This window comes from Bradyrhizobium sp. CCBAU 45384 (genome assembly GCF_028128665.1).
GTDB lineage: Bacteria > Pseudomonadota > Alphaproteobacteria > Rhizobiales > Xanthobacteraceae > Bradyrhizobium > Bradyrhizobium manausense.
The window spans coordinates 168242-279961 of record NZ_LBIZ01000111.1 but is presented as its reverse complement, the minus strand read 5'-3'; the positions used below and the strand labels follow the sequence as shown (position 1 = coordinate 279961).

Annotated in this window: 102 protein-coding genes and 3 tRNA genes (1 of these 105 running past the window's edge); 25 read left to right on the top strand and 80 right to left on the bottom strand. The window is 63.5% G+C overall.

Annotated elements, in window-relative coordinates; translation table 11 throughout:
- The 5 genes from XH80_RS23390 to XH80_RS23370 all read right to left on the bottom strand — a co-directional run.
- On the bottom strand, positions 1-2350 hold a 2350-nt coding region (locus XH80_RS23390), incomplete at its 3' end, for a caspase family protein (RefSeq protein WP_271600579.1).
- Between the two features lie 153 nt (positions 2351-2503).
- A complete protein-coding gene (locus tag XH80_RS23385; RefSeq protein WP_271600578.1) occupies positions 2504-3244 on the bottom strand; it encodes a carbonic anhydrase in 741 nt (246 codons plus the stop codon).
- 129 nt (positions 3245-3373) lie between these two features.
- A complete protein-coding gene (dnaE, locus tag XH80_RS23380; protein ID WP_271600577.1) occupies positions 3374-6877 on the bottom strand; it encodes a DNA polymerase III subunit alpha in 3504 nt (1167 codons plus the stop codon).
- 464 nt (positions 6878-7341) lie between these two features.
- Positions 7342-8061 (bottom strand): outer membrane protein, encoded by a 720-nt coding sequence (locus XH80_RS23375; protein ID WP_271600576.1) that lies wholly within the window; start codon positions 8059-8061, stop codon positions 7342-7344.
- A 352-nt stretch (positions 8062-8413) separates the two neighbouring features.
- On the bottom strand, positions 8414-9232 hold the full coding sequence (locus tag XH80_RS23370; protein ID WP_271600575.1) for a transglutaminase domain-containing protein: 819 nt from the start codon (positions 9230-9232) through the stop codon (positions 8414-8416).
- 284 nt (positions 9233-9516) lie between these two features.
- Between XH80_RS23370 and XH80_RS23365 the strand changes: the two genes are divergently transcribed.
- Positions 9517-10779: a hypothetical protein gene (locus XH80_RS23365; protein WP_271600574.1), complete on the top strand. Its 1263-nt coding sequence runs from the start codon at positions 9517-9519 to the stop codon at positions 10777-10779.
- 14 nt (positions 10780-10793) lie between these two features.
- On the opposite strand, the gene XH80_RS23360 is transcribed toward XH80_RS23365, so the two are convergent.
- From XH80_RS23360 to XH80_RS23335, 6 genes are all read right to left on the bottom strand, one after another.
- Complete coding sequence (locus XH80_RS23360) at positions 10794-11726, bottom strand: dihydrodipicolinate synthase family protein (RefSeq protein ID WP_271600573.1); 933 nt, start codon at positions 11724-11726, stop codon at positions 10794-10796.
- A gap of 99 nt (positions 11727-11825) precedes the next feature.
- The gene (locus tag XH80_RS23355; RefSeq protein ID WP_271600572.1) at positions 11826-12683 is read right to left on the bottom strand and encodes a DMT family transporter; all 858 of its coding nucleotides are present in this window, start codon (positions 12681-12683) and stop codon (positions 11826-11828) included.
- Positions 12684-12753: 70 nt separating this feature from the next.
- Positions 12754-13314, bottom strand: a complete 561-nt coding sequence (locus XH80_RS23350) for a TetR/AcrR family transcriptional regulator (RefSeq protein WP_271600571.1) — start codon at positions 13312-13314, stop codon at positions 12754-12756.
- A gap of 149 nt (positions 13315-13463) precedes the next feature.
- Positions 13464-14630: a serine hydrolase domain-containing protein gene (locus tag XH80_RS23345; RefSeq protein ID WP_271600570.1), complete on the bottom strand. Its 1167-nt coding sequence runs from the start codon at positions 14628-14630 to the stop codon at positions 13464-13466.
- 171 nt (positions 14631-14801) lie between these two features.
- On the bottom strand, positions 14802-15575 hold the full coding sequence (locus XH80_RS23340; protein ID WP_271600569.1) for a helix-turn-helix transcriptional regulator: 774 nt from the start codon (positions 15573-15575) through the stop codon (positions 14802-14804).
- Between the two features lie 210 nt (positions 15576-15785).
- Complete coding sequence (locus XH80_RS23335; protein ID WP_271600568.1) at positions 15786-16157, bottom strand: hypothetical protein; 372 nt, start codon at positions 16155-16157, stop codon at positions 15786-15788.
- A gap of 561 nt (positions 16158-16718) precedes the next feature.
- Between XH80_RS23335 and XH80_RS23330 the strand changes: the two genes are divergently transcribed.
- Entirely contained in the window at positions 16719-17798 is a 1080-nt protein-coding gene (locus XH80_RS23330; protein ID WP_271600567.1) for a quinone oxidoreductase family protein, read from the top strand.
- 130 nt (positions 17799-17928) lie between these two features.
- On the opposite strand, the gene XH80_RS23325 is transcribed toward XH80_RS23330, so the two are convergent.
- The 10 genes from XH80_RS23325 to XH80_RS23280 form a co-directional block, all read right to left on the bottom strand.
- Positions 17929-18633, bottom strand: coding sequence for an ABC transporter ATP-binding protein (locus XH80_RS23325; RefSeq protein ID WP_271600566.1), 705 nt, complete (start codon positions 18631-18633; stop codon positions 17929-17931).
- A 7-nt stretch (positions 18634-18640) separates the two neighbouring features.
- The gene (locus tag XH80_RS23320; RefSeq protein ID WP_057756098.1) at positions 18641-19921 is read right to left on the bottom strand and encodes a lipoprotein-releasing ABC transporter permease subunit; all 1281 of its coding nucleotides are present in this window, start codon (positions 19919-19921) and stop codon (positions 18641-18643) included.
- A 73-nt stretch (positions 19922-19994) separates the two neighbouring features.
- Positions 19995-21314 carry a proline--tRNA ligase gene (proS, locus tag XH80_RS23315; protein WP_057756103.1) on the bottom strand — a complete coding sequence of 440 codons (1320 nt, stop codon included), beginning with the start codon at positions 21312-21314 and terminating at the stop codon, positions 19995-19997.
- A 147-nt stretch (positions 21315-21461) separates the two neighbouring features.
- Positions 21462-23024: a copper resistance CopC/CopD family protein gene (locus XH80_RS23310; protein ID WP_271600565.1), complete on the bottom strand. Its 1563-nt coding sequence runs from the start codon at positions 23022-23024 to the stop codon at positions 21462-21464.
- Complete coding sequence (locus XH80_RS23305) at positions 23024-23542, bottom strand: YcnI family copper-binding membrane protein (RefSeq protein WP_271600564.1); 519 nt, start codon at positions 23540-23542, stop codon at positions 23024-23026. The genes XH80_RS23310 and XH80_RS23305 overlap by 1 nt, the downstream gene beginning before the upstream one ends.
- Before the next feature lie 31 nt (positions 23543-23573).
- Positions 23574-24092: a copper chaperone PCu(A)C gene (locus XH80_RS23300; RefSeq protein WP_442869168.1), complete on the bottom strand. Its 519-nt coding sequence runs from the start codon at positions 24090-24092 to the stop codon at positions 23574-23576.
- Positions 24093-24119: 27 nt separating this feature from the next.
- The gene (gene copD / locus XH80_RS23295; protein ID WP_271600563.1) at positions 24120-25070 is read right to left on the bottom strand and encodes a copper homeostasis membrane protein CopD; all 951 of its coding nucleotides are present in this window, start codon (positions 25068-25070) and stop codon (positions 24120-24122) included.
- Positions 25067-25387 carry a copper resistance CopC family protein gene (locus XH80_RS23290; protein WP_271600562.1) on the bottom strand — a complete coding sequence of 107 codons (321 nt, stop codon included), beginning with the start codon at positions 25385-25387 and terminating at the stop codon, positions 25067-25069. Before XH80_RS23290 ends, copD begins: the two co-directional genes overlap by 4 nt.
- A gap of 39 nt (positions 25388-25426) precedes the next feature.
- Positions 25427-26221, bottom strand: coding sequence for a hypothetical protein (locus XH80_RS23285; protein WP_271600561.1), 795 nt, complete (start codon positions 26219-26221; stop codon positions 25427-25429).
- 294 nt (positions 26222-26515) lie between these two features.
- Entirely contained in the window at positions 26516-26899 is a 384-nt protein-coding gene (locus XH80_RS23280; RefSeq protein ID WP_271600560.1) for a DUF2946 domain-containing protein, read from the bottom strand.
- A 769-nt stretch (positions 26900-27668) separates the two neighbouring features.
- On the opposite strand from XH80_RS23280, the gene XH80_RS23270 reads away from it, so the two are divergent.
- The 4 genes from XH80_RS23270 (at position 27669) to XH80_RS23255 (ending at position 32504) form a co-directional block, all read left to right on the top strand.
- Positions 27669-28691 (top strand): sugar ABC transporter substrate-binding protein, encoded by a 1023-nt coding sequence (locus tag XH80_RS23270; protein ID WP_271600559.1) that lies wholly within the window; start codon positions 27669-27671, stop codon positions 28689-28691.
- A 7-nt stretch (positions 28692-28698) separates the two neighbouring features.
- Entirely contained in the window at positions 28699-30201 is a 1503-nt protein-coding gene (locus tag XH80_RS23265; protein WP_271600558.1) for a sugar ABC transporter ATP-binding protein, read from the top strand.
- A 12-nt stretch (positions 30202-30213) separates the two neighbouring features.
- On the top strand, positions 30214-31242 hold the full coding sequence (locus tag XH80_RS23260) for an ABC transporter permease (protein ID WP_220005612.1): 1029 nt from the start codon (positions 30214-30216) through the stop codon (positions 31240-31242).
- A 275-nt stretch (positions 31243-31517) separates the two neighbouring features.
- A complete protein-coding gene (locus tag XH80_RS23255) occupies positions 31518-32504 on the top strand; it encodes a serine hydrolase domain-containing protein (RefSeq protein ID WP_271600557.1) in 987 nt (328 codons plus the stop codon).
- Between the two features lie 502 nt (positions 32505-33006).
- Here XH80_RS23255 and XH80_RS23250 read toward each other — a convergent pair.
- From XH80_RS23250 to XH80_RS23220, 7 genes are all read right to left on the bottom strand, one after another.
- The gene (locus XH80_RS23250; RefSeq protein WP_271600556.1) at positions 33007-33345 is read right to left on the bottom strand and encodes a hypothetical protein; all 339 of its coding nucleotides are present in this window, start codon (positions 33343-33345) and stop codon (positions 33007-33009) included.
- Positions 33346-34867: 1522 nt separating this feature from the next.
- The gene (locus tag XH80_RS23245) at positions 34868-35200 is read right to left on the bottom strand and encodes an MmcQ/YjbR family DNA-binding protein (RefSeq protein WP_271600555.1); all 333 of its coding nucleotides are present in this window, start codon (positions 35198-35200) and stop codon (positions 34868-34870) included.
- 224 nt (positions 35201-35424) lie between these two features.
- Complete coding sequence (locus XH80_RS23240; RefSeq protein WP_271600554.1) at positions 35425-35925, bottom strand: GlcG/HbpS family heme-binding protein; 501 nt, start codon at positions 35923-35925, stop codon at positions 35425-35427.
- A 28-nt stretch (positions 35926-35953) separates the two neighbouring features.
- Positions 35954-36547 (bottom strand): hypothetical protein, encoded by a 594-nt coding sequence (locus tag XH80_RS23235; protein WP_271600553.1) that lies wholly within the window; start codon positions 36545-36547, stop codon positions 35954-35956.
- Between the two features lie 152 nt (positions 36548-36699).
- Complete coding sequence (locus XH80_RS23230; protein WP_271600552.1) at positions 36700-37443, bottom strand: sulfite exporter TauE/SafE family protein; 744 nt, start codon at positions 37441-37443, stop codon at positions 36700-36702.
- 298 nt (positions 37444-37741) lie between these two features.
- The gene (locus XH80_RS23225) at positions 37742-38164 is read right to left on the bottom strand and encodes a hypothetical protein (RefSeq protein WP_271600551.1); all 423 of its coding nucleotides are present in this window, start codon (positions 38162-38164) and stop codon (positions 37742-37744) included.
- Positions 38165-38443: 279 nt separating this feature from the next.
- Complete coding sequence (locus XH80_RS23220) at positions 38444-41656, bottom strand: adenylate/guanylate cyclase domain-containing protein (RefSeq protein WP_271600550.1); 3213 nt, start codon at positions 41654-41656, stop codon at positions 38444-38446.
- 112 nt (positions 41657-41768) lie between these two features.
- Here XH80_RS23220 and XH80_RS23215 point away from each other — a divergent pair, with 112 nt between their 5' ends.
- The gene (locus tag XH80_RS23215) at positions 41769-42080 is read left to right on the top strand and encodes a hypothetical protein (RefSeq protein WP_271600549.1); all 312 of its coding nucleotides are present in this window, start codon (positions 41769-41771) and stop codon (positions 42078-42080) included.
- A 231-nt stretch (positions 42081-42311) separates the two neighbouring features.
- Here XH80_RS23215 and XH80_RS23210 read toward each other — a convergent pair whose 3' ends face one another.
- Genes XH80_RS23210 through XH80_RS23190 form a run of 5 tightly spaced genes read right to left on the bottom strand, consistent with a single transcriptional unit; the run spans position 42312 to position 47695 of the window.
- Complete coding sequence (locus XH80_RS23210; protein ID WP_271600548.1) at positions 42312-43334, bottom strand: ABC transporter ATP-binding protein; 1023 nt, start codon at positions 43332-43334, stop codon at positions 42312-42314.
- A complete protein-coding gene (locus XH80_RS23205) occupies positions 43327-44307 on the bottom strand; it encodes an ABC transporter ATP-binding protein (RefSeq protein WP_271600547.1) in 981 nt (326 codons plus the stop codon). The genes XH80_RS23210 and XH80_RS23205 overlap by 8 nt, the downstream gene beginning before the upstream one ends.
- On the bottom strand, positions 44304-45125 hold the full coding sequence (locus XH80_RS23200; protein WP_271600546.1) for an ABC transporter permease: 822 nt from the start codon (positions 45123-45125) through the stop codon (positions 44304-44306). The genes XH80_RS23205 and XH80_RS23200 overlap by 4 nt, the downstream gene beginning before the upstream one ends.
- Complete coding sequence (locus XH80_RS23195) at positions 45122-46045, bottom strand: ABC transporter permease (protein WP_271600586.1); 924 nt, start codon at positions 46043-46045, stop codon at positions 45122-45124. The genes XH80_RS23200 and XH80_RS23195 overlap by 4 nt, the downstream gene beginning before the upstream one ends.
- A gap of 60 nt (positions 46046-46105) precedes the next feature.
- The gene (locus tag XH80_RS23190) at positions 46106-47695 is read right to left on the bottom strand and encodes an ABC transporter substrate-binding protein (RefSeq protein WP_271600545.1); all 1590 of its coding nucleotides are present in this window, start codon (positions 47693-47695) and stop codon (positions 46106-46108) included.
- Between the two features lie 215 nt (positions 47696-47910).
- On the opposite strand from XH80_RS23190, the gene XH80_RS23185 reads away from it, so the two are divergent.
- Positions 47911-48795, top strand: coding sequence for a hypothetical protein (locus XH80_RS23185; protein ID WP_271600544.1), 885 nt, complete (start codon positions 47911-47913; stop codon positions 48793-48795).
- Between the two features lie 117 nt (positions 48796-48912).
- Here the strand turns inward: XH80_RS23185 and mtnK are convergent, their stop codons facing one another.
- The 25 genes from mtnK to XH80_RS23060 form a co-directional block, all read right to left on the bottom strand.
- A complete protein-coding gene (mtnK, locus tag XH80_RS23180) occupies positions 48913-50199 on the bottom strand; it encodes an S-methyl-5-thioribose kinase (protein ID WP_271600543.1) in 1287 nt (428 codons plus the stop codon).
- 83 nt (positions 50200-50282) lie between these two features.
- Complete coding sequence (locus XH80_RS23175) at positions 50283-50630, bottom strand: hypothetical protein (RefSeq protein WP_271600542.1); 348 nt, start codon at positions 50628-50630, stop codon at positions 50283-50285.
- Between the two features lie 235 nt (positions 50631-50865).
- Entirely contained in the window at positions 50866-51141 is a 276-nt protein-coding gene (locus tag XH80_RS23170) for a DUF1467 family protein (protein ID WP_271600541.1), read from the bottom strand.
- A gap of 9 nt (positions 51142-51150) precedes the next feature.
- The gene (gene mce, locus XH80_RS23165) at positions 51151-51555 is read right to left on the bottom strand and encodes a methylmalonyl-CoA epimerase (RefSeq protein WP_271600540.1); all 405 of its coding nucleotides are present in this window, start codon (positions 51553-51555) and stop codon (positions 51151-51153) included.
- A gap of 42 nt (positions 51556-51597) precedes the next feature.
- Positions 51598-53268, bottom strand: coding sequence for a ribonuclease J (locus tag XH80_RS23160; protein WP_271600539.1), 1671 nt, complete (start codon positions 53266-53268; stop codon positions 51598-51600).
- Positions 53268-54074 carry a biotin--[acetyl-CoA-carboxylase] ligase gene (locus XH80_RS23155; RefSeq protein ID WP_271600538.1) on the bottom strand — a complete coding sequence of 269 codons (807 nt, stop codon included), beginning with the start codon at positions 54072-54074 and terminating at the stop codon, positions 53268-53270. The genes XH80_RS23160 and XH80_RS23155 overlap by 1 nt, the downstream gene beginning before the upstream one ends.
- A 1-nt stretch (position 54075) precedes the next feature.
- Positions 54076-55512, bottom strand: coding sequence for an NADH-quinone oxidoreductase subunit NuoN (gene nuoN, locus XH80_RS23150; RefSeq protein ID WP_271600537.1), 1437 nt, complete (start codon positions 55510-55512; stop codon positions 54076-54078).
- 22 nt (positions 55513-55534) lie between these two features.
- The gene (locus XH80_RS23145) at positions 55535-57043 is read right to left on the bottom strand and encodes an NADH-quinone oxidoreductase subunit M (RefSeq protein WP_271600536.1); all 1509 of its coding nucleotides are present in this window, start codon (positions 57041-57043) and stop codon (positions 55535-55537) included.
- Entirely contained in the window at positions 57044-59152 is a 2109-nt protein-coding gene (gene nuoL / locus XH80_RS23140) for an NADH-quinone oxidoreductase subunit L (protein ID WP_271600535.1), read from the bottom strand. It lies immediately after the preceding gene.
- A gap of 8 nt (positions 59153-59160) precedes the next feature.
- Positions 59161-59469 carry an NADH-quinone oxidoreductase subunit NuoK gene (gene nuoK, locus XH80_RS23135; RefSeq protein ID WP_008547737.1) on the bottom strand — a complete coding sequence of 103 codons (309 nt, stop codon included), beginning with the start codon at positions 59467-59469 and terminating at the stop codon, positions 59161-59163.
- Positions 59466-60104, bottom strand: a complete 639-nt coding sequence (locus XH80_RS23130) for an NADH-quinone oxidoreductase subunit J (protein WP_271600534.1) — start codon at positions 60102-60104, stop codon at positions 59466-59468. The genes nuoK and XH80_RS23130 overlap by 4 nt, the downstream gene beginning before the upstream one ends.
- Positions 60105-60238: 134 nt before the next feature.
- Positions 60239-60727 carry an NADH-quinone oxidoreductase subunit NuoI gene (nuoI, locus tag XH80_RS23125; protein WP_026232873.1) on the bottom strand — a complete coding sequence of 163 codons (489 nt, stop codon included), beginning with the start codon at positions 60725-60727 and terminating at the stop codon, positions 60239-60241.
- A 14-nt stretch (positions 60728-60741) separates the two neighbouring features.
- Complete coding sequence (nuoH, locus tag XH80_RS23120) at positions 60742-61809, bottom strand: NADH-quinone oxidoreductase subunit NuoH (RefSeq protein WP_271600533.1); 1068 nt, start codon at positions 61807-61809, stop codon at positions 60742-60744.
- Positions 61810-61813: 4 nt separating this feature from the next.
- A complete protein-coding gene (nuoG, locus tag XH80_RS23115; RefSeq protein ID WP_271600532.1) occupies positions 61814-63889 on the bottom strand; it encodes an NADH-quinone oxidoreductase subunit NuoG in 2076 nt (691 codons plus the stop codon).
- Positions 63890-63894: 5 nt separating this feature from the next.
- Positions 63895-65220, bottom strand: a complete 1326-nt coding sequence (nuoF, locus tag XH80_RS23110; RefSeq protein WP_271600531.1) for an NADH-quinone oxidoreductase subunit NuoF — start codon at positions 65218-65220, stop codon at positions 63895-63897.
- 15 nt (positions 65221-65235) lie between these two features.
- On the bottom strand, positions 65236-65439 hold the full coding sequence (locus tag XH80_RS23105; protein ID WP_271600530.1) for a hypothetical protein: 204 nt from the start codon (positions 65437-65439) through the stop codon (positions 65236-65238).
- Positions 65439-66050, bottom strand: a complete 612-nt coding sequence (gene nuoE, locus XH80_RS23100; RefSeq protein WP_212232502.1) for an NADH-quinone oxidoreductase subunit NuoE — start codon at positions 66048-66050, stop codon at positions 65439-65441. The genes XH80_RS23105 and nuoE overlap by 1 nt, the downstream gene beginning before the upstream one ends.
- A gap of 11 nt (positions 66051-66061) precedes the next feature.
- Positions 66062-67024, bottom strand: a complete 963-nt coding sequence (locus tag XH80_RS23095) for an FkbM family methyltransferase (RefSeq protein WP_271600529.1) — start codon at positions 67022-67024, stop codon at positions 66062-66064.
- Positions 67024-68220, bottom strand: coding sequence for an NADH-quinone oxidoreductase subunit D (locus XH80_RS23090; protein ID WP_271600528.1), 1197 nt, complete (start codon positions 68218-68220; stop codon positions 67024-67026). The genes XH80_RS23095 and XH80_RS23090 overlap by 1 nt, the downstream gene beginning before the upstream one ends.
- 2 nt (positions 68221-68222) lie before the next feature.
- A complete protein-coding gene (locus tag XH80_RS23085; RefSeq protein ID WP_271600527.1) occupies positions 68223-68834 on the bottom strand; it encodes an NADH-quinone oxidoreductase subunit C in 612 nt (203 codons plus the stop codon).
- A gap of 11 nt (positions 68835-68845) precedes the next feature.
- Positions 68846-69433 (bottom strand): NuoB/complex I 20 kDa subunit family protein, encoded by a 588-nt coding sequence (locus XH80_RS23080; protein ID WP_220005645.1) that lies wholly within the window; start codon positions 69431-69433, stop codon positions 68846-68848.
- On the bottom strand, positions 69424-69789 hold the full coding sequence (locus XH80_RS23075) for an NADH-quinone oxidoreductase subunit A (RefSeq protein ID WP_092290902.1): 366 nt from the start codon (positions 69787-69789) through the stop codon (positions 69424-69426). Before XH80_RS23075 ends, XH80_RS23080 begins: the two co-directional genes overlap by 10 nt.
- 478 nt (positions 69790-70267) lie before the next feature.
- On the bottom strand, positions 70268-71404 hold the full coding sequence (locus XH80_RS23070) for a PepSY-associated TM helix domain-containing protein (RefSeq protein ID WP_271600526.1): 1137 nt from the start codon (positions 71402-71404) through the stop codon (positions 70268-70270).
- Between the two features lie 22 nt (positions 71405-71426).
- Entirely contained in the window at positions 71427-73676 is a 2250-nt protein-coding gene (locus XH80_RS23065; protein ID WP_271600525.1) for a TonB-dependent siderophore receptor, read from the bottom strand.
- A 183-nt stretch (positions 73677-73859) separates the two neighbouring features.
- Positions 73860-74375 (bottom strand): MarR family winged helix-turn-helix transcriptional regulator, encoded by a 516-nt coding sequence (locus XH80_RS23060; protein ID WP_271600524.1) that lies wholly within the window; start codon positions 74373-74375, stop codon positions 73860-73862.
- Between the two features lie 195 nt (positions 74376-74570).
- On the opposite strand from XH80_RS23060, the gene XH80_RS23055 reads away from it, so the two are divergent.
- Positions 74571-75761: an aromatic ring-hydroxylating dioxygenase subunit alpha gene (locus tag XH80_RS23055; protein WP_271600523.1), complete on the top strand. Its 1191-nt coding sequence runs from the start codon at positions 74571-74573 to the stop codon at positions 75759-75761.
- A 130-nt stretch (positions 75762-75891) separates the two neighbouring features.
- Here the strand turns inward: XH80_RS23055 and XH80_RS23050 are convergent, their stop codons facing one another.
- A complete protein-coding gene (locus tag XH80_RS23050) occupies positions 75892-76755 on the bottom strand; it encodes an alpha/beta fold hydrolase (RefSeq protein ID WP_271600522.1) in 864 nt (287 codons plus the stop codon).
- A gap of 214 nt (positions 76756-76969) precedes the next feature.
- Between XH80_RS23050 and XH80_RS23045 the strand changes: the two genes are divergently transcribed.
- The 4 genes from XH80_RS23045 (at position 76970) to pepT (ending at position 79270) form a co-directional block, all read left to right on the top strand.
- Positions 76970-77173, top strand: coding sequence for a hypothetical protein (locus tag XH80_RS23045; RefSeq protein WP_057756230.1), 204 nt, complete (start codon positions 76970-76972; stop codon positions 77171-77173).
- A gap of 155 nt (positions 77174-77328) precedes the next feature.
- Positions 77329-77405: transfer RNA gene (locus XH80_RS23040), tRNA-Asp, on the top strand.
- 200 nt (positions 77406-77605) lie between these two features.
- Positions 77606-77905, top strand: a complete 300-nt coding sequence (locus XH80_RS23035; RefSeq protein WP_057756233.1) for an HU family DNA-binding protein — start codon at positions 77606-77608, stop codon at positions 77903-77905.
- A gap of 117 nt (positions 77906-78022) precedes the next feature.
- Positions 78023-79270, top strand: coding sequence for a peptidase T (pepT, locus tag XH80_RS23030; protein WP_057756237.1), 1248 nt, complete (start codon positions 78023-78025; stop codon positions 79268-79270).
- Between the two features lie 9 nt (positions 79271-79279).
- Here pepT and XH80_RS23025 read toward each other — a convergent pair whose 3' ends face one another.
- Complete coding sequence (locus tag XH80_RS23025) at positions 79280-80173, bottom strand: hypothetical protein (protein ID WP_271600521.1); 894 nt, start codon at positions 80171-80173, stop codon at positions 79280-79282.
- Positions 80174-80587: 414 nt separating this feature from the next.
- On the opposite strand from XH80_RS23025, the gene XH80_RS23020 reads away from it, so the two are divergent.
- Positions 80588-81565: a cation diffusion facilitator family transporter gene (locus tag XH80_RS23020; protein ID WP_271600520.1), complete on the top strand. Its 978-nt coding sequence runs from the start codon at positions 80588-80590 to the stop codon at positions 81563-81565.
- Between the two features lie 215 nt (positions 81566-81780).
- Here the strand turns inward: XH80_RS23020 and XH80_RS23015 are convergent, their stop codons facing one another.
- Complete coding sequence (locus XH80_RS23015) at positions 81781-82641, bottom strand: class I SAM-dependent methyltransferase (RefSeq protein WP_271600519.1); 861 nt, start codon at positions 82639-82641, stop codon at positions 81781-81783.
- 127 nt (positions 82642-82768) lie between these two features.
- On the opposite strand from XH80_RS23015, the gene XH80_RS23010 reads away from it, so the two are divergent.
- Positions 82769-82845: transfer RNA gene (locus XH80_RS23010), tRNA-Val, on the top strand.
- 146 nt (positions 82846-82991) lie between these two features.
- Here XH80_RS23010 and XH80_RS23005 read toward each other — a convergent pair.
- From XH80_RS23005 to XH80_RS22980, 6 genes are all read right to left on the bottom strand, one after another.
- Positions 82992-83396 carry a GFA family protein gene (locus tag XH80_RS23005; RefSeq protein ID WP_271600585.1) on the bottom strand — a complete coding sequence of 135 codons (405 nt, stop codon included), beginning with the start codon at positions 83394-83396 and terminating at the stop codon, positions 82992-82994.
- A 72-nt stretch (positions 83397-83468) separates the two neighbouring features.
- Positions 83469-85892, bottom strand: coding sequence for an endopeptidase La (gene lon, locus XH80_RS23000; RefSeq protein ID WP_271600518.1), 2424 nt, complete (start codon positions 85890-85892; stop codon positions 83469-83471).
- Positions 85893-86215: 323 nt separating this feature from the next.
- On the bottom strand, positions 86216-87487 hold the full coding sequence (clpX, locus tag XH80_RS22995) for an ATP-dependent Clp protease ATP-binding subunit ClpX (RefSeq protein ID WP_018642420.1): 1272 nt from the start codon (positions 87485-87487) through the stop codon (positions 86216-86218).
- Positions 87488-87935: 448 nt separating this feature from the next.
- Positions 87936-88571: an ATP-dependent Clp protease proteolytic subunit gene (locus XH80_RS22990; protein WP_271600517.1), complete on the bottom strand. Its 636-nt coding sequence runs from the start codon at positions 88569-88571 to the stop codon at positions 87936-87938.
- 304 nt (positions 88572-88875) lie between these two features.
- Complete coding sequence (gene tig, locus XH80_RS22985; protein WP_271600516.1) at positions 88876-90234, bottom strand: trigger factor; 1359 nt, start codon at positions 90232-90234, stop codon at positions 88876-88878.
- 182 nt (positions 90235-90416) lie between these two features.
- A tRNA-Leu gene (locus tag XH80_RS22980) sits at positions 90417-90501 on the bottom strand.
- Positions 90502-90655: 154 nt separating this feature from the next.
- Between XH80_RS22980 and XH80_RS22975 the strand changes: the two genes are divergently transcribed.
- Positions 90656-91972 (top strand): multicopper oxidase family protein, encoded by a 1317-nt coding sequence (locus tag XH80_RS22975; RefSeq protein WP_271600515.1) that lies wholly within the window; start codon positions 90656-90658, stop codon positions 91970-91972.
- A gap of 1 nt (position 91973) precedes the next feature.
- On the opposite strand, the gene XH80_RS22970 is transcribed toward XH80_RS22975, so the two are convergent.
- Positions 91974-92417: a GNAT family N-acetyltransferase gene (locus XH80_RS22970; RefSeq protein WP_271600514.1), complete on the bottom strand. Its 444-nt coding sequence runs from the start codon at positions 92415-92417 to the stop codon at positions 91974-91976.
- Positions 92417-93916 carry an NAD(P)H-hydrate dehydratase gene (locus XH80_RS22965; protein ID WP_271600513.1) on the bottom strand — a complete coding sequence of 500 codons (1500 nt, stop codon included), beginning with the start codon at positions 93914-93916 and terminating at the stop codon, positions 92417-92419. Before XH80_RS22965 ends, XH80_RS22970 begins: the two co-directional genes overlap by 1 nt.
- A gap of 377 nt (positions 93917-94293) precedes the next feature.
- Here XH80_RS22965 and XH80_RS22960 point away from each other — a divergent pair, with 377 nt between their 5' ends.
- Both XH80_RS22960 and glnA read left to right on the top strand, forming a co-directional pair.
- Entirely contained in the window at positions 94294-94632 is a 339-nt protein-coding gene (locus XH80_RS22960) for a P-II family nitrogen regulator (RefSeq protein WP_007603495.1), read from the top strand.
- A 153-nt stretch (positions 94633-94785) separates the two neighbouring features.
- Positions 94786-96195: a type I glutamate--ammonia ligase gene (glnA, locus tag XH80_RS22955; RefSeq protein WP_057756260.1), complete on the top strand. Its 1410-nt coding sequence runs from the start codon at positions 94786-94788 to the stop codon at positions 96193-96195.
- A gap of 198 nt (positions 96196-96393) precedes the next feature.
- Here glnA and XH80_RS22950 read toward each other — a convergent pair whose 3' ends face one another.
- The 3 genes from XH80_RS22950 to XH80_RS22940 all read right to left on the bottom strand — a co-directional run bounded on the left by XH80_RS22950 (position 96394) and on the right by XH80_RS22940 (position 99705).
- Complete coding sequence (locus XH80_RS22950; RefSeq protein ID WP_442868663.1) at positions 96394-97152, bottom strand: slipin family protein; 759 nt, start codon at positions 97150-97152, stop codon at positions 96394-96396.
- On the bottom strand, positions 97152-98525 hold the full coding sequence (locus tag XH80_RS22945) for an NfeD family protein (protein WP_271600512.1): 1374 nt from the start codon (positions 98523-98525) through the stop codon (positions 97152-97154). The genes XH80_RS22950 and XH80_RS22945 overlap by 1 nt, the downstream gene beginning before the upstream one ends.
- A 406-nt stretch (positions 98526-98931) precedes the next feature.
- The gene (locus XH80_RS22940) at positions 98932-99705 is read right to left on the bottom strand and encodes a gamma-glutamyl-gamma-aminobutyrate hydrolase family protein (protein WP_057756266.1); all 774 of its coding nucleotides are present in this window, start codon (positions 99703-99705) and stop codon (positions 98932-98934) included.
- 252 nt (positions 99706-99957) lie between these two features.
- Between XH80_RS22940 and XH80_RS22935 the strand changes: the two genes are divergently transcribed.
- On the top strand, positions 99958-101091 hold the full coding sequence (locus tag XH80_RS22935; protein ID WP_271600511.1) for an AI-2E family transporter: 1134 nt from the start codon (positions 99958-99960) through the stop codon (positions 101089-101091).
- Positions 101092-101107: 16 nt separating this feature from the next.
- Here the strand turns inward: XH80_RS22935 and XH80_RS22930 are convergent, their stop codons facing one another.
- The 6 genes from XH80_RS22930 to XH80_RS22905 all read right to left on the bottom strand — a co-directional run bounded on the left by XH80_RS22930 (position 101108) and on the right by XH80_RS22905 (position 104784).
- Positions 101108-101404, bottom strand: coding sequence for an antibiotic biosynthesis monooxygenase family protein (locus tag XH80_RS22930; RefSeq protein WP_057756272.1), 297 nt, complete (start codon positions 101402-101404; stop codon positions 101108-101110).
- A 99-nt stretch (positions 101405-101503) separates the two neighbouring features.
- Positions 101504-101740 carry a hypothetical protein gene (locus tag XH80_RS22925; RefSeq protein ID WP_057756275.1) on the bottom strand — a complete coding sequence of 79 codons (237 nt, stop codon included), beginning with the start codon at positions 101738-101740 and terminating at the stop codon, positions 101504-101506.
- Between the two features lie 57 nt (positions 101741-101797).
- Positions 101798-103018 carry a GGDEF domain-containing protein gene (locus XH80_RS22920; protein ID WP_271600510.1) on the bottom strand — a complete coding sequence of 407 codons (1221 nt, stop codon included), beginning with the start codon at positions 103016-103018 and terminating at the stop codon, positions 101798-101800.
- Positions 103019-103247: 229 nt separating this feature from the next.
- Entirely contained in the window at positions 103248-103730 is a 483-nt protein-coding gene (gene rpsI, locus XH80_RS22915) for a 30S ribosomal protein S9 (RefSeq protein ID WP_271600509.1), read from the bottom strand.
- A 2-nt stretch (positions 103731-103732) separates the two neighbouring features.
- On the bottom strand, positions 103733-104197 hold the full coding sequence (rplM, locus tag XH80_RS22910) for a 50S ribosomal protein L13 (RefSeq protein WP_057756282.1): 465 nt from the start codon (positions 104195-104197) through the stop codon (positions 103733-103735).
- A 158-nt stretch (positions 104198-104355) separates the two neighbouring features.
- Positions 104356-104784 carry a PaaI family thioesterase gene (locus XH80_RS22905; RefSeq protein ID WP_057756285.1) on the bottom strand — a complete coding sequence of 143 codons (429 nt, stop codon included), beginning with the start codon at positions 104782-104784 and terminating at the stop codon, positions 104356-104358.
- 86 nt (positions 104785-104870) lie between these two features.
- Here XH80_RS22905 and XH80_RS22900 point away from each other — a divergent pair, with 86 nt between their 5' ends.
- The 4 genes from XH80_RS22900 to XH80_RS22885 all read left to right on the top strand — a co-directional run bounded on the left by XH80_RS22900 (position 104871) and on the right by XH80_RS22885 (position 108371).
- Positions 104871-105695 carry an enoyl-CoA hydratase gene (locus tag XH80_RS22900; protein WP_271600508.1) on the top strand — a complete coding sequence of 275 codons (825 nt, stop codon included), beginning with the start codon at positions 104871-104873 and terminating at the stop codon, positions 105693-105695.
- A gap of 123 nt (positions 105696-105818) precedes the next feature.
- A complete protein-coding gene (locus XH80_RS22895; RefSeq protein ID WP_271600507.1) occupies positions 105819-106403 on the top strand; it encodes a CoA-binding protein in 585 nt (194 codons plus the stop codon).
- 137 nt (positions 106404-106540) lie between these two features.
- On the top strand, positions 106541-107818 hold the full coding sequence (locus XH80_RS22890; protein WP_271600506.1) for an O-acetylhomoserine aminocarboxypropyltransferase: 1278 nt from the start codon (positions 106541-106543) through the stop codon (positions 107816-107818).
- Between the two features lie 217 nt (positions 107819-108035).
- Positions 108036-108371 (top strand): hypothetical protein, encoded by a 336-nt coding sequence (locus XH80_RS22885; RefSeq protein WP_271600505.1) that lies wholly within the window; start codon positions 108036-108038, stop codon positions 108369-108371.
- Here XH80_RS22885 and XH80_RS22880 read toward each other — a convergent pair whose 3' ends face one another.
- Positions 108372-109454, bottom strand: a complete 1083-nt coding sequence (locus XH80_RS22880) for a COX15/CtaA family protein (RefSeq protein WP_271600504.1) — start codon at positions 109452-109454, stop codon at positions 108372-108374. It abuts the gene before it with no gap.
- 109 nt (positions 109455-109563) lie between these two features.
- Here XH80_RS22880 and XH80_RS22875 point away from each other — a divergent pair, with 109 nt between their 5' ends.
- The gene (locus tag XH80_RS22875; RefSeq protein ID WP_057756297.1) at positions 109564-109773 is read left to right on the top strand and encodes a DUF2842 domain-containing protein; all 210 of its coding nucleotides are present in this window, start codon (positions 109564-109566) and stop codon (positions 109771-109773) included.
- Positions 109774-109828: 55 nt separating this feature from the next.
- Here XH80_RS22875 and XH80_RS22870 read toward each other — a convergent pair whose 3' ends face one another.
- Positions 109829-110872, bottom strand: a complete 1044-nt coding sequence (locus XH80_RS22870; protein WP_271600503.1) for a polysaccharide deacetylase family protein — start codon at positions 110870-110872, stop codon at positions 109829-109831.
- A 128-nt stretch (positions 110873-111000) separates the two neighbouring features.
- Between XH80_RS22870 and XH80_RS22865 the strand changes: the two genes are divergently transcribed.
- Positions 111001-111720 carry the 5' portion of a GNAT family N-acetyltransferase gene (locus XH80_RS22865; RefSeq protein WP_271600502.1) on the top strand. 462 nt of this gene lie beyond the right edge of the window, so only the first 720 of its 1182 coding nucleotides appear in the window; its start codon is at positions 111001-111003; the stop codon falls past the right edge of the window.

The window sequence follows — 111720 nt, the reverse complement described above, 5'->3', positions numbered from 1 at the left end:
CCTGCGGGTGCGGCGCTTGCGGCGGCGGCGTCCGCGTGACCTGCGCGGGCGACGGCGTTGCAGGCCGCAGCCCCTGCGGCTTGATCGGCTCCCGCGCCGCGACTGGCGGCGAAGTCGGCGACGCCGGGGACGTCGGTTTCCCGTTGGTCACGGTGGTCGTGGTCACGGCCGGGTTCGTCGCGGTCGCCGCCGGCTTGCCTGGCGGGGTCGTGGTCGGCGGCGTCACCGCCGGCTCATGCGCCAGTGATTTGGCATGCGGGTCCGGCGCGCCCGTCGGCGGTGTTTGTGCCACGGGCGGCTTGGAGGCCGGCGTGGTTGCGGCGTTGGCCGGGGCGGTCGTGGTGGCAGGCGCGGTTGCCGTATTGGGATGGCCCTGCTGCTGGCCATTGGCGGGTGCATTTGCCGTGGGCGCCAGCTTGCCGTTGGGGGCCTGGGTTGCGCCGGCAGGTGCGGCCGGCGTGGTTGCGGCGCCGGCCGGGGCGGTCGTGGTCGCCGTATTGGGATGGCCCTGAGGCTGACCGCTGGCGGGCGCTGCGGCCGTCGGCGCCAGTTTGCCGTTGGGGACCTGTGCCGCACCGGCCGGCGCAGCCGGCGTGTTCTGCGTCCCCGGAACAGGAAGCGCATGACCGGCCGGCGGAGATGCCGGCGGCGCCGCTCCGGTCGGCGTCCCGGTCCCTGATGGCGTCGCGTGCACCTGCATCACCTTCATCGCCGCCGGCTTTGCCGTGGGGTTGCTGACCAGCGCCTGCTGGCTCGGCGTGAGTCGCTGGGTCGGATTGGCCTGGATCTGTTGCGCCTGCTGCTGCACGACCTTCGGCACCTGCGTCATCCCGCTCGGGCGCCCTGGGCCATTGGCGGCAACAGCTGCGGCTGCAGCGGCATTGCCGGCCGGCGGCGGCGCCGGCGGCTGGTTGATCACGGTGTTGATGACCGTGGTGTTATGGATGTTGTTGACGATGATGTTGTTCGGCGGCGGCGCGACATAGGCCGGCGGATTGTAGAACGCCGGGATCGGCACGAAGACCGGCTGCGGCAGCACGAACAGGCCGACCACCGGCAGCGGCGGCGGCAGCACCACGAAATCAGGCGGCGGCGGCGGGCAGAAATAGACCGGCGGCGGCGGCGGCGGCACGAAGTCGAACACGGGATCGCTGAAATACAGCACCGGACGATCGACATAGACGACCTCCTCCGGCGGCGGCGGCGGCACGTCGTAATCCATCATCGCGAAAGTCGGCGGCGGCTCGATCGGCGCGGTCAGGATCGCAAGCCTGCGCCGTGCATCGCCCGCATGCGGCCCGCGCGGATAGCGGCGCAGATACGACCAATAGGCGTCCGGCGTGTCGGCGCGGTAGGTCCGCCGCCAGGTGATCGCCTCACGGCGCGCCGCGACGATCGCCATCACGCGCTTGGCCAGGGGATCGCCGGGATAGGCGGCGAGAAAATCCTCATAGGCCGGCAGCGTGTCGCGCTCGAGCGCGGCGGCATAGGCGTCCTGCACGCCGAGTTCGCGGATCGGCTTGTTGCGGACCGCGGCGACCTGGTCGGGCGCGGCCGCCGGCGGCGCATCGGGCGCGCGCTCGAAGAAGGTGAATTGTGCGGAGATCTTGTGGTCGTCCCACGGCACCTGCGCGCCTTTCGAGGCCTCGTTGACGCGCAGGCGGACGCGGTCGAATACCTCGGGCAACGACAGGCCGCCGGTCCGGATCATCTCGGCGAGCGACTGCGCATAGATGCCGTAGGGTCCCGGCTCCTCGGGGGCCACCGTGCCTGGCGCCGCATTGAAGGCGATCAGCATGTTCGGATCCGGCTCGACCAGCGCAAGGCCGCTCGCGATCGGCTGCTGGCCCCCCTCGACGAAGGGCTGGGCGCGCGCGGCATCGAGCACGATGATGTTGGCCTTGAGCGGGACGGCGGCGAGCTGGCGGGCATAGTCGCTGATGCGCAGCGCCTCGGTCGGAATGTCGGTGTCCCGCGTGATGTTGGAATCAACAGGGATGAAATAGTTCTCGCCGGCCAGCTGCACCCCATAGCCGGACAGATAGATCATCGCGACGGTGCCGGGTCCGGAGGCCTGCGCCTTCTGGATGAAATCGCGCAGGCTCTTGCGCAGCGTGTCGCCGTCGAGATCGCGCGCGCCGACCACGTCGAAGCCCGCGGCCTGCAGCGTTTGCGCGATCAGGCCGCCGTCATTGGCGGCGGTTGCCAGCGGCGACTTGGAATAAGCGCCGTTGCCGACCACGAGCGCGATGCGCTTTTCCTGCTGCTGGGCGCACGCCGGAGCAATCACGCCTGCAACGAAGAGGATTGGTAGAAGGAAGCAAAGGAAGGCCTTGTGTGTCCCGCGCATGGCTTGCTCGCCCGTTATTGTTGTTGAGTGTCCACCACGCATGAGACGCGCGGCCGGCTGAACGGCAGTTGAACGAAAGGCTCGGATTGAGGCGGCGGCATGGCATCGGCCAGTCGCGTCAGCTCCGCGTAAGCTTCCGCCTTTGCGTCTGCCCTAGCCTTGCGCGATCAGATCCACTGTTCCCGTCGAGAGCCGGTAGATGCCCCCGGCGATCTTCAGCTTGCCCTGCTCCACGGCCCCGTTGAGAATCGGCGCCGCAGTCTTCAGCTTCGCGACATTGTCGATCACGTTCTGGCGGATCGCCTTGTCGAGCGCGTCCCCGCCCTGTTGCATCGCGCTCTTCGCAGCCGGCGCAATTGCATCGACCAGAGAGGGGATATGTCCCGGCGGCGGCTTGTCGTCCTTGAGCGCCTTCAGCGTTGCATCGACCGCACCGCAGGCGTCATGGCCGAGCACGAGGATCAGCGGGGCGTTGAGCACCGCGACCGCGTATTCCATGCTGGCAACGGTCTCGGTGCCGGCAAAATTGCCGGCGACGCGGCAGACGAAGAGATCGCCGCGTCCGGTGTCGAAGGCGTATTCCGGCGCGATGCGCGAGTCCGCGCAGCTCAGCACCGCCGCGAACGGATTCTGCCCGCCCGCCAGCGCCTCGCGCTCGTGCTTGAAATCATGGCGCCGCGTCACGCCGTCGACGTAGCGCGCATTGCCGTCCATCAGCCGCTTCAGCGCCGCGTCCGGCGACAGCACGTTCTGCGGCTTGGGCGGCGCCTTGGTCTCCTTGGCGAAGGCGCGGCCACTGAAGGCGGTGCCAAGCGCGGCAGCCGCCAGCAGCATCGCCGATCGCCGCGACGGCGCGAATTTGTCCCGCATGGCTCCAGAGCATTGGTCGCACATGTCCCGCTCCTCCCGGCGCAACGGACGTGCCCTTATAAATGAGCACCATCGCAATCATGATAGCGCAGATTGAACAACGAAACTACCGCATCCACGGCGTTGCACGCCGCGGACATATCGCGACCGGAGCTAGATCTGCTGCACGTCCACCACGCCGGCGACGGCCTTGATGGCGCCGGCGATCTGCGGCGAGACCTTGAAGCGGCCGGGCAGCTTCATCTCGACCTCGGTCTCGAGGTCGAGCATCATCACCAGCGAGACCTCGCCGTCGCCATTTCCGCGCGGCGCGATGCCGGGGCTGCCGATTTTCGGCGCGGCGCCGTTTGCGCCAGCCGCCTCGGGGCCGGCCAGGCGCTTGGCGATCGAGTCGAGCGGCTTGGTGTCACGCACGAAGATGCGCAGGCCCTTCTGCGTCTTGGCGGCGGCGTCATCGAGCGGTTCGGCATGCAGCACGCGGGCGCGGACGTCCTCGCCCTGGAGTTCGGCGCCGAGTTGGAGCAGCACGGCGGCGCCCGGCTCCAGCATGTCGCGATATTGCGCGAGGCCCTCGGAGAACAGCACCGCCTCGAAATGACCGGTGGGATCGGACAACCCCATGATGCCCATCTTGTTGCCGGTCTTGGTGCGCCGCTCCATGCGCGACACCACTGTCGCCGCGACCTTGCCGGCGGTGGCGCCGGTCTTCACCGCGCGGGAGAACTCGGCCCACGACTGCACCCGCAGCCGCTTCAGCACGGTGGCGTAATCGTCGAGCGGATGGCCCGACAGGAAGAAGCCGACGGCATCGTATTCGCGGCGGAGTTTTTCGGCCGGCAGCCACGGCTCGATCTGCGGCAGCATGATGGTCGGCGCGTCCGCCGCCATGCCGAACATGTCGTTCTGGCCGCTGGTCTCGGCCTGATGCGCGCGCTGGCAGGCGGCCAGGATCGAATCCGCGCCGGCGAACACGCGGGCGCGGTTGGGTTCCAGCGTGTCGAACGCGCCGGCGGCGGCGAGGCTCTCGATGATGCGCTTGTTGATCGCACGCGGATTGACGCGCGCGGCGAAGTCGGCGAGCGAGGTGAACAGCCCGCGCTTGGTGCGCTCCTCGATGATCTGCTCGATCGCCTGGATGCCGACGCCCTTCAGCGCTGCAAGCGCGTAGTAGATCGTCTTCTCGCCGACCTCGAAGGTCGCACCCGAGCGGTTGATGTTCGGCGGCTCGACCTTGATGCCGAGGCGCTGCGCCTCGGAGCGGAATTCGGAGAGCTTGTCGGTGTTGTTGAGATCGAGCGTCATCGACGCTGCGATGAACTCGACCGGATAATGCGCCTTCATATAGGCGGTGTGGTAGGACACCAGCGCGTAGGCCGCCGCGTGGCTCTTGTTGAAGCCGTAATCGGCGAACTTGGCGAGCAGCTCGAAGATGGTCTCGGCCTGTCCCTTCGGCACGCCGTTCTTCACCGCGCCCGCGACGAAGATGTCGCGCTGCTTGTCCATCTCGGCGCGGATCTTCTTGCCCATGGCGCGGCGGAGCAGATCGGCGTCGCCGAGCGAATAGCCCGACATCACCTGCGCGATCTGCATCACCTGTTCCTGGTAGATGATGACGCCGAACGTCTCCTTCAGGATCGGCTCGAGCACGGGATGCAGATATTCCGGTTCTTCGTCGCCGTGCTTGCGCGCGCAATAGGTCGGGATGTTCGCCATCGGGCCCGGTCGATACAGCGCGACCAGCGCGATGATGTCCTCGAAACGGTCGGGCCGCATGTCGACCAGCGCGCGCCGCATGCCCTGGCTTTCAACCTGGAACACGCCGACCACCTCGCCGCGCGCCAGCATCTGATAGCTCTCGGCATCGTCGATCGGTAGCGTGGCAAGATCGACATGGATGCCGCGCGGCTTGAGCAGCTTGCAGGCGACGTCGAGCACGGTCAGCGTCTTCAGACCGAGGAAGTCGAACTTCACGAGGCCCGCCGGCTCGACCCATTTCATGTTGAACTGGGTCACCGGCATGTCGGATTTGGGATCGCGGTAGAGCGGCACCAGCTCGCTCAACGGGCGATCGCCGATCACGATGCCGGCCGCGTGGGTCGAGGCGTGCCGCGTCAGGCCTTCGAGGCGCTGGGCAATATCGAAGGCACGCGCCACGATCGGATCTTCATCGCGGAAGGCCTGCAGCTTCGGCTCGCTCTCGATCGCGGCCGCCAGGGTCACCGGCGCCGCCGGATTCTGCGGCACCAGCTTGGTCAGCTTGTCGACCTGGCCATAGGGCATCTGCAGCACGCGGCCGACGTCGCGCAGCACGCCGCGCGCCTGCAGCGTACCGAAGGTGATAATCTGCGCGACCTGGTCGCGGCCGTAGCGTTCCTGGACGTACTTGATCACCTCGCCGCGGCGATCCTGGCAAAAGTCGATGTCGAAGTCCGGCATCGAGACGCGCTCGGGATTGAGGAAGCGCTCGAACAGCAGCCCGAACTTGATCGGATCGAGGTCGGTGATGGTCAGCGCCCAGGCGACCAGCGAGCCGGCGCCGGAGCCACGGCCCGGCCCGACCGGAATGCCCTGGCTCTTCGCCCATTTGATGAAGTCCGACACGATCAGGAAGTAGCCCGCGTATTTCATGCGCATGATGACGTCGAGCTCGAACGCCAGTCGCTTGTTGTAGTCTTCCTGCGTGGTCCCCTGCGACAGGCCGTGCACGCGTAGGCGATTGGCAAGCCCCTCCTCCGCCTGCCGTTTCAATTCGGCCGCCTCGACCGCGGCCGCATCGGTGCTGCCGGCGGCGCCAACGGTGAAGAACGGCAGGATCGGCTTGCGCGTCAGGGGGCGGAACGAGCAGCGCTCGGCGATCTCGACGGTGGATGCCAGCGCTTCCGGAATGTCGGCGAACAGGACCGCCATCTCGGCGCGGGTCTTGAAGCGATGGTCTGGCGTGAGCTGCTCGCGCTCGGTCTCGGCGATCAGCCGGCCGCCGGCGATGCAGAGCAGTGCGTCATGCGCCTCGTAATCGTCGGTCGAGGCGAAATACGGCTCGTTGGTCGCGACCAGCGGCAGGCCCTTGCCATAGGCGAGGTCGATCAGGGCGCTCTCGATCCGCCGCTCCTTGTCGATGTTGTGACGCTGCAATTCGACATAGAGGCGATCGCCGAACAGGCCGGCGAGACGCTCGCAGCGCGCGGCCGCAACCTCGGCCTGGCCGCTCGCGAGCGCCAGCGAGATCGGTCCGTCAGGGCCGCCGGTTAGCGCGATCAGGCCTTCGGTCTCGCCGTCGAACCAGTCGAACTTGATGAACGGCGCGTGGCTGTCGGGCGATTCGAGGAAGGCGCGCGAGTTCAGCCGCATCAGGCTGCGATAACCGCGCTCTTGGGCGGCCAGCAGCACCACGCGCGAGGGCGGCAGCGCGTTGCGCGCGTTGGGATCCTGGTCGCCGAAATCGATTGCGAGTTCCAGGCCAACAATCGGCTGGATGCCGTAACCGGCCATCTTGTCGGAGAATTCGAGCGCACCGAACAGATTGTCGGTGTCGGTCAGCGCCAGCGCCGGCTGGTGGTCCTTCTTGGCGAGCTCGCCGAGCTTGGCGATCTTGATCGAGCCCTTGAGCAGCGAATAGGCCGAGTGAACGTGAAGGTGGACAAATCCGGCGCTCGGCATGGTCGGGTAACGGCCTCTTGCAGATGGGATGGAGCGGTCGCCGGCATCGGGATCATCATCCACTCGCCATTGGAGTACCCTTGCCGACTCGCCTCACAATGGTGGGGGCTCGCCGCGCCAGAGTCCACGCTGTAGCTGCCGCTTCGCCGCCTCATCCCGCTTTTCCCCAAGGGGGTCAGCCAGAGGACCCGCCGGCTAAAGCTGCGGAATGACCTGGGCCCAGATCGCGATCATCCCGACGAACAGCGCGATCGACGTCAGTGCAGCGGCTTCTTCCACGAAAATCCTGAACATGGCTTGCTCCATCACCAGAACGTATGAGGAACATTGTTCTCATTTCGTTCTCGGGAGTCAAGCCAACTCAGCCCCCTCGCAGCGAAATGGTTAACTCGCTGAATTCGCGCAATAAAAAGCCCCGGCGCAAGGCCGGGGCTTTCGACGTCATCTTTCCAGAGCGACTATTCTCAGTACCTGCCGATAACAGGGCCGCCGAACTTGTAGTTCAGGCGGACGAGGCCCATGTCGACGTCCTGCTTGATGCTGTCGGTCTTCAGGCCGGCGAAAGTGACGTCCTTGTCCGCCAGGAAGATGTGGTTGTACTCCACACCCACCGACCAGTTCGGCGCAAAGCCGAACTCGAGACCGGCGCCGACCGTGCCGCCCCAGCGGGTGTCGCTGTTCGAGGCGAGCAGACCACCGGTCGCGGTGCTGAACACTTCGTTCTTGACGCCGACGACGGCCGCGCCGCCCTTGGCGTAGACGAGCACGTTGTTCCAGGCGTAACCGACCTGACCGGTGATCAGACCGAACGAGTCGATCTTGGTGCGGTTGCGCTGAGCGAGCAGCGCGCTGGTGTTGTCGCCGGTGAAGTCAGCCCAGTTGCCCTGGCCTTCGAGGCCGAACACCCACTGGCCGGACTGCACGCGATAGCCGACCTGGCCACCGACCGTACCGCCGGTCGCATCGTGCGAGCCTTCGCGACCGACGCCGGTCAGATCCCAGGTCGAATGACCCGAAGCGCCACCGCCGTTGATGCCGATATAGAAGCCGCTCCAGTCATAGACCGTGGCGATCATCGCCGGCGCCTTGGTGTAAGGACGCGCAGCGAGGTCAGCAGCCAGCGCCGGCGCGGCCGCGGTGATCGCGACAAGGCTCACAGCAGCGAGCAACAAATTCTTGTTCATTTGAATCCCGTTCCAGTTTCGTCGTTAGGCCCCCCGGCCTTGGCGTCCTCATAACAATGATCGACGAAATTGCTGTAACCTCGACGCAACAGTTCGCGCCAAAGGGCCCGGCTTCATTAACGAGTGTTTAGCAGCGCGTGCGCGGAAACCCTTTGAAACAAGAGTATTCAGCGATTCCAACGTCGACACCCGCCTTGCATCGGAATCCCGCGTAACGAGGTCGCACGCACGATTCCGTGAATTGGAAAAGCGACGAGCATTTTCTCTCCGCATTGCCGCCACATTCTCGCGCGCGTTCGCCACATTTGCATTCGCCGCGCGCGTGCAGGCGCGGTCTCGGGATGCGCTGCTCTTATTGCCAAGGTGGAATACTCAAGGACGGCGCGATCTCGACCGCCCTCTCCTCGCCTCGCTGCGCCAGATCATCACAGCGCAACAAAGCGGCTTCATCCAACCAAAGATGCGGATCGCGCGCCGTGCGCCAGGTGTCCCATTGCGAGGTCTCACGCTTGGCGAGCGCGAGCAGATCACGCGCAAGGTTCACCTGAGCAAAGAACAGACCGGTCGTCGTCCCGTGCCCCAGATGCTCGGGATTCATCGCGCCGGATCGGCATCGTTTCCAAGCCTCGATGCCGGTGATGAACGCCGTGCGCGGCACGTCGGTTGGCTCGAAATCGATTTCGAGACCTTTGCGATGCGCCTCGTCGATCTCGGCATCGACCAGAACCCACCGTTGCTGGTCCCGCGCCCGATATTCGCACACCCAGTGATCGTGATAGGGGTGCCCGGCAAAGTACGTTGCGAAACCGCAGCGGACGCGGGCGGGCACGCTATGCTGACGCAGAATCGCGCACAGCATCAGCGCGAAGTCCCGGCACGTCGCCAAGGCGCGGCACTCTCCTTGTCTTTCATACGTCAGCGGGCGCGGATCGATGGCCAAAAGCTGATCCAGACGTTCGGACACCGGCAACGTAGCACGGCTCTGGCCGGCAAACGCGGCAGTGTCAAAACCCTGTCTCTCGATCCAGGCCTCGTGGATCAGCAGCCCCTGCAAGATGCGGCACCACGCCGGAACATCTGGCGGCAAGCTACTGATCAACCCGCCATGAGCACGGGGGTCGCTGAGCGCACTGTGGTGGGCGTAATAGTTGAAAGGGGCAGGTTCACGCATCAAGCACCTACTTGAAGAGAGCAGCTCGGTCCGAGACGGCCGGAGCGGCCGCGAGCGCGACCAGCACCCAGCCAAGCCGCTCGAACCAGACATTGCTCACTGGTCGGATTCCGCCCTCTAAATTCTCCAAACTCTCGATTGCCATGAATGCACTTTCGATCGCCAATTTCGGCCTCTGGCAGAATAGGCTCACAGCGCTCCTTCACGCTACTAAAAGTTGTGATTGCGCTGGTCACCGTATAACATCACACTTGTAACCTACCCTTGCATGGTCCCCGCATTTCATGCTTGCCCGCATTCTGCTTCTCGCCGCCTTGCTGACCTTCCCCGGCGCATTGCACGCAGAGCAGACGGCAACCGAGAAAGCCGGGTTTGCCCCCAGTTTGACGATCTATCTTGCCAAGGGGCCACCCGGCGCGTGCGGGCCGGGCTGCGATCGCTGGATCGCCATCGAGGGCGAGATCGATGCAAATGCGGCCTCGCGCGTTCGCCGCTTCCTCGCCGCCGTCAAGGACACGCAGCGCCCGATCTACCTGCATTCGCCCGGCGGCAATGTGGAGCAGTCCTATGTCATCGGACGGCTGCTGCGCAGCCGCAAGGCGGTCGCTCGCGTGGGCCAGACGATCGCATCGGCATGTGCCGCAGGCACGCAGGTTGACGCCGCCTGCCTGAAGGCGAAGAACGCAGGCGACGAGATCGAGGCCGATCTCACCACCTATCGTGCGATGTGCAACTCGGCCTGTGCTTACGTGTTTCTCGGCGCGACATCGCGCGAAGTGGCGCCCGACGCTGCGCTGGCGGTGCATAATTCCAGGCTCGTCTTCGCGATTCACGGCCATCCGCCAGAGGCGCTGGTCGCTGAATTCAGGCGGCGTCAGACCGCAAGCGCCGACCACCAGCGCGCGGCCTATATCGCGGCGATGGGCATCAGCCGCGAGCTTGACGATTTAATTCGCACCGTGAAGTTCGAAAACCTGCACGTGCTGACCCGCGCCGAGCTCGACAGGTTCGGCGTCGATACGCGTCCCGTTGCCGAGACGATGTGGCGGCTGGTGAAGGGAGGGCGGCCCTATATCAGCAAGTTCGCGACGCTCAGAGGCGATAACGGTCCGTCGTTCCGAACCATGGAATGGCGCCTGTACTGCGACAGCAAAAATCGCGTGCCGCTGATGTTCGCGGCCGAGATCGACGAGGCGGCGAGCGGCCAGCACATCGTCATGATGACGGCGGACGCAGCGCCCACCGAGGAAGCCGGAGGACGTCCGGTGCGGTCAGGCAAATACGAAATGTGGAGCGGCTCGCTCGATTTCGGCACGTTCAGGGCGATCATGGCGTCCCGCTCCCTGCATGTCCGGGAGACCACGCAGAAGCCGGACCAAACGGCAGACACGACCAAGTTCGACATCGACGCCACGGGCCTGCCTTCGGCCTGGACGCAACTTTCGGAATCCTGCCCGCCGCCGGCGACGTCCGCCCCGAGAGGCCCGTGGCCGGCAATCCCCCAACCGAAGGTCGATGCGACGCCTTCCGCGGCGCCGTCGCCGTAAGCTCGAGGTCTTGCTCAGCCTGCCGCCGCGATCCTCGCGCGGAACGCCTGCTGTCCCTCGACGATCTTGTCGATCAGCGCATCCAGCGCCCAGAACCGCTCGCGGATATCGAAATCCACCGCCCTGCTCTCGATGCAGGAAAAGGTGCCGAGCCGCTGGTGATAGAGCTTTGCCAGTTTGGGATAGCCCATCGGCTCCGCCATCGCGGCGAGCGCCAGATACACCGAAAGCTCGTTCGCCAGCTGAGGATGCTTCTGGTGCTGCGTCAGCAGCCATTTGTAGAGATCGGGATGGAAGTTCGTGAACACGCCGGTGAAGCCGGGAGCGCCTGACTTCATCGCGTCGAAGGCGATCGCCGCATTGGCGTTGACGATGGTCAGTGGCGAGCCGCTGACCAGCCTGACGCGGCGCTGCACGGTCGGCAGGTCACAGGAGACGTCCTTGAGGACGGCAAAGCGGCCGCTGTCCGCACAAAAGGCCAGCTCGTCGTCGGAGAGCAGCCGGCGGAATGGCGCCGGGCATTCATAGAGGCCAAGCGTCATCTCCTTGGGCAGCCGTTCGAGCAGCCAGGTCAGATTGTCGGTGAAATCAGTCCCGGCCTGATCGCGCGAGGCAAGACGGTTCGTCACCAGCACCAAGCCGTCGACACCGGTCTTCGCGATCGACGTTAGCTCCGTAAGCTGGTCCTCCCTGGAGGCGCTGATATGGCCGGAGGCGATGACCGGAAGCCGGCCGGCCGCGGTCTTGGCGACGAACCGCGCCAGCGCGATGCGCTCGTCCAGCGTCAGGAACTGCATCTCGCTCGACTGCGCGACCGCGAACAGCGCATCGGCACCGCCTGCGATATACCATTCGATCAGCCGTTCGAGGCCGGAAAAATCGATCGTGTTCGCTTCGGTGAACGGCGTCAGCATCACGGGAATGATGCCCTTGAGGGCGATGGTCACGGGCGGGCTCCAAACAGCATCCGACGATGCCGACGAGCCTACCCCGAAACTTCGTCGTTTCGCAAAGTGGTTCGGTGCATGGCTGCGCCCTGTCCACGCTCACGAACGAGCCGCCGCTCGCAGCTGCGTCATGGCAACACCTGATATCGCGAGCAGCCCGCCGACGACAAGCTTTGGCGTCAATTGCTCGCCGAGGAACACCACACTCGATATCAACGCGAACACCGGCAGCAGCAGGCCAAACGGCGCGACGCGGCCCATGGAGCACCGGGCGATCAGCCAGAACCAGAGGCCGAACCCGACAATCCCTCCGATGAAGATCGTGTAGGCCAACGCCAGCCAACCACGTTCATCCGCGACGACAAGGCTTGCGAGCTGTCCATGCTCAAGCAGCAAGGACATCACCAGAACCTGCGGCACCGTGAGCAGCGACGACCATCCCATCAGCATCAGGGGATCGAAGGGGCCATAGCGCTTGGTCAGGACGTTGGACACCGCGAACGCGAATGCGGCTCCGACCACGAGCAGCAGCGGAAGCGCGTTGGCCGACGGGCCGGGCCCCACAGCCAGCACGGCCACACCGGCAAACGCGATCACGACGCCGCCAGAGGTGGTGAGTGACGGCTTCTCCGCCAGCAGCGGCCAGGCCAACAGGACGGTGAACGGCGGGGCAAGCTGGTATGCGACGGCCGACAGGCTTCCCGAGCCGAGCCCAAGACCGACATAGAAGAGCCCGAAATTCAGCCCGCCGAGGAAAAGCGAAATCGCTGCAACAGGACCGAATTGTTGCCGCGTCGGCCGCCTGACGAAAGGAACGAGCAGCAGCGCGATGGCCAGGAAGCGCAGCGCCAGAAAGAAGAGCGGCGGAAACTCCGTCACGCCGACCTTGATGACCACGAACTGATAACCCCAGAGCAAGGGGACGGCCACAGCACAGACGACCTGGATGGCGGACATGGCGTCGTTACTTTCAAGACCATTCGGTCCAGATATAGGCCTGCGAGCAGCGGAAACGTCCATGGCATGTTTACCTGATGAAGCGGTCGAGCAAAGCGTCGACGGTGGCTTGCGAGATGACTCGCGTGGGTGCCGTTTTCCCGATCACCCGCATGCCCTCGACGAAACAGACGATAATTCGGGCGGCACTCGAAGGCTCGACGCCATCGGCGAGCTTGCCCGCGGCCTTCGCACGAGACAGTATATCAGCCACCCTCGCCTCCATCGCTTTGAAGAAGTTCGCGATGCGACGGTCAACCTCGGTGTCACGGCCAGCCAGTTCCATGGCTGTGGCGACCAGCAGGCATCCGCGCCGACCATTGGCGCCGCTGTTGCGCTCAACATAGCCGGCAAAGTAGGCCCGCAAGCCATCGACCGGCTCTCTATCGGGAGCAAACTCGACATCCATGCGAGCGAGGGCATCGGCAATGTAGCGATCAAGTGCACGCAGGAAGAGCGAGTGCTTGTCGCCAAAGGCGGCATAAAGGCTGCCGCGCGACAGCCTGGTCGCGCGAAGAAGATCAGGCAGCGCCGTGGCGTGGTAGCCGCGCGTCCAGAACACATTCATCGCGCGTTCGACGGCAGCTTCCATGTCGAACGTTCGGGGACGGCCACGGGGCGATGGCTCGGGGGTTTGGCGGCGCATGGCAGTATATATAGACCGAATGGTCTTAAAATGGAAGAACCACTTTTCCCGGGCAGACTTTGCTCCATGGTCAAACGCTGACGCGAGTTCCGCATTCAGACCGGAGGCGAGATCGCCTGCAAGACGTCCCTGAACACATCGTACTGCAGCTTGAAGGCTTCCGGGCTGTAATCCTGATAATATCCCGCGGTCACCGCGACGACGAGATCGAGCTCCGGGACGATGCGGATCGACTGGCCGCCTCGGCCGAGTGCGCCCATCCACGGGACCATCCGTCCATTGAGGCGAGAGCGTCCCAACCACCACAAGTATCCGTAGGATTGATAGTCATTCGCCTTGAGCTTCGTTGCCGTCGATGCCTCGATCCATGCCTTGGACACGATTTGCCGATCGTTCCAGCGGCCGCCCGCGAGGACGAGTTGGCCAATCTTCGCCATGTCGCGCGGACGCAGGCGCAATCCCCCACCGGCGTCGCTGTCGCCCTTGAACCTGCGCCACTCGAATTCAGTGATGCCCAAGGGATCGAACAGCACGCTACGCGCGAATTCATCGAGCGGACGGCCGGCGGCCTTGCGGATGATCGCCGAGAGCACCGCAAGCGCGCCGGTGTTGTAGAAGAACTCCTGCCCGGCCGGTGCGGTCACGGGAAGGCCGAGGACGTAGCGACAGGCATCCTGCGCCAGATGCATGCGCACCTCGTCGTTGTCGTCGCCCGTCGCTGGCGTCGCCTCCACCCACTTCAGGCCCAGCGACATGGTGAGCAGATGTGAGAGCAGGATGCGATCCTTGTCCGGGGACCGCAGGTCGGACAATTCGGGGAAGAAGTTGAACACCGGTTCGTCGATGCTTCGAATGAGGCCCTGGTCGATCGCGATCCCGATGACCAGCGACGCGACGCTCTTCGAGCACGATTTCAGATTATGCAGCGTATCGGCGTCGAAGCTGATGTCCTTGACGCGGACGCCGAAGAAGCGACTGGGGACCTCATCAGATCCGTTGAAGTATCGCTCGAACGCCAGCCTGCCGTGACGTGCGACCAGCACGGCATGAATGTTGGCGCCCGAGCTTTCGAGCCGATCGGCCATCCCGCACAAGGCGGCCAGGTTGATGTCGTTATCTGCGCTGGCAGACGGAACGGACCAGCCGTCCTCACGCCTCGCCGGGCCAGCACAATTGGCATGAGCGGCAGCAAACACAGGCGTCGCGCCGACCGGCGTCAGGGCTGCCCCACCAAGCAGCGACATGAATTGCCGACGTTGCATCCGGCTCTCTCTCCTGACCCATTTTTTCGATCGCCGTGCCGTCGCGCCACAGCCTGACAGCGCACGATGTATGCTACGGATTGTAACATTAATCTGCCTCAACCGCAACGATGGGTTGAGGCACCAGCGAGCGCGACCTCATGCCCGCCCCGGCGGGCCCGCCATCGAGCCTCACACCGGCGTGTAGATCACGAGCTTCAATGCCGGATCGTCGTTGGCCTGAAAACTGGTGTGCTCGAAATGCAGCACGCCCTTGGTCGGATGGGTCATGGTCTTGCGGCCCGACAAGGTGCCGTGCACCTCGTGCGCGCCCCACCATTTGACGAATTCGGGGCTGCCTTCGCGCAGGCGGGTCAGCAATTCGGCAAAGGCGGGATCGCCGGCCCAGACGTCGTGGGTGGCGCGAAACATCGCGACCATGCGCTTGGCGACGTCAGCCCAGCCTGCGCCGTAGGATTTCCGCGTCTTCTTGTTGGTCATCATCAACAGCAGCGTGTTGCGATCCTCCTCCGGCAGCCGCCCGAACGCGAAGACCTCCTCGGCGGCCTCGTTCCAGGCCAGCACGTCCCATCGCCTGCCGGTGATGTAGGCCGGATGCGGCAGGCTTTCGACCAGGCGCCGAATGGCCGGCGGCACCACCTCGCGGGTGAAGGGGCCCCTCGCACCATCGCGCGCGAGATCCCTAAGATGCGCATGCTCGGTCTTGCTCAGCCGCAACGCCCGCGCCAGCGCATCGACCGTCGTCACCGACGGGCTGACGGTGCGGCCCTGCTCGAGGCGGATGTACCAATCGACGCCGATGCCGGCGAGCTGCGCCACCTCCTCGCGCCGCAGCCCCGCCGTGCGCCGCCGCTGCCCCGCAGGAAGGCCGACGCTCTTCGGCGACAGCTTTTCGCGGCGGGAGCGGAGGAAATCGCCGAATTCGATGCGGCGGGGGTCAGCCATGGTGTGGTCCGTGATGGAGGGCTCGTGGAATACTAGGATAATACCAGGGCCCTTCGTCTCCCGCAAACTGAGCGCAGCAAAGCTGTTGGTGTTCCGCTTACTGCCGATCGCTTTACGAACTTGTCGCCCGGCGATCAGATCTACATGAAAGCCGACATACCGATCATCAATGGCATCACCGTCAACGCCGCGACATCGGGACAAAGGAAGTTATTCGAACGGAAAGAAGCGCGGCATCTCGGCTGTCGCGATGGTCGCGCCATCCTTCGCCTTGACGATGGCCTGATAGGTATAGAAACCCTGGTTGCACGGCGCGAACGTGCGGATCGATCCCGCCGGAACGATCCCGTTGGCGGGGAGCTCGGTTTCCTGACCGCCGAGTTCTCGGTTTTTCGGTCCGATCAGACGAAGCAGGACCTTCCGAGTTCCAGGAGGCGCATGCGTAATTCGGATCTCGGGATTTGGGTATAGGCTGACGCAGCCCTTCGTCCCATTGAAGGAGAAGTCTATCGTCATCCGATCTTCGGCAGAGGCGCTGGTAACACAGAAAAAAATGCTGGCCGCGCAGGCGAAAAACCTCATTGTCGACTTCCAGTTAAAGACGTGACGATAGATGGTTCCAGTCGCGACAGCAATCTATCAGTGCTGTTCCACCCCCGTCTGGCCGCTGCCTCGCTTCCTGCGTTCAGGACGAAAAAAAGCCCGCAATGATGTGCGGGCTGCGTCGCAGGAATGAGGATAGCGTCAGCTTTCGTCGTTCTGCCAGAAGGTCAGCGACGGCCTGGCGATGAAGACCAAGCCCGCGAGAGCAACGGCGGCGACAGCCACGAACGTGATTGCAGTCTCTTCCATGAATTCTCCTGCAAGGCCAGCCCTCCTGGGCAGGGATGCCGGTGCGCTGCGGCGATATCGTGGCTGCGACGTGGACTTAACGTGCCGTTTGGCTAACCGTTCCGTGACTAAGGCATGATCCGGAAAAGTCCGAAGCGGTTTCCGCCTCAGGGCCAGCGAACCACGCTCGTTTCAGAGATATCGCATGGCCGCATCGCATGCAGGGCCTCTCCAATACTAGGATAATACCAGGCCTTCATGTCCCTTCGAGGGCGCCTTAGATGGGTATCACCCATCCCTGAGGTGAACATCATGAAAGCTGCCGTATTGAAATCCCTGGGGTCGCCGCTGGTGGTCGAGACTGCTCCGGACCCGGTGCTCGGCACCGGCGAGGTCATCGTCGACGTCGTCGCCACGCGCGTCCTGTCCTACATGAACGAGGTCTTCAGCGGGGAGCGCAATTATGCGCTCGAGCTGCCGATCATTCCGGGCCCCGGCGCCGTCGGCCGGGTGCGCACGATCGGCCCCGATGCGACCAAGCTCGGCGTCGGCGACTGGGTGTTCTGCGATCCGACGGTGCGGTCGCGCGACGATGTCGTGGCGCCCGATATCGCCCTGCAGGGGCTCACGGCGCCCGGCCCCGGCGCCATGAAGCTGCAACGGCATTTTCGCCACGGCTCGTTCGCCGAGCAGATGCGGGTGCCGACCGAGAATGTAAGGAAGCTCGGCCAGATCACGCCGGAGGAAGCCTCGCAATGGTGCGCGCTGGGGAACGCGCTGGTGCCCTATGGCGGCTTTCTCGCCGCAAAGCTTCAGCCGGGCGAGACCGTGCTGGTGAGCGGGGCCACCGGCAATTTCGGCAGCGCCGCGGTCTCGGTCGCGCTCGCGATGGGCGCGGCCTGTGTGGTGACGCCCGGCCGCAACGAGGCTGTTCTCGCCGACCTCGTCCGCCGCTTCGGCGCGCGGGTGAAGCCGGTGAGGCTGTCCGGCAACGAGGACGATGATCGCGAGGCCATGAAGCGCGCGGCGGGCGGCCCGATCGACTGCGTGCTCGACATCATGCCGCCGTCGGTCGCAACCAGCGTGGTGCGCGCGGCTGTTATGACGGTGCGCGCTTACGGCCGCGTCGCCCTGATGGGCGGCGTCGGCATGGCGGGCGGTGCGGGACTGGAGCTGCCCTACCCCTGGCTGATGCGCAACTGCATCTCCATCCATGGCGTCTGGATGTATCCGCCGGATGCGGCGGGCCGTCTGATCGCGATGGTGCGCGCGGGCCTGTTGCGGCTCGACGAATACCGGACGACGAACTTCGACCTCGACCATGTCAACGAGGCCATCGTGCATGCCGCCGCCAATGGCGGGCCGTTCAAGATGACGGTGATCCGGCCGTAAATGCCCTGCCCGCTGCCGCGATGCGCCGCCGCGGCGGATAGGCCTGACCGATCAGATAGCTGGAAGCGATCACCCCTGATGTAGCCGGCCGCGTCCGTCTACTGTGCATGGGGTTGTTTTCGCGTTTTGCCTATTCGAGCTCGATGACCTGGCCGTTCGAGAGCGACACGCGCCGGTCCATGCGGCCGGCGAGCTCCATGTTGTGGGTCGCGATCAGCATCGAGACCTTGGTCGCCTTGACCAGCTGCATCAGGGCCTGGAACACGTGATCGGCCGTGTGCGGATCGAGATTGCCGGTCGGCTCGTCCGCCAGCAGCACGCGCGGCGCATTGGCGACCGCACGCGCGATGGCGACGCGCTGCTGCTCGCCGCCCGACAGCTCGGCGGGCCGATGGGTGATGCGATCGCCGAGGCCGAGATAGCCAAGGATCTCCTTGGCGCGCTTGACGCTCTCGGACTTCTTCAGGCCGCGGATCATCTGCGGCAGCATCACATTCTCCAGCGCCGAGAATTCCGGCAGCAGCCGGTGCGACTGGTAGACGAAGCCGATATCGCTGCGGCGCAGCTGGGTGCGCTCGATGTCGGGCAGCTGCGAGGTCGGCGCGCCGTTGACATAGACCTCGCCGGAATCGGGCGCCTCGAGCAGGCCTGCAATGTGCAGCAGCGTCGACTTTCCCGACCCCGACGGCGCGACCAGCGCCACGGACTGTCCCGCCCACAGCGCCAGCTTGGCGTTGTCGAGGATCGTCAGCGCCGCTTCGCCCTGGAGGTACTGACGCCTTATCTCGTGGAGATAAATGACCGGTACATCCTCAGCCCCATGCTGCTGCTCCATCAGCCCCTCACTCGTAGCGCAGCGCTTCGACCGGATCGAGGCGCGCGGCGCGCCACGACGGGTAGAGCGTCGCCAGGAACGACAGCGTCAGCGCCATGATGACGACGGCCGTGGTCTCGCCGACGTCGATCTCGGCGGGCAGCTTCGACAGGAAGTAGAGCTCCGGCGAAAACAATTCAGTCGAGGTCAGCCAGGACAGGAATTGCCTGATCGATTCGATGTTGAGGCAGATCACGAGCCCGACGAAGAAGCCGACCAGCGTGCCGACCACGCCGATGGAGGCACCCGTGATCAGGAAGATCCGCATGACCGAGCCCTGCGAGGCGCCCATCGTCCTCAGGATCGCGATGTCGCTGCCCTTGTCCTTCACCAGCATGATCAGGCCGGAGACGATGTTGAGCGCTGCGACCAGCACGATCATGGTCAGGATCAGGAACATCACGTTGCGCTCGACCTGGAGCGCGTTGAAGAAGGTCGAGTTGCGCTGGCGCCAATCGACCAGGAACACCGGCCGGCCCGCGGCTTCCGTCACCGCTTTGCGGAAGGCGTCGATCCTGTCGGGGTTGGTGGTGAACACCTCGATCGAGGTGACGTCGCTGCTGCGGTTGAAATAGGCCTGCGCTTCGGCGAGCGGCATAAAGACGAAGCCGAGGTCGTATTCGGACATGCCGATCTCGAACACGGCGACGATCTTGTACGGCTTGATCCGCGGCGTCGTGCCCATCGGCGTCACCGCGCCTTTCGGCGCAACCAGGGTCACGCTGTCGCCGGCATGCAGCGACAGCTGGTCGGCAAGCCGCCGGCCGATCGCGACGCCCTGCCCGTCGTCAAAGCCCTCGAGCGAACCCTGCTTGATGTTCTTGGCGATGGAGGTGAGGTTGTTGAGGTCGTCGGAGCGGATGCCGCGCACCAGGACGCCCGAGGCGTTCCAGGGCGAGGAGGCCAGCGCCTGGCCGTCAACCACGGGAGCCGCGAGCCGGATGCCCTGGACCTGGCTGATGCGCTCGGCAACGTCCTTCCAGTCGGTCAGCGGCGATTCCAGCGGCTGCACCAGGATGTGGCCGTTCAGGCCGAGGATCTTGTCGAGCAGCTCTTTGCGGAAGCCGTTCATCACCGCCATCACGATGATCAGCGTGGCGACGCCCAGCATGATGCCGAGGAAGGAGAACCCGGCGATGACCGAGATGAATCCCTCCTTGCGCCGCGCCCGCAAATAGCGGGCCGAGAGCATCCACTCGAAGGGCGCGAACGGCGCAGTTTGGACGGTTTCGGTCATGGTTTCATCCATCGCTCGATAATCCCATGATTCGGGGTCAATTGTGGCCGGATTGGCGGCCGCGATATCGGGCGATGAACAATATTCAGCCGACCAGGCGCGCAACCGCGTCCGCAGGCGACATGGTCTCGCGGGCGCCGTCACTGCGCTTCTTGATCTCGACCTTGCCGTCGGCCAGCCCCTTGGGCCCGATCATGATCTGCCACGGGATTCCGATCAGGTCGGCGGCGGCGAATTTGGCGCCGGCGCGCTGGTCGGTGTCGTCGTAGAGCACGTCGACACCCTTGGCGGTCAGTTCGGCATAGAGCTTCTCGCAGGCGCCATCGACGGCCGCATCGCCTTGCTTCAGATTGAGGATCGCGACGCGGAACGGCGCCACCGCCTCCGGCCATTTGATGCCGGCATCGTCATGGCAAGCCTCGATGATCGCGCCCAGCAGGCGCGAGACGCCAACGCCGTAGGAGCCGCCATGGATCGGCACGTCGACGCCGTCGGGGCCCGCCACCATCGCCTTCATCGGCTCGGAATACTTGGTGCCGAAATAGAAGATCTGACCGACCTCGATGCCGCGGGTGTTGACGCGCTTCTCGGCCGGCACCTCCTGCTCGAAGCGGGCGGGATCATGGACGTCCTCCGTCGCGGCGTAGACCGAGGTCCATTGCTTGATGATCGGCGTCAGATCGCTGTCATAGTCGACATTCTCATCCGGCACCGGCAGGTCCAGCACGTCACGATTGATGAACACGCCGGATTCGCCGGTCTCGGCGAGCACGATGAACTCGTGACTGAGATCGCCACCGATCGGGCCGGTCTCCGCGCGCATCGGGATCGCCTTCAGCCCCATCCGCGCAAAGGTGCGCAGATAGGCGACGAACATCTTGTTGTAGGCGACGCGCGCGGCGGCCTCGTTGAGGTCGAAGGAATAGGCGTCCTTCATCAGGAATTCGCGGCCGCGCATCACGCCGAAGCGCGGACGCTGCTCGTCGCGGAATTTCCATTGAATATGATAGAGATTCAGCGGCAGGTTCTTGTAGGACTTCACGTACGCGCGGAAGATCTCCGTGATCATTTCCTCGTTGGTCGGCCCGTACAAAAGCTCGCGCTTGTGGCGGTCGGCGATGCGCAGCATCTCCGGACCGTAAGCATCGTAGCGTCCGCTCTCACGCCAGAGGTCGGCGAGCTGGAGCGTGGGCATCAACAGTTCCAGCGCGCCGGAGCGGTCCTGCTCCTCGCGCACGATCTGCTCGATCTTCTTCAGCACCCGGAAGCCAAGCGGCAGCCACGCATAGATGCCGGCGGCCTCCTGCCGGATCATGCCAGCGCGCAGCATCAGCCGATGCGAGACGATCTCCGCCTCTTTCGGATTTTCCTTCAGGATGGGCAGAAAGAACCGCGACAACCGCATGGCAATACTCTGGGAATCAGTGAGGGGTTGCAGTGAAACCGGATTGGGAGCGAAAACACAAGACCGGGAATGAGGAAAAGCCGCTAACGCGGCGGAATTCCTGTCATTTTTCCGTTGACTTCAGGTTCGACTTGAACCGCGTCGGCCTCAAGGCGGCGCGACCTCGAGGTCGTCCTCGAGCGTGACCTTCTCGAAATCGGTCACCAGCGCGTCGATCCGCACATGCCAGCGGCCGGCGAAGGGCAGCTCGACCTTGCCCACATGCCAGTAACCGTCGGGCCCGAGCTCGGCGTCGCGTTCCATCGGCTCGATGCCGCGCTCCGGCAGGCTCAGCGTCAGCGTCGCCTCCTTGGCCTTCAGCGGCGTCGCCTCGCCGGTCATGAGCTGGAGCACGAAATCGTCCATGCCGGCCTTCCCCGGGGACACCAGCACCTGAAACATCGCCTTATCGCTGTGGATGTGGATCGCCAGCGGCGTCTCCGGCACCATGGTCCGCGGCGGCGGCGTGAAGCGCCAGCCAGCGACGACGGCAAAGATGCCGAGCGCGGCCCCGCACTCCAGCAGGATGGAAGATTTGAGCGCGGACGCAGCCCTGCGATCTTTCGCCAGCGCCGGCGTCCATCGGAAGCGATTGAGCGCAGCCAGTACCAACAAAGACAGAATCAGCGCCAGTTTGACCGACAGAATGAGGCCGTAGGTGGTGTCTATCAAAGCCGACGGCTTTTCGAGTTGAATGATCGCAAGGGTAAGCCCAGTCAGCGCCAGCGCCGCGACCACGGGCATGGCGATGCGCGAGAAGCGGTTCAGGAGCGGCAGCAGGGCCGGCGTCGGCTTCGAGACCAGCGTTGCCAGCGGCGCCAACGCGCCGATCCAGAAGGCGACTGCGAGGCCATGGACGAAGATCGCCGGCCGCGTCAGCCACTCTGGCGATGCTGTCGCGGCGTGTCCGGTTATTGCGAGCGACAGGCCGACGCCGGCAAACGCGATCGCGGCAAACACGCGCGCGTACCAAGCCCGGTTCAGCGCCATCAGCGCCAGCAGCATCGCCGCGATGGCGAGAAGCAAGGCGGGGCCGGCACTGGTCGCGAATGCGATGGTCCAAGGCGCCGTCGTCAGACCCGCTGGCAACGGCAGACCAAGAAGATCCAGGCCCAGCGCGCCAAGAGATACGATCGCGCTCGGGATGCCGATGAAAAGCGCCGCGCGCGGCATGCCCATGCCCGTCATCGACCGCGCAATCCAGCGGCCAAAGAACACGCCGCCGACGCCGACGAACAGCCCGAGATAGACACCGATCCGCGATATCAAGATCAGCGCCTTCAACAGGCCGTCGGCATTGGCCGTAGGCTGCGTGGCCGTCGGCGCACCGACGGAAAAGATCACCGACCCCGCCACAGGATGGCCGTCCTGCGAGATGACACGATAGCTCACGACCGCCGTGCCCTGCGGCAGGTCCGGCGGCATCGCAACCGAAATGCCCTCGCCCGATGCCGTGACGCGCGCATCGTCGCGCGCCCTGCCCGCGCCGTCGATCAACTGGATCGCGCCCGGGGTCACCCCCTCATTGAAGCGAAATTCCACCGCCTTCGGCGCGGTCGCCAGGATGCTGCCGCTCGGCGGCTCAACCGAAATCAACGCCGCATGCGCCGTCGCGTCGGTCACAGTGCCGACAAGCAAGAGCAGCGTGACGAGCGCGGCGACGAGACGCATTACGGCTTGGGCAGCAGTTTCACGCCAGGCGCCGGCGACTTGTCTTCACGCGAATGCGCGGAACCCTCGGCCGGGATTTCAATCCAACGGCTGACACCCTTCTCGCATTCCTGCACGACAGGGAAATACAGCGTGGTGTTCGGCTTCAGGCTGTCGGTGAGGAAACTGCTGACGATGAACTCGTCGTAATTGTGATCCGGCAGCTTGCCGCCGGACCAGACAATTTCCTTCACGCCCGAGGTCAGCCTGTTGCCGTGATAGTCGTAGGCGCTGGCATACTGGCCCTCGACGATATCGACATTCCAGCCGGCCTTCGGCATCGGCTTCACGGCGATCACGCCCTCCGGAATTTGCACGCGGATCTTGACGGTCGGCGAGCCGGAACAGCCATGCGGCACGGCGAAGACGGCCTTGTAGGACGCGCCGACCGTGGCCTGCTTGCCTTCCAGATATACGTGGGCTGCCGCCGGCGATGCGACGAGCGCAGCCATCAGGATCAGCCAGGGTGCCTTCGACATGCTCTATCTCCCGGACATTGGATCGCGTCTGTCACATCTTCATTCCCGAATGGTCGGGCATCTTCTTCATCATCATGCCTCCGCCACCGGGCGCGCCGACGCCCTGGACGTCAAGCGACACGGAGACCTTGCCGGCCTTCTCGAACTCGAGCGTCACCGGCACCTTCTGGCCCTCCTTGAACGGGCCCTTCAGGTCCTGGAGCATCAGATGGCTGCCGCCGGGCGCTAGCTTCACGGTCTTGCCGGGCTCGATGACGAGGCCATTGTCCAGCGGGCGCATCTTCATCACGCCATTGTCCATCGCCATCTCGTGGACCTCAGCCTTGCCGGCGATCTCGGCCGACACGGCGATCAGCTTGTCGGGCGCCGTCCCCTTGTTCTCGATGGTCAGGAAGCCTCCCGCGACCTTGGCGCCTCCGGGTGTTGCACGACTCCACGCCTGCGAAATGACGAGGTCACCGGCCTTCACATCGTCGGCGCTGGCGGGAGCACGCAGGGCGAGAGTGAGCAGGACGGCGCCCGCGATTGATCCGAACGAAGCTCTATTGATGTACACTTTGTGCTCCTCTTGTTGATTTCAGTTCGCGAGGTGGATGGCGGGATGCAGCGTGCCGAGCAGCCCGACTATAGCGAAAACGACAAGGCCGAGAACGAGCTCGATGGTGCTGTTGCGCACGAGAGAGGCGCGCGCAGCATCCCCGTACTTGCCCAGCCGCGGGGTCAGTGACAGCCGGTTGACCGCAGCGAATGTCAGCATGAAGGCGAACACGGCGAGCTTGACCAACAACAATTGGCCGTACTCCGTGGCGATCAGCCCACGCACAGAGCCGACCAGGACCACGGTGTTGGCCACGCCCGTCAGTATGAGAGTTGCCACGCTGATGATGCCCATCGTCGAAAATCGCCCAACAGCGTCGCGGGCGAGCAACGGCGAGCTACTATGGCGGGTGGCGCCGAGGAAGAGAATCAGCGGCACCAGGCCACCGATCCAGGCGGCAGCGGCCAGAATATGGAGCGCGTCCGCAGCAAGATGCAGGTAGCCGACGATACCAGAGGTCGCGCCGGCATGTCCGGTCCAGGCCAGCAGTGCAGCAAATGCGAACGACGCCGCAAGTCCAAGCCATCGCGCGATCGCCGCACGATTGCAGATGAGGCAGATCGCCAAACAAACCGCAGTGCAGGCCCGTAGGGCTGCCACTTGGCCGAACTGCGTTTCGTTGACGACGGTAGACAGCACGTCAGGGCTCAGCGCTTCGTCGAGCGGCATGCCACTCATCGACACCGCCTGAAGCGTCAGCCAAATCCCGCCCGAGATCACGGCGATGGCAAGGGTCCCCCACGAGATCCGCAAGGCACGGATCCGCGCGCGCTCCGCCACGCCTGCCACCTCACGCGAAGCGGGCTCGGCGATGGAAACCTGAAACAGGATATTTCCCGCCAGCATCGCCGTCGTCGCGAAATGGACAGCACGGATCGCGACCAGGGGCGCATCGGACGTTGACCAATCCATCGGCAGTTGGACCTTCAAGGGCCGACCTGGAAGGTGAAGCTGCCGTCGGTCGTATGCGTATCCACCGACAGCACGTGCCAGTTCACGTGGTAGGTGCCGGCGCCGCCCGGCTTCAATGGAACAGATATTTGGTTGTCCTTGACGCTCGCCTTCCCGGCGTCGACGCGTTGCCCATTCGGCCCCGTGACAGTGATCGAGCTGAATGCAGCCTCGAGCTTCTGCGTGAAGGTCAGCGTCACCGCGCGCGGCAGGTTCGCGACCTTGTTGCCGACCCGCGGCTCGGCATAATCAAGCGTCGCGTGAGCCGCGGCTTCACCGGAGGCGAGCAGCAGCAACAACGGAATCATCGAGGAAAGTAAAGACGCTCGCATAGCTCAATTCCTCATAAATGGGCTGGCAGGTTGGACAGGTCCACCGAAGATCGGCTTGCCGATGCCGCGCGGATCAACGTCGTCCAGGTACAAATGTAATTGAGCGATGAAGCCAACATTGGTTCCGCTTTGCCTGTTGATCGGGATCAGCGCCTCCGCGGCAATCTGGAACTTGTTGCCGACCCAGATGACTCCCGGATTGATCGTGCCCGTCGTCATCGTGCCCGAGGTAAGCGTGTTCGCCACCGGGGTCTGCAGGGTGGCTTCGACGAGCGGGACCAGGTGATTGATGAAATCCGGCAGGCCGAGATCCACGACCGCTGATTTCAAATAGGGCATGCTGTACTGGATGGTGCCGCCCCAGTTCAGCACCCGTGGATGGAATTCAGTGTCGGCAGTGCTTAATCCCGAGTCCGGATCGATCCCGAAGGTGGTGGTGAAGCTCCGGCCCGGAATGGCGTAGCCGACCTGCCCGGTGATCGCGCCCGGCCGAAGCCAGGAGAGCGTGTCAGGAAGATCGCCAAAGCCTTTGCCGAAATAGATCGTGGGCGTGTAGGTGTTGAACGGATCCGCCCCGACGCTTTGTGCGCCGGTGCCGCCCCATTCCACGCTCAGGCCCGCCGACATCACGAATTCATGCGCGGGGTCCTTGAACACGCGGTACTTGAACGTGGTCTCCAGATTCTGGAACCCGTTGGCCCCGGGAACCGTCGCATCGATCGGACCGAGGAAGGTGTAGGTCGTGCCAAACGAGATGGCGAAATCGTCGGTGATGCGCTTGGAGAACTCGCCGGACACGTCGCGCTGCCGAACGGGCGGAACGTCGCCGGTCTTGAAACTGTCGAAGGTGGGAAGCGAGAGCTCGTCGTTGACGCCGGGATCGTCGATGCCAAGCGTTGCCGGAAAGAAGCGGTTGCCGACGATCTCGTGGGCAAAGCTTCTGGAGATAAGGCTTCTGGAAACAAGGCTCGGGGAAAGAGAGCAAAGCGCAATAGCGAGGCCCCACAGGCCCGCGCGCGTGCGACTGATAGACATGAGATGTCTCCGCAAGAAAGACGTACAGGGTTCAAGCGGCCGATCCGGCCGCTACGCTTACGTCAAATGCGGAGGCGCACGCGCCTGGGCGCTGGACCTGCCATGTGCAGTGACTGCGCTCGCATCCGCCTCGCGCCACACCACGCGCTCAGGGTGGCGTAAGGGAATGAGGAGTGTCGCCGGCGGCGGCGAATCGAAGGACGCATTGGCCTGCGCCAAGCAACACAGGGCACACGTGCCGGCATGCGCCGTGGGCGCGCCCTGGTCATTCGGGGCGCCCTGCTCACTGACGCTATGGCAGACGATGCCGGTACCAAGCGGGTCGACAACGGCTTGGCCGGCCGCCCAGCAGGCGGCAATTGGAGCCAGCACCTGCATCACGAGCGCGAGCAGGACAACCGGTAGGAATTTTTGCAGCCGTGCGCGCATCCGCCGAACCATTCGTTCCCTGCTAACTAAACACCACGCTTGGCCCGAGTCGAGATCACATCCCCTGCGCTGGGGCGACGCATATTTCTCGAAAATGTTTTCGGGGGGCGTCCGTCCGGGGGCAGTGTCCGGCATTTGAGGCAGCGGCACCGCCCGGCGATTTCCACAGAATTCTTATATTTGTCATATACTTACGACCCATAACAGCCCGATCGTTTCGTCAGCTGCTCGAATTTTGAACAATCGTTGCCGAAAATGATGACAAGTGAGAAAAGTTGATCTAGCATCCCTCTTGCTCAGGCTGGCCGTGAGGTCGAAGTCTGGTGGTCCAAGTCTCGGGAGGAGCCCCTGGCGCGCAAAACGCAGCGTCGCCCCGTCAATCAAGATCAAATCTTAGAATCGGGGATAATAGGGTCGACACAATTTTTGAGCGGGGCCAGGGCCCCGCTCTTTTTTTATCTGCCTCTCCCAATCTGATCGAACAGCTTTAGGCTCGCAGCCTCGCGTTACGCCGATCTGCCGCCCCTCGTCTACCAACAGCCGTTCGACGAGCATCCTGAGACGCGGAGCGGGCCCGTGATGGGATCGATGCTTGCGTTGACCATCAAGCCGATTCTCGACTTCGCAGGCGAGCGCAGTGGACTTGCAGCGTAGCGCGCTTTGCGCTGCACCAACTCTCGCGTTGCAGATTGGGTGGCGTGAACTCGTCGATTGTGAGACACTTTCCAGATCGGTAGCGCAACCAATGACGCGCCGACGACAAGATATATGGGAGCGAGCGATGTCCGAGACGAAAGATTTCTCGACGACGAGGCGCGATCTTCTTCAGGCGGCTGCGACCGCCGGCGCCGCGACTGCCATCCTCGGCAGCATGGGCATAAACCCAGCATTGGCAGCCGAGATGGGACGAAGTGAGAAACCGCTGAAGGCGGCGTTCTCCAACGCAGGCCTTCAGGCCACCTGGTGCGCGCAGGGCAAGCAGGCCGCGGAATTCTGGGGCAAGCTGTTCAATGTCGAAGTCACCTGGTTCGATGGCCAGCTCGATGCGGTGAAGCAGCGCGCGGCGATCGACAACATGGCCTCGCAGAAATGGGATTTCGTCGCCATCCAGGCGTTCGGCATCGGCACCCTCACCCAGCCGGTGCAGAAGATGATCGACGCCGGCACGCCCGTCATCGACATGGACACGCTGATTGCGCCGCTCGACCAGATCAACGTCCATTCCTTCCTCGCCCCCGACAACGAGTTCATGGGCGCCTCGGTGACGCAGGCGCTCTGCAACGCGATGGGTGGCAAGGGCAAGATCATCATGACGCAAGGAGCCCTCGGCCACACCGGCGCGCAGGGCCGCGCCAAAGGCTTCAACTCGGTGGTGAAGCAATTCCCCGCCATCGAGGTGCTCGACACCCAGCCGGCCGATTGGGACGTCTCCAAGACCGCGCGGCTCTGGGAGACCTATCTGACCAGGTACCCGCAGATCGACGCGGCGTTCTTCCACAATGACGACATGGCGCTGGCCGCTGCCAACATCATGAAGGCCCACAACCGCACCAACATCCTGATCGGTGGTGTGGACGCGATGCCGCCGGCGATCCAGGCGGTGAGCGAGGGCCGGATGTACGCGACCGTGCGCAATCCGTCGTGCCGCATCCACGGCGGCGCGATCATTGCGGGCGTTGCGGCCGTCGTTGGCGGCGAGAAGAGCGGCCAGGGCATTCCCAAGAACGTCGTCACCGACGGCCCTGTCGTGACCAAGGCCAATGCCGCGGGCATGCAGTGGATGCAGGATCACTTCCTGATCTGAAATCTCCATGCCTGAGGGTCGACGGCCCATCCTGGAACTGCAGGGCATCACGAAGAGCTTCGGCGGCGTCGAAGCGCTTCGTGGTGTCGACTTCGCGCTTCTCCCCGGCGAGATCCACGGCCTCGTCGGCGAGAATGGCGCGGGAAAAAGCACGCTGATGAAGATCATCGCCGGCGTGCACACCGAATTTACCGGCCGCTTCCTGATCGACGGCCATGAGACCCATTTCCGCTCGGCGCGCGATGCGCATGCCGCGGGTATCGCCATGGTGCATCAGGAGCTCTCGGTCGCGCCTGATCTCACGGTCGCCGAGAACGTCTTCCTCGGCAACCAGCCGACCAACGCGCTTGGCCTCGTGCAATGGCGACGCATGGCGCACGAGGCCGGCGAGCAGCTCGCCCGCTTCGGCATCGACGTCGATCCGATGTCGAGGCTCGGCGACTTGCCGATCGGGCTGCAGCAGCTGATCGAAATCGCCCGTGTGCTGTTCTCCGGCGCGCGCATCGTCATCCTGGACGAACCGACCTCCGCCCTCTCCCCGCCCGAGGTCGAGCGGCTGTTTACGACGCTGCGGCGCTTGCGCGAGGAAGGCACCGCCATCGTCTTCATCTCCCATTTCATCGAGGACATTCTTCGCGTGTCCGATACGGTCACCGTGTTTCGCAACGGGCGGAAGGTTGCGGAGACCGCGAGTGCTGCGACCACCAAGGGCGCGCTGATCGAGGCCATGATCGGCCGCGGCGGCGAGGCGCTCGAGCACAGCTACACCGACGATCTGATGCTGCCGCGGCCGAGCGACAGTTCGGTCGTGCTGAAGGTCGACCAGCTGTCGCTGGCGCGCAGCCTCAAGGACGTCTCCTTCGAGGCCCGCGCCGGCGAGGTGCTCGGCATCTACGGCTTCATGGGCTGCGGGCAACAAGAATTGTCCCGCATCCTGTTCGGCAAGCTGAAGCCGGACGCCGGCACACTGATCGTCGAGGGCCGGCCGAAGACCTTCGCCAGCACGGCGGCGGCGCGGCGCGCGGGCATCGCGCTGGTGCCGGAGAGCCGGCGCGCCATGCTGTTTCACCAGGAGCCGGTGTACAAGAACATCTCGATCAGCATCCTCGAGCGCATCTCGTCGCTGCTGCTCAAACCGGCGCAGGAGCGTGATATCGCCAGGCGCCAGGTCGAGCAGTTGCAGATCAGGCCGCCGGTGGTCGGCCTCGACCTCGGCATGCTCTCGGGCGGCAACCAGCAGAAGGTTGCGCTGGCAAAATGGCTGACCTACCCGCCCAAGCTGCTCGTCCTGTGCGAGCCGACCCGCGGCATGGATGTCGGCGCCAAGAACGACGTCATCAACATCGTCCGCGACCTCCGCGCCAGGGGGCTCGCGATCATCGTGCTGTCGACCGAGCCGGAAACGGTGCTGTCGCTGGCCGACCGCATCCTCGTGCTCAAGCGCGGCGCATTGGTGCGGGAATTCAGGAACGAGCCGGTCAGCAAGGACCGCCTGCTGGAAGCGGCGTGACGGAGAAGCACAATGGCGAGCAGTGAGACGGCACCAGCAGCAAGCCAGCGCGCACGGGGCGCTGCGACGTTCCTGCGCTCGCAGATGCGCAACATCGCGCCGTTCCTGACGCTGATCTTCCTGTCCGCCTTCTTCGCCGTCGCCAGCCCCTCCTTCGCGACCATCGACAATCTCGGCAATATCCTGACGCAGGTGTCGGTGACAGGCATCATCGCCGTCGGCCTTACCTTCGTGATCCTCTGCGCCGAGATCGACCTGTCGATCGCGGGCATCGCCAACGTCACCGGCATCGCGGTCGCCTACTTCACGCTGCAGGAATCTTACGTCAACATCGCCAACATCCCCCTGCCCGGCGCGATCGCGATCATCCTGTCGCTCCTGCTCTGCGCGGCTCTCGGCCTCGTCAACGCGCTGGGCCTGACCGTGATCGGCATCCCCTCCTTCATCATGACCCTGGCGATGATGCAGATCGCGGCCGGCATCTCGGCGCTGCTGGTGCGCGGCCAGATCGCCTACAAGGTCCCGAGCCTGATCTCGACGCTCGGCTCGGGCTCGATCGGCGGCATCCCCTGGATCGTCATTGTTGCCGCCGTCATGCTGCTTGGCGGGCACCTCGTGCTGACCTACACGCGCTTCGGCCGCTACGTCTACATGGTCGGCGGCAATCGCGAGGCGGCCGAATATTCCGGCCTCAACGTCAAGCTCATCCTTGGCAGCGTGATGATCATCTCCGCGGTGTGCGCCGGCATCGGCGGCATGCTCGGCGTCGCCCATTTCGGCAGCGCGCAGCAGAACGAGTTCGACACCTATCTGCTCGACTCCATCGCCGCCGTCGTGGTCGGCGGCACCAGCCTGTTCGGCGGCCGCGGCGGCATCGGCAACACCATCGTCGGCCTGTTCGTTCTCGGTGTTCTCAATAACGGCCTCGACCACGTCAACATCGACAGTTTCTTGAAGATCCTGATCCGCGGCCTGATCCTGCTGGCGGCGCTGATCATCAACGTCTATGCGCAGCGGTTGCGAGAAAAAGCGGCGGAATAGACGCCCTCAAAACAAAAGCGCGAAAACAACCCCATGCACAGTAAAAATCATTGCGGAATTTGATGCGCAGGAATTATTCGCGATTCCCGAAATTTGGTTTGACGCGTCGGGCAAAACAGGAGTAGGATGTCATGATGGCAACCACCGGGTATCTGCGCATCCGCTAGCTCAAGCTTGGCCCAGAGATCTCGGTACAACCAGCAGTCGTCTCCCTCCAGATATTTTCGCCAAATCTCAGAGCATAATCCATGGTCATGCGGCACGCAGCTCTGGTCATGATGACCTTGCTGCTCTTCTCGGGATGGGCACGTGCCGAGCCCGGCATTGAATGGCAATTCCTCGCTACCGGACAGACGCAGACCTCGCCGATTCAAGGCACCGTCGAAAGCTACGCGCGAAAGTACAAGCCGACCGCAATCATGATCGTGCAAGACGGCCTGGTGGTCGCGACCTCAGGCGACCTCACCCGCAAGGTCAACGTGCGCTCTGTTCGAAAGAGCTTCCTGAGTGCTCTCTACGGAATCGCCATCGAACGCGACCAGATCAAACTCGAAGGCACGCTCGACCAATTGGGGATCGACGACACCTCGCCATCGCTGACGACCGGAGAGAAGCAGGCAACTGTTCGTCAATTGCTCATGGCCCGCTCCGGGGTCTATCATCCCGCAGCTTATGAGACGAGCGACCAGAAATCGAACCGGCCGCCGCGGGGTTCCCATCGGCCCGGCACGTTCTGGTATTACAACAACTGGGACTTCAACGCCCTGGGTGCAATCTATGAAAGGGCAACGGGCTCGGACATCTTCGATAGCTTCGACAAAATGATTGCGCGTCCCATCGGGATGCAGGATTTCACCGCCCACGACGGGGCTTTCGTTGGAGATAGTTCCTCGCTTTACCGCGCCTATGTGTTCAGCATGAGCGCGCGGGATCTTGCACGCTTCGGATTACTGTTCCTCAACAAGGGACGATGGAATGACGCTTCCGTCGTTCCGTCGCAATGGACGGCCGAGTCGACCAAGGCCTATTCGGAGACCGATCGAAAAGACCGCGGCTATGGCTATCTATGGTGGACACTCGATGCCGGCGTTTGGGGACGAGACGCAATCTTTGCGTCGGGCTACGGCGGACAGTTGATCGTCATCGTGCCGGAGAAGCGTCTGGTTGCCGTTCAACTCGTCGAACTGGACCGGAGCCAGAAGGGAATTCATAGCGCGACTTTTCTCGACCTCGTTCGACAGATCGTGACGATGGCCAATTGATTTGCCAGACCACGCCCCCGCACCGCGGCATCATGCGACGAAGGTAATGTCCGCCTATCCCCCATAGCGCTCGAGTTCGTGCAATGGGTATCCGCTACGGGGCCACAAGCGGCTTTCCTTCCTACCGCGCGCCCGCTGGCAGCTTCAAAATGTGGCCGGTAGGCGAGAGTGCGCATCGAGGGTTCATCTTCGAATGCCGCAACCTGGTCCCAAAACTGCTCGACCGCACTTGCGGAGTCGCCATCGGCTCGGACGTTGATCGCTATTGCCATCCGTCGCTCTATGGATTCCTGCAACTTTGGCTGCGAGTCCGGGGGCTGCAACGGGTCATTGGCGAATCTCCGGCGGTTGATAGGACACTTCCGGTCCAACTCCAGAAACATCTCTGCGTCGCACCAACAGACGCAATGGGCCAGAAGCGAACTACAGTGGGTTGGAGCAGCGGTTGGAAACGAACATTAAGCGACAGCTTCCTTGAGGAGCCGTTCTTGAGCCCGGAGTGTCAGAGCTCGCGCGAGTCGATCCTCGCACGCAGGTGATGGCAGAAATCCTCCAGGAGCGTCTGCAGATTTTCGCAGTTGACCAATAGGCGATCTGCCTGTGCGCGTTCCGCCGTGTCAAACGCGAAGGCATTACGCAGGCGCCTTACGTGGTTCACTCTTTGGCGGCCATTGGCGGCGCGGGTTTCCGCGAACTCAAGATGCTCCAGATCGTGGCTGAGCCTGTCTTCTTCCTCGACGAGCAGCTTGGTGATGGTGGCCCGATTGTGCGGTGCAAGGTCATCGCCATTCAGGAGATCGAGATAGTGATCCACATTCGCTCGGGCCACGTATCGGTGCATGACGCCACTCCCGATTCGCTCATCTACATCAAGCGGCACTTGCCGAAACGACGCTGGCGGGCAACCAGTATTATTCCACCGCAGAAACGCCCCTGCAACATGACGCCGATCAGCCGTACAGTCGCCTGCTCCGGCGAGTTAACTTAAGTTGGGTTGTTGGGAAGCGCAAGAACGGATTACCGCAGCGATCCCGCTCATTGTCATGCCGTACAGACCTCGCGCGCGGATCGGCGTATTGCGCGCGGGTTGGCAGCGGCCAGAAGCGAAAATGCGTAGGCTGATTCCAACGAGGCGGCGTTCAGTTTCGTCCGGGCCTTCTTAAGGAACTCGGCCGCTCTTCAATATCCACACCGATCATCTTGCCGATGCGGCCTATTCAATATTTTGAATGCAGGATTGCGGCGGGGTCGAAACTAGCTTCCGAAAGACGATGCTGTCATCCGAGAAGCTTGCAACGCATCCATGCCCCTTAACGAAATGACGAAGGCGGCTCAGAGCCGCGTCGTTTTCGCCAAAGAGCCGCTTGTAGTCGTCCGTCGACAAATTGTGGAGAGCTCCGTCGCCTAAGTCAGAGAGGGACTTGTCAAGGTCGGCCAAGGTGATTCTGGTTTGTCGCATTGCCTGCCTCGCCAACCATGACAGCATCCGTCAACCCCGCAAGATTGAGCGCTGACCTCGGCTTCTTTGAAGTGACGTAAGCTTATGATGCCGGCTCGTATAATTTTTTGACGTGGATCAAAGGCAAACCGAGGGCGTCGCCAGCAGCTGCGGGCCTTGGTTGTGTGGAAACGCATGGGTCGCACAAGCGGAAGTGACGCTGCTGATTTTGAATCACATCATGGGACCCGGAATGAAGCAGCGAATATCAGTTACGCGTGCTGGCATGCCATCGATATACTCATACACGGGCCACGCAATCGTCCGCCCGGTGAGGTTGGGTCCGACAATCACCGCTTCCGGTGGCACATCCCACCATTGTCCGTACAAACGGACGCGGTATCCGCTGCCCTTACTCTCCCAATCGGGGCTGGCAACTGCTATTCCGTCCGCGTTTGAGCAGCATGGCCCCTTGCCACTTTTGAGGCTCTCGAACCAATGATTGAGTTCAGGTCGGTTAGGATCGTGCGCGTTCGCTGCCAAGTGCGAGACCAGTAGCACGATCAATGTGGTCGCCGAGTTGGCGGTCATCGAGTGCATTTGAGTCATTGCAATTTCTCTAAGAAAACAAGAAATTAGCGCCGTGATCCCTTCAAATTGCGTTAGTTCAAACTGCGCGGTCTTCCGATACGAGCCGCGTCATGCTGCATCAATTCCAGTGAATTGGACGACTTCCAAAAATCCCGCTCGTTGCTACGTCTGCGATCCGGACCCTAAGGTTCAATGGCTGCCGATGTGAGGTAGGGGCCAAAAGCAGCCATCAGCGGCCAGCATGATCTTGGTCACCTGTCCGCGAATTTGGTTTGGAATCGAGCGAAACCCGACGCGCCTCCCGCGTCAGCGCATTCCAAGAGACACTCTCTGCTCAGCCGCGCCTGGGTTTCCGCGTTTTCGATCGAGCGTGGCGCCACGCTGTCTCCAGGGCCGACTTCAGCTCGCTCGGTGACAGCTTCGCCAGTGTCGCCGCGGTCCAGCCCTGCTTGCCCCAGGCGTTGGGCACCGGAGCGAACGCCTCCGGCGCCGTGAGGCATTTGAGCTCCTGCTCGTCCGGCGTGAACTTGAAGTTGGCCGTCTTGCCGTCGGCAGCAAGGGTCACGTAGATCCGGGCCACCTTGAACGCGGCCCGATCAAAGTGGGGGGCCTCCGTCGTCCCGGACAGCGACAGGGCCATGCGGCGAAGGTCTACGCTCGTGGCCATCGGCAACTCATGGAAGAACAGCTCCGTGGGTCACGCCCCGGCACAGCGTGACCTCGCAAGGGGATCGTTGCGACATTGTCTCGAGAATCATCCACCTGCGGCTCATCGATCGTGCGCGGTTTTTTTCATTCCTGCGTGGGGGTTGCCATGACCAGTGGATCACCCGCCAAGCTCCCGGGAAGGGCCTCGCAACTCCCAGTTCGATAGTTTGTCGTCGTCCTCCGTCAGAAGTCCAGCTTGTCACGTATGGCCGCGATCCCGGCTCTCGCGCACGCTTCGTCCGCGTCACCGCCCGGCGCTCCGGACACGCCGATCGCACCGACCAGAGAGCCCCCCGCTTCGACGATCAATCCTCCTCCTATGACCACCACCCCGGGAAGACTCCGAATGCCCGATTGCATCATGCCCGGCTGGCTGACCGCATTCAGCTCCATCGTGCTGGTCTTGAACGACGCAGCCGTCCACGCCTTGCCGGATGCCGTTGCTGGCGTATGGGGGCCCGCAAAGCGGTCGCGCAACACCACTTGCGTCACGCCGAAGCGATCGACAACGGCGACGGCAACCTGGTAACCATGGCTACGGCAGCTGGTTAGTGCGGCGGTCGCCAGATCGAGCGCCAGCTCCGGCGTGAGCGATTGATAGGCGACCAACGCCTCTACCGCCCGCATTGGGCAGCTGGACGCGATCAGCAGCGCCGTCGCGATCGATAAACGTCTGACTCTCATTGATATCCCCGCCAAGTTGGACGAATGCCTATTTGATCTCGCCGTAAGTCAGATCGTCGAACAAGGTCACGCTGTCGGCCTTGGTCCACAGGCCGATCATGCCGGCATCAACGATGCTGGCGTCCTCCACTTCGAATAGCGATTTTCCGTCGTAGGTCACCTTGAACCGACTTGCTGCGAAATCGCAACGCAGCACGTGCCATTGCCCTGATGTCACCGGCGTGCTGACGCCATATCCGCCTTTGCGGCCAACGATCTCCAGCGACGTCCTGACACCCTTGATCGTCTTGTAAAGCACGACATTGTCCTCAAGGGCGTTGGCCCGGACGACGTAGTAATTGTTGGCATCCTTCGCGCGCCAGATGAGTCCCGCGGCGCGATCTTCCGACCCTGCGATGGCCTTGAATTTGACTTCAACGAAGCCGTTGCGGATCGCGGTGTCGCTCTTGATCGCAAGCGGAAAAGTCGCTCGTCCGGATTGCTTGAGAACGTTCGGTTTGCTCGGCGCCGAGGGCTCGGCCTCCACGGTCCATTTCGGCTCTCCCCTGCCGGTCATCGTCAAGGTCCACCCGTCGGGCGGCAATCCGGCAGGAGCATTGTCAAAATTCAGGGTCTCGGCCACGGCGTTTCCTCCCATCACCAAGCTCAGCACAGACGCCGCGGCAAGCCACATGCGCAATGAAGATCGCGACGGCAAGGCTGCGACGGTGTACGTCATTGATCGTCCCACTCCCGATGTTCGGGCCGTCCTCAGCGGCATGATGTCCTCGTCAATCAGCGAAGCGAAGGAAGCGTCGATGCGAGCAAGGACAGTCCGGCGAACAACAGCAGCGCCAGTACCGCCTTTCGGAACGTCTCGTCGTCAATCTTTCCGAACAGCCGGAAACCGGACCACAGACCGGCGACCAGGAACGGCGCGCCCAGCACGTACAATGCCAGCGTGTCCTTCGTGATGCTGCCGGCGGCGGCCTGGGAGATCGAAATGACCACGAACGCCAGGAACAGCACCGGCTGGAACACGGCCCGCTGCAGATCCTTCGGCCAGCCGCGCCATTGACAGGAGATCGTCGAGATAATGCCGCCGAGCCCGGTCAAGCCGCCAAGAAGCCCATTCGAGATGCCGATCGCGATGTCGGCACCGGTGCCGATCTTCATCGGCGCGAATACCGGTCGCGCCAGACCGTAGACTGCGTAGATCATCAGCAATACGCCGACAGAGAGCCGGAGGTAGACCGGGTTCAGATACGAGAGAATGCCCACTCCAATGGGAATTCCGACGACTGTCCCGAACGCAAGCGGCCATGCCTTGCGCAAATCCAGGCTGCTTCGCAGCTTGAAGATGCCATAGCCCTGCGTGAGCAGGCCGTAACCGGCAATCAAGGTCGCGGTCTGCATCGGCGTGATGATGTGCAACCAGACGCCCGAGACGACGAGGCCCATCGCAAATCCGGAAAATCCGCTGACGAAGCCGCCGACCAGGGCAGCAAGAGCAAAGATAGCAAAGACAGGAGCATCCATGAGCCGTTCTCCCGAACGAGACAGCGAACGCTTGGATGGAAATCCATCTGATGGGGAGGTCGCAGATCCCCAAACTTGCAAAGTTTCATTGCCGAAACGGTTGTGCCGGCTCCTGCCTCAGCAGTGCCACCTCCCAATGCGCCGAAACGTGCACAACGGTTCCGGTGCACTGCACGCACCGCAAACGCGCGTACCTTCCGAACAAAGTTCGTCACGGCGAGTTGGTGCAGTACCTCCTGCAAGGAAGGAGACCACTATGAGACATTCAACATCAGCTGCCCTGTTGTCCGTTCTGGCGCTAGGTTTCGTGTTCACCGGAAGCGCTACACAAGCGCAGTCCACCGCCGTCCAACACCCCCAGTCGCCGCAGCAGTCGGAACAATCCCGCGAGCAGGATCGTAGCCGCGCGGGGGATGTCACGATCGGACGCGACTGGAAGGCGGACAACGAGGGTGATCACGCCGGCACGACCATGCCGAATGAGGACCATCAAACCGTGGGCCGCGACTGGCGCGCTCACCCGGAGGATCGAGATCGCCAATAGCCCCCCGATCATTGTTCTCCTGGTCTTGCTCTCCAGCCCAGGTTCAGGGCGACGACGGTACAGTGCAGCGGGAGCCAGCAGCTCGTCGATGCGCGCGTCGATGGGCGCCGGCGCGTTGGGCGCGCCGATCAGCCGAGACAGCCTATTTGATGAAATCGTGGTATGTGATGTCGACATGCAGCGCCCTTGGTGATCAGGACGCGATTCTTGGGCATGTCGCCTCGCGGGGAGATCGCAATTCCCCGTGCCACGAATAAAAGCCCTGCCAGCCGGGCTGTCAACCCGGTTGCGTCGAAAGAAGCAAAGATTCGTCGGAGGCGAGATGCTAACGCGCGATGAAATTGGGTTGAATCATCATCGCCCTTTAGCTCTTTGTTTGAGCATGATCTCCGCGCAAGCGCGTTCCGCTGATGTCGCGAGGGAAAACCGTCGTACACTTTCCAGATCAGGCTCCGGCTAGCTAATCCCGAAACCGTAAAGGCGAGCCATTACGGCCTCGCACTCTTCCGCAGCCGGAGCCAAGTCAAGGATCCTCGCCTTCCTGTGAGCGCTCCGAATTGCTCTTACGAGGTCTATGTCCGGATCGTGGCCCCCATTTGGAGACAGTTCGGCGAGCGTGAGCAGAGATAGGATTTCGGACTGCACCTCTCCCTGCGTTCGGGCCAAAGCCAGAGCCGACTTGGCAAGCTTCAAGGCGCTCTCCTGCCTTCCGAGAGAAAATTCAGCGCGTGCCAAATGCGACATACGAACGGGCTGAAAGTACAGAAGCTTTATATTGGCTGCCTCCTCTACCGCCTCTCTAAGCAGAGGAGCTGCTGCGAGAGGATCCTTTGCTGCGAGGTAGGCGCCGCCCAAATAGGTTTGCACGACGGGAGTCATGAGGCGAACCCGCGAGTTTCTCGATAGGTCGTATGCATCGTGCAAGGTACGTAATGCGAGCTCCATTTCTCCACACGCTTGGTGTAGATACCCAGTGCTGACGTTGGTGATGATCGTGTTAAGCGTACCTTCCGCTTCGGAGACCCTTCTCGCCTCTTTTACAAGATCCTTTGCCGCTTCAAGCTTTCCCAGATCGACGAGTGCACGGATCAAATAGCCCAAAGCAACCCCGGCCAGCGCACCCAAGCCACGCGAGACTTCAGGAGGCCGGGCGCGAAAGTAGTCCGCTGTATCGCGCATGCGCTTGGCTGTTTCGGAGAGCCGCCCCCGCCCCATGTGGCCTAGACCAACGAAGAAGTTCGCGCGCTGCACCAGATCCTGGTCCTGGAGCTCCGAACCCAACCGAGCACTGGCCTTGCCATGGGCGATAGAAGCTCTGTGCTCGCCCATCAGCCACGAAACATGGCTAAGGAACAAAGCCACTTGCGCTTCACGAACTTTGTCATCAGCGGCTGATGCAATCGAATTCGCTTCGGTCATAAGCCGGTGAACACGAGAAAGCTCTCCAAGCTGAAAGAGTGGATATCGCATATCGAGCCGCAGATCGAACTCGATTGCACTCCTGTCATCCCCGTCGCGCAGGCGTTCTACAAAACGGAGGGCCTCTTCGTAATATGTTACCGCCTCTCGGCATGCGGAGCGCGATGCCGACTTGCGACCGGCGGATTGGGCATAGATAATCGCTTTCTCGGCGTTGCCACTGGCGATTGCGTGATGGGCGAATCGCTCCGCCAGCTCCCACTTCCGTTCGGACAGCCGAGATTCCATTGCCGAGAGAATTCGCTGATGTAGCAATGTGCGCTGCTCGCGAAGCAGCCCATCATATGCAACGTCTCTTAGAACGACGTGACGAAAAGCATATTCACCTTCAGGAAAAAACCCCGTTTGCTCGATGAACTCGGCACGACACAACCGTTCGAGCGCTTGCGCGAGCGATTGCTCCGGCAGTTGCGCGATCTCAGCCAATATCAGGGTTGGAATCCACACGCCGATTGCAGCGCAGGCTTGAAGAACGCGTTTCGCCGTCGGGTCGAGTAGATCAATTCTCTGGGCGACCACCAGTGCGATCGTAGGTGGCAGCTGAATGTTGCTGATCTCTTTGGCGGGATGGAACGCCCCGAACTCACCTAGCAGCACGCCTTCGTCGACCAGCGAGCGGACACATTCCTCAAGAAAGAGTGGATTTCCGTTGGCTCGATCAAGAATGATACCGATCGCGTTCTGCAACTCTGCGGAGTATCCCAAAATGTGTTGTAGCAACGTTCGCGCTTCCTTGGCGTGTAACGGAGCAAGTTTGATCGTGGTGCAGTAGGTTCGATCCTGCCATGCAAGCTTGATCCCTGGGCGAAAGGTCACGATGCACAGAAGTGTCGTAGTCGGCAAAGCATCCGCGAGATGATCGAGAACTTCGCGTGTCCCGATGTCGGACCAATGCAGATCCTCAAGAAGTATGCAGAATGGGCCGTTTCGCGCTTCTTGAAGCAAGGCCGTGCTGATGGCCGCAATAAGTTTCTGCCGGCGTTCTTCAGGTGTAAGGAGAAGCCATCCTTGATCAGCGGGATCCACGCCAAACAACGCGAGAAGGGGCGCCGTGAGCCAGGAGAGACCGGAGCCAAGACGATTTATCCAGGCCGACAGTGTCGTCCGCAAGCGCTCGGCGTCGTATTCCGACTCCAGATTCAGGCGACGTCGTAAAAGGTAGGCGAACGGTGCGCAATCCGTGGCGCTGTCATAGGATACGCAGCTGGCTTTCAAGAAATGCCACGGACCAATGGCTTCCGATCCGACGAATTTTTCGACCAGACGCGACTTTCCGCTTCCTGCCTCTCCGACAATTGCCGCAATCCGTCCTTGCCCGGATATTGCCAAGCTCGCTGAATTGAGAAAGGTCGCATATTCGGTTTCGCGGTTGATGAGTGGAGTAGGAGTGCGGTAAGGCTGCGCGCGTATACGCGCCGCGTTGGGGATAGCTCCCAACAATTCGTACACCTCAACCGGTTTTGGCAATCCTCGTACGCTCATTTCGCCGAGGGAACGCACGCGGAATAGTCCCTCGGTGCTTTTGACGGTGCTCGCCGTTAAGAAGGCGGTGCCGGGCTTGGCCATTTGCTCCATACGAGCTGCAAGATGTACGGTTTCTCCGACGGCATCATATTGCACCGATAAGTCGAACGTGTTCACGCCGACGATGACTTCACCGGAATTGATTCCGACCCGAACAACCAAATTTCGTCCACGCTGTCGTTCCAGGGCGGCAAACTCGAGTATCGCTAGCGCGGCAAGACACGCTCGAGACGAATGATCTTCCCGCGCGACGGGAGCGCCGAAGAGTGCCAGTATTCCGTCACCTCGCGTTCCGCTTACCGTTCCACCGTATCTATGAACCGCATTCGCCATTCCGCGAAATGCATCTGAAAGGAATGTCTCCGTCCACTCAATATCGCGGCTCGCAATGGTCTCGAATGAAGAGACGATGTCTGCGAATAGAACCGATACATGCTTTCTCTCGGCTCGTCCGAGATCTTCCAGCCAGTTGCCGGTTGCTGCTTTCTCCGGCCCGGACACTTCGGAGAGCGCGGGCTTGAGCCGCGTACCGCAAGCAGCACAGAATCGAGCCTTCTGATCTCCGACATTGCCACATGCCGCACAGTAGGTGTGCAGCCCCGCGCCGCAGACGCCGCAGGAGCCGGCGCTTTCTTCATTTCCCGAACCGCACACCAAGCAATACATATAGCGCCCATGCTGAACAACAGTCGCCGCCGACCGCTACACGTGTCAGTTGAACTAAATGGATGTCCCGGCTATGCTGCATCCTGGAACGTTGTGTGTCAAAGGGGGAGTCATGGCGAAAAAGGCTGGTGTGCGGGTCGTTCATAAAGGTCGTGGTGTCGCCATAGTGAGGCTGACCATGCCGGCTAAATCGACGACCGGCCGACATGTAGAGTCCAGGCCGTACATAGTTGTACCTTTGACCGGCGGTACGTTGGATAGGGACACGTACACCGGAGCCAAGGGTACGAAAGCGAAAAAGGACAAGATCCGGCTGAAGCCGTTTGTAACCTACGAACGGAAAACCGGTCGCGGGCTTGACCACGAACTTTTTAATAACGGCGACGAGACGGTCGTATTGCTCAAGTGTTATTTACCGAAATAGCTGGGTGTTCGCCGCGCCACTGAGTTGTCTTGAGAGCCAAGCGCCGGTTTTCCGCCTCGCTTGGCCGCAATGCAGATACCGCGAAGGGCCGTGGACGCGCATGCTCCACACGTCGGCTCCGCCGGCGAGCGGGTCGACGCGCGCTGCGTCTTCTCATTGCGCGAGCGCCTACCATCCGGCTGCCGATATCGAAGGCCCCTCCTCGTCATGAGGTCCTCAGCTGAAGGAATCTCAGCTCCCGGCTGACGCCATAGCTGCCTGCCCGGCAATCTCCTCGCTCCGCCAGCACCTCACTGCATGCCCATCAGGCCGCGTCTCCAGCGTCGGTCCCGGCTCGTGGCGGCACACGTCTTCCGCGTAACGGCAGCGCGGGCTGAAAGCGCATCCGTTGGGCGGATTGAGCGGGTTGGGAAGATCGCCGCCCGTCGTCGCCAGCGGTGCATGGTGGAGCGGATCGGGGATCGCCGCGATCAAGGCGCGCGTATAGGGATGCGCAGGCCGCTCGAAGATCTCGCGCCAGTCGCCGTTCTCGACGATGCGGCCGAGATACATCACGGCGACGCGGTCGCTCATATGCTCGACGACGCCGAGGTCGTGGCTGATCATGATGTAGGACAGACCAAGCGTGTCCTTCAATTCCAAGAGCAGGTTGATGATCTGGGCGCGGATCGAGACGTCGAGCGCTGACACCGGCTCGTCGCAGATGACGATCCTGGGGTTGAGGATCAGCGCTCGGGCGATGCCGATGCGCTGGCGCTGGCCGCCGGAGAATTCGTGGGGGTAACGGTCGGCCTGTTCGGGCCGCAGGCCTACGTGCCGCAGCATGGTCGCGACGCGATCCTCGATCTCGCTTCTTGCGGTCACGCCATGCACGCGCAGGGGATCCTCCAGCGTGCGGCGCACCGTCTGGCGCGGATTGAGCGAGGCATAGGGATCCTGGAATACCATCTGCACGATGCGGGCGAGCGCCTTGCGATCGCCGGACGGCCTGCCCGTGATCACCTGCCCGTCCAGCACGATGCGGCCGCGCGTCGGCGCCAGAAGGCCCAGGATCGACAGGGCGACCGTCGACTTGCCCGAGCCGGACTCGCCGACGAGGCCGAGGCACTCGCCGCGTTTCAGATTGAGATCGACGCCATCGACGGCGCGGAGCACCCGCCGGTTGCGGCCCAAGAGGCCGCCTCCAACAGGAAAATGAACCGCGAGATCCTCGACGCTGAGAATGAGATCGTCCTTCCCCCGCGGCTCATGCATGGTGGTGGCACCTCACCAGGCCGCCAGCCTCCAGGAGGTCCGCCGTCGGCGCAACGCTCCTGCAAATGTCGGTGGCATGGGCACAGCGCGGATTGAACCGGCAACCATCAGGGAAATTGGTGATGGCGGGCACGACGCCCGAAATCTCCTTGAGCCTGCTCCGGCCCAGGGCTGCGCGACTGCCGAGCCGCGGCAGCGAGTCGACCAGGCCCTGAGTGTAGGGATGCGAGGGCGTGCGAAAAATATCGGCGGAGCCGCGCTCCTCGACGATGCGGCCGGCATACATGACGGCGACGCGGCGACAGACATTGGCGACGAGGCCAAGATCATGGCTGATCATCAGGATCGCCGTGCCGCGCTCGGCACAGAGATTGCGCATCAGCTCGATGATTTCGGCCTGCACGGTGACGTCGAGCGCCGTGGTCGGCTCGTCGGCGATCAGCAGGTCCGGGCCGCAGGCGAGCGCGATGGCGATCATGACGCGCTGGCGCATGCCGCCGGAGAGCTGATGCGGATAGTCGTTCACGCGCCGCTCCGGCGCAGGCACGCGAACGCTGGCCAGCGCCTCGACCGCGAGCTGATTGGCTTCACGCCAGCTCTTGGCCTTGTGCAGCACGAACATCTCGGCGATCTGCCGTCCCACCGGCGAGACCGGGTTCAGCGCGGTCATCGGCTCCTGGAAGATCATGGCGATCCTGTTGCCGCGCAGGTCGCGCTGTGCGGCCGCCGAGAGGTGCTGGATCTCCCGACCGTCAAACCGGATCATGCCGGCACCGATCGACAGCGGCGGCCGCAGCAGGCCGATCAGGGCGAGCGCCGTGATGCTCTTGCCGCAGCCGGATTCGCCGACGAGACCAAAAGTCTCGCCGCGGTCGATGCGGAAGGAGATGCCCTCGGCCGCGGCAACGCGCCTCTCACCATCTTCGAGATCGATGCGCAGATCCTCGACCTCGATCAGCGGCGCGCCGGTCATGTCCGCCGGCTCCGCGAGTGGGGATCGAGAATGTCGCGCAGGCCGTCGCCGAGCAGATTAAGGCCGAGCACGGTCAGGAAGATGGCAAGGCCGGGAAACACTGACAGCCACGGCGCCGTGGTGATCTGGTCGCGGGCATCCGACAGCATGCTGCCCCAGCTCGGAAACGGCGGCCGGACGCCGAGGCCGAGGAACGACAAGGCCGCCTCCGAGAGCACCGCGCTGCCCATGCCGAGCGTGCCGATGACGACGATCGGCCCAAGCATGTTCGGCAGCAGCTGCGTCATCATGATGCGCAGATCGCCATAGCCAAGTACGGTCGCCGCCTGCACATAGCCCTGGTTCCGCAGCGACAGCGCCGAGGCGCGGGCGATGCGGCAGGTAAAGGACCAGTTGGTGAGGCCAAGCGCGATCAGGAGGCTGGTGAGGCCCGGTCCCAGCACCGCCATGATGGCGAGCGCGAAGATCAGCGAAGGGATCGCGAGCATGACATTGGTCAGGGCATTGACGACGTCATCCCACCAGCCGCCCCAATAGCCGGCACTGAGGCCCAAGGCGACGCCGATGACGCTGTTGATGAGCTGCGAGACGATGCCGACCGTGAGCGAGACGCGCGCGCCGTAGACGACGCGGGAATAGATGTCGCGGCCCTGGTCGTCGGTGCCGAACCACCAGGTCCAGCTCGGCGGCTCCTCCGCGTTCATGAGGTTGGCATCGAGGACGGGATCGGTATGGGCCAGCCAAGGGGCGAGCACGCCGACCACGATCGCAAGCGTGAACAACGTGCCACCGATGATGAGATTGGCGCGCAGCTTCATGCGTATCTGATCCTCGGGTCGATCACGCCGTAGAGCAAATCGACCAGCAGGTTGATCGCGAGAAAGGCCAGCACCACCACGAGAATGGAGCCCTGGACGGCAGGAATATCACGCTGCAAGACACTGTCCACCAGCAGCGAGCCGATGCCCGGCCACGAGAACAGCTTTTCGACGACGACCGCCTGCCCCATCAACCCGCCGAATTGCAGGCCGACGGTGGTGAGAATGATCACGAGCGCGTTGCGCATCACATGCCACTTCACCACGCGCGTCTCGCTCATGCCCTTGGAGCGTGCGGTGCGGACAAAATCGGCCGTCATGATCTCGAGGACGGCGGCGCGCGTGGTCCGGGCAAACAGCGCCATCGGCGAGACGCCGAGGGTCAGGGCCGGCAGCAGCAGATATTTCAGGCCGCCATCGCCATAGCCGAAACTCGGCAGCCAGCCGAGCTTCAGCGCGAAGACATACATGATCACCAATCCGAGCCAGAACTTGGCAATCGACAGCCCCGTCACCGCGACGATCATCGCCGCACTGTCGACGAGGCCGCCCGGCCGCAACGCGGCGATGAAGCCGAGCGGCACCCCGAGCAGGACGGAAAACGCCATGGCGGTGAAAATCAGCTGCAGCGTCGGCCATGCCCGCTTGGCGAGCATCGCCGTAACGGGCTCGCGTGTCCGGAACGAGGTCCCGAAATCACCGGTGGCGAGCTTGGCGATATAGGCACCGAAACGCACATAGACAGGATCGTCGAGGCCAAGCTGTTTCTTCAAGCGCAACTCGACCTGCGGATCGGCGTCATCGCTCATCGACGAGACGATGCTGCCGGGAACGACGCTGAACAGAACGAAGACCAGCAACACGACGGCGAGCACGGTCGGGATGGTTTGCAGCAGACGACGGATCAGGAAGGAGAGCATCGGCACTTTCTTCCGTCCCTCCACCGCTCGATCGCGATGGAGGGAGCACGAGAATGCGTGTCATTTCGCGGGCGAAGTGTCGTCAACCCACAGCTCCTCGGTATTCTGATGGGTCAGCTCCGTCGGGTTCTTCTGGATGCCGTGGAGCCAGGGCTGCACGGCCATGACGGCCTTGTTGTAGTTGAAGAACCAGACCGGCGCTTCCTCATAGAGGAACGCATTGGCCTTTTGCAGCAGCTGGGTGCGCTTGGCAGAGTCGTCGGTCTGTCCCGCCTCGTCGAGGATCTTGTCGAAGTCGGGATTCCTGAAATTGGTGTAGTTGCAGGCCGCCTGTGGCGTCGACGAGTGGAAGCATTTGAGGGCTGCCAGCGGATCCGGTCCGCTCTGCTGGGAATAGACGTAGGCCTGGTAGTCGCCGGTGCGCACCACCTCGGCCAGCACCGCGGTCTCGACCTGCTTGACCTTGGCCTTGATGCCGACCTTGTCCAGCATCGGGATGACCGCCGAGACGATCGGCAGGCCCCAGCTTTCATTCTGGCTGGTGGTCCATTCGAATTCGAAGCCCTGGGGATAGCCGGCCTCGCTAAGCAGCTGCTTGGCCTTGGCGGGATCATAGGGATACGGCTTCATCGTCTTGTCGTAGGCGGGCGAGGTCAGCGGCAGCCAGCTGGTGGCGCGATAGGCCTTGTCCTTGACCAGCTTGCTGATGATCAAATCGGAATCGATCGCGTAGTTGATCGCCTGCCGAACGCGCTTGTCGGCGAACGGCTTGAACGCGGGATTCATCCCCATGTAGCGCGTGAAGACTTCAGCAACCTCGACGATGGTGCCCTTGAGATTGGGGTCGGCCTGATAGGCGACGTACTGCGCCGGTCCGAGCACCGAGGTGTCGATTTCCTTGTTGCGGAAGGCGACATCACGCGCCGCGGCCTCGCCCATGATCGAAACGACGACCTTGTCGGCATAGGGCTTGCCGGGCTTGTAGAATTTGTCCCACCGCTCCAAGACGATGCGCGAGCCCGGCACGTGCTCGACGAACTTGAAGGGACCGAGACCGATCGGGTGCTGGATGAAGCTGTCCTTGGCGCCTTCGTCGGCGGGATAGATCGACGTCAGCGCAGTGAAGAAATAGAAGCCGGGATCAACCTTTTCGGTCAGCTTCATCTCGAGGGTGAAATCGTCGATCTTCTTCAGGCCGGAGATCTCCTTGGCCTGGCCCTTCTCGACCGCGGCTGCGCCCTCGATGATCCGGACATAGCGCGCGCCGGGATAGGCCTTGGTGCCGTCCATGATGCGGTTGAAGGTCCAGAGGATGTCGTCGGCCGTCATCTTGCGGCCATTGTGGAAATAGGCGTCGTCGCGGAGCTTGAAGGTGTGAACGAGACCGCCGCCCGAGACGACGACCTCCTTCGCAAGCTCTGGCACCGGCTTTCCTTCCGCGGAGTCCCAGGTGTAGAGCGAGCGATGCAGCGCCTTGGCGTAGATCTCGTCCTGGGCGCGCTGGGTGGTGTGGATGTCGAGGCTGGTGAAGCTCGAACCGTAGGGCGCGGTCATGCGGATGGTCCCGCCCTTGCGTGGGGTCTGGGCCTCCGCCGATCCGGCAAGTGCCAATGCCATCCCCGCGACGATCGCCGTCATCCTGAACATCATGTGGTCTCCCAATAGCGCAGGTATTTCGATCACGGATTTGATCATTCACTGCCCGTCGAACGCAAGCTTCGTTTTGAGGGCGGCCGATACCGGTTCCTGAGGCAGGGCGCCTGATGACGCGGTGCGTCATCGCGCCGCCAGGGGCAGTGAACATTTTTCGCGATCGACGCGACCAAGCCTGGGATCGTTATCTGAGCCCCAGGGATCGCGAAACAATGATGCGCGGAACGTTAGGTATCTTGCTCGCGGGCAGCCTGGTTGCCGCGACGGCGGCGATGGCGATCCCCGTCACGCCGGACCCTGACAGGGACGGCCCCGCTGACGGCATCGACGTCGGCTGGTACCGCAGTTCGGGATCAAACACCTATGTCGACGAAACCTGGTGGGCGACCAGGAACCGCTGCACGCCTGATTATCTCGGCGAACGCTTGATCTGCGGCGCGCTGCGGATTTTGGCGCGGGCCGCCAGCCGGACCTTCGAGTCCAAAATGTCCGATGATGCCGGCCTGCCGCTGCCGGCCAGCTGGGAGCTGATGACCGCGAAGAACGCCTTCTTCATCCGCTCGGGTCACGTCGAGACGCCGCTCGATCTCGCAACCGTAGCCAGCTTCTATCGCGCCGCGCTCGGACAGCGCGGCTGGATCGAGAAGGACGGCGCGGTGATCACGCCTGACAGGGCCGAGATCGCCTTCACGACACCGGACGGACCGGCGATGCTCCGGCTCACTCGCCAAGACAACAGGACCATCGTCGACCTGTCCGTGCGCAAGCGTGCGGACGCGACGGCCGGTATCCCGCCCAAGCCGGGGCAAGTGAGGCTGATGCTCGGCAATGAGACCGATGAAGCGGCCGTCGTCACCGTCAACGAGCGGACCATCAGCCTGGCGCCGCATGTGGGAGAAAAACTGGCGCATACCGACGACGCAGCGAGCGAAGGGTCCGATATCCAAAAGATCGATCTGCCGCCGGGAAAGCACACGATCACTGTCAAGGTCGAGGGCAACGCAGCCCGGAGCCGGGAGCTCGAGGTCGCAGCGAATGAGACCTGGGGTCTGCTGGTCGGCCCGGACGGCGCTCCGCTCCCGATACGGCTGTATTGAGCGCGACGCTGTCTCCCCGTCGTTGCGAGCGTAGCGAAGCAATCCAGAATCTTTCCGCGGCAGCAGTCTGGATTGCTTCGCTATGCTCGCAATGACGGAGCGCAAAGAAGCGCTCCGTCAGCCCGTCAGCTCCGGCTGCCAGTCCCGCAGCTTCCGCGCCGCGCCTGTGACGTCGGCGATGGTCCGGAACGCTGCCGCCTCCACCATCATCCCGCGCGCGAGCCTGATAGCGCGCGCCTCGCTCACCGCCCGCTTGCGCGGATCCTCGATCAGCTCGAAATCGATGTTGTGGGCGAGGCCGAAAATGCGGCGGATGGTTTTGGCCGCGGCGAAGCCGACCGTGTCGGTGAACAGGCGCTGCATGTAGGCTTGCCGCTCGGCTTCGAGCCGCATCGCGCCCTTCTCGCCGGCAAAGAGCGAGACCGGATAGGCATCGCCGCTCGCCTCCGACCGCCAGAGCTCGAGGAATTTTCGCGCGAATTCGTTCCAGACCTGGTCGACCGTCTCCAGCACCCAGGCTTCGAATTCGCGCCGCTCGCCCGGCGCTCCCTCATGGCCGGCGGAGGCGAAATAGGCCATCAGGAGATTGGCCAGCACCGCGCCGACATCGAACCCCATCGGACCGAAGAAGGCGAATTCGGGATCGATCACCCGCGTCTCTGACGCCGTCACCATGATCGAGCCGGTGTGGAGATCGCCATGCAGCAGCGCCTCTGGGCTTGCCAAGAATTTCAGCTTCAGCCTGCTGATCGCGACATGGAGCTCCATGTCCTCGCGCAAGGATGCGGCGAGGCCATCGAGATAGGGTGCGGTCCAGCGGTTCTGCTCGGCGATGCGATAGGGGTCGGTGAAGATCAGATCCTCGGTGATCTTGCAGAGCGCATGATTGCCGGCGAAGGCCGCGATGGCTTCCTTCTTCTCGGCGGCCGCAAGCGCGAGATCGGAGGTGAAGAACAGCGTCCGCGCCATGAAGGTGGTGATGTCGTCGACGAAGCGCGGATATTGCACTCCTGCGACCAGGCCCTTGCGCATGATGATGTGGGGCTCGAGCAGCTCCATCACGGTGAGCGCGAGTGTCTCGTTGTGATGCAGCAAGGCGGGCACCAGGCGAGGTGCGAGCTTGGCCTGCCGGGACAGCGCGAGATATTCGTAATGCGCTCGCGACAGCGGCAGCGGCCAGCTCTCGCCGACGAGGCGGACGTAAGGCAGCGCCTGCTTCACGGCGATGCCACCGCTGGCGCCTTTCACGATGAAGACGAGATTGAGATTGCCGTCGCCGACCTCGGTGATGGACCAGGCGGTTGGCGCGCCGCCAAGCAGCGCCGCGGTGTCGGGCAGGCCCGCGAGATAATCCCGCAAGGCCGCTTCCTGAAGAATCCGGTAATCCCCCTGCCCGTGCGCCATGACGATCCCTTCCCATTATTTGAGCATGATCTTCCCGAAAACCGCTTCACACTTTTCCGGATCATGCTTGATGGTCCGGATCGTTACTCCCGCTCCAGGAAGCTCGAGCCGATCTCGGCCTTTCTTTTGATGGGATCGTAATCACAATAAACGCTGTCCGCCACCAGCGTGTAGCTGGCATAGACGTTGTATTTATCTGTCTTGACCGAGTTCAGGCCGATCACCGAGGTGCTTTTGCCGCCGTTCCACTTGAACGGCGTCGAGCTCTTGGCCTGCTCACAGGCCAACACGGCCTCGTTGAAGACATAGCCCTCGACGAACGCCTTCAGCGTTCGCACCTGCACAGCCAGCTTCCACTCGACATAGCCGACGGCTCCGAGGCCGGCGACCACAAGCACCAGCAGCGCGACGACGATCCTCTGAAAAGTCATTCGTTCCCCCAACAACAAACAGACTCAAAATTCTAAGCGAGTAGCGAGACCAAACAAGATCCCACCGTGGTGCTGTACCTCTCCCGAAGGGAGAGGTCGGATCGCATCGAAAGATGCGATCCGGGTGAGGGGTCACGGTCTCACCGTCTATTGCGGTCCCTCACCCGGATTGCACCGGACGATGCTTCGCATCGCCAGCAGCAATCCGACCTCTCCCCTCCGGGGAGAGGTGAAACTAAAACGGCATTCCCATCATCTTCGACAGCCGCTCGAGCGAGAGATAGCCGGCGTGATAGGCGGCAAGGCCGAGGCCGTAGATGATCGCCGAGATGATCGTGGTCCAGATCAGCTTGCGCTTCATGCCGGTCAGGATAGGCGCGCCAGGGTCGGTGCCTGGCGCGCCGACACCGTCCTCGTGCTGGCTGCGCACGCCGAACGGCAGCGTCAAGAACAGCGCGATCCACCAGATGACGAAGTAGATCGCGAGCGCGGTTGAAATCTGGACGGCCATGATCCGGTCTTACGCCTGCTCGATCTCGACCAGCGCGCCGGAAAAATCCTTCGGGTGCAGGAACAGCACCGGCTTGCCATGAGCGCCGATCTTCGGCACGCCGTCGCCGAGCACGCGCGCGCCCTCCTTCACCAGCGTATCGCGCGAGGCGATGATGTCGACGACCTCGTAGCAGACGTGATGGATGCCGCCGTCGGGGTTGCGCTCGAGGAATTTTGCGATCGGCGAGGCCTCGCCGAGCGGCTCGATGAACTCGATCTTGGTGTTGGGGAGCGTCGCGAACACGGTGATAACGCCATGCTCGGGCAGCGGCACGGCCTCGGAGATCACCGCGCCGAACGCCGCGCCGTAAATTTTTGCGGCCTTGACGGCATCCTTGGTCGCGATCGCGACGTGGTTGAGGCGACCCAGCATGTTCCTTCTCCCTCAGCGCGTGATGCGAAGACCACGCTCAGCCTACACTGTCAGGACGTGGACCAGACAGGGGGGCTTCTTGCCCCAATTTTCGTTGATGACGGCCCGGACGGCGCGTCGCACCGATTCCGCCAGCGCATCCGGATCCCGCCGGCGCGCCTTTGGCAGGCCCTCGACCGTGGACATCACGGCATCGAAAACCAGGTCGTCAAAAGTCTCGCCCGCCCTGTTCTTTTCGGGGATTCCGACCAGATCGACCTCGGGCTCGTCGGCAAGCTCGCCCTGCGCGGTCATGGCGATGGCGACGAAGGCGCAGCCGGAGAATGCCATGCGGCGGCGCTCGACCACGGCGCGGGACTTGAAATCCTCGAGAATGGTGCCGTCCTTGTAGAGCCGACCTGAAGGCACCTCGCCGACCACGCCGGGATCGCCCGGGCCGAGCTTGACGAGGTCGCCGTTGCGAATGACCAGCACGCGCGGCACGCCGGCGGCGCGCGCGAGCTTGGCGTGCTCGTTCAGGTGCAGGGCTTCGCCGTGGACGGGGATCAGGAGCTGCGGCTTTACCCAGGAGATCATGTCGCGCAGCTCATCGCGGCGCGGATGGCCGGAGACATGGACCAGATGGTCGCGGTCGGTGAGGACCTCGACGCCCTGCAGCACCAGATTGTTGATGATCGAGCCGACCGCCTTCTCGTTGCCGGGAATGGTGCGCGAGGAGAAGATCACGCTGTCGCCGCGGTTGAGCGTGATCTCAGGGTGGTCGTCATTGGCGATGCGGGCGAGCGCCGCGCGGGGTTCGCCCTGGCTGCCGGTGCACAGCGCCAGCACCTTGTCCTGCGGCAGATGGCCGTAAATCTCGGGCGAGCGGAAATTCTGCACGCCGTCGAGATAGCCGGTCTCGCGCGCGACCTGCACCACGCGTTCCATGGCGCGGCCGACCACGACGACCTCGCGGTCAGCAGCTTTCGCGGCATCGGCGACGGCCTTGATCCGGGCGACGTTGGAGGCGAAGGTCGTGACCGCGACGCGGCCCTTTGCCGACTTCACGAGATCGATGATGGTGCGGGCGACCTCGGCTTCCGACGGCGAGCGGCCGTCGCGCACCGCGTTGGTGGAATCGCCGATAAGAGCGAGCACGCCCTCCTCGCCGAGCTCGCGCAGCCGCTTCTCGTCGGTCGGACGTCCCAAGGTCGGGGTCGGATCGATTTTCCAGTCGCCGGTGTGCAGCACCAATCCGGCCTCGGTGTGGATCGCCAGCGCATGCGCTTCCGGAATCGAATGAGCGACCGGGATGAACTCGACGTTGAATGGGCCGACATCGATTCGGCCCCCCGACGGGACCACGGTGACCGGGATCACGGGCGCATTGCGCTCGGCGGCGCATTTGGCCTCGAACAGCGCTGCGCTGAATTGCGTTGCGTAGATCGGGCATTTCAGTTTCGGCCAGAGGTCGATGATGGCGCCGAAATGGTCCTCATGGGCGTGCGTCAGCACCAGGCCCATCAGATTCTTGCGTTCCTTCTCCAGGAAGCTGATGTCGGGCATGATCAAATCGATGCCGGGCAGATGCTCCTCGTCACCGAAGGAGACGCCGAGATCGACCGCCAACCAGGAACGCTGGTGGCGGTTGCCAAGGCCATAGATCGACAGGTTCATGCCGATCTCGCCGACACCGCCGAGCGGCGCAAATACCAGTTCGTCGGGCCTCGCCATCACGCAGCTCCCACCGACCGGGCCGGCCCGAAGAACACTTCGCCCGCCGCCACGGGCACAAGGCGGCCCTCCGCGGTGCGGACGATCAGGCAGCCGGTTTCGTCGATCGTGTCGAAGATGCCTTCCAAGACCGTGGTTCCCGTATGGATCGCGATCGGCTCGCCCAGGCGGGCGGCGCGCTGCAGCCACAGCTTACGGATCTCGGCAAAGCCGCGGCCATTGTCCCAAATGCCGCGAAATTCGACCCAGGCGTCCGACAGCGCCGCGAACAGCTCTTCCGCGCTGATCTGGACGCCGAGGGCGGCGAGCGACACCGCGGGCGTCGGCGTGCCCTCGGGAGCCGCCACGATGTTGGTGCCGATACCGACCACGATGGCGAGGCGATCGCCGACAGCTTCGGCCTCGAGGCCAATGCCGACCAGCTTCTTGCCGTCGGCGAGGACGTCGTTGGGCCATTTCAGGGCGTAGCGCGGCCTGCCCTCGCCGAGCCGTAGCGCGGCCTCGAGGCTGACCTTCTCCAAGGCGGCCTCCTCGGCCAGCCCGGCGGCGAAGCCGATCGTAGCAGCCACCGCAGGGGCGACGTCGAGGACTTCGAGGACGCTGGCGGCGAGATTACCCTTGGGCGCGATCCAGGGGCGCTGGCGGCGACCGCGGCCGGCGGTCTGCTCCGATGTGACGAACCAGATCGGGCCGCGTTCGCCGGCGCGGGCCGCTTCGATGGCATCGGCATTGGTCGAGCCGGTCCGCTCAAGGGCGGCGAGCTTGTAGCCGGCCGCGATCGCGCGAGGACCGAGCGCGAACCCCATCCTAAAACAGCGATTTTGCTGCGGCGGAGGCGACGCTCACCACCGGCCCCGCAAACAGGGCGAACAGCAGGTTGAACAGGCCCGCGACCGCGAGCACCGTCTTGACCTCGACTCTGACGGGATCAACCTGGCCGGCCGGCTCGTCGAAATACATGGTCTTGACGATGGCCAGATAGTAGTAGGCGCCCACGACGCTGGAGAGCACGCCGATCACGGCCAGCGTGAACAAATTCGCCTTGATGGCGGCGACGAAGACGTACCATTTGGCAAAGAAGCCGGCGAGCGGCGGAATGCCGGCCAGCGAGAACAGCAGCATCGCGAACATGAAGGCGAGCAGCGGGTTGGTGCGGGAGAGACCGGCGAAATCGCTGATCTGCTCGACGGCCTGGCCGTTGCGCTTCATGGCGAGGATGATCGAGAACGAGCCGAGCGTCATCGCGACATAGATCACGATGTACATCAGCACGCCCTGCGCGCCTTCGACGGTGCCGGAGGCGAGGCCGACCAGGGCAAAGCCCATATGGCCGATCGAGGAATAGGCCATCAGGCGCTTGATGTTGCTCTGGCCGATCGCGGCGAACGAGCCCAGCACCATCGAGGCGATCGCCACGAACACCAGGATCTGCTGCCATTGCGAGACGATGCCGGGGAACGCCGTCAGCGTGACGCGGGTGAAGACCGCGAGCGCCGCGACCTTCGGCGCGGAAGCGAAGAAGGCAGTGACCGGCGTCGGCGCGCCCTCATACACGTCCGGCGTCCACATGTGGAACGGCACGGCCGAGACCTTGAAGCAGAGGCCGGCGAGCAGGAAGACCAGGCCGAACACCAGGCCGACATTCGCGGCGGTCGCGGCCGTTGCGATGCCGGTGAAGCTGACGGTGCCGGTGAAGCCGTAGACCAGCGAGGCGCCATACAGCAGCATGCCCGATGACAGCGCGCCCAGCACGAAATACTTCAGGCCGGCCTCGGTGGACTTGGCGTTGTCCCGATTCGAGGCCGCCACGACGTAGAGCGCGAGCGACATCAGCTCGAGGCCGAGATAGAGCGAGATCAGGTCGCCGGCCGAGATCAGCACCATCATGCCGAGCGTCGAGAGCAGCACCAGAATGGCGTATTCGAAGATGCGGCGCGACGCGTCAGCCAGGAACTCGGTCGACAGGATCAGCGTCACGGCCGAGCCGATCAGGGCCAGGATCTTCATGAAGCGGGCGAAGTCGTCGACGATGAAGCTGCCGCCGAACGTCACCTGCTTGCCCGCGGGCAGCGTGTATTCGAGCACGCCGACCAGGATCAGCAGCAGCACCGCGAGCGTCGTCACCGCGCCGGTGGTCCCCTGCCCGCGATAAGCGCCGAGCATCAGAAGCGCCATGGCGCCGATCGCGAGCACGATCTCGGGCAGCACCGGCGCCAGTTGATAACCTGCAGTCGTAATGCTCATGACGATATCCTGACCTGCCCGATCACTGGAGCAGTGCGGCGGCCTTCACGGCCGTCACAGCGGTGTTGTAGTTATTGACGAGTTGCTGAACCGAGGCGGCCGACATGTCGAGCACCGGCTTCGGATAGACGCCGAACAGGATCGTCAGCGCGATCAGCGGGAACAGGGTCACGCATTCGCGCAAGGTGAGATCCTTCATGCTCATCAGCGTCGGCTTGACCAGCGCGCCAAACACGACCTTCCGGTAAAGCCACAGCGCGTAAGCGGCCGAGAGGATCACACCCGTCGTAGCAAAGAACGCGGTCGGAATCGAGACCTTGAAGGTGCCGAGCAGCGTCATGAACTCACCGACGAAGCCTGAGGTGCCGGGCAGACCGACATTGGCCATGGTGAAGACCATGAAGGTCAGCGCGTAGAGCGGCATCCGGTTGACGAGGCCGCCATAGGCCGCGATCTCGCGGGTGTGCAGGCGGTCGTAGACGACGCCGACGCAGAGGAACAGCGCGCCCGAGACGATGCCGTGCGAGATCATCTGGAACATGCCGCCGGCGACGCCCTGCATGGTGCCGGCGAAGATGCCCATGGTGACGAAGCCCATATGCGCGACCGACGAGTATGCGATCAGCTTCTTCATGTCCTCCTGCATCAACGCCACCAGCGAGGTGTAGATGATTGCAATCACGGACAGGGTGAAGATCAGCGGCGCGAAGTCGTGCGAGGCCAGCGGGAACATCGGCAGCGAGAAGCGCAGGAAGCCGTAGCCGCCCATCTTCAGGAGGATCGCCGCGAGCACCACGGAGCCCGCGGTCGGCGCCTCGACGTGCGCATCGGGAAGCCAGGTGTGCACCGGCCACATCGGCATCTTCACCGCGAAGGAGGCGAAGAAGGCGAGCCAGGCCCAGGTCTGCAACGACCGCGGCACGGCGGTGTGCATCAGGGTCGGGATGTCGGTGGTGCCACCGTTCCAGTACAGCGCCATGATGGCGAGCAGCATCAAGACCGAGCCGAGCAGCGTGTAGAGGAAGAACTTGAACGACGCATAGACCCGGCGCGGACCGCCCCAGACGCCGATGATCAGGAACATCGGGATCAGGCCGCCTTCGAAGAACAGGTAGAACAGCACGAGATCGAGCGCCGAGAAGGTGCCGATCATCAGCGTTTCCAGGATCAGGAACGCCATCATGTATTCGCGAACGCGGTTCGAGATCGCCTTCCAGCTCGCGATGATGCAGAACGGCATGATCGCGGTGGTCAGGATCACCAGCGGCAGCGAGATGCCGTCGACGCCCATGTGATAGGTGATGCCGGTGGCGAGCCAGGCCGACTTCTCGACGAACTGGAAGTCGGCATTACCAGGGTCGAAGCGCATGACCAGGATCACCGACACGGCGAAGGTGATGATCGTGGTCCACAGCGCGATCCAGCGCGAATTGCTCCTGCTAGCCTCGTCGTCACCGCGGCTCAGGTAGACGATCAGCGCGCCGACCAGCGGCAGGAACGTCGTGACCGAAAGGATGGGCCAGGTTGTCATTTACTGGCCTCCAAAGCCGAACATGAACCAGGTGATCAGGCCGGCGGCGCCGATCAGCATGGCGAATGCATAGTGATAGAGATAGCCGGTCTGGATCTTGACGACGTTGCGGGTGATATCCAGCACGCGGGCGGAGACGCCGTCGGGGCCGAAGCCGTCGATGATGAAGCCGTCGCCCTTCTTCCAGAGCTGGTAGCCGATCCACTTCGCCGGACGGACGAAGATGAGATCGTAGAGCTCGTCGAAGTACCATTTGTTGAGCAGGAACTGGTACAGCATCGGCTGCGTGTTCGCGAGCTCGACCGGCAAATACGGTTTGCGGATGTAGAAGGTGTAGGACACCAGGAAGCCACCGACCATCATCACGAAGGGCAGCCAGCCGAGCAGATGCGGCATGTGCTCCATATCCTCGAGGATATGCGGGTTCATCTTCACGGACTCGCGGAAGAACTCCTCCACGCCGTGCGGTCCGGTGAACAGCTCCTTGAACGGGAAACCGGCCAGCACGGAGCCGACGGCGAGCACACCGATCGGGATCAGCATCCAGATCGGGCTTTCATGCGCGGCTTCGTAATGCTCCTGGTCGTGGGGTTCGCCGAAGAAGGTCTTGAACACCAGACGCCAGGAATAGAACGAGGTCAGGCCGGCGGCGACGATCGTCAGCAGATAGGCGTAGGTCGAGAACGGGTTATGCGAGGCATAGGCGGATTCGATGATCGCGTCCTTGGAGAAGTAGCCGGCGAACAGCGGGAAGCCGGTCAGCGCCAGCGTGCCGACGGTCATCACCGCGAACGTGTACGGGATCTTCTTCCAGAGGCCGCCCATGTTGCGGATGTCCTGCTCGTGGTGCATCGCGTAGATCACCGAGCCGGAGCCCAGGAACAGCAGCGCCTTGAAGAAGGCGTGCGTGAACAGATGGAACATGCCGACCGAATAGGCCCCAGCTCCCATCGCCACGAACATGTAGCCGAGCTGCGAACAGGTCGAGTAGGCGACGATGCGCTTGATGTCGTTCTGGACGAGACCGACGGTCGCGGCGAAGAACGCCGTGGTGGCGCCGAAGAACATCACGACGGCCTGCGCGTTCGGGGCGAGCTCGAACAGCGGCGACAGCCGCGCCACCATGAACACGCCGGCGGTGACCATGGTCGCAGCGTGGATCAGCGCCGACACGGGGGTCGGGCCTTCCATCGCGTCCGGCAACCAGGTGTGCAGCAGGAACTGCGCCGACTTGCCCATCGCGCCCATGAACAGCAGCACGCAGGTCAGCGTCAGCGCATCGGCATTCCAGCCGAAGAAGTTGATAGTCTTGCCGGTGAGGCCGGGCGCGGCATGGAAGATGGTCTCGAAATCGGTCGAGCCGACCAGCGCGAAGATCGCGAAGATGCCGAGCGCGAAGCCGAAGTCGCCGACGCGGTTGACCACGAAGGCCTTGATGGCGGCGGCGTTGGCCGACGGCTTCTGGTACCAGAAGCCGATCAGGAGGTAGCTCGCCAGGCCCACGCCTTCCCAGCCGAAGAACAGCTGCACGAGGTTGTCGGCCGTCACCAGCATCAGCATGGCGAAGGTGAACAGCGAGAGGTAGCCGAAGAAGCGGGGCCGGTACGGATCCTCGTCCATGTAACCGATGGAATAGAGGTGCACGAGCGAGGACACCGTCGTCACCACCACCAGCATCACGGCGGTGAGCGTGTCGACGCGCAAGCTCCACCAGACTTCGAGCTCGCCGGAGAATATCCAGGGCAGCAGCTGGTAGCGGACGTCGTGGCCGTTGAAGCCGACATCCACCAGCGTCATCCAGGACAGCGCCGCCGAGACGAACAGCAGCGCCGTCGTGATCAGCTCGGCACCGCGCGAGCCGGCTGCGGCCGGCTCGGCCGGGCCGTGACCGTGGTCATCATGCCCGTCGCCGGGCTCGTGATGAGACTCGTGGATGACGGACGCATCCTCGTTGATCGTATCGGACGCATGGGCGTGCGCACCATGGCCGTGATCGCCGTGATGCTCGACCTCGTCGCCCGAGGGGTTGCGGCCGTGCGCGCCGACGAGCGAGATCAGGCCGGCCAGAATGGCGCCCAGCAGCGGCAGAAAAACGATTGCCTGAACCATTTGAGAGCTCAGCCCTTCATCAGATTGACGTCCTCAACCGCGATCGAGCCGCGGTTGCGGAAATAGACCACCAGGATGGCAAGGCCGATCGCGGCTTCGGCGGCCGCAACGGTCAAGACCAGCAGCGCGAAGACCTGACCGACGATGTCGCCGAGGAAGGTCGAGAATGCCACCAGGTTGATGTTGACCGAGAGCAGGATCAGCTCGATCGACATCAGGATGACGATGATGTTCTTGCGATTCAGGAAGATGCCGAGGATGCCGAGCGTGAACAGGATCGCGCCGACCGCCAGATAATGTCCGAGCCCGATCGTCATTTCACCCACTCCGCCGCGTCGGCATCCGAGAGCCCCTGCCCCGGCGCCACCTGGCGCATCGCCATCGCCATGTCGGGCGTGCGTGCGTTCTGAACGTTGATGTCCTGCCGCTTCACGCTCGCCTTGTGGCGCAGTGTCAGCACGATGGCGCCGATCATGGCGACCAGCAGCACCATGCCCGCAAGCTGGAAGTAGTGGATGTACTTCGTATAGAGCACGAGGCCGAGCGCCTCGGTGTTCGAGACGTTGCTCGGGATCGGCGACGTGATGGTCTTGCTGACGGTCGGGTTGATGACCCAGGCGCCGACGGTCAAGAGCAGCTCGAACAGGAAGATGCCGCCGATCACGACGCCGACCGGCAGGTACTGGATGAAGCCTTCGCGCAGCTCGAGGAAGTCGACATCGAGCATCATGATCACGAACAGGAACAGCACCGCGACCGCGCCGACATAGACGACGATCAGCATCATGCCGAGGAATTCGGCGCCCATCAGCACGAACAGGCCGGAGGCGTTGACGAAGGCCAGGATCAGGTACAGCACGGAGTGCACGGGATTGCGCGAGACAATCACCATCACGGCCGAGGCGACGCAGACGGTTGCGAAGAGATAAAAGAAGAGCGCGGGAAGGATCATCGAGAAACTCCCGTCATTCCGGGGCGCGCGCCAGCGCGAACCCGGAACCCAGAGGTTGCGGCGCGAGATTCCGGGTTCGCGCTGCGCGCGCCCCGGAATGACGTGGTGATGGCGGGAAGGATCATGCCCTCACCTCACCGGTACGGCGCGTCGAGCTCGATCGCTTTCGCGATCTCGCGTTCCCAGCGGTCGCCGTTGGCGAGCAGCTTGGCCTTGTCATAGAACAGTTCCTCGCGGGTCTCGGTCGCGAACTCGAAGTTCGGACCTTCGACGATGGCGTCGACCGGACAGGCCTCCTGGCAGAGGCCGCAATAGATGCACTTCACCATGTCGATGTCGTAGCGCACGGTGCGGCGGGTGCCGTCGTTGCGGCGCGGGCCGGCCTCGATGGTGATGGCCTGCGCCGGGCAGACCGCTTCGCACAGCTTGCAGGCGATACAGCGCTCTTCGCCGTTCGGATAGCGGCGCAGCGCATGCTCGCCGCGGAAACGCGGCGAGATCGGGCCCTTCTCGAACGGATAGTTCAGCGTCGGCTTCGGCTGGAAGAAATAGCGCATGGCGAGGAAGAACGCCGAAACGAATTCCGACAGCAGAAGCGAGCGCGCGGTGGCGTTGATGTTGATACCCATGACGGCCCTCACTTCGGCGCGATGCCGGCGAATTGCAGCACGCCCGCCACCACCACCACCATTACCAGCGAGAGCGGCAGGAACACCTTCCAGCCGAGGCGCATCAGTTGGTCGTAGCGGTAGCGCGGCACGATCGCCTTTGCCATCGCGAACAGGAAGAACATGAAGAACAGTTTCAGCGAGAACCAGATGATCCCCGGCACCCAGTTGAACGGCGGCAGGTCCACCGGGGGCAGCCAGCCTCCAAGGAAGAGGATCGTGGCCATCGCGCACATGGTGACGATTGCGACGTACTCGCCGAGCATGAACAAGAGATACGGCGTCGAGCCGTATTCGACCATGAAGCCGGCGACCAGCTCGGATTCGGCTTCGACGAGGTCGAAGGGCGGACGGTTGGTTTCCGCCAGCGCCGAGACGTAGAACACCACGAACATCGGGAACAGCGGCCAGACGTACCAGTTCAGGATGGTGAGCTGCGGCAGCCCGATCAGGCTGGCAAGGCCGCGGACATGCTGGGCCTCGACCACAGCGGACAGGTTCAGCGTGCCGGCGCAGAGCAGCACGGTGATGATGACGAAGCCGATCGAGACTTCGTAGGACACCATCTGCGCCGCCGAGCGCAGCGCGGCCAGGAACGGATACTTCGAGTTCGACGACCAGCCGGCCATGATGATGCCGTAGATCGACAGCGACGAGATCGCGAAGATGAAGAGGATGCCGACATTGATGTCGGAGATCACCCAGCCGAGATTGGTCGGGATCACCGCCCAGGCCGCCAGCGCGAGCACGCAGGACACCAAGGGCGCCAGCAGGAACACGCCCTTGTTGGCGCCTGACGGAATGATCGGCTCCTTCAGCACGAATTTGAGCAGGTCGGCGAAGGACTGGAACAGGCCCCAGGGCCCGACCACGTTCGGGCCGCGGCGGATCTGCACCGCCGCCCAGATCTTGCGGTCGGCCAGCAGGATGTAGGCGATCGCGACCAAGAGCACGACGAGCACCAGCACGCTCTCCGCGATCATGATGATCAGCGGCCAGAGGAAGCCGGTCCAGAATGCGCTTTCGAAGAATTCCATCAGCTCACTCCGCTGCGGTCAGCATCTGCCCGGAGGCAAGCCGCGAGCATTCCGCCATCACGGCGGACGCACGCGCGATTGGGTTGGTCAAATAGAAGTCCTCGATAACAGGCTTGAACGGGGCTTTCTCGGGCGAGCCGCCCTTCCCCGCCAGCTTCTTGATCTGGTCGGCGGAGCCGGCTTCGATCTGGTCGAGACGGATCAGATGCGGCACGGCCTTGAAGATCGCCTGGCGCAGCGCGCTAAGGGAGTCATAGCCGAGCTTCTTGCCGAGCGCCTCCGAGAGCGCACGGATGATCGCCCAATCCTCGCGGGCTTCGCCGGGCGGGAACGCGGCGCGACCGGTCATCTGCACGCGACCTTCGGTGTTGACGTAGATCGCTGATTTCTCGGTGTAGGCGGCCGCCGGCAGGATCACGTCGGCGCGATGCGCGCCGCGGTCACCATGGGTGCCGATATAGACCACGAAGGTGCCGTCCGGCGCCTTGATCTCGTCCGCGCCGAGCAGGAACAAGAGGTCAAGCGTGCCGAACGTCGTCATCTGCGCGGCGTTCAGCCCGCCCTGACCGGCGACGAAGCCGATGTCGAGCGCGCCGACCCGCGAGGCGGTCTCGTGCAGCACGCCAAAGCCGTTCCAGCCGTCCTTCACCGCGCCGACGTCGAGCGCGAGCTTGGCGGCGGCAGCCAGAATGGCGGCGCCGTCGTGACGAGCGGCCGCACCTGCGCCAACGAGAATGATCGGGTTCTTGGCGTTCTTCAGCACGTCCATGAAGGAGTGCTTGCCGGAGGCGAGCTCGCCGAGCGTCTCGGTGCCTGCGCCGAGATGGTCATAGTCATAGGTGAGATCGGCCTTGGCGCCGATCACGCCGACCTTGAAGCCGCCGGCGCGCCAGCGCTTGCGGATGCGGGCGTTGAACACGGCCGCCTCTTTGCGCGGATTGGCGCCGATGATGAGCAGCGCATCCGCCTGCTCGACGCCTGCCAGCGTCGGGTTGAAGATGTAGGAGCCGCGGCCGAGCGCGGGATCGAAGGCGTCGCCGCCCTGCACCGCCAGGTTGGCCGAGCCGAACTTGGCGAGCAGGTCTTTCAGCGCGAACATCTCTTCGACGCCGGCGAGATCGCCGGCGATCGCGCCGATGCGCTTGCCGTCGGTGCGCGCCGCCTTGGAGGCGATCGCCGCAAAGGCTTCCGGCCAGCTCGCCGCGCGCAGCCTGCCGGCTTCGCGGATATAGGGCCGGTCGAGGCGCTGGGTGCGCAGACCGTCGACGATGTGGCGGGTCTTGTCGGAGATCCACTCTTCGTTCACGGCCTCGTTGATGCGCGGCAGCACGCGCATCACCTCACGGCCGCGGGTGTCGACGCGGATCGCCGAGCCCACGCCGTCCATGACGTCGATCGACTGGGTCTTGCCGAGCTCCCAGGGACGCGCAGCGAAAGCATAGGGTTTCGAGGTCAGCGCGCCGACCGGGCAGATGTCGACGAGATTGCCTTGCAGCTCCGAGGTCAGCGCGTGCTCGAGATAGGTCGTGATCTCCATGTCCTCGCCGCGCCCCGTCGCGCCCATTTCAGGGGCGCCGGCAACTTCCGCCGAGAAGCGGACGCAGCGCGTGCACTGGATGCAGCGGTTCATCGAGGTCTTGACCAGCGCGCCGAGATATTTGTCCTCGACCGCGCGCTTGTTCTCGGCGAAACGGCTGGTGTCGACACCGTAGCCCATCGCCTGGTCCTGCAGATCGCACTCGCCGCCCTGGTCGCAGATCGGGCAGTCCAGCGGATGGTTGATGAGAAGGAATTCCATCACGCCTTCGCGTGCCTTCTTCACCATCGGCGAACGAGTCGAAATCTCCGGCGGCTCGCCCTTCGGGCCCGGACGGCAATCGCGCACGCCCCAGGCGCAGGATGCGACCGGCTTCGGGCCGCCCTTCACCTCGACGAGGCACATCCGGCAATTGCCGGCGATCGACAGGCGCTCGTGATAGCAGAAGCGCGGAATCTCGGCGCCGGCCGCCTCGCACGCCTGAAGCAGCGTGTAATCGGCGGGGACATCGATCTCTTTGCCGTCGATGATGAGCTTGGTCATTCTCTCTACTCCGCCGCGACCATGTTCACGGGATCGCGGACGCCGGCATCGTCGATGTCGGCCTTGTGCGAATACTGGTCGATGCGCGCTTCGATCTCGTGACGGAAATGCGTGATCAGGCCCTGGATCGGCCAGGCGGCTGCATCGCCGAGCGCGCAGATGGTGTGGCCCTCGATCTGTTTTGTCACCTCGAGCAGCATGTCGATTTCGCGCTTATGCGCCCGGCCTTCAGCCATGCGGGTCAAGACGCGCCACATCCAGCCGGTGCCCTCGCGGCACGGCGTGCACTGGCCGCAGCTCTCATGCTTGTAGAAATAGGAGATGCGGGCGATGGCGCGGATCAAATCGGTCGACTTGTCCATCACGATCACGGCCGCGGTGCCGAGACCCGAGCGCAGCTTGCTCAGGCTGTCGAAATCCATCGGCGTGTCGATGATCTGCTCGGCCGGCACCATGCGCACCGACGAGCCGCCCGGGATCACGGCCTTGAGGTTGTCCCAGCCGCCGCGAACGCCGCCGCAATGCTTGTCGATCAGCTCACGGAACGGAATGCCCATGGCCTCTTCGACGTTGCAGGGCCGCTCGACATGACCGGAGATGCAGAACAGCTTGGTGCCGACATTGTTCGGACGGCCGATGCCGGCGAACCAGGCCGCGCCGCGGCGCAGGATGTCCGGGGCAACGGCGATGGACTCGACGTTGTTGACGGTGGTCGGGCAGCCGAACAGGCCGACATTGGCCGGGAACGGCGGCTTCAGGCGCGGCTGGCCCTTCTTGCCTTCGAGGCTTTCGAGCAGCGCGGTCTCCTCGCCGCAGATATAGGCACCGGCGCCGTGCGCGACATAGAGGTCGAACGGCCAGCCGTTGACGTTGTCCTTGCCGATCAGCTTGGCCTCATAGGCCTGGTCGATCGCGGCCTGCAGGCGCTCGCGCTCGCGGATGAACTCGCCGCGGACATAGATGTAGCAGGCATGCGCGTTCATCGCGAAGCTTGCGATCAGGCAGCCCTCGACCAGGAGATGCGGATCGTGCCGCATGATCTCGCGGTCCTTGCAGGTGCCGGGCTCGGATTCGTCGGCATTAACGACGAGATAGCTCGGACGGCCGTCGGTGGATTCCTTCGGCATGAACGACCACTTCAGACCGGTCGGGAAGCCGGCGCCGCCACGGCCGCGCAGCCCCGAGGCCTTCATCTCGTTGATGATCCAGTCGCGGCCCTTGTCGATGATGTTCTTGGTGCCATCCCAGGCGCCGCGGCGCCGCGCGCCCTCGAGCCCCCAATCGTGGAGGCCGTAGAGGTTCTTGAAGATACGGTCCTTGTCCTCGAGCATATCAGTGCTTTCCGATCAACGGTTGGCCTGCTTGTAGGCAAGCCCGGCGGCGCAGACGGCGAAGGTCAGCGCCCAGAGCAGACTGGTTTCCTGCGTCGCGTTCATCACGAAGCGCTGCAGCAGGAACATGAAGGTGGCGGCGAGCGCGGCGTGCATGGCGACGAAGCCAACTTTCTTCACGGCTTCGCTCCCACGGTTCGCCTTGGACGGAAGACCCATCAGGAGGTCTCCTTCAGCGTGGTCGGCCCGCCCATCGGTGCGGAGAACTGGCGGCCGTTCTGCGGGCCGGGCTTGGGCGGGTTGCCCGAGGCAAAGCCGTCGAGCACCTTGCCAAAGCTTTCCGCGGTCAGGTCCTCATAGGTGTCCTTGCCGATCAGCACCATCGGCGCGTTCACGCAGGCCCCGAGGCACTCCACCTCTTCCCAGCTGAAATTGCCGTCCTTGGAGAGGTGGAAGGGATCGTGATGGATCCGGCTCTCGCAGACATGGATCAAATCTTCGGCACCGCGCAGCCGGCACGGCGTGGTGCCGCAGACCTGGACGTGGGCCTTCTTACCGACCGGTGCGAGCTGGAACATCGTGTAGAAGGTCGCGACCTCGAGCACGCGGATATAGGGCATGTCGAGCAGGTCGGCGACGGCGCGGATCGCGGCTTCCGACACCCAGCCCTCGTGCTGTTCCTGGACGCGCCAGAGAATGGCGATGACGGCCGAGGCCTGGCGTCCGGCCGGATATTTCGCGATCTGCTGCTTGGCGAACGCGAGGTTCTCCTCCGTGAACGTAAAGCTCGCGGGCTGGACTTCCTTCGGTGCTAATCGGCGAACGGACATCTCTTAATCTCTCACTGCATACGGCGCGCGTTTTTGGCGTTCAGGGCATCGATCCTGTCCTGCCAGAACGCGCTTGCGGTGCCGAAAACGTTGTAGCCGACATGGGTCGAGACCTTGATGCGGTCGAGGATCGACAGCTCGGTCACGGTCTCCAGCCGGTTGGTGCGCGGATCGAGCACGATCAGCTTCAAGGGGGTTTGTTCGAGGATGTAGCGCGACACCGCATGCGAGCGGTCGCTGCCGTGCTCCTCGCAGATGATGACGCTGTCGGTCTGAAGAAGGCGGGCGCCGCCCTTGATCGCCTCGATCTCGACGCCCTCGACGTCGAGCTTGATCAGGTATTTGCCAGTCGCTGCAACCTTGCCGTCGTCGATCAGGTCGTCGAGCGCAAGGACAGGCACTTCTTCACCGCCAGCCGACGCGGCGCCGGCGATGCTGAAGGCTTCGTGCTTGGTGCCGGAGAGACGCGCGGTGCCGCGGGCAGCGCCGATCGCGCACTTCATGGTCTCGAAGCGATTGCCGTTGATGCGGGCATTGTTGGCGAGCTTCGGATAGTTCTGGCCGGACGGCTCGATCGCGATCGCCTTGTGCGCGCCGAACGGCCTGCTCGATACCAGCACCGACCAGTAGCCGTAATTGGCGCCGCAATCGAGCAGCGTGTAGTCGACATCGATGGAGTCGGTGAACAACAGCTCCAGCTCGTCCTCGTAGCAATAGGTACGGTTGAGCAGCTTGCTCCAATAGCCATCGCCGTAAGGAAATTCGAACACCGCGTCCGGGTTGAGCTTGATGGCGATGTTGCGCTCGGGCAGCGTCTTCCGCAGCAAATTCGCGCAGGCGATGTAGCCCATATGCGAGAAATGCGAAGAGATCTTCGATCCCGTCACCAGCGCCAAGGCAGCCGTCCGCTCCCACAGGTTGGCCCCTTCAAGGGCCCCCGAGGCACGGTCAAACTGGATTGGCGCCTGCGCCATCACCGATCGACCTCTCCGAACACGATGTCGAGCGAGCCGAGAATGGCCGAGACGTCGGCGAGCAGATGGCCGCGGCAGATGTGGTCCATCGCCTGGAGATGGGCAAAGCCCGGCGCGCGGATCTTGCACTTGTAGGGCTTGTTGGTGCCGTCGGAGACGAGATAGACGCCGAACTCGCCCTTCGGCGCCTCGACCGCGGCGTAGACCTCGCCTTCCGGCACGCGCACGCCTTCGGTGTAGAGCTTGAAGTGATGGATCAGCGCTTCCATCGAGCGCTTCATCTCGCCACGACGAGGCGGTGCGACCTTGTTGTCTTCGACGACGACGGGCCCCTTGCCGTCAGGCGCGTTCAGCTTCTGGATACACTGCTTCATGATGCGCACGGCCTGACGCATCTCTTCCATGCGGATCAGGTAGCGGTCGTAGCAGTCGCCATTCTTGCCGATCGGAATGTCGAAATCCATCTCGGCGTAGCACTCATAGGGCTGCGACTTGCGCAGGTCCCAGGCCGCGCCCGAGCCGCGCACCATCACGCCCGAAAAACCCCACTCCCAGGCTTCCTTCAGCGGCACCACGCCGATGTCGACGTTTCGCTGCTTGAAGATGCGGTTTGCAGTGAGCAGGCGATCGAGGTCATCAACCACCTTGAGGAACGGATCGCACCAGGCCTCGATGTCGTCGATCAGCTTCTGCGGCAGGTCCTGATGCACGCCGCCGACGCGGAAGAAGGCTGCATGCATACGGCTGCCCGAGGCGCGCTCGTAGAACACCATCAGCTTCTCGCGCTCTTCAAAGCCCCACAGCGGCGGGGTCAGGGCGCCGACGTCCATCGCCTGCGTGGTGACGTTGAGAAGATGCGAGAGGATACGGCCGATCTCGCAATAGAGCACGCGGATCAGCTGGCCGCGGCGCGGCACCTCGATGCCGAGCAGCTTTTCGGCGGCCAGGCAGAAGGCGTGCTCCTGGTTCATCGGCGCGACGTAGTCGAGCCGGTCGAAATAAGGGATCGCCTGCAGATAGGTCTTCTGCTCGATCAGCTTCTCGGTGCCGCGGTGAAGCAGACCGATATGGGGATCGACACGGGCGACAACCTCGCCGTCAAGCTCCAGCACCAGACGCAGCACGCCGTGCGCGGCCGGATGTTGCGGTCCAAAGTTGATCGTAAAATTGCGAAGCTGTTCGGATTGCTCGTTCATGATCAGGCCTTCGGTCCCGCCTTCTCGTCGCCGGGAAGCGGATAGTCCGCCCCTTCCCACGGCGAGAGGAAATCGAACTTGCGGAATTCCTGGTTGAGCCGGACGGGCTCGTACACCACGCGCTTCTCCTGGTCGTCGTAGCGGACCTCGAGGAAGCCGGTCAGCGGGAAATCCTTGCGCAGCGGATGTCCCTCGAAACCGTAATCGGTGAGGATGCGGCGCATGTCGGGATGACCGACGAAGAACACACCGTAGAGATCGTAGGCCTCGCGCTCGAACCAGTCGGCGCCGGGGAACACCTCGATCAGCGACGGCACCTGCGTGGTCTCGTCGGCCTGGGCTTTGAGGCGGACGCGAGTGTTCAGGGTGGGTGACAGGAAATGATAGATCACGTCGAAACGCTTTTCGCGCGACGGATAGTCGGTCGCCGTGATGTCGGTGAAGTTGACGAAACGGCAGTTCGGATCGTCGCGGAGGTACTTGACCACCTCGACGATCTTGCTGACCTCGACATCAACCGTGAGCTGGTTGAAGGCCACCTGATAACCGGTGGCGGCGCCCGGAAGCGCGCTCACGATCGTCTGCCCCAGGGCGTCGAGCTTGGCGTCGTCCATGACGTAAAACCTTAGCGTTCGATGGTGCCGATGCGGCGGATCTTCTTCTGCAGCAGCAGCACGCCGTAGAGCAGCGCTTCCGCCGTGGGCGGACAGCCCGGCACGTAGATGTCGATCGGCACGATGCGGTCGCAGCCGCGCACGACCGAGTAGGAATAGTGATAATAGCCGCCGCCATTGGCGCAGGAGCCCATCGAGATGACGTAGCGTGGCTCGGGCATCTGGTCATAGACCTTGCGCAGCGCCGGCGCCATCTTGTTGGTCAGCGTGCCCGCGACGATCATCACGTCGGACTGGCGCGGCGAGGCACGCGGCGCAAAGCCGAAGCGCTCGACGTCATAACGCGGCATCGACACCTGCATCATCTCGACCGCGCAGCAGGCGAGGCCGAAGGTCATCCACATCAGCGAGCCGGTGCGCGCCCAGGTGATGAGATCGTCGGTCGCGGCCGTGAAGAAGCCCTTGTCGGACAGCTCGGAATTGACCTCGAGGAAGAACGGATCATTGGCCCCGACCGGCTTGCCGGTGGAGGGATCCAGAATGCCCTTCGGGGCCGGCGCGATCGCCGGACCCGAGGACGATACAGGGTTCAATCCCATTCGAGTGCCCCTTTCTTCCATTCATAGGCGAAGCCGACTGTCAGCACGGCGAGGAACACCAGCATGGACCAGAAACCGGTCGCGCCAAGCTTGCCGAACGCCACCGCCCAGGGAAACAGGAACGCCACCTCGAGGTCGAAGATGATGAAGAGGATCGCGACCAGATAGAAGCGGACGTCGAACTTCATGCGAGCATCGTCGAAGGCGTTGAAACCGCACTCATACGCCGACAGCTTTTCCGGGTCCGGCTGCTGGAACGCCACGATGAAGGGCGCGATCAGGAGCACCAGGCCGATGATGGCCGCTACCCCTATAAAGACGACGAGTGGAAGATAGTTCTGTAGAATGCCGCTCATTGACGAGCCCTTTTTCCCGCAGCCTCGGGACAGCCACGGATTCGTCCGATTTGGAATTATTCTGAGCCTTAGCGCAGTGCACCAATGGGCGCAAGACACGCTCTTTTCAGGCCCTTTGCTGCTCCCGGACCGGTGGAATCCCGGAATCACCCCGCGGCTGGTATGAAGCAGATCGCCGGACGCGACAAGGGCGGCCACAGCTTTGCAGGGCAGCTGTTCTGGGATTGCGGCGGACGGCCCGCGCCCCGCTATTTGCCACGTCTTGTCGGCGAAAATGGCCCGGTTTCTTGGCTGCGGCGGCGCACCCAAACCCGGGCAACGACCACGACCGGCGCCCCGACCGTCGCCCAGGCGACATACTGGCCGATCGTTCCCCACAGCAACGCAGCCAGGAGACCTGTCATGGTCGCGGCCGCGAGCAGGCCAGGTGCCGCGAAGACACGTATCCACAGCCGTGAGCTGTCAGAGGAGCCATGCATCACGACGAGGCCTGGGCTCGTCTGGCGAATGTGTCACGGCGGGCCGGCGCCTTCTTCCGCCGGCGCGCCAGCCAGAGATAGAGGCCGCTGCCGATCACGACGATGGTGAGCCCGTCGAGCGCGGCCCAGATCAGCTTCAGCGGCGTGCCGCCATAATCGCCGAAATGCAGCGGCTGCGAGATCAGCAGCGCCTGGAGATAGAGCGGCAGCGCCCTGCTATCGGCAACCTCCCCGGTTTCGCCGTCGAGCAGGACCGGCTGGAGCAGCCGCGCGGTCAGGGCCGTGTCACCACGCATGAAGGCCGCGAAATGGCGCGAGGACGTGAACGGCGTCCCCGGGAACGCGACGAAGGCGATCTCCATACCCGGAGCCGCCTGCTTCGCGCGCGCGACGACATCGTCGAGCGAGGCGAGATGCACCGGCGCCGGCTTGCCGGCATAGGGCGCCACCATGCTGGCGAGCTCGGTCGCCTTCCACTGGCTCAGCATCAGCTCAGCCCAGGTGTTGACGACACCGGTGAGGCCCACCACCAGCGCCCAGGCCACCGTCACCACGCCGATCAGATTGTGCCAGTCGAGCCAGCGGACCCGGCGCGAGGCATGATCGCGGATGGTGGCAAAGCGCAGGCGGCGGGTGAACGGCCAGTACAGCACCACGCCGGAGACGATCGCGATCGCAAACAACACTCCCATCGCACCTAGGAACAGCTTTCCGACCTGTCCCGCAAACATGTCGGTGTGCAGCTTGAGCACGATCAACATCGGCCCGACGCCAACCGGCCCGAGCAGTTTGGCCGAGACCGCATCGAAAGCACGCACGGTCGCGTTATCGGGCGGCCCGTCAGTCGCGCTGTTGGTGAAGGCCATCACGATGCCCGGCTCGTCCCTGTCCCAGGACACATATTGCAAGACGCGGCCGGGATCGGCGGCGAGCGCGGCGTCGGCGACGACTTGGGGCGTCGCGCGCGCCGCGCTCGCATGAGCTTCGGGCTGGGGGGCGTAGCCCAGGAGCTCATCGACCTCGTGATGGAAGATCAGCGGCAAGCCGGTCAGGCAGAGCAACAGCAGGAACAGGGTCGAGACCAGGCTGGTCCAGGTGTGGACCACCGACCAGAGCCTGACCGTGCGCGCCTTCACGTCAGCATCCCCTCGCCCACACTCACCATTTGTAGGACACGCTGGCGGTGACGCGGCGGCGGTCGCCGTAGAAGCAGGACGAGGTCGAGGCGCAGCTCGCGACGTAGATCTTGTCGGTGAGGTTGATGACGTTGAGGGCGGTGCGCCAGTTCTGCCATTCGTAATGAAGCGCGAGGTCGCCGAGTACGACGGCGGGGACTTCGAGCGTATTGGCGGCGTCGGCCCAGGACGGGCCGACGTAACGAACGCCACCGCCGAAGCCGAAACCCTCCAGCGGTCCTTCCTTGAAAGTATAGTCCGCCCAGCCCGAGATCAACATCTCCGGCGCGTTGGCCGGCGTCTTGCCAACCAGCGACGGATCGAGATCCTTGCTGGTGAAGAGATGGTAGGCGGTGAAGGCGCCGATCAGCTTCAGCTCCTTGCTGGCATTGGCCACCGCTTCGAGCTCGATGCCGCGCGAGGTCACCTCGCCGGTCTGGTTCTGCAGCAGCACATTCGCGGGATCGGTGGTCGCCACGTTCTGCCGCTTCAGGTCGAACAGCGACGCGGTGAAATAGCCATCAAATCCCGTGGGCGCGACTTTGACGCCGATCTCGGCCTGCTTGCCGGTCTCCGGCAGGAACAGCCGGTTCTGCGCGTTGAGGCCGATGATCGGATTGTAGCTTGTCGCATAGGAGACGTAGGGCGCGATGCCGTTGTCGAAATTGTAGATCAACCCGGCGCGACCGCTGAATTGGCTGTCGTCGCGCTGGGCAATATTCGCGCCGGTGTCGCGCGCGGCCTGCGTCGTCTCGACCCAGTCATTGCGGCCGCTCAAGACCAGCGTGAAGTTGCCGAGCTTCATCTGGTCCTGGACGTAGGTGCCGGCCTGCTTCTGCGTGATCAGGAAGTTGCGGAATGGTGCGCCCGTCAGCGGAATGTGCAAGCCATAGGCGGGATTGAACACGTTGATGGACGGCACGGTGCCGAAGTTGAATGCCTGGTAGTCGTCGATCCGATAGCCCTTCAGATCGACCCCGAACAGCATGGTATGCTGCACCCGACCGGTGCCGAAGCGATACTCCAGCTGGTTGTCGAGATTGGCCTGGTTGGCGGTGTTCTTCGCATACCAATTGTAGCGGCCCATTGTGGCCGTGTTGATGTTGTCCCAACCGTTGCCGACGAAGCCCCGATAGGTCAGGTCGACATGGGCAAAGCGCGCGTTCTGCCGGAAGGTCAGATCCTCGGTGAGGTTACGCTCGAACTGATAGCCGAGCATCTCCTGCTCGCGTGTGAACTTGTCGACGCCGGGATCGCCGGCGAAGAAGCCGGTCGGGATCTTGCCGAACGGCGCGCTCGTCACCGTGCCTTGGTACGGCAGGAAGTTGATGCCGCGGGTGTCCTGCTTCGATGCCGAGGCCAGCACCGTGAAGGTCGTGTCGGCGTCCGGCTTCCAGGTGACGGACGGCGCGATGAAGTAGTTGTTGTCGGGCGTGAAGTCGACCTGCGTGCCGCCGTTCTGGACCTGGCCGACCACGCGGTAGAGCAACTGGCCGTTGCCAGGCTGCGTCGCGACCGGACCGCCGACATCGAAGCCGACATAGGCGTTGCCGAAAGCGTTGACGCCGGTCTCGATGTAGCGAACCGGCTCGGTCGGCGGCATCTTGCTGATGACGTTGACGATGCCGCTCGGGCTCGATCCGCCATAGAGCACGGCCGAGGGACCGCGCAGCACCTCGACTCGCTCCATGTTGGAGGGTTGCAGCTTCCAGCTCGCATAGGAAGTGTAGAACAGCTGCGTGCCGTCGAGGAAGAGGCCGACATCATCGGACTTGAAGCCGCGGATCAGCCACCAATCGTAACGAGTATCGGCGCCGAACGTGCCGGCGCGCACGCCTGCGGCGTAGCGCAGCGCTTCGTCGAGCTTGTTCGGCTTCTGGTCGCGGATCTGATCGGCGCCGATCACCGACACCGCCTGAGGCGTCTCCATGATCGGCGTGTTGGTCTTGGTGCCGGACGAACTGCGGTGGGCAACATAGCCCCGCACCGGGCCGCGCGGAGTCTCGACGACGCCGACGTTACGTTGGGGCTGCGGTCTGCGGCTGTTGGCGGTTTGCACCTGGCTTTGCGCCCGGCGCGGTGCGCGAACGGTCGCGCGGCGGCGCTGTTCAGGCGCAGCGACATTCACCGGCGGCAGGCTCTGCGCACCGTTCTGTGCCAACGATTGTGCGAGCGATGCCTGCGGCATCAAAACCCAAGCGGATGCGGTCGCCAACGCGACCGACCGCAGCATTCCAAGACTGTTCAACACGCCACCCCGATATGCATCTGATCGTCATGCCGCCTGTCCCAGGACGGCATGCGTTGCGGTGACGCTTAGGAGAGCGCGCGCGATATCGCCAATTGAAAGGCTCTTAGAAAAATTCTTAGAGAGTCTCTTAGAAACGCTCCAGCAGGTCCAAGGATCTCGGCGCTATCAGCGCGCATCCTTCTCGGCCTCGAGCATCGCCTCCGCGGTCGCGGTGAGACGATCGATCTGAGCGAGCAGCGTCTCGAGTTCGTCCTTGCTCAATTGCGCCAGCAGTATCCGGTTGCGCTCCTGCGCGCCTTCGACGATCACATCATGCGCGGCGAGGCCTGCTGGCGTCAGCGACACCAGCACCTCGCGGCTATCCCTGGGATTTGCCGACTTCTCGATCAGCTTGCGCGCGACCAGCTCAGCCAATGCACGACTGATCTGGCCCTTGTCCTGGCCGACGGCTTCGGCGAGCCGCGCCACGCTCATTGGCGGCCGCCGGCCAAGCGAGGCGACCAGACCGAACTCGACCGATGACAACCCAGCGAGGCGCTTGTAGCGCAGGATGGCACCGCGCTTGAGCAGATTGGCAAGCACGATCAGCCGCGACGACAGCATCTCGGTGATCGGGGCCGGCGAATGATTGTCGTCCGTATCGGACGATACACGCCCGTCCCTGCTCACAGTCTGGCTCATGGCTCACCTCTGCCAAGAAAGCCAGGACGTGCCAAGTGGTCGTAGAGCCTTGGTAGCGCAACCTCTCCAATCTGTTCCGAATGGGACCGCGAGGTCCCCTGGAGGATCGTTGACATTGTCATCTAATTATTTTCCATTGGGTCAACGCACTGAAAACGACCCGGCCTACCCAAGGGCTGCGGGGGAGGAACCAGCATGACGATCACCCAGCGCGATCGCGATCTCGGCACGGCCTATGCGATGAAGCCGGCGCAGACGCGCACCGAGCTCACTTCCGTCGTACGCGGCACGCCGATGGGCGAACTGCTGCGCCGCTACTGGCATCCGATCGGGCTCACCGGCGATGCCACCGACACGCCGAAGAAAGTCCGCGCTCTCGGCGAAGATTTGATCCTATTCCGCGCCAAGCACGGCCGCGCCGGCCTGCTCCACGCGCGCTGCTGCCACCGCGGCACCACGCTCTATTATGGCAAGGTCGAGGAGGACGGCATCCGCTGCTGCTATCACGGCTGGAAGTTCGACACCGAGGGCCTTTGCCTGGAGCAGCCGTGCGAGCCCAATGGCGGCCAGTTCAAGGATAAGGTGCGCCAGCCCTGGTATCCGGTCGCGGAACGTTACGGGCTGATCTTCGCCTATATGGGCCCGGCCGAGAGACGTCCGGTACTGCCGCGCTATGAGTGCCTCGAAAACATGGACGACGGCGAGTTCGTCGAGGCCGACGATTCATCGATCGGCGGCGGCGGACCGGCGATCATTCCCTGCAACTGGCTGCAGCATTTCGAGAACGTGGTCGATCCCTATCACGTGCCGGTGCTGCACGGCTCGTTCTCGGGGCCGCAATTCACCAACATGATGGCCTCGATGCCGGAGGTGACGTTCGACAAGACGCCGCGCGGCATCGCCGTTCGCTCGATCCGCAAGCAGGACGACGGCCGTGTGTTCTACCGCGTCACCGAAGCCGCCCTGCCCACGCTGCGCGTGGTGCCCAATCCGCGCGTGGCGCAATTCGCCCGTGTCGAGTCGATCGGCTGGACGTTGCCGATCGACGACACCTCCTTCCGCATCTATGTTGCCGGCCGCGTCAAGACATCAGGCGACATCGGCCGCATGCGCTCGACGTTCAACGGCAAATTCTGGTGGGACATGACGGAGGAAGAGCACCAGCAATTCCCCGGCGACTACGAAGCCCAGGTCGGCCAGGGCCCGGTGACCGTGCACTCCGAGGAGCATTTCGGCCAGAGCGACCGCGGCATCCTGATGATCCGGCGCATGCTGGGCGAGCAGTTGGAAGCGATGGAAGCGGGCCGTGACCCGATCGGCGTGTCCTTCGATGCGAACATGCCGCCAATAGAGTTTGAAGCGGGGAATTACATCCGCGAAGGCTGACGCAGCCCATGATGGGCCGTGCGCTATTCCCTGCTCTCCGCAGCGGTCACGACCACGCTCGGCGCGCTTCTGTTCATCTGGGCGGCGCGGCCCCTCCGCGCCGACATCGTCAGGGCGAGCTGAGCTTCCCTCAAGCCGCCATGAGGGCGAGCATGTCCGCAATCACCCGCTCGCCATGCGTCAGCGGCAGCGGATGCGGGCCGCCTTCGTAGACAACGAGCCTGCTGCCCTTGATCAGCTTTGCGGTCTTGGCCCCTGTCAACGGCAGCGGCGCGCTGGCATCCTTGTCGCCATGGAGGATCAGCGTCGGGCGATCGATGCTGGCGGCAGCCGCGCGCAGATCGGAAAAGGAGATGGTCTTGCGGCATGCCAGCGCCACCGGCAGCGGCACGCGCATCATCATGTCGCGGATCCAGCTCCGCGTGATCTCCGGTGTCTCGGGCAGGAAGAATGGCGCTTCGTTCGCTGCGATCCATTTGGCGAAGTCGCGGGCGATGGCTGTGTGGCCGGCCTCGATCATCTCCCTCGGCACCGCATCCGGATTGTCCTCGGTCTGGACCAGGAACGGCGTCGTCGGCGCGACCAGCACCAGCCTAGCGATCCGGTCCGAGCCATATCGTCCGAGATAGTTCACTGCCTCGACCGTCCCCATCGAGAAGCCGACCAGCGTGACGTCGCGCAGATCGCGGGCCTCGATCACCGCAGCGACGTCGTCGGTCAGGGTCTCCAGGTCATAACCCGCGGACGGCATCTCGGACCGGCCATGCCCGCGCCGATCAGGCGCAACGCAACGAAAGCCCTTCGCAGTGAGCGCTTCGATGTGACTGCCCCAGATGCTGCCATCGAAGGTCCAGGCCGACAGCAGCAGCACCGGTTTTCCGTTGCCCCAGTCCTGCACGAACAGCTTGGTGCCGTCCCTGGCGGTCAGATAGGGCGATCGCGCCGCCGGCTGGGCGGTTTCGAGGAGCGAGGCTTGGATGGCTGGACGGTTCATAGGGCTTCTCCCTTGCAGGATGGTTCGCGGACGATGGAAGCGATCATGACGAGGGATTACGCCCGCGCGATTACGCGGCAGGTAAGACTGCCCAGGGCGAAGCGGCGAAATGGGGAGAATGAAACCATTTTGCGGAACCGCGAAACGATCCGGAAACAGATGATCCTTAAGACGTCAGCCTGCAGACGGCGCCAAAGCCCGTCGGGAGGCTTCGATGAACCACTCAATTCACTCTGCAGATCGGGGTACCCACCTGAAGATCGTGGTGGTGGCGCTGGTGGCCGGCATCGCAGTCGCCGCCTTCGGGATCGCAGCCCGCACCAATGCCGAATTCAGCCAGACCGCCCAGTCCACCCATGTGATCAAGGCCGGCAAGCCGGTGGCGGTCACGAGTTCGGGGGCCGCCGAGATTCGCTGAACGCCCTATTCCGGGCTGACCAGAGGCCGCCGTCCGGCGGCCTTTTTCGTTTTCCCAAGCAATGCTTAGCCAAGATGCTCCGGCGCATCGCAACGTCCTTGACTTCACCAAGCCCCGCCTTTAAGTCCCCCCTCGTTCCGCGGACATCGCGTCACGCGGGAGTAGCTCAGTTGGTTAGAGCGCCGGCCTGTCACGCCGGAGGTCGCGGGTTCGAGCCCCGTCTCTCGCGCCATTTTTGGCAATCCCTTCATCGTCTTAGCTCGAAATTCTCGACGCCTTTCCCGGCTGCGCCGGCTGTTCTCGGCACGCCGATGGAACCCTCGGCATAGTCAGCCCACGTCCGAATCGTCTACGCCTTCCAGGAACTTAGGGGATCCCCGCGCTTTTCCGGTTTTTCCGGGGCTTCCCTGGCAATCGAGGAGGCCAGACAGCATGGCGAAGAAGGCAGCTAGTCCCGTCACCATCACCCTCAAACACCTTGCAGCCGATATCGCGGAACGCCAGGACGTCTCCAAGAAGCATGCCGAGGCCGTCCTGACCGACATGGTCAATCTCATCACCAAGCATCTCAAGAAGGGTGACCGCGTCCGTATTGTCGGGCTCGGCATCCTCCAGGTCCGCAAGCGCGCCGCCCGCACCGGCCGGAATCCGGCCACGGGCGAAGCCATCCACATCAAGGCCAGCAAGAAGGTCGCGTTCCGCCCGGTCAAGGAGCTGAAAGAGGCGATCTGAGCGCTTACGCCTCGTTAAGCCTGATCCGGCGTCTCGCACGCCGCAACGCCGCCGCTTTCTGGTATATCGATGCTTCCCAGCATCTGCTCCCCCACAGCCGCGGCGGTTTGACCAGAAATGTCCCTGACCTTTTCGCACACCGTGACCGAGCGCTTCCTGCGCTACGTCACCATCGACACCCAGTCGGATCCGAATTCCCCGGCCTCGCCATCGACCGAGAAGCAAAAGGATCTCGGCCGCGTTCTCGTGACAGAGCTGAAGGCCATGGGCATCGCCGACGCCCATCTCGACGATTACGGCTATGTCTACGCAACAATCCCGGCCAATACGACCAAGAAAGTGCCGGTGATCTGTTTCTGCTCACACATGGACACCTCGCCCGACGTCACCGGCAAGAACGTGAAGCCGCAGGTCGTGAAGAACTATCGCGGCGGCGACATCACGCTGCCGGGCGATACCAGCCAGGTGATCCGCTTCACCGAGCATCCCGCGCTGAAGCACCAGATCGGCAACGACATCATCACCACCGACGGCACCACGCTTCTGGGCGCCGACAACAAGGCCGGCGTCGCCGAGATCATGGATGCCGCGCATTTCTTCATCAACAACCCTGATGTGAAGCACGGCGCCATCAGGATCCTGTTCACGCCGGATGAAGAGATCGGCCGCGGCGTCGACAATGTCGACATCAACAAGCTTGGCGCCGACTTCGGCTACACCATGGACGGCGAAAGCGCGGGCAGCGTCGAGGACGAGACGTTCTCTGCCGACGGCGCCACCATCACCATCACGGGCGTCAGCGCCCATCCTGGTTATGCCAAGGGCAAGATGGAGCACGCGATCAAGATCGCGGCGGCCATCATCGAGCGCCTGCCCAAAGAAGGCTGCTCGCCCGAGACCACCTCAGGCAAGCAGGGTTTCCTGCATCCGGTCGGCATCGAAGGAGCGCTGGAACAGGCGACCCTCTCCTTCATCGTCCGCGACTTCACCGAGGAAGGGCTGAAGGAAAAGGAGGCCCTGCTCGAGGCCATCGTCAAGGAGGTGATGAAGGATTACCCGCGCTCGACCTACAAGTTCGAGGTGCGCGAGCAGTACCGCAACATGAAGCAGGTGATCGATCGTTACCCGCACATCCTCGAATATGCCATCGAGGCGATCCGCCGGGCCGGCCTGCGTCCGATGCGGACCGCGATCCGCGGCGGCACCGACGGCTCGCGCCTCTCCTTCATGGGCCTGCCCTGCCCCAATATCTTCGCGGGCGAGCACGCCTTCCACTCGCGGCTCGAATGGGTGAGCCGGCAGGATATGGAGAAGGCGGTGCAGACCATCGTGCATCTGGCGATGATCTGGGAGGAGAAGGCTTAAGCCTTCTCCTTACGGCATCGTCATGGCGCGCCGGCCGCGATGGAAGCGGTTGGAGCTTGCCATCCAGCTCGGCAGCGGCTCGCCATCGCGGTGCCGCCCACCGGCGACGGCCGCGGCCCAGGCCACGGCGGCGCCGATCAGGGCGGCCGTCGCGACCGAGAAAGCGACGATCACCGAATTGCGCCTGGCACGGTTGATCGCCGCATGGGACTCGACGATCGATGCATCGACGCGCCTCTCGGCGTCCGGCGCACCCAATCCCGTCAGCGCGGCGACTTGCTGCACCAGATAAGCACGGTCGTCGACGCTGATACCGCTGTGGCTCGATGTGGTCATCAGAATGCGCCCGGCTTCGGCACGGGCTTCCCGCATATCAGTGTTAGGAGGTCGGCGTGGGGCGCGGAACAGCTTGTCGAGCTCGTAGCTGAGCAGCGGCTCGGCGGAGCTCGCGTTGCCGGCGCCGCTGCGCGTCGGCGAACGGTCGAGCGCAGCCGCACCGATAATTGCCAGCAGCGCCGCACCGATCAGCACGGCCAACGCCCATGACGTCAGCCCATGCAGCCCGTCGCGCCGTTCGCCGTCATCCTCGATGGTTGCCAGCGCCGGCGCCGGCCGAGCCGTGCGGCCGGCGATATAGCCGCCGAAGCCAAAACTGATGATCGCCTGGATGATCAGATACAGTCCTGATAACAGCGCCAGCGCGGCCGAGGCATCGCGCCAGGTCGGCGAGGCCGAGCTGACACCGAGGCCCATGGCCACGCCGAAGCTGACCAGAATGAACGACATTGCGCCCGCCGCAAAAGCGCCGGCGAGGACGGAGCTCCACTGGATGCTCCGCCCCTCCTCGGCGGTGATAAAGCCGCCTTCCATGACGTTGTCCTGCACAAGAGTTTCGATCGCCATAGCGGGTCTCTCAGCGCAGGCCGAAGAACGACAAGATCGCCATGATCACGACGATCAGGCCAATCAGATAGATCAGTCCGTCCATAATCCCATCCTCCTCAAACGCTCTGGGCGCTAATGAGGGGGAGCGGAGAACGTTCCTAAATTTTGCAGGCTGCCGGAACGAATTGACGAGACCTGAATTGTCTCTGCAAGTCCCAACGGATGAAGATTGTGAGCACAAGAGGCCTCAGCCGGTCAGCCCCGGGCTGGGGCCTTTTCGTTTGGCTGTGCGACATCAAGTTCCGAAGATGGGGCCCCCGATAGCGCCAACGAGCTGACGCTGCCGGCGCTTGACCTGTTGTTCCGGCGTGACGGCACGAGCGAAACGCCTACAATGGCGGCTGATTTGGCTGATGCGGGGGAGCGCCAGGTTTGGGTAGCCACGACCATCATGGTCATCACCATCATGACCACGGCCACGCGCATAATCATGGCCATGACCATTCCCACGGTCATGGTCACGCCCATGTCCATGCGCCCGCCAATTTCGGCAAGGTGTTCGCGATCGGCATCGCGCTCAACACCGCGCTGGTCGTGGCGGAGGCGGTCTATGGCTATATCGGCAATTCCACCGCCCTGCTCGCCGATGCCGGCCACAATCTGTCCGACGTGCTCGGCCTGGTCGTGGCCTGGGGCGCCTCGGTCGCGGCGAAGCGCGCGCCGAGCGGCCGCTTCACCTACGGCTTCCGCGCCTCCACGATTCTGGCGGCGCTGGCCAACGCGGTGTTCCTGCTGGTCGCCACCGGCGCTATTGGCTGGGAGGCGATCCTGCGACTGCGCGAGCCGGAGCCCATCGCAGGCGTCACCGTGATGGTGGTCGCCGGCATCGGCATCCTCATCAACGGCTTTACCGCCATGCTGTTTGCGAGCGGCCGCAAGGACGACATCAACATCGAGGGCGCCTATCTGCACATGGCTGCCGACGCCGCGGTCTCGCTCGGCGTCGTGGTCTCGGCGGCATTGATCATCTGGACCGGTTGGCTCTGGCTTGACCCCGTCACCAGCCTCGCGATCTGCGCCAGCATCCTATGGGGCACGACGAGCCTGCTGCGCGGCTCCATCGACATGTCAATGGCGGCCGCGCCCAGAGGCACCGACCTCGTTGCGATCAAGACATTCTTGCTGGCGCGACCGGGCGTTTCGGCGATCCACGATCTCCATGTCTGGCCGATCTCCACCACCGAGACCGCGCTGACATGTCATCTCGTGATGCCATCAGGCACCGCCGATGCGTTCCTGATGGAGACCGCGCACCAGCTCAAGACGACCTTCCGCATCGGTCACACCACCCTTCAAGTCGAGACCCATCCGGACAATGGCTGCGCGCTGGCGCCGGACGATGTGGTGTGAGATCACCGTTTGAGAGAGCATATCTCTCGCCGTCACCCTGAGGTGGCCGCTTCTTCAGCGGCCCTCGAAGGGCGACGGCCCGGCTGCATCCCGGCCGTTCCTCCTTCGAGGCTCCCGGCGCGATGCCGAGCATCGCGCCGCTCGCACCTCGAGCGACAATGGCTTGCCATTGCGCGGGGATGACGGGTCTGAATGAGACGCAAGCCGCGACGGGCCTACTCCACCCTCGCCGTCACGATCCAGATCGCGCCCGGCAGCGCCACGTTCTGCCCCTTCACGAACGGCGCGAGCGTCTCGCGGATCGAGGCCTTGGCCGCCGCGACCGTCTCGGGCGGATGGCCCTGCAGCGCGCGGCTTGCGGGACCGATCTGCAGCGAGCCGTCGACGGCCGCATCGAGCCCGCCGCCGATGGCGATGTCCATCGGCAGATTATGCGGCTCCATCGCCACGTCCGCGAAACCGGCGCCCTTGAGGATGCGCATCACGCGCTCCTCGGAAGCAAACGCGAAGGGGCCCGGCTCCTCCGGCCCGACCGGCGGCATCTTCGGCACGTGCTTGTAGACCGCCATCAGCGGCGCCATCATCCACGGATTTTCCTTCGGCTCGCGCCAGCAGACGAAGGCGAGCCGTCCCGTCGGCTTGAGCGCCCCGCGAAGATTGGTGAAGGACGCAATCGGATCGGCAAAGAACATTACGCCGAAGCGCGAGGCGAGCAGATCAAAGCTCGCAGGCTCGAACGGATACACCGTCGCATCCGCCAGCACGAAATCGAGCGGCAGGCCCTTCGGCGCGAACGCCCGCGCTTGCGACAGCATCGGATCGGACACGTCGAGGCCAAGGGCGAAGCCGTCAGGTGCGACCGCTTTCGCGAATGCAAAGGTCGTCGCCCCGGAGCCGCAGCCGACGTCGAGAACGCGCTCGCCCGGCCTCGGCCTGGCGCGGTCGATCAGGACATCCGCGATCGGTCCGAGGAGGTTTTCTTGCGCCGCATGGCGATCCGCCCAGCGTTGCCCGCCGGGACCGTTCCAGTAAGCGATCTGGTCGGCGTTTTGTTCGTGTCCGCTCGGTTGCTGCATTGGGGCCTCTGCCGTTCTCTAGGGCGGGGTCATACCACGACGGCCGCCGTTCAGGGGGCAAAGGGCCGTTTTATGACAAGGCCACCTCTTGCTCCGAGACCCGGTGGAGCGCTAAAGAGGCGCCGTGGGGCGGTTAGCTCAGCTGGTTAGAGCATCTCGTTTACACCGAGAGGGTCCGCGGTTCGAATCCGTGACCGCCCACCAGCCTTCGCTCGCTTCGCGAGCTTCGGCTAGGCAGGCCAGCCAGGAACTTCATTGACGCGAAGCGAGTGAAGGCTGCCGCGCCGAAGCCGTTGGGCGAAGGCGGGCTTTGGGCCGCAAGCTACGCTACGGCTCGGCAAGCCGGCCCCTCAATCCCCCGGCCGGCCCGGCAGCAGTGGCACCGCGTCGATCCACACCGCAGCCGACCGGGACCAGATCTGCCTGACGGGGCGCAATTTGTCGCGCTGGCGGATCGAGCCCCAGCGGATGCCCCAATCGTCGGCCTGGTCGCCCTCGCCGCTGGTGAACAGCGGGGAACCGCAATCGGCACAGAAGTGCTGGAAGCGCATCCGTCCATTGTCACCGCGCTTGCCGTAGACCTTGGGCGCGCCGCTGGTGAGCTTGACATCGGCCGCTGTGCAGACGGCTGTCACCCGGAACGGCGAGCCCGTGAGGGTCTGGCAGTCGGTGCAGTGGCAGACTGACACCGCCTCGGGATCGATCTCGGCCTCATAGCTGATCTTGCCGCAGTGGCACTGCCCATCGACCTGCATCACCATCCCCTTCCCCCACAATAAAAACGGCGCCCGAAGGCGCCGTTTTATCATGTTTTTGAAGTTGCGATCTCAGTGAGCGGTCAGGCCGCCGGCGGCCTCATCCCCGTCGGGCTTCACGGTCACCTTGGTATCCTCTTCCCAGACGATCGGCACAGGCTTCTTCACCAGCGCCTTGGCGATGACGTCGTCGAGACGCGAGACCGGAATGATCTCCATGCCGCCCTTGATCGCATCGGAAATCTCCGTGAGATCCTTGGCGTTGTCCTCGGGGATCAGCACCGTCTTGATGCCGCCGCGGGCCGCAGCCAGCAGCTTCTCCTTCAGGCCGCCGATCGGCAACACGCGGCCGCGCAGCGTGATCTCGCCGGTCATCGCGACATCGTGGCGGACCGGGATGCCGGTCATGACCGAGATGATCGCGGTGGCCATGGCCACGCCCGCCGATGGACCGTCCTTCGGCGTCGCACCCTCGGGCACATGCACGTGGATGTCGCGCCGGTCGAACAGCGGCGGCTCGACGCCGTAGTTGATCGCCCGCGAGCGGACATAGGATGCCGCCGCCGAGATCGATTCCTTCATGACGTCGCGCAAGTTTCCGGTGACCGTCATCTTGCCCTTGCCGGGCATCATGACGCCTTCGATGGTCAAGAGCTCGCCGCCGACATCGGTCCACGCCAGGCCTGTCACGATACCGACCTGCGCCTCGCTCTCGATCTCGCCGAAGCGGTACTTCGGCACGCCGAGGAGCTCTTCCAGAGTCTTCTCGGTGACCTTGACCGACTTCTTCTTGGAGATCATCAGCTCCTTCACCGCCTTGCGGGCGAGCGTGGAGAGCTCACGCTCCAGATTGCGCACGCCCGCTTCGCGGGTGTAGCGACGGATCAGAAGCAGCAACGCGTCGTCGTCGATCGAGAATTCCTTGGAGTCCAGGCCGTGCTTGGACACCGCGTTCGGGATCAGGTGCTTGCGCGCGATCTCGACCTTCTCGTTCTCGGTGTAGCCCGCGATCCGGATGATCTCCATGCGATCCATCAGCGGGCCGGGAATATTGAGCGTATTCGCGGTCGTGATGAACATGACGTTCGACAGATCGTAGTCGACCTCCAGATAATGGTCGGCAAACGTCCCGTTCTGCTCGGGGTCGAGCACCTCCAGCAAGGCCGAGGACGGATCGCCGCGGAAGTCGGCGCCCATCTTGTCGATCTCGTCCAGCAGAAACAGCGGATTGGAGGACTTCGCCTTCCGCATCGACTGGATGATCTTGCCGGGCATCGAGCCGATATAGGTGCGGCGGTGACCGCGGATCTCGGCTTCGTCGCGCACGCCGCCGAGCGACACGCGCACGAACTCGCGCCCCGTCGCCTTCGCGATCGACTTGCCGAGCGAGGTCTTGCCGACGCCGGGAGGTCCGACGAGGCACAGGATCGGCCCGGTCAGCTTGTTGGCGCGCGACTGCACCGCGAGATACTCGACGATACGTTCCTTGACCTTCTCGAGACCGTAGTGATCGGAGTCCAGGATGGCCTGCGCCTGCTCCAGGTCCTTCTTCACCTTGGACTTCTTGTTCCACGGGATCGACAGCAGCCAATCCAGATAATTGCGCACGACAGTCGCTTCCGCGGACATCGGCGACATCTGGCGCAGCTTCTTCAATTCATGCTGCGCCTTGTCGCGCGCTTCCTTGGAGAGCTTGGTCTTGGCGATCTTCTCTTCGAGATCGGCGAGCTCGTCGCGACCGTCGTCGTCGCCGAGCTCCTTCTGGATCGCCTTCATCTGCTCGTTGAGATAATACTCGCGCTGGGTCTTCTCCATCTGGCGCTTGACGCGTGAGCGGATGCGCTTCTCGACCTGCAGCACAGAGATCTCGCTCTCCATCAGGCCCAGCACCTTCTCCAGGCGCGTGGTGACGGACAGCGTCTCCAGGATGCCCTGCCGATCCGCGATCTTGACCGCAAGATGCGAGGCAACGGTGTCGGCGAGCTTGGCGAAATCGGTGATCGCCTGCACGACGCCGACGACCTCCGCCGAGATCTTCTTGTTGAGCTTCACATAGCTCTCGAAGTCGGACACGACGGAGCGCGCCAGCGCTTCCGCCTCGACCGACTTCGCATCGGTGTCGGCGAGCGCAACGGCGGTGGCCTCATAATAGTCGGCGCGATCGGTGTATTTTGACACGCGTGCGCGCTCGAGCCCCTCGACCAGCACCTTCACGGTGCCATCAGGGAGCTTCAAGAGCTGCAGCACGCTGGCAAGCGTACCGGTCTCGTAAATGGCATCGGGCGCCGGATCATCGTCGGACGCGTTCTTCTGCGTCGCGAGCATGATCAGCGCGTCGTTCTTCATCACCTCTTCGAGCGCGCGGATCGACTTCTCGCGACCAACGAAGAGCGGAACGATCATGTGCGGGAAGACGACGATATCGCGCAGCGGCAACACGGGATAAGCGTGCGTCTCGCCATGGACGATGGTTGGCCGGGGTTTTGGATTAGTCATGGCCTTTTCCTTTTGCTTTGCCCCCTCGCACGCAGCCCGCATCTGGTGCGCAACCGCCACAAGGTGCCGAGATGATCCACGAACCCGGTCTACCCTTCTTAGGTTGGACCGGGCTTGCCGGATCGAAACTGAGGCGAATCTTGAACAGAATTCTCGCTCGCCGCGGACATTAGGTGGCTATCGACCGGGGGGGTGTCAAGTCATTGAAAAACACGCGCCATCAGGCGCTTACGCAACCTGCAAGCGACGCAATTCCGGCTGCGGAGAAGATGTCCGCAGCCGCTACTATCAAACACGGCAGGAAGCGTTCCAGCGCCGGGAAATCAGGCGCTGGCGTTCTCAACCGCGCGATCGGTCCGATCGGCGTAGATGTAGAGCGGACGCGCCGTGCCTTCCACAACTTCGCGGGAAATCACGACTTCTTCCACACCTTCCAGGCCCGGCAGGTCGAACATGGTCTCGAGCAGGATCGCTTCGAGGATCGAACGCAGACCACGCGCGCCGGTCTTGCGCTCGATCGCCTTGCGGGCGACCGCGCCAAGCGCCTCGTCGGCGAAGGTCAGCTCGATGTTCTCCATCTCGAACAGCCGCTGGTACTGTTTCACCAGCGCGTTCTTCGGCTCGGTGAGGATCTTCTTCAGCGAGGTCTCGTCCAGATCCTCGAGCGTCGCCACGACGGGCAGACGACCGACGAATTCGGGGATGAGGCCGTACTTCAAGAGATCCTCAGGCTCGACGTGACGGAAGATCTCGCCGGTCCGGCGGTCTTCCGGCGCCATCACCTGGGCGGCGAAACCGATCGAGGTGGACCGGCCACGCGCCGAGATGATCTTCTCGAGGCCGGCGAATGCACCGCCGCAGATGAACAGGATGTTGGTGGTATCCACCTGCAGGAATTCCTGCTGGGGATGCTTGCGGCCGCCCTGCGGCGGGACCGAGGCCACCGTGCCTTCCATGATCTTCAGCAGCGCCTGCTGCACGCCCTCACCCGACACGTCGCGCGTGATCGAGGGATTGTCGGACTTGCGACTGATCTTGTCGATTTCGTCGATGTAGACGATGCCGCGCTGAGCGCGCTCGACATTGTAGTCGGCAGCCTGGAGCAGCTTCAGGATGATGTTCTCGACGTCCTCACCGACATAGCCGGCCTCGGTCAGCGTGGTCGCATCCGCCATGGTGAACGGCACGTCCAGGATGCGGGCGAGCGTCTGGGCGAGCAGCGTCTTGCCCGAGCCGGTCGGACCGATCAGCAGGATGTTCGACTTCGCGAGCTCGACGTCGTTGTGCTTGGTCTGGTGATTGAGGCGCTTGTAGTGGTTGTGCACCGCGACCGACAGGACCTTCTTCGCATGGCTCTGCCCGATGACGTAGTCATCCAGCACCTTGCAGATTTCCTTCGGCGTCGGAATGCCGTCGCGCGACTTGACCAGCGAAGACTTGTTCTCTTCGCGGATGATGTCCATGCAGAGCTCGACGCACTCGTCGCAGATGAAGACCGTGGGACCCGCGATCAGTTTGCGGACTTCGTGCTGGCTCTTGCCGCAGAACGAGCAATATAGCGTGTTCTTGGAGTCGCTCGTGCCGACCTTACTCATTCATGTCTCCGTCCGCGGTTCGATCCCGTCCGCTCGATCGTCCCATCCCGAAACGTTGGCGGGTAAGGGATTCAAATAGAGCAAATTCCGTACCAAAAAAGACCCTACGCGTTACATCTCGTGCGAATCAGGGTCACTCGATTCTCCGCGATCATAGCCGATCAATCGTAGCCAACCATGCTGTCACCCGACTATCAAGAATTCGCTAATCGGGGGGCGCCGGCTACCCGTTACAATACCGTGATTTCAGGTCTTGGCACGGGCGAAGTGACCGAAATCACCCCGACGTTGCTGGATTACCACGAAAAAACGAGCACGAAAGCGGAACTTTCCGCTTGTCGCAGGGCGCAAAACGGCTTTTTGCGCCCTCGCGAACGCGTTCCCGACATAAACGCGGCGCTGACGATCCCCACTGATTGCGGCGATCGCCGTCGCAGTCCCGGTCCTGCTACGGGGTCTTCACAGGCGCGGCCTCTTCGGCGCGCTTGTCGATGACCTTGTCGACCAGACCGAACTCCTTGGCGTCGTTCGCGGTCAGGAACTTGTCGCGTTCCAGCGCATCCTCGATCGACTTGTAGGTCTGGCCCGTGTGCTTCACGTAGATCTCGTTGAGCCGCTTCTTCAGGTTCAGGATTTCCTGCGCGTGCAGCATGATGTCGGTAGCCTGGCCCTGGAAGCCGCCGGAGGGCTGGTGAACCATGATGCGCGCGTTCGGCAGCGAGAAGCGCATGTCCTTCTCGCCGGCGGCGAGCAGCAGGGAACCCATCGAAGCCGCCTGGCCGGTGCACAGCGTCGAGACCGGCGGACGGATGAATTGCATGGTGTCGTAGATTGCAAGGCCCGATGTCACCACGCCGCCCGGCGAGTTGATGTACATCGAGATTTCCTTCTTCGGATTTTCCGCCTCAAGGAACAACAGCTGCGCGACGATCAACGTCGACATGCCGTCCTCGACCGGTCCGGTCACGAAGATGATGCGCTCTTTCAACAGGCGCGAGAAAATGTCGTAGGCGCGCTCGCCACGGTTGGTCTGCTCGACCACCATGGGCACGAGGTTCATGTAGGTTTCAACCGGATCGCGCATGAGTCACCTAGGGTTTTAGAGACGGACATCGCCAGTCCTGGCTGCAGTCCTGGCTGCCGGTCGGACTGGATGTGCCTGAAGGCCGATGGACGTCCCGTGATGCAGGAAGTTGGTAGAGGTAGAACGCGTAGGTACCGACAGATATAGCGCAATTCGCGCCAGACAAGTGCGGAGCGAATTAAGGCTTAATCCACCGAGCCCTTTGCGGCACTTGAAGCTGATTCTCGCAAAAAGGCCCAGCCGGCCATCTGGCTAGCTGGGCCCGTTCGCTGATCATCCTTAATAGAAGACTGTGTCAAAGCCTTCAGGCTGCAGTCTTTTCCTCGTCGTCCTTGTACAGGTCCTCGCGCGAGACCTTCTTCTCGGTCACGTTGGCAAGCTCGAGGATGAAGTCGACGACCTTGTCCTCATAGATCGGTGCGCGAAGCTGGGCCAAGGCCTGGGCATTGTTGCGATAGAAGTCCCAGACTTCCTTCTCGCGGCCCGGCATCTGGCGCGCCCGCTCGATCACCGCGCGGCCGACTTCGTCGTCGGTGACGGTAATCTTGTTCTTCTCGCCGATCTCCGAGAGCACGAGGCCGAGACGGACACGGCGGTCGGCGATCTTGCGGTACTCTTCCTTGGCGGCCTCTTCAGTGGTGTTCTCGTCGGCGAAAGTCTTGCCGGCGGAATCCATCTCGGCCTTGACCGAGTTCCACATCAGGTTGAACTCCTCCTCGACGAGCGAGGACGGCGCCTCGAAGCGATGCGCCTCATCGAGACGATCGAGCAGCGCACGCTTGACGCGCTGGCGCGTCGCACCGGCGAACTCGGCAGCCAGGCGCTCGCGCGCGGCTTCCTTCAGCTTGTCCAGCGATTCCAGGCCGAGCGTCTTGGCGAACTCGTCGTCGATGGTGATGTCCTGCGGCGCTTCGATCAGCGTCGCGGTGGTCTCGAACTCGGCCGGCTGGCCGGCGAGCATCTCGCTCATGTAATTCTTGGGGAACGAGACCTTCAGCGTGCGCGTCTCATTCGCCCCAATGCCGATCAGCTGCTCCTCGAAGCCCGGAATGAAGCTGTTGGAGCCGATCACGACCTGGATGCCCTCACCGGTGCCGCCCTCGAAGGCTTCGCCGTTGATGGTGCCCTTGAAGTTGATGGTGACGCGGTCGCCGGACGCGGCCTTCTCGCCCTCGGCCTTGGCGGCATAGGTGCGGTTGCTGTCAGCGATGCGCTTGATCGCCTCGTCGACGTCCGAATCGGACACGTCGGCGACGGGCTTCTCGACCTGGAAGCTCTTGAAGTCGGCGAGCGCGATGGCGGGCACCACTTCGATCGCAACCGTGTAGGTCAGATCGGTCTTGCCGTTCAGCAGTTCCTCGACCTCGGCCTTCTCGGTCGGCATCGTGATCTTCGGCTCGGTCGCGAGCTTGAAGCCGCGCTCGGAGAACAGCTGGGTGTTGGTGTCGCGGATGGTCTGGTCGATGGTTTCGGCCATCACCGAGCGGCCATAGACCTTCTTGAGGTGAGTGACCGGCACCTTGCCGGGACGGAAGCCGTTGAGGCGTACCTTGTCCTTGAGGTCGACGAGCTTGGCGCCAGCCTTGGCGTCGAGATCAGACGCGGGAACGCTGATCTTGAACTCGTGCTTCAAACCTTCCGAGAGGGTTTCTGTGACCTGCATGGCGTCCAATCTTCTTCTCGTTCGGCCCCGGCACGCTAACCGCGTCGGGACGCTGTCATTAATCGATCCAGCGCGAGGCAAACGCCTCAACGCCGGTGGTTCATCGAGCCCGGCCCCAGACGGAAAAACTTCCGAACGGGAGCCAAGGCCCCTCAGTAATCCGTGCAAACGCGATAAGCGCTTGGTGCGGGCGGAGGGACTCGAACCCCCACAACTTTCGTCACTGGAACCTAAATCCAGCGCGTCTACCAGTTCCGCCACGCCCGCGTGAATTTGCATCAACACCGGCCGCGATGCCGCGGGCGGCCGGGCTTATAGCATGTGCCCGACTGTTCGCAGCAAAAAAATGGCCTGATGGAGGCAGCCCTCAAGTAGGTACGATGGCTGGACTTATCCAGCGCGGCGTGATCCGGATCCAGCCATGAAACCGCGGATTCTTGCCCCTGATCGGCGTCAGGTTCTGGCGGGGCTGGCAGCCTCGCTCGGAGCCCCGGCGGCCGGGTTCCTGGCCGGTGGCGCAGCCCCGCTCCCCACCGCCCAGGTCCTTCTCCAGGCCAGACCCGCAACTCTGGATCTGAGACCGGGTCAGCCGACTACAGCGATCTGGGAGCTTGCTGCCGCAAGCCACACCAGGGGCGTCCATCTCAGGCGCGGCGACCTCTGCGAAGTGGTGTTTCGTAACGACCTGCCTGTGCCGCTTGCGCCGGCCTGGTACGGCCTGAACGGCGCAGCCGTGGCCGACCCCCAACGGGGGCGCGCGCCCACAGCTCCGGGGACCACGGAAACATCAACGATTTCAGTATTATCAGCGGGAACCCTGCTGACTGACTTCCGGCTGTTCGAAGACAGACTGAAGCAGCCCGCGCGGCCGCTTCCGATCATCGCTGAGGAGACAGGGCTCGTCGCCGTTGATCGCGACGAGGTCCTGCTGATCGAGGAATGGCGCCTGAGGCAGGACGGCAGCGCCGTCCCGCCGGGCCAGGATCCGAAGGACACCACGGCGCTCTATACGATCAACGGGCAGACTTCATTCGAACTCTCAGCCTCCGGCAACGAGCGACTGCGGCTGCGATTTATCAATGGCTCGCAACGCTCTGTTCTGGCGATCAAATTGGAGGGTCACGAAGTCCGGGTCATGGCCCTGGACGGCCAGCCGGCCGAACCATTCCCGGCACGCAACGGCGCCCTCGTGCTAGCTCCCGGCGCAAGGGCCGATGCTTTTGTGGATACGGCCAGATCGGCCCAATTCCTTTTACACGATGGCAAGGAGGCGCGCCGGATTGGGGCCCTCATGGTCACCGGCTGGCTGGAGCGGCGCGCGCCTCTCCTGCCGCCGCGGCCGCTGCCCTCGAACGATTTGCCCGAAAGGCTCGACCTCAAAGGAGCCCTGCGGCTGGATGTCGTGCTCGGCGCACCCGACACCGGATGGGCGCGGACTGCCAACTTTTCCACCGCCTCTGACCCCGCCTTCCGCACCAAAGCCGGCCGCACCGTCATGCTCGCCTTGAAGAACCCGGCCCCCGTTGCCACCGTCTTCTCTCTGCACGGCCACCATTTCCGCCTGCTCGACAAGCTCGACGACGGCTGGAAGCCCTACTGGCTCGACACGCTCGCCATCGAGCCCGGCCAGACCGAGCGCATTGCCTTTGCCGCAACCTCGCCGGGGCGCTGGCTGATCGAATCCGTCGTGACCGATTGGTCCGCACCGCGGCTGGTGCGCTGGTACGGGGTGGAGTGAGCTATCGGCCCGACCGCGACCAAACGTACCGCGCGTCTGGCTCTTTCTCCTCGTTCCGCATTCCATCGGTCTGCTCAACCAGCGTGAACCCGCGCGCCTCATAGAAGCGCCGCGCCGGTGCGTTGCGCTGGAAGGTCCAAAGCTCAAGCTGTTCGCTGGCGGCTTTGGCGACGTTGAGGAGTTCGGTGCCGATGCCGCGGCCGTGTGCGGCGGGGTGGACGTAGAGCTGCTCGATCCAGCCGTCGCGAAAGGCGATGATCCCGCAGAGCTGATCGCCGTCGAAATGTCCCCACACGCGGCAGGCCGGGAAAACCAGCTCGCGATAGAACCAGCGGTCTTGATCCGGCGGGCGCAGCCCGACGAGCCATGGCATTGCGTGATCGAACGCGATCCGATGGACTTGCGCCGCGGCGCCCATATTGGTGAGCGCAAGCGGTCTCAGCATCAATACTCGATCCCGAGCGCGTTATAGATCCGCCGGTGCACGGCCGGCAGGGTCTCGGTGAGATCTTCCGCGATCAGTCCCGGCCCTGCTTCGCTGGCCGCTTCACCGTGCATCCACACCCCGATGCTGGCGGCCTCGAAGGCCGGTACGCCCTGCGCCAGGAGCCCTGCGATGATGCCCGAGAGCACGTCGCCGGCGCCGGCGGTGGCGAGCCAGGGCGGCGCGTTGGCGGCGATGGTGGCGCGGCCGTCGGGCGCGGCGATGGTGGTGTCGGGGCCCTTCAGCAGAACGACGGCGGCGGAGCGTTCAGCGGCAGCACGCACGCGCTCGAGCTTCGAGCGGCCAGGAGTCTTGTTGCTGAGATCGGAGAACAGCCGCGGAAACTCGCCCTCGTGTGGGGTCAGCACCACGGCTGTGTCCGGCGACGACTTGATCGATTCAAATAGCCGCTCCGGCTTTGCGGCAAAGCTCGTCAGCGCGTCAGCGTCGAGCACCAGATGCCGCTGCGCGGTGAGCGCGATGTGGACCATGTCGCAGGTGCGCTCGCCAACGCCCGCGCCGGGCCCGATCATGCAGGTGTTGTACCTGATGTCTCCAAGCAGCTCGCCGAACTCGATCGCGGTGTCCACGGGGCGAACCATCACGGCTGTCAGCGCACTTGCGTTGATCGCAAGCGCATCGCGCGGGGTCACGAGCGTCACCAGGCCCGCGCCGGCGCGCAAGCTCGCTCGGGCAGCAAGCCGTGCCGCGCCGGTCGCAGCGGCATCGCCCGATACCGCAAGCACGTGGCCGCGCGCATATTTGTGGCCATCAATACGCGGCACCGGGAAAGCGGCGCCCCAGAAATCCGGATCGTTCTCAAAAATCTTCGGCGTGATCTCGTCGAGCACCTGCGCGTCGATCCCGATATCGGCAACGCGGACGCGACCGCAATGCATGCGGCCGGGCAACAGGAGATGCGCGGGCTTCTTGCGAAAGAAGGTGACGGTCTCGGTCGCGTTCACCGCGACGCCCATCACCGCAGCGCTGGTGCCGTTGATGCCGCTCGGCAGATCGACTGCAAGCACGGGCGCGCCATTAACGTTGATGGCCTCGATCATCGCGCGCGCCTCGCCGTCAACAGGGCGGCTGAGGCCGGCGCCGAACAATGCATCGATGATCAGCGCCGGCTTTCCGATCGCCTGCGGATTGAACGGCAGCACCGGATGCTTCCAGCCGCGCGCAGCCGAGGCCGCATCGCCCTGGAGCTGGTCGCGCTCGCACATCAGGATGACCGAGACCTCGCGCCCTTGCGCAGCGAGCTCGGCGGCTGCGACAAAACCGTCGCCGCCATTGTTACCGGGACCGGCGACGATCAAGATCGGCCCCTCCTCCACCAGCGCATTGGCGGCCTCCGCAACCGCCTGGCCCGCGCCCAGCATCAGCTTGAAGCCGGGCGTGCCTGCCGCAATGCTGAGCTGGTCAGCCCGCTGCATCTCAGCGTTGGTCAGTACTTCCATGCCACTTCCCTGGTCCAAACGCCCTTTCAACAGGCACGTCCTGTGCCCACACACCCAACGGAACAATTGATTGCACAGATATTGAACCGTTTGCCTATTTCGTAGCCTGCGGTATTTTGAGCCGGCCGGCCCCACCTATCAGAGATGCACGTTAAAAGGCTGATAACGCTCCAATATCCAGGGCATTTGCAACTTGGCATAGACCCTGCTTTCGAGGAAGCCGCTTCGGTTCGTCGTGCTCACTGGCATCTTCTGGGTGTGGCCGGCCGTTGTTGCCGGGCTGGTCAGGTCCCGGCATGACGAAGACAAATCGTGCGTGAGACAAGCGCATCCTGACGACGACGTTGCTATTTGATCGAAATGCCGGGAGGCGCGCAGTGAAGAAAATCGAAGCCATCATCAAGCCATTCAAGCTCGACGAGGTGAAGGAAGCGCTTCAGGAAGTTGGTCTCCAGGGGATTACCGTAACCGAGGCCAAGGGTTTTGGCCGCCAGAAGGGCCACGCCGAGCTGTATCGCGGCGCAGAATACATCGTCGATTTCCTGCCCAAGGTGAAAATCGAGATCGTGATCGGCGACGACCTGGTCGAGCGCGCGATCGATGCGATCCGCCGCGCCGCGCAAACCGGGCGCATCGGCGACGGCAAGATTTTCGTCTCCAATATCGAAGAGGCGATCCGCATCCGAACCGGCGAATCCGGGCTGGACGCTATCTGAGCCGGGTGCTATCTCGCATTTTGCGACACTCTGACAAGAAATAAGGCTGCTTCGGCGGCCTGATTTCGTTTGTGCGCTCGCGCAAAAACTCGCCGAAAGCGAGAATAATTTTGCTCATCTGGAAACCGACCCGCAGAGCCAAAAGGGGTATGCATGAAGACCGCCAAAGACGTCCTGAAATCGATCAAGGACAACGACGTCAAATACGTCGACCTGCGCTTCACCGATCCGCGCGGCAAGTGGCAGCACGTGACCTTCGACGTCACCATGATCGAAGAGGACACGTTCGCTGAGGGCGTGATGTTCGACGGTTCCTCGATCGCGGGCTGGAAGGCGATCAATGAGTCCGACATGTGCCTGATGCCCGATCCGGTCACGGCCACGATCGACCCGTTCTTCGCCGAGACCACCATGGTCATCGTCTGCGACGTGCTCGAGCCGACCACGGGCGAGCCCTACAACCGCGACCCCCGAGGCATCGCCAAGAAGGCCGAGGCCATGGTGAAGTCGATGGGCGTGGGTGACACCGTGTTCGTCGGTCCCGAAGCCGAGTTCTTCGTGTTCGACGACGTGCGCTATTCGTCCGATCCCTACAAGACCGGTTTCCGGCTCGATTCCTCGGAGTTCCCGACCAACTCCGACACCGAATATGAAGGCGGCAATCTCGGCCACCGCATCCGCACCAAGATGGGCTACTTCCCGGTGCCGCCACAGGATTCCGTGCAGGACATGCGCTCGGAGATGCTGGGCGCCATGGCTAAGATGGGCGTGAAGGTCGAGAAGCATCACCACGAGGTTGCATCGGCCCAGCACGAGCTCGGCATGAAGTTCGACACGCTGACGCTGATGGCCGACCATCTGCAGATCTACAAATACTGCATCCATCAGGTCGCGCACATCTACGGCAAGACCGCCACCTTCATGCCGAAGCCGGTCTATGGCGACAACGGCTCGGGCATGCACGTGCACCAGTCGATCTGGAAGGACGGCAAGCCGGTGTTCGCGGGCAACAAGTACTCCGACCTGTCGGAGACCTGCCTGTCCTACATCGCCGGCATCATCAAGCACGCCAAGGCGATCAACGCCTTCACCAACCCGACGACCAACTCCTACAAGCGTCTGGTCCCGGGCTATGAGGCGCCGGTGCTGCTCGCCTATTCCGCGCGCAACCGCTCGGCCTCCTGCCGCATCCCCTACACCGCTTCGCCGAAGGCCAAGCGCGTCGAGGTGCGCTTCCCCGATCCGCTCGCCAATCCCTATCTCGGCTTCGCCGCGATGCTGATGGCCGGCCTCGACGGCGTAAAGAACAAGCTCGATCCGGGCCCGGCAATGGACAAGGACCTCTACGATCTGCCGAAGGAAGAGCTGAAGGCGATCCCGACCGTATGCGGCTCGCTCCGCGAGGCGCTGGAAAACCTCGACAAGGATCGCGGCTTCCTCAAGAACGGCGGCGTGTTCGACGACGACTTCATCGACGCTTACATCGAACTGAAGATGACCGAAGTCGCCCGCTTCGAGATGACCCCGCACCCGGTCGAATTCGAGATGTACTATTCGGGCTAAGCGGCTCGAGATCACGACACGCAAAAGGCGCCCTTCGGGGCGCCTTTTTTCGTTTGAATACCATCAGCTTTCGTTCTGCGTCTGACTCCATTTCGTTCTCAAAGAACGAATCGGAATCGCGAAAATCAGCACGCACCAATTCCTGACAATTGGTTTATTCGAGATATTCATTGCCCTCTTATCTACGCCGATCCACGCTCACCTCGCCTCATGCCGCGACGTGAAATGATCGAGCAAGCCCGTCGGCAGCGGAAACACGATGGTCGAGGATCGCTCACCGGCGATGTCATGCAGGGCCGCGAAGTATCGCAGCTGCATCGCCTGCGGCTCCTGCGCGAGAATCCGCCCCGCTTCGACCAGCTTTTCGGCGGCCTGCTGTTCGCCCATCGCGTTGATCACCTTGGCGCGCCGCAACCGCTCCGCTTCGGCCTGCTTGGCGATCGCGCGCACCATGGTCTCGTTGATATCGACGTCCTTGATCTCGATGCCGGTGACCTTGATGCCCCAGACATCGGTCTGCTTGTCGAGGATCTCCTGGATGTCGGCGTTCAACCTGTCGCGTTCGGCGAGCATCTCGTCGAGCTCGTGCTTGCCAAGGACCGAGCGCAGCGTGGTCTGGGCGAGCTGACTGGTCGCGGCCATGTAGTCGCCGACCTTGATGATGGCGCGCTCGGGATCGACGATGCGGAAGTAGAGAACGGCATTGACCTTGACCGAGACATTGTCGCGCGAAATCACATCCTGCGGTGGCACCACCTGCACCATCACCCTGAGGTCGACCTTGACCAGCTGCTGCGCGACCGGAATGAGGATGACGAGGCCCGGACCCTTCACCCCGGTGAAGCGGCCGAGCGTGAAGATCACGCCGCGCTCGTATTCCCTGAGGATGCGAACGGCCTGGGTGAGAAACAGGACGATGATCAGCGCAAGCACTGCATAAAGCGAATATTCGAACATCAGACTTGACCTCCCTCACCGCTCGGCCGCCGAACCACCAGGGTCAAGTCGACGATATTGGCGACCTCGACCCTCTCTCCGGGTTTGAAGGTGTCGGCGCCGCGCGCTTGCCAGCGTTCGCCATGCGTAAAGACGTGCCCCTCGTTCTCGTTCCAGTCGAGCACCTCGGCGATCAAGCCTCGCATCGCCTGCGCGCCGACGCGTGGCGAACCGCGGCGGGCGCGCCTGACCGCACCGAGCACGACCAGAACGAACCCCGCGAAAATCGCCGCGACGATGGCGATGACCGACCACGACAACCGGTAGCTGGGCGACTCGACCCGGACCAGCATGATGGCGCCGAGCACAAAGGCGACGACGCCTCCAAGGCCGATCACGACGGTCGGATTGAAAGCCTCGATGGCAAGGAGCGCGATGCCGAGCAGCATCAGGCCGAGCCCGGCATAATTGATCGGCAGCATGTTGAGGGCGTAGAGGCCGAGCAGCAGGCAGATTGTCCCGATCACGCCCGGAGCAACGGTGCCGGGCGACATGAACTCGAAGATGAGGCCGTAAATGCCGACCATCAGGAGGATGAACGCGACGTTGGGATCGGTGATGACAGCCAGGAATCGGGAGATCGTGCCGGGATCGACGGCTTCGATGACGGCATCCTGGGTCGCCAGGCGCTGCGTCGTGCCGCCGCCGAGTTCGACCATTCGACCGTCGATTTGCCCGAGCAGATCGGCCTCATCGCGCGCGACGATGTCGATGGCATGCGCCTGCAACGCGCCGTTGGCGGACAGCGTGGCGGCTTCTCGGACCGCCTTCTCCGCCCAATCGGCATTGTGGCCGCGCAGCTCGGCAAGGCTGCGGATGAAGGCGACGGCATCGTTCGTCACCTTCGCCGTCATCGCATCCTTCGGCTCGTCCTTCTTGTCCTTGCTGTCCTTATCGGGCGTACCGCTCGGCAAGCCCGGAAGCGGCCCGCCAATCTGCACCGGCGTGGCGGCCCCGATATTGGTGCCCGGCGCCATCGCTGCGATATGGGTCGCATAGAGGATATAGGTCCCGGCGCTTGCCGCATGGGCGCCAGGCGGCGCGACATAGCCGGCGACAGGAACGGACGAGGCGAGCACATCCGCGATGATCTCGCGCATGCTGGAGTTCAGGCCGCCGGGCGTATTCAAGCGAAGGATCACGATCTCGGCGCGTCGTTCGCTTGCCTTGACCAGCGCCTCCTTCACATAGCTCGCCGACGCCGGGCCAATGGCGCCGTCGATCGTGACCGTGAGTGCAAGACGGCGGTGATCCTCCGCTGAGCCGGGACGGAGACAGGCAAGACAAGCGACGATTCCGATCGCCGCAACGAGGGCCGCCTTCATGATCTGCACGGCAAGGGCTCCCTTGCCGAAGATATGGTGGCCGTCACACAAACCTCAATGCGGAGGGAGGTCGCCGGCAATTGCGATTGTGCGATGCAATGGGCGGGGTCGAACGGCGGCACTCATGTCGCGGACAACGTCATTCCCGGATAGGTGCGCAAAGGGGGGCAACTCCTTTCTATTCCGAAGGGGGCGCGAAAGGAGGCCCAGCTCGGGCGAAATCTGTCGCGAAACCGCGAAGGCGTGGCTGCTATTTTTCGTTCTGCATCTGACTCCATTTCGTTCGCAAAGAACGAATCGGAATCGCAAAAACATCGCGAACCAATTCTTGCCGATTGGTTTAAGCAGCGACGCAATCCAGAATCCGAGATGGCGAGGAGGCGAAAGCGTGCCGTACGACCTCTCGCCTGTGTCCCTACGCCGCCGCCTTCTGCTTCGCCACCATCGCTTCGCCGAAAGCTTCGAACAGTTTTCGGTTGATGGGATTGCGCTGCGGGTCGTATTCGGCGTGCCATTGCACGCCGAGCGCGAAGCTCGGCGCTTCAGCGATGCGGATCGCCTCGATGGTGCCGTCCTCGGCGACGCCCTCGATCAGCACGCGCTTGCCGGGATCAAGGATGCCCTGCCCGTGCAGCGAATTGACCCGGATCTTCTCGCAGCCGAGGATTTTGGCGAAGGCGCCGCCCGGCGTGAGGTCGACGTCGTGGCGGTCGGCGAACACGACAGTCGGGTCGGGATGGATTTCCCCGTTCTCGAGCCGGGGCATGCGGTGGTTCATGCGGCCGGGGATTTCGCGGATCTCGGGATGCAGCGAGCCTCCGAAGGCCACGTTCATCTCCTGCAAGCCGCGGCAGATGCCGAACAGCGGAATGCCGCGCGCGACGCAGGCGACCGAAAGCGCCAGCGCGACCTCGTCGCGGTGGACGTCGTAGGGCTCGTGCTTCTCGCAGGGATCGACATTGAAGCGGGTCGGGTGCACGTTGGCTCGGGCCCCTGTGAGCACGATGCCGTCCACGGTATCGAGCAGCGCGGCGATATCGGTAATGTCGGGCGCGCCCGCGAACATCACCGGCAAGCCACCGGAAACTTCGGCCACGGCGCGCAGATTGCGCTCACCGACCATCTGGACCTGAAATCGATTTTCGACGCGATGGGCGTTCCCGATCACGCCGACGACCGGCTTTCTCATCTCCCGTTCCGACCTCTCCGCAAGAAGATTCTCCAAACATGCCCCTCGTATGGAACAAATTCAACAGAGGGGATCGCGGGACGGCAATGCTATTTTCGCGCAAATCGGGGCCGAGGGCATCCCAAAAGGCACCCCTTGGCTCCGGACGCGTTGGCCTTAAGGCCGGCTGCCGGGCCAAATCGGCTCGGCCCCTGCTTGATCGCCGGCGGCAATTTGCGAAGAGTGCTCGATGCAGCCTGAAAAGGATCCGATGTGACCATTTCCAGAGACGAACGGCCCCGGACCCGCACCGACCTCGCGTGGGCTATTGCCGTCGGCGGTATCGCCGTGGTGCTGTTCACGGCACTGCTCGCCTTCACCTGGTATTTTGCCGCCACCGTGCTGCTGATCTTCGCCGGCATGCTGCTCGGCGTCGGGCTCAACGCGCTGACCAATGCACTCGGCCGCCTGGTCCACCTTCCCCATGCGGTCCGGCTTGCAATGGTTTGCGCCGTGCTTGCCATCCTGCTCGCGGGCGTCGCCTATCTCGGCGGCGCTACCATTGCCGATCAAGCCTCGGCGCTGAGCAAGACCATCAAATCGCAGATCGGCTCGGTGAAATCCTTGCTGGATCGTCATGGCATCGACACCAGCTTCTTCGATTTCGGCAATGCGGCATCCGACGCCCCGACGCCACCGGATTCGACGTCGCCGCGAGCCGCGACGCAGCGCGGTCCCCTGCCCGCCGCTGACGCCCTAGCCTCCAGCGGCGGAGCCATCGTCAGCCAGACCTTCAAGCTGCTTCTCGGCACCATCCACGGCGTCGGCAACATCTTCATCGTGTTCTTTCTGGGGCTCGCCTTCGCCGCCCAACCAAGCGTCTATCGCGACGGCCTGCTGTTCCTGGCACCAGCGAAGCATCGCACCCGTGTTGCTCTGATCATCGACCGCATCAGCGAAACGCTGGAGCGCTGGTTGATGGCGCAAATGATCGTCATGCTCGCGGTCGGCGTCGTGACCTGGATCGGGCTTGCCATCATCGGCATCCCCGGCTCGTTCATCCTGGGGATTCAGGCCGGCCTGCTCGCCTTCATCCCGACCGTCGGCGCGATCATTGCCGGCGTCGTCGTGGTGCTGGCGAGCCTCGCCTCGGGCTGGATCTCGGCACTATCGGCGCTGATCCTGTTCCTCGGTGTGCATGCGATGGAGAGCTACGTGCTGACGCCGCTGCTGCAGCGCCAGGCGCTGGACATCCCGCCGGCCACGCTGTTCGCGTTCCAGATCCTGCTCGGCGTCGTCTTCGGAATCTGGGGCCTCGCGTTGGCGCTGCCACTGGTCGCCATTGCCAAGGTCATGATCGATCATTTCAAGACCTATGAGGCGCCGCCTCTCGCCGAGGCGGCGTAAGGCGTCGTGCCGTAGCTCAGGTCGTCAGCACGGTCTCGGTGTGCTCGACATCAGGAGGCGAGGCGAAATACTGGCCGACCAGGCCGCGCCATTCGGTGAAATTCTCGGAGCCGCGGAAATCGACGGTGTGGTTTTCCAGCGTCGCCCATTTCACCATCAGCCGGTAGCGCTGCGGCTTCTCGATCGACTTGTGCAGCTCAAAACCGTGAAAGCCCTTGGAGCGACCGAAGGCGGCCTTGGCCTTGGCGACGGCCGCCTCAAAGTCCTTCTCGCTGCCCGGCTTGACGTCGATTTGCGCGATCTCGGTGATCATCGGTTTCCACCCCATTGTTTGGTGGCCGTGTCTAGCGCAGACGGAAGCAAAGAAAAAGGCGCCGAAACGGCGCCCTGCCCGGCCGAAAATGCGGCGCTCTCAGGCGAACAGCAGCGCGGTGCCGGCGACGACGAGCGCGCAGCCGAGGAACAACGTGAACGGCCAATAGCTCCGGCTCTTGATGTAGCGCCCCTGGGCGCGGCGCTCGGCAATCAGCGCCGTCTCGTATTCGTCCGCGGTCGAGAACAGACAGGCGAAACCGCCGCGTGCCGAGCTTGCGGCGGCTTCGAGCGACATCAGGGCAGCTTGCGGATTCTGTCGACGGATCGATTCCATGACGGCAATGGTAGGAACCGAATGGTAAACAGACGATTACCGCAAGCCCCAACCACCTCAGGCCGTCGCCGGCTGTGCCTTGGGAATGCCAATCCGCGCGGCGCTCTGGCGGCGCCAGTTCTCCAGCGACAGCGGCAGTTCCTCCGCCGCCTCGACGCGGTTACGGCCGCCGCGCTTGGCCTGGTAGAGCGCGGTATCGGCCGAGGCCAGCAACACTTCGAGCTCGGTGCCGGCAGGCCCGCCCGCCACGCCGATGCTGACGGTGGTGTCGACAGGGCCCTCCTCGACCACGACGCCTGATGTCTCGAACGCCTCGCGCACGCGCTCGGCGACCAGCACGCCTTCCTCAAGCGCGCAGGGAAGCAGCGCGGCGAATTCCTCGCCGCCGATGCGGCCAGACAGGTCCGAGATGCGCAAATTGTTGACGACGATGGTCGAGAACAGTTTCAGCATCTCGTCGCCGGCGGGATGGCCGAAGCGGTCGTTGATCGACTTGAAATGGTCGATGTCGAAGATCATCACCGTGACAGGGCGGCCGCCCTTGGCCTCGCGGTCGATCATCCTTGCGCAGGCTTCCGAGAAGCCGCGGCGGTTGAGCATGCCGGTGAGCGGATCGGTCGACGCCGCGGTGCGGTGCGCGGTGACGGTGCGCTCGGACACCAGCATGAAGATCACGAACACGGTGCCGACGGCATAGAGGATGAGCTCGACCGCGAACACGGTGACCCAGACGCTGGTGGAGAAACCGGCATCGTGCGGCCGCAGGAAGCTGCCGATCAGGATCGGCAGCATCAGCACACAGCCGTGCATGACCGGCACGACGAAGGCCGGCCAGCGCCGTTGCAGGCTCTTGCGCCGCTCCACCCAGAGCTCGCTCGCGGTCAGGGCCGCATAGACCGAGACGATGCCGGCGCCGATGATCATGCGCAGCATCGAGGCGGTGGGATCGAGCAGCGTGGCGGCCGCGACCCAGGCCAGTGCGCCGAATACGAGACCCAGCCAGTTCGGCTTGCGGCCGTGGAAGACGCGCGCCGCATTCCACACCATGCCGCAGGCGACGAAGCCGACCGCGTTCAAGGCGAGATAGAGATACGGGCCGAGCTTGTCGCCGGTCGCGGTCCACAGCGCGACAGAGGACGCGCCGAGCAGATAGGCGGTGCCCCACCATTTCAGCGCGGGGCTGTTCTCCTGCTTGCCGAAAAACACCATCATGGCGCCGAGCAATGCGGCGACCATCGTGGCGACCAAATAGAGCGTGATGCTATCGAGCGACATCATGTCGGCCCCCTTCTAAACATAGCAGTTACGCGATCGGCCCAGCCGACTTGCGCGCCCTTCCAGATGCGACGCTAGGTCCGGCAAGTTCCATTCAGGTTTTCACGCGGGCCCAAGTTTTCGGGAAACACGCGCTCAATTTGCGTACAAACGAACAACAAAAAAGGCGCTGAAATCAGCGCCTTTTTGCTTCTCATTGAAGCCGCTTTCGCGGCGAATGTGACCGAAGCGATTAACGCTTCGAGAACTGGAAGGACCGGCGGGCCTTGGCCTTGCCGTACTTCTTACGCTCGACCACGCGGGAGTCGCGGGTGAGGAAGCCGCCCTTCTTGAGCACGCTGCGCAGCTCGGGCTCGAAATAGGTCAGAGCCTTGGAGATGCCGTGACGCACGGCGCCAGCCTGGCCGGACAGACCGCCGCCAGCGACCGTGCAGATCACGTCGTACTGGCCCGAACGCTGGGCCACGGAGAACGGCTGCTCGATCATCATGCGCAGCACGGGACGAGCGAAATAGACCTCGACCTCGCGCGAATTGACGGTGACCTTGCCGGCGCCCGGCTTGATCCAGACGCGGGCCACCGCGTCCTTGCGCTTGCCGGTGGCATAGGCGCGGTTGAACTTGTCGACCTTCTTCTCGTGCTTGGGCGCATCGGGCGCGACGGCTGCGGTCTTGAGCTGCGAGAGCTGGTCGAGCGACTGAATGGATTCGACCATGATTATGCGGCCCTCGTGTTCTTGCGGTTCAACTTGGCGATATCAAGCTTCTCGGGCGTCTGGGCCTCGTGCGGATGATCGGCACCGCCGTAGACGCGGAGGTTGCCCATCTGGACGCGACCGAGCGGTCCACGCGGGATCATGCGCTCGACGGCCTTCTCGAGCACGCGCTCGGGGTGACGGCCTTCGAGGATCTGGCGCGCGGTGCGCTCCTTGACGTGGCCGACATAGCCGGTGTGCTTGTAATAGGTCTTCTGCTCGCGCTTGCGACCGGTGAGGACGGCATGCTGCGCGTTGATGATGATGACGTTGTCGCCGCAATCAACGTGCGGGGTGTAGGTCGGGAGGTGCTTGCCGCGCAGACGCATGGCGACGATGGTGGCGAGACGGCCGACGACCAGACCCTTGGCGTCGATCAGCACCCACTTCTTCGTCACCTCGGCCGGCTTTGCCGAAAAGGTTTTCATGTCAGAGTTTCCGTGGACGGGGAATAGCGGCGCGAACACCACGCCGGACTGGGCGGGTTTCTAGAGAAGAGACGCGCAACGGTCAATGCCCGATGATCGAATTTACATAAATAGAATCAATGACTTAAAAATATGGTGCGATATTACCTTCGAAAAGCTCAAACATTTGGAATGGAATAGGTCGAGGTGACATGGGCGATGGGATCGGGCGACGTCCCGGACAGCAACTTGACCTCCCCGACCGCAAGCCGCTTGCCGAGCTTGAGCAGGCGGGCCTCGGCCAGCACGTCCTGCCCGGGCTGGCCCTTGCGCAGGAAGTTGATGTTGAGATTGGTGGTCACCGCAAGCCCGATCGGCCCGATCGCTGACAGCAGCACCACGTACATGGCGAAATCGGCGAGCGCCATCAGCGTTGGGCCGGATACGGTTCCACCCGGCCGCAGCATCTTCTCGCCGTAGCGTTGGCGTAAAAGGCAGGTCTGGCCGTCCGCGCTCTCGATCGTAATGTCGTCGCCGCTGAAGGCCTGGGGGAATTCGTCGCGGAGAAACTGCTCGAGCTCCGCCACGCTCATTTTCGCTGCCGCCATGCCGTTCCCCACCCTCGCTTCACGTCGCCTGCTACACTAGGTTATCTGCATCATCTAACCGTAATAATCCAATCGGAAACGCCGCGATGTCCACCCAGGCCGCCCGCGCCCCCACTCCTCATCAGCCAATTCTGCTGCGCGAAATGGTCGGGCCCATCGCTGTGCTGACCTTGAACCGGCCGGCGGCGCGCAACAGCCTGTCGACGGCGATGATCGCCACCCTCCACGCAGAACTCGATGATATCGGCAACGATAAGGCCGTCCGCGGCGTCGTGCTGGCGGCCAACGGTCCCGCCTTCTCGGCGGGTCACGACATGAAGGAACTGACCGCGCGCCGCAGCGATCCGGACCGCGGCCGCGCCTTCTTCGCCGAGACCATGAACGCTTGTAGCGCGATGATGCAGGCGATCGTGCATCTGCCCAAGCCCGTGGTTGCTGCCGTCCAGGGCATCGCGACCGCGGCCGGCTGCCAGCTCGTCGCGAGTTGCGACCTTGCGATCGCCTCGGAAGCGGCGAGTTTCGCCACGCCCGGTGTCGACATCGGTCTGTTCTGCTCGACGCCGATGGTGGCGCTGTCGCGCAACGTGCCGCGCAAGCAGGCGATGGAGATGCTGCTGACAGGCGAGCCGGTCCCAGCAGCGCGCGCCCGCGAGATCGGCCTCGTCAATCGCGTGGTCGCCGCCGGCACCGAACGCGACGCCGCCATTGCGCTGGCGCAACAAGTCGCGCTGAAATCCGCCTACACTGTCAAGCTCGGCAAGGAGGCGTTCTACCGCCAGGCCGAGATGAGCCTTGCCGACGCCTATCGCTATGCGGCAGAGGTGATGACCGAGAACATGATGGCCCGCGATGCCGAAGAAGGCATCGGCGCCTTCATCGAGAAGCGCACGCCGACCTGGCGGGATGAGTGACACTCTAGCATCGTCATTCCGGGGCGGCTCGCAGAGCCGAACTATGGTGCGCAATTGCGCACCTGAGAATCTCGAGATTCCGGGCTCGCGCTATCGCGCGCCCCGGAATGACGGAAAGAAACCATGAATCACGACGCCTATCCCGACAATTACATCCGCGGCATCCTCAACAGTGTGAAGTCGATCGCCATGGTCGGTGCCTCGCCGGTCAACGTGCGGCCGAGCTATTTCGCGTTCAAATATCTGGCGCAGCGCGGCTACGACATGATCCCGATCAACCCTGGATATGTCGGCAAGGAGCTGCTCGGAAAGCCCTTCGTCGCCTCGCTTCGCGACGTCGGCCGCCCCGTCGACATGATCGACATTTTCCGCAACTCCAGCCACATCATGCCAGTGGTCGATGAGGCGCTGACGCTCGACCCGCTGCCGAAGGTGATCTGGATGCAGCTTGGCGCGCGTGACGATGCGGCAGCTGAAAAGGCGGAAGCGGCCGGTATCAAGGTCGTGATGAACCGCTGCCCCAAGATCGAATATGGCCGGCTGTCGTCCGAGATCTCCTGGATGGGCGTCAATTCACGTACGCTCTCCTCCAAGCGGGCGCCGGCGCCGACGCAAGGCATGCGCCTCTCCCTCAACCGGATGAGCGTCGGCGGTGGCGACACCGCGGCCTCCGACCGCGCAGCCAAGAACAAGAGCGAGCAAAGCTGACGCACTTGCGAAGGATTCGTTTCGCGAACGCGTCGATGCGTAGCACCATCGTTGCGATGTGAAGCCGCGGCTTGACGCCGGCCACGGCGCCGATCAGCATGCCGCGCGATTTCAGACCACAAGAACAGGACGCCTCAATGAGCGATCGCCTTCCGGGATTTTCCACCCTCGCCGTGCATGCCGGTGCACAGCCTGACCCGACCACCGGTGCACGCGCCACTCCGATTTATCAGACAACCTCGTTCGTCTTTAACGACGCCGACCACGCCGCCTCGCTGTTCGGCCTGCAGGCCTTCGGCAACATCTATACCCGCATCGGCAACCCGACCAACGCGGTGCTGGAGGAGCGCGTTGCCGCGCTCGAGGGCGGCACGGCCGCGCTTGCGGTCGCTTCGGGCCATGCCGCCCAGGTCGTGGTTTTGCAGCAATTGCTCCAGCCCGGCGACGAATTCATCGCCGCGCGAAAACTCTATGGCGGCTCGATCAACCAGTTCACGCATGCGTTCAAGAGCTTTGGCTGGAACGTGGTGTGGGCCGATCCCGACGATTTCGCGAGCTTCGAGCGCGCGGTGACGCCGCGCACCAAGGCGATCTTCATCGAGTCCATTGCCAATCCCGCCGGCAGCATCACCGACATCGAGGCGATCTCGTCGGTGGCGCGCAAGGCCGGCGTGCCGCTGATCGTCGACAACACCCTGGCCTCGCCCTATCTGATCCGCCCGATCGATCACGGCGCCGACATCGTGGTGCACTCATTGACGAAATTTCTGGGCGGTCACGGCAATTCGCTCGGCGGCATCATCGTCGATGCCGGCACCTTCGATTGGTCGACCGGCGGCAAATATCCGATGCTGTCGGAGCCGCGCCCCGAATATCACGGCATCCGCCTGCAGGAGACCTTTGGCAATTTCGCCTTCGCGATCGCCTGCCGCGTGCTCGGCTTACGCGACCTTGGCCCTGCGCTGTCGCCGTTCAACGCCTTCATGATCCTGACCGGCATCGAGACGCTGCCGCTGCGCATGCAGAAGCACTGCGACAACGCCAAGGCGGTCGCCGAATTCCTCGCCGGCCATCCGGCGGTGGCTTCCGTGAGCTATGCGGGCCTTCCGAGTGACAAGTACAACCAGCTCGCACGCAAATATGCGCCGAAGGGCGCAGGCGCCGTGTTCACCTTCAGCCTCAAGGGCGGCTACGACGCCGGCGTCAATCTGGTGTCGAAACTGCAGCTGTTCTCGCACCTCGCCAATGTCGGCGACACCCGCTCGCTGGTCATCCACCCGGCCTCGACCACCCACAGCCAGCTCGACGACGCCGCCAAGGTGAAGTCGGGCGCTGGTCCTGATGTGGTCCGGCTCTCGATCGGCATCGAGGACAAGGAAGACCTGATCGCCGACCTGGAGCAGGCGCTGGGGTAGTTGCCCCGTCATTTCGGGACAGTCCGAAGGACCAGACCCCAGGTGCGCAATTGCGCACCGGGGAATCTCAAGATTCTCAGGTGCGCAATTGCGCACCATAGTTCGGTGCTTTGCATCGCCCCGGAATGACAGCCGTTGTTTCGACGGCCGGTTAACAGTCGTTAACCATATTTGCCGCATACATCATTCTTGGATCGCCCTTGATTCGGAGCCAATGATGCTGCGCTGGATGGTGCCTGCCCTGGCAGTGATGTTGACGGCCTCAGCAGCGCTTGCCGCCGACTTGCCGCCCAATCCGAAGCGAAGGGCCGCAGCTCCGCCGCCAAGGGTCTATGTCGAGACCGATCCGGACGCGCTGATCTCGCCCGCGGATGGCATCGGCAGTTACGTCAGCAATCTGCCGGGCACCCCGCTGTTGCCGGGCTCGCATACGTTGCCGGGCTATTATGGTCGCCCCTGGAGCTATGACTATCAGGGCGGGTATTACGGCGGGAAGCAGGTCGATTATTTCTGGCGCCTGCCCTATGCGTGCGGCGTCTACGGCTATTGCTGATCAGCCCGGCTGTCCCACTGGAACCGCGCGCGGCTGCGCTTCCGCGCTCTGCCGCGACGCCAGCCGCTCCGCCTGCATCACCGCCAATGTCAGCACGGCGATCGCGACCGCCTGGTGCGACAGTGCCAGATCAATCGGCACCTGGTTGAGCAGCGTGAGGATACCAAGCACCACCTGCAAGCCGACCGCCGCGAACAGCCAGAGCGCCCCCCTCGTTGCCGCCCCTGCGCGCGAGCGTACCGCGTCGGACGCATGCAGCGCCGCCAGCGTGAACAGCAGGTACGCCGTCATCCGGTGCTCGAACTGCACCGTCAGCACATTGTCGAACATATTGCGCCACCACGGCGTCTCGAACCACAGCCGCTCGACCGATGGAATGAACGCGCCGTCGATCTGCGGCCAGGTGTTGTAGGCGCGGCCCGCGCGCAGGCCCGCGACCAGCGCCCCGAAATAGATCTGGACGAAGGTCACGACGAGCAGCAGCGCGCTGGTGATGCGCAGCCTTACAGGCGCGACAATCTGCGGCCGCTCCTCGAGCCGCCGCACCGTCCAGACGATGCCGGCGAAGATCAGCAGCGCAAGCACCAGATGTGTTGCGAGCCGATATTGCGACACCTCGACCCTTTCAGACAGTCCTGATGCCACCATCCACCAGCCGACCGCGCCCTGGAGGCCGCCGAGCGCGAACAGCAGCCACAGCCGTCGCTTCAGCTCACCGGCCAAGCCGCCGCGCCACAGGAAGAACAGGAACGGCAGCAGATAGGCGACGCCGATGAAGCGGCCGAGCAGCCGATGGCTCCATTCCCACCAGAAGATCTCTTTGAACTCCGACAGGCTCATCCCCGCGTTCAGCTCGCGATATTGCGGGATCTTCTTGTAGGCCTCGAAGGCGTCGGTCCACTGCGCCTCCGACAGCGGCGGAATACTGCCGGTGACCGGCTTCCACTCGACGATCGACAGGCCGGATTCCGTCAGCCGTGTGGCGCCGCCGACCAGCACCATCAGCGCGATCAGGGCGGCCACGGAGATCAGCCACCAGCGCACGGCGCGATGCGGATGGGTTGGGGCGGAAATCGTCGTCATTTCAGGGACAAACCAAGCCTTGTCACTAACGGACTTGAACCGGACTGCGTGCCCCTTATAGTCCCGCGCTCCCGCAGCGCAAGTTACGCGAAAGCCGCAAGTCCCCGCCATGACGATCCGCACCCGCAAGTTCCTCGGCGCCATTCTGCTGCTGGTGCTGGCCACCGTCTGGGCCCTGCTCGGCATGGCGGCGGCGCAGATGCCATGGATCGCCGTATCCGGCTGGCGCCAGGCGATCTACTACGTCGTGGTCGGCATGGGCTGGGTGCTGCCGGCCATGCCGATCGTGAGCTGGATGCAGCGGCCGGACCGGGCGTAACCCCGCAAACGCGCTTGCGCGTTTGTCGGTTGCGAAGGCCCTAAGCATCGTAGCGTCAGCTCGTAGCGCTGCCCGTCGGTTTCACCGGTGCGAAGGCAACGCCCGACACCAGCACCCGCATCACGCGCAGCGAGCGCACCCGTCCGTCCCAGGAGATCCGAGGCAACGCCCGCAGATTGGTGCGCCCTTGCGCATCCACGATACCCGGGATGGTCGATACCGCGCTGGCAAAGCCCGCCTCTTCCGCCATCACGACGTGGCTGCGCCGGAATGAGGACCGATCGCCGAACGGATATGCCAGGTGCCTGACCTCACGGCGAAACGCGGCTTCCGCCACCGCCTTGCCCATCGTCATCTCGCGCAGCGCCGCCGCATCCTTCATGTTGGCGAGGTTGGGATAGTTCACGGTCGCACTGCCGATCGTGACCAGCGGATCGGCAGCCAGCCTCGCCAGATCCTCCCAATCCATCGACGCCTCGCGCGAGAGTGCAGCGAGATCGATGCTGTAGCGTGTGCAGAGATCGGCAATCGCGGCCGAGAGATCCGCCGGCGGCAGCGAGCGCAGCCAACCCTCGAGATGCCAAAACAGTGCCTGTTTCTCGGCATTATCAGTGATGGTGAAGCGCTGTTCCCTGTCGCCCATCATCAGGCTGATCCGGCTCTCGCGCGCGATCACCTGCTCAAGCCCAAGCCACCACGCTTCTCCAACGCCGTCGGGAAAGGCGGTCGGAACATAGAGCGTGAACGGCACGGCGTGGCGCGCCAGCACCGGATAGGCAAAGCTGATGAGGTCCTTGGGCGCGCCATCGAAGGTGAGTGCCACGAAGCGCCGCTTCTCCGGCAGTGTCACCGCGCGCCGGCAAACCTCGTCCATACCGAGAAACTCATAGTCCCAGCGCTTCAGCGCGCGAATGGCACGATCGAGGAATTGTGGCGTGATCTCGTGTTCGCGCAGCGGCTGGAACGCGCCGCTTCGCCGCGGCCGCACGTGCTCGAAGCGCAGGATGGCGCCCGCGCCGCGGCTGCGCAGCAAGGGCCGGCCCGAGAACCAGGCCAGTTCGAGCCGCAACCGCTGCAGCCATCTGCCGTCGGATGCCAATACCCACCTTCGCCTTTGCCGGCAGCCTGTTCCCTGCCCCATTGTCATTACCCTTTGTTGACATTTATTTGCAAAGGTCGGCCACAGGCCGAAATACGTATTTTTCGCTTTCTCGACAGGTTTCGCGCATGACCATGGCTGCGGCGATGCAAAGCCGGACGGCGGAATCGCCAGCGCGGTCCAAAGCCAGCCGTATTGCGCATGTCGATATCGTCGCCGATCTCGGTGAAGCCGAGAGAGTCTGGCGCGCTCTCGAGGAGCCCGGCCACCTCTTCACGCCCTATCAGCGGTTCGATCTCCTGGGCACCTGGCAACGATCGGTCGGGGAGCACGAAGGCGCCCGCCCCTTCATCGTGATCGCGCGCGATGCCGAGCAGAACCCGCTCGCGCTGCTTCCGCTGGCATTGCGCCGAGGTCACGGCGTGCGCACGGCCTGCTTCATGGGCGGCAAGCATACGACCTTCAACATGGGACTGTGGAACGCCGAGTTCGCAGCACAAGCCGTCGCTAGCGACCTCGACGCACTGATCGCACCGCTGCGCAACCGGGTCGACGTCCTCGCGCTGACGCAGCAACCGAAGCGCTGGCACGATCAGCAAAATCCGTTCGCATTCCTGCCGCAGCAGAGCGCAATCAACGGCTGCCCGGTACTGGTCATGGAGCCAGGCGGCCCGCCCACTTCGCGGATCAGCAATTCCTTCCGCCGCCGGCTCAAGAGCAAGGAGAAGAAGCTCCAGGCGCTTGCCGGCTACCGCTATCACCTCGCCACATCGGACGCGGACGTCACCCGCCTGCTCGACTGGTTCTTCCGCGTCAAACCGGCGCGAATGGCTGAGCAGAAGCTGCCC

What these genes read in the sequence shown, in the direction of transcription:
- XH80_RS23385 (WP_271600578.1), bottom strand. Translation starts at nt 3,244, where the DNA reads ATGTGCGACCAATGCTCTGGAGCCATGCGGGACAAATTCGCGCCGTCG.
- dnaE (WP_271600577.1), bottom strand. Translation starts at nt 6,877, where the DNA reads ATGCCGAGCGCCGGATTTGTCCACCTTCACGTTCACTCGGCCTATTCG.
- XH80_RS23375 (WP_271600576.1), bottom strand. Translation starts at nt 8,061, where the DNA reads ATGAACAAGAATTTGTTGCTCGCTGCTGTGAGCCTTGTCGCGATCACC.
- XH80_RS23370 (WP_271600575.1), bottom strand. Translation starts at nt 9,232, where the DNA reads ATGCGTGAACCTGCCCCTTTCAACTATTACGCCCACCACAGTGCGCTC.
- XH80_RS23365 (WP_271600574.1), top strand. Translation starts at nt 9,517, where the DNA reads ATGCTTGCCCGCATTCTGCTTCTCGCCGCCTTGCTGACCTTCCCCGGC.
- XH80_RS23355 (WP_271600572.1), bottom strand. Translation starts at nt 12,683, where the DNA reads ATGTCCGCCATCCAGGTCGTCTGTGCTGTGGCCGTCCCCTTGCTCTGG.
- XH80_RS23350 (WP_271600571.1), bottom strand. Translation starts at nt 13,314, where the DNA reads ATGGAAGCTGCCGTCGAACGCGCGATGAATGTGTTCTGGACGCGCGGC.
- XH80_RS23345 (WP_271600570.1), bottom strand. Translation starts at nt 14,630, where the DNA reads ATGCAACGTCGGCAATTCATGTCGCTGCTTGGTGGGGCAGCCCTGACG.
- XH80_RS23340 (WP_271600569.1), bottom strand. Translation starts at nt 15,575, where the DNA reads ATGGCTGACCCCCGCCGCATCGAATTCGGCGATTTCCTCCGCTCCCGC.
- XH80_RS23335 (WP_271600568.1), bottom strand. Translation starts at nt 16,157, where the DNA reads ATGAGGTTTTTCGCCTGCGCGGCCAGCATTTTTTTCTGTGTTACCAGC.
- XH80_RS23330 (WP_271600567.1), top strand. Translation starts at nt 16,719, where the DNA reads ATGAAAGCTGCCGTATTGAAATCCCTGGGGTCGCCGCTGGTGGTCGAG.
- XH80_RS23325 (WP_271600566.1), bottom strand. Translation starts at nt 18,633, where the DNA reads ATGGAGCAGCAGCATGGGGCTGAGGATGTACCGGTCATTTATCTCCAC.
- XH80_RS23320 (WP_057756098.1), bottom strand. Translation starts at nt 19,921, where the DNA reads ATGGATGAAACCATGACCGAAACCGTCCAAACTGCGCCGTTCGCGCCC.
- proS (WP_057756103.1), bottom strand. Translation starts at nt 21,314, where the DNA reads ATGCGGTTGTCGCGGTTCTTTCTGCCCATCCTGAAGGAAAATCCGAAA.
- XH80_RS23310 (WP_271600565.1), bottom strand. Translation starts at nt 23,024, where the DNA reads ATGCGTCTCGTCGCCGCGCTCGTCACGCTGCTCTTGCTTGTCGGCACT.
- XH80_RS23305 (WP_271600564.1), bottom strand. Translation starts at nt 23,542, where the DNA reads ATGTCGAAGGCACCCTGGCTGATCCTGATGGCTGCGCTCGTCGCATCG.
- XH80_RS23280 (WP_271600560.1), bottom strand. Translation starts at nt 26,899, where the DNA reads ATGGTTCGGCGGATGCGCGCACGGCTGCAAAAATTCCTACCGGTTGTC.
- XH80_RS23270 (WP_271600559.1), top strand. Translation starts at nt 27,669, where the DNA reads ATGTCCGAGACGAAAGATTTCTCGACGACGAGGCGCGATCTTCTTCAG.
- XH80_RS23265 (WP_271600558.1), top strand. Translation starts at nt 28,699, where the DNA reads ATGCCTGAGGGTCGACGGCCCATCCTGGAACTGCAGGGCATCACGAAG.
- XH80_RS23260 (WP_220005612.1), top strand. Translation starts at nt 30,214, where the DNA reads ATGGCGAGCAGTGAGACGGCACCAGCAGCAAGCCAGCGCGCACGGGGC.
- XH80_RS23255 (WP_271600557.1), top strand. Translation starts at nt 31,518, where the DNA reads ATGATGACCTTGCTGCTCTTCTCGGGATGGGCACGTGCCGAGCCCGGC.
- XH80_RS23250 (WP_271600556.1), bottom strand. Translation starts at nt 33,345, where the DNA reads ATGCACCGATACGTGGCCCGAGCGAATGTGGATCACTATCTCGATCTC.
- XH80_RS23245 (WP_271600555.1), bottom strand. Translation starts at nt 35,200, where the DNA reads ATGGCCACGAGCGTAGACCTTCGCCGCATGGCCCTGTCGCTGTCCGGG.
- XH80_RS23240 (WP_271600554.1), bottom strand. Translation starts at nt 35,925, where the DNA reads ATGAGAGTCAGACGTTTATCGATCGCGACGGCGCTGCTGATCGCGTCC.
- XH80_RS23230 (WP_271600552.1), bottom strand. Translation starts at nt 37,443, where the DNA reads ATGGATGCTCCTGTCTTTGCTATCTTTGCTCTTGCTGCCCTGGTCGGC.
- XH80_RS23225 (WP_271600551.1), bottom strand. Translation starts at nt 38,164, where the DNA reads ATGTCGACATCACATACCACGATTTCATCAAATAGGCTGTCTCGGCTG.
- XH80_RS23220 (WP_271600550.1), bottom strand. Translation starts at nt 41,656, where the DNA reads ATGTATTGCTTGGTGTGCGGTTCGGGAAATGAAGAAAGCGCCGGCTCC.
- XH80_RS23215 (WP_271600549.1), top strand. Translation starts at nt 41,769, where the DNA reads ATGGCGAAAAAGGCTGGTGTGCGGGTCGTTCATAAAGGTCGTGGTGTC.
- XH80_RS23210 (WP_271600548.1), bottom strand. Translation starts at nt 43,334, where the DNA reads ATGCATGAGCCGCGGGGGAAGGACGATCTCATTCTCAGCGTCGAGGAT.
- XH80_RS23205 (WP_271600547.1), bottom strand. Translation starts at nt 44,307, where the DNA reads ATGACCGGCGCGCCGCTGATCGAGGTCGAGGATCTGCGCATCGATCTC.
- XH80_RS23200 (WP_271600546.1), bottom strand. Translation starts at nt 45,125, where the DNA reads ATGAAGCTGCGCGCCAATCTCATCATCGGTGGCACGTTGTTCACGCTT.
- XH80_RS23195 (WP_271600586.1), bottom strand. Translation starts at nt 46,045, where the DNA reads ATGCTCTCCTTCCTGATCCGTCGTCTGCTGCAAACCATCCCGACCGTG.
- XH80_RS23190 (WP_271600545.1), bottom strand. Translation starts at nt 47,695, where the DNA reads ATGATGTTCAGGATGACGGCGATCGTCGCGGGGATGGCATTGGCACTT.
- XH80_RS23185 (WP_271600544.1), top strand. Translation starts at nt 47,911, where the DNA reads ATGATGCGCGGAACGTTAGGTATCTTGCTCGCGGGCAGCCTGGTTGCC.
- mtnK (WP_271600543.1), bottom strand. Translation starts at nt 50,199, where the DNA reads ATGGCGCACGGGCAGGGGGATTACCGGATTCTTCAGGAAGCGGCCTTG.
- XH80_RS23175 (WP_271600542.1), bottom strand. Translation starts at nt 50,630, where the DNA reads ATGACTTTTCAGAGGATCGTCGTCGCGCTGCTGGTGCTTGTGGTCGCC.
- XH80_RS23170 (WP_271600541.1), bottom strand. Translation starts at nt 51,141, where the DNA reads ATGGCCGTCCAGATTTCAACCGCGCTCGCGATCTACTTCGTCATCTGG.
- mce (WP_271600540.1), bottom strand. Translation starts at nt 51,555, where the DNA reads ATGCTGGGTCGCCTCAACCACGTCGCGATCGCGACCAAGGATGCCGTC.
- XH80_RS23160 (WP_271600539.1), bottom strand. Translation starts at nt 53,268, where the DNA reads ATGGCGAGGCCCGACGAACTGGTATTTGCGCCGCTCGGCGGTGTCGGC.
- XH80_RS23155 (WP_271600538.1), bottom strand. Translation starts at nt 54,074, where the DNA reads ATGGGGTTCGCGCTCGGTCCTCGCGCGATCGCGGCCGGCTACAAGCTC.
- nuoN (WP_271600537.1), bottom strand. Translation starts at nt 55,512, where the DNA reads ATGAGCATTACGACTGCAGGTTATCAACTGGCGCCGGTGCTGCCCGAG.
- XH80_RS23145 (WP_271600536.1), bottom strand. Translation starts at nt 57,043, where the DNA reads ATGACAACCTGGCCCATCCTTTCGGTCACGACGTTCCTGCCGCTGGTC.
- nuoL (WP_271600535.1), bottom strand. Translation starts at nt 59,152, where the DNA reads ATGGTTCAGGCAATCGTTTTTCTGCCGCTGCTGGGCGCCATTCTGGCC.
- nuoK (WP_008547737.1), bottom strand. Translation starts at nt 59,469, where the DNA reads ATGACGATCGGGCTCGGACATTATCTGGCGGTCGGCGCGATCCTGTTC.
- XH80_RS23130 (WP_271600534.1), bottom strand. Translation starts at nt 60,104, where the DNA reads ATGATCCTTCCCGCGCTCTTCTTTTATCTCTTCGCAACCGTCTGCGTC.
- nuoH (WP_271600533.1), bottom strand. Translation starts at nt 61,809, where the DNA reads ATGGAATTCTTCGAAAGCGCATTCTGGACCGGCTTCCTCTGGCCGCTG.
- nuoG (WP_271600532.1), bottom strand. Translation starts at nt 63,889, where the DNA reads ATGACCAAGCTCATCATCGACGGCAAAGAGATCGATGTCCCCGCCGAT.
- nuoF (WP_271600531.1), bottom strand. Translation starts at nt 65,220, where the DNA reads ATGCTCGAGGACAAGGACCGTATCTTCAAGAACCTCTACGGCCTCCAC.
- XH80_RS23105 (WP_271600530.1), bottom strand. Translation starts at nt 65,439, where the DNA reads ATGGGTCTTCCGTCCAAGGCGAACCGTGGGAGCGAAGCCGTGAAGAAA.
- nuoE (WP_212232502.1), bottom strand. Translation starts at nt 66,050, where the DNA reads ATGTCCGTTCGCCGATTAGCACCGAAGGAAGTCCAGCCCGCGAGCTTT.
- XH80_RS23095 (WP_271600529.1), bottom strand. Translation starts at nt 67,024, where the DNA reads ATGGCGCAGGCGCCAATCCAGTTTGACCGTGCCTCGGGGGCCCTTGAA.
- XH80_RS23090 (WP_271600528.1), bottom strand. Translation starts at nt 68,220, where the DNA reads ATGAACGAGCAATCCGAACAGCTTCGCAATTTTACGATCAACTTTGGA.
- XH80_RS23085 (WP_271600527.1), bottom strand. Translation starts at nt 68,834, where the DNA reads ATGGACGACGCCAAGCTCGACGCCCTGGGGCAGACGATCGTGAGCGCG.
- XH80_RS23080 (WP_220005645.1), bottom strand. Translation starts at nt 69,433, where the DNA reads ATGGGATTGAACCCTGTATCGTCCTCGGGTCCGGCGATCGCGCCGGCC.
- XH80_RS23075 (WP_092290902.1), bottom strand. Translation starts at nt 69,789, where the DNA reads ATGAGCGGCATTCTACAGAACTATCTTCCACTCGTCGTCTTTATAGGG.
- XH80_RS23065 (WP_271600525.1), bottom strand. Translation starts at nt 73,676, where the DNA reads ATGCTGCGGTCGGTCGCGTTGGCGACCGCATCCGCTTGGGTTTTGATG.
- XH80_RS23060 (WP_271600524.1), bottom strand. Translation starts at nt 74,375, where the DNA reads ATGAGCCAGACTGTGAGCAGGGACGGGCGTGTATCGTCCGATACGGAC.
- XH80_RS23055 (WP_271600523.1), top strand. Translation starts at nt 74,571, where the DNA reads ATGACGATCACCCAGCGCGATCGCGATCTCGGCACGGCCTATGCGATG.
- XH80_RS23050 (WP_271600522.1), bottom strand. Translation starts at nt 76,755, where the DNA reads ATGAACCGTCCAGCCATCCAAGCCTCGCTCCTCGAAACCGCCCAGCCG.
- XH80_RS23045 (WP_057756230.1), top strand. Translation starts at nt 76,970, where the DNA reads ATGAACCACTCAATTCACTCTGCAGATCGGGGTACCCACCTGAAGATC.
- XH80_RS23035 (WP_057756233.1), top strand. Translation starts at nt 77,606, where the DNA reads ATGGCGAAGAAGGCAGCTAGTCCCGTCACCATCACCCTCAAACACCTT.
- pepT (WP_057756237.1), top strand. Translation starts at nt 78,023, where the DNA reads ATGTCCCTGACCTTTTCGCACACCGTGACCGAGCGCTTCCTGCGCTAC.
- XH80_RS23025 (WP_271600521.1), bottom strand. Translation starts at nt 80,173, where the DNA reads ATGGCGATCGAAACTCTTGTGCAGGACAACGTCATGGAAGGCGGCTTT.
- XH80_RS23015 (WP_271600519.1), bottom strand. Translation starts at nt 82,641, where the DNA reads ATGCAGCAACCGAGCGGACACGAACAAAACGCCGACCAGATCGCTTAC.
- XH80_RS23005 (WP_271600585.1), bottom strand. Translation starts at nt 83,396, where the DNA reads ATGCAGGTCGATGGGCAGTGCCACTGCGGCAAGATCAGCTATGAGGCC.
- lon (WP_271600518.1), bottom strand. Translation starts at nt 85,892, where the DNA reads ATGACTAATCCAAAACCCCGGCCAACCATCGTCCATGGCGAGACGCAC.
- clpX (WP_018642420.1), bottom strand. Translation starts at nt 87,487, where the DNA reads ATGAGTAAGGTCGGCACGAGCGACTCCAAGAACACGCTATATTGCTCG.
- XH80_RS22990 (WP_271600517.1), bottom strand. Translation starts at nt 88,571, where the DNA reads ATGCGCGATCCGGTTGAAACCTACATGAACCTCGTGCCCATGGTGGTC.
- tig (WP_271600516.1), bottom strand. Translation starts at nt 90,234, where the DNA reads ATGCAGGTCACAGAAACCCTCTCGGAAGGTTTGAAGCACGAGTTCAAG.
- XH80_RS22975 (WP_271600515.1), top strand. Translation starts at nt 90,656, where the DNA reads ATGAAACCGCGGATTCTTGCCCCTGATCGGCGTCAGGTTCTGGCGGGG.
- XH80_RS22970 (WP_271600514.1), bottom strand. Translation starts at nt 92,417, where the DNA reads ATGCTGAGACCGCTTGCGCTCACCAATATGGGCGCCGCGGCGCAAGTC.
- XH80_RS22965 (WP_271600513.1), bottom strand. Translation starts at nt 93,916, where the DNA reads ATGGAAGTACTGACCAACGCTGAGATGCAGCGGGCTGACCAGCTCAGC.
- glnA (WP_057756260.1), top strand. Translation starts at nt 94,786, where the DNA reads ATGAAGACCGCCAAAGACGTCCTGAAATCGATCAAGGACAACGACGTC.
- XH80_RS22950 (WP_442868663.1), bottom strand. Translation starts at nt 97,152, where the DNA reads ATGTTCGAATATTCGCTTTATGCAGTGCTTGCGCTGATCATCGTCCTG.
- XH80_RS22940 (WP_057756266.1), bottom strand. Translation starts at nt 99,705, where the DNA reads ATGAGAAAGCCGGTCGTCGGCGTGATCGGGAACGCCCATCGCGTCGAA.
- XH80_RS22930 (WP_057756272.1), bottom strand. Translation starts at nt 101,404, where the DNA reads ATGATCACCGAGATCGCGCAAATCGACGTCAAGCCGGGCAGCGAGAAG.
- XH80_RS22925 (WP_057756275.1), bottom strand. Translation starts at nt 101,740, where the DNA reads ATGGAATCGATCCGTCGACAGAATCCGCAAGCTGCCCTGATGTCGCTC.
- XH80_RS22920 (WP_271600510.1), bottom strand. Translation starts at nt 103,018, where the DNA reads ATGATGTCGCTCGATAGCATCACGCTCTATTTGGTCGCCACGATGGTC.
- rpsI (WP_271600509.1), bottom strand. Translation starts at nt 103,730, where the DNA reads ATGGTCGAATCCATTCAGTCGCTCGACCAGCTCTCGCAGCTCAAGACC.
- rplM (WP_057756282.1), bottom strand. Translation starts at nt 104,197, where the DNA reads ATGAAAACCTTTTCGGCAAAGCCGGCCGAGGTGACGAAGAAGTGGGTG.
- XH80_RS22905 (WP_057756285.1), bottom strand. Translation starts at nt 104,784, where the DNA reads ATGGCGGCAGCGAAAATGAGCGTGGCGGAGCTCGAGCAGTTTCTCCGC.
- XH80_RS22900 (WP_271600508.1), top strand. Translation starts at nt 104,871, where the DNA reads ATGTCCACCCAGGCCGCCCGCGCCCCCACTCCTCATCAGCCAATTCTG.
- XH80_RS22895 (WP_271600507.1), top strand. Translation starts at nt 105,819, where the DNA reads ATGAATCACGACGCCTATCCCGACAATTACATCCGCGGCATCCTCAAC.
- XH80_RS22890 (WP_271600506.1), top strand. Translation starts at nt 106,541, where the DNA reads ATGAGCGATCGCCTTCCGGGATTTTCCACCCTCGCCGTGCATGCCGGT.
- XH80_RS22885 (WP_271600505.1), top strand. Translation starts at nt 108,036, where the DNA reads ATGCTGCGCTGGATGGTGCCTGCCCTGGCAGTGATGTTGACGGCCTCA.
- XH80_RS22880 (WP_271600504.1), bottom strand. Translation starts at nt 109,454, where the DNA reads ATGACGACGATTTCCGCCCCAACCCATCCGCATCGCGCCGTGCGCTGG.
- XH80_RS22875 (WP_057756297.1), top strand. Translation starts at nt 109,564, where the DNA reads ATGACGATCCGCACCCGCAAGTTCCTCGGCGCCATTCTGCTGCTGGTG.